This window comes from Eikenella longinqua, assembly GCF_001648355.1.
Taxonomy (GTDB): domain Bacteria; phylum Pseudomonadota; class Gammaproteobacteria; order Burkholderiales; family Neisseriaceae; genus Eikenella; species Eikenella longinqua.
Map to the genome: position 1 here is coordinate 1 of NZ_LXSL01000009.1, position 97,803 is coordinate 97,803.

Genomic DNA, 97,803 nt, shown 5'->3' on the forward strand with positions numbered 1-97,803 from the left:
CATTTTATTTGCTTTGGCCAAGGTATAGGGCCGACGACATTTCAAATATGGCGAATTCGCCATAATTAAAATTACACTGTCGCATGATGAAGTGAACTAGTTCCAAAATGGAACTAGTTCGAACCCAACCCCGTGAACGCATCACGGGGCTTGGGCTACCTGAAATCAAATATCAAAGCAGAGGCGGTGATACTGCTGTTTCTCCGCCGCATCCCCCGCCCACGGGAAGCTGTCAAAATATCGATGGTCGGGCAAGTTTACGCCCATATGGCGGGCGGTGGCGCGGATAAGCCGCATCGCATCTTTGGCATGGTCGCTGATACCTGCCGCCAGCGAACGATTGAATAACCTGAATGCCGCATCATGATAATAGATGAACTCCGCACAGAATAAAGTATGGAACAGCATTGGTTCGAGATTTGGCAGTGTGGGCGGTAGCCTGTCCAACACTTCGCCGCTGATGCCGTCATGCAGCATCAAACTGTGAACATAAGCCACCGCAGACGGCAACAGCGGCGCCGCAATCTGCTCGATTTTCTCCACACCGAAGCGCTGATGCACCATCTTAAACGCCGTGGAGAAATCCAGATTGCGGCGGATGGCGAAAGCCTTCACCGCATCCACCAAGCCGCGCCGCTCGTCTATCGTGGTTTGGGTTCCCAGTTTGGGGCTACCTGAAACATCTTCCTGCGTATCGAGAAACGCGCGGATAACCTTCAGCGAGAAGGCCGGGGAAATCCACATGCCGTAGTGAACCACAAGCTCTTTGCTTACGAATGTGCCAAGTTTTTGTTTTTTCTGAATAGCTCGAATTTGAGCTTTTTCCAATTCAGCAATTAAATCAGCAGTTTGCTGGTTACGCAGCCAGTTTGCTGGTTTATTTTTTTCTAAACCGCCTGCTGCTCGATGTAAGTCATTGAGAGAATAAAGGTTGTCGAATTGACGGATAGCCACATTGGCCACAGAGATTGCGTTCATGATGAACTCCTAGACAGATTAGTTAGTGATTGCCGCTGAATAGGGCGGCGGGCTTCAACTACCGTGTCTAGACGGCTCGCAGTATTCCCCGAAGGTGTTGTATTTCTGCGTATAGACCCGCCAGAGAAACTTGGCGTTTTGTGCCGCTAATCTCATGCAAGGAGAGAGCAACGAAACCGATAGGCACAAAAAATGCGCACTGACGGGGCGGATATCCGCTAGACAATTAGTAGTGCGCTCATCATAAACAAAACCCCCTGCAAATGCAAGGGGCTGGCGTTTACCTGTTTCTCAACTGCCGATAATCAATGGCTCTGCTATATGATGAATTATCTATCATCGGGTCTGACCGAACCATTTCGATACAGCGATTTTGTATGATAATTTGCTGGTCTCTCCATTTACTTGTAGGCAAGGTACCATCAAAAATTTGGGTTCGGATTTGGCGTGCCATCGCTATTAAATCCTGATACGAGGCCATAGATGACAAAGAGTAAGCGCCATCCCTAGCAATAGATTCCATAGCATAAGCACTGACTTTCTCATCCGCCGCTTGAAGAGAGTATTGTCCAGTATAGGCAAAGTTATAAGCGTTTTGAGTGAATGAAATAAATCCCCTTAATGTTTGGCATTGCTCCGGCCCATCATCCCCTGCTGGCAATATAGACTTCACTTCCGCTATAGATGGCAGGGAGATTGACAACAATATGATAAATAATATTTTTTTCATCATTACTCTCCTTGTCTCGGATATTTCCTATTTTGCTCAATCAAATAGCCGATTCTCTCGGCAGTCTTGTAGGTGTTCTGTTGGATTTTGAACATAACCACAGTAAATTCAGCCCACAAGCGAATAATCAGGTTGCCGAATATCAGCAAGCCCAAACCTGCGAATATCCCCATCACACCGCCGACCTGCTGCGCCTCAATCTGCGACTGCCCGCCGGCAAACCCGCCCATCATCAAGCCGATGGCGAACAGGTTATTGACCAATAGCAGCAGCCAGTAAATTAAAGTGATGATTTTAGTGGATAAAACAGAATCCAGGAAAAATATGCTACGCATTTTGCACCCCCTTAATCGCCTTCTTCAGTCGGGTATAGTTCAGACAGCTTGGCAAATTCAAGAGCCAGCTTTTGGTTTAAGTTTGCCAACTCCAAGAAATTTTGCGCAACTTGCTCATGATTGCCGTTATACAGAATCCGGGCATTCGTTTCATGCCAACCGGCAATATTTTGATTTATTTTTGAAATCTTCTCTAAAATCTTTTTCTTTGAATCACTCATCTTTCATCTCCTAAAAAAAATCCCGCTTGTGGTACAGTTGAAGCTCGACCAACAACTATCCCAAAGGGGATTTTATGCCAAAATTCAGCCTCGACCTAGCAACCAATACTTGGACGGCCAAGCAATATATCCGTGTAACAACCGACTATACCTGCGAATGCGGGAATAGGATGGAAATTCAGATTGATTGGCCGGAAAAGGTTTCAATGACCTCCCAAATAACCCTTAACAATCTGAATTGTCCTCAGTGTCATGCTCCCGTGGTGTTGCCAAGGGCACATTACTTTGTTGAGGGCTATCGCTTGTTATCAAAGCCGATTGAGGAGGAATGATACCCTTCGCCTCTACCCTATCGCAAGTAACGATAATTTTGTCATTACTTGCGGATATTGAACTCATGCCGATTATGTTCATAATCATTTCCTAATACAATTGTTTACCCAATAATCTTAGTTTGCCTAAACTCTGGCTCCAGTTTGCAAATGGCGCTATTGAGCAGCCCCGCCACAATTTCCCCAACCTGTTTCTTTTTCCGCCACAACGTTACGCGCCCAATATCAAATCTGTCTTGTATCTGCATCTGCTTGGGGCTACCTGAAAAAATATGCGACAGCAGGGCATCACAAAGCAACAAGGGAATGCCTTGCTGCTGATCCAGGATGTAGCTGCTCAAATCCACGATACGGCTCAAATTGCTGCCGTATTGGGCTTCTACGGCGCAAAGCTCCAAATGGTTTAGTAGCCGTTCCACCCGCGCCCGTATCATCGCACTGTTTGCGTGCCAGTCATGTTGTGTCATCCCTTGTCCGCCACCACGGCTTACGCCCTTATCCTCTACCCAGTGGCAAATTTGTGCGGTGTTGTTCAAGCCGCCCAGCTCAATAGCTACCTCGCCAGCCTAGACCGCGATAGTGATATTGAGAGTAAGGCAGACGAGATGATTGAGGAGAGCATCCTCAGCGACATCATGCCCCGCCTCAGCCCCGCCGCCCAAGACGAAGTAAGGCGAATCGTGCTGGAGATGGCCGAAGAAATCCTTGAGCGCGAAGCTGAAGCAGTACGGCGCGAGCGCGAAGACGAAGCCCGCTTCAAGCGCGATTACCAAGATTATTAGGAGAGCAGCATGAACATCAGCATAGACGGCGACCTCGAGCAGGCCGTTCCAATCGTACAACGCGCCGCCGACTTGTTGGAAGTAACGCGGCTTGACGAGATTATCAACGAGCTCAGCCGAGACAGCCAAAACGAGATACGCAGCATCCTGCTCAAACGAGCCGAAGCCATACTCGCGGATGAGGCCGAGGATGAGAGATGGGAGCGGCAACGCGCCGCCTGACACGATACGCCCGCCCAACGGCGGGCTACCTGAAAATAACTGGCAGCGAGAGAGCATCCCCCAGCCGGCGGTGGGGCAAAACACCGGCAGCAGGCGGCGGCTGAACTCCTTGTAAGGGTAATCCCCCTCTAACTACCGAGCGCCTGCACCTTTACATAGGCAATTCTTGAAAATAGTTTAGCGATGCCGTATATTATTAGCCAAAGCAGGAGTAGCAAAAATTACAAAACATCTCACGGGTATGTTGTTGGTGAAAGCAGCAACTTATATTTTTAACTTTAAAATAAGGAGTTTGCAATGAAACATATTTACTCAGAGGGCTGGGAAGTCTAAATGGGCTTTTTAAATTTAATAGCAGGGCTAGGTACATGTATCGCAACAATGTATCTAGCCATTTTTGCGTATGCACAAGTAACACTATCCAAACGGCAAAATCAGCAAAAATCCACGGTAGACCTCCTTATTTCCAATAATAGCAATCAGCATTACCGTGAACAGCGGCAAAAATATCTCAATATGCGCCGCAACGGAGAAAATTTTACTGCTTTAGCGTGCAAAATATCAGAGAAGGGGGAACACGAGAACAAGAATATTGTCGTTCTTGATGTTCTGAACTCGATAGAGTTTATTTGTGTTGGCATCAAAGAAAATATTTTTGATGAAGCTGTATATAAGCGCATGAGTCGAAGTAGTGTCATCAATGATTGGCATGCCCTCAAGCCATATATCATGGAATTGCGTAAGTTAAACAATAATAACGATAAGTTATTCTGCGAATTTGAATGGTTAGCTGAAAAATGGATTAGCGAAGAGAAGTAGTCCTTAACATCTAAGAAACAATAGCTTTGAGCCGTCTCACAAGAGGCGGCTTTTTTCATGGAGACCTAAAAATGAAAACCCATATCGCCGCTTGGATAGCGGCTATTTTTATGGGCGCGGCCTTTGTCGCCATGCCCACCCTAGACAGCCAAGACCAGTATTTACAAACAGTCCAAACAGAGACTGCCGCCGAACGGGTAGCCAAGCTAGACCGCCAAGCCTCACAAGAGGCCGCCGAACTGGAGCGGCAATATCAAGAGATGGACGACGTGCAGATTATGCGCGGCGTGGTGTATGAGCCGGAGGGGAAGTAATGCAAGTCATCACCCGCTACAACAAACCCCGCCCTGGGAAAGTAACTATCAGCCTAGAGCATCGCCGCATTCTCACCAGCCCCTCCACGAAAGAGGCGCACGAGTGGAAGGGATTAAAGACCAAGCGCGGCGTAGTTATATACGCTGAGTATATATTCCCCATCACCGAAACCGCCGCCATTACCGACTGCCAGAACAAATTTTACCAACAGATGAGCGAACGCATCGAAGCCGGCCGCCGCAATTTAAACCACCTCCCAGCCGCCATCAAACGGACAGGGAATAAACGGAAAGATTAGCAATGAGCAAAAGCCAAGAATTAATTGCAAAGCAACACCCCGTCAGCGCGGGCGATATTCTAGGTATGGTTGCCGGCCTTGCCGCTGCTGCCATACACATTTACGAAACCGAGCCAAGCGGGAAACTTAGCCAACTGTTTGCCCTCGAAGGCATCCCGCCCACCTATCAACTCATTAAGCCGATTGCAGAGGAAGCAAACCAACTGGCCGCGGCAAACGATACTGAAGCAGATGACTTTCTAAAATTCGTTACAGCAGTCATCTCGCTACTGGATAAGGCCAGCGAAAAAGCAAACGAGCTTGGCTTGTCCGAAGCGGCCCCACCGACCATCCAATAACCGGAGCTAAATTATGACCCAAAACACCCAACTGACAACCCTATCCAACAAACTTGCCGCCCAGTTCGATTTGGGCAGCGGCGAAGGCTTGCTCGACACGCTCAAGCGCACCGCCTTCAAAGGCAATGTATCAGACGACCAAATGGCCGCGCCGCTGATTGTGGCCAACCAATACCGCTTAAATCCATGGACGAGCAAAATCTACGCCTTCCCCAGTCAAGGCGGCATCGTTCCCGTAGTCGGCGTAGATGGATGGGCGCGCATCATCAACGGCAATGCCCAATTTGACGGCATGGACTTTGAGCAAGACGAAGATAGCTGCACCTGCCGCATCTACCGCAAAGACCGCGCCCATCCCGTAAGCGTTACCGAATACATGGACGAATGCAAACGCAACACCGCCCCGTGGAAATCCCACCCGCGCCGGATGCTTCGCCACAAAGCCATGATACAGGCCGCCCGCTTGGCATTTGGCTTCGCCGGTATTTATGACGAGGACGAAGCCGAACGCATCAAAGATGCCAAAGACCACGCCCCCACCAATGCCGCCAGCCGCAACACCATTTCCAGCGCCAACAACGCCGTGCGCAAGCTGTCTAAGTTTTTCGGCGGGGACAACCCGGCGCCGTTGGATGAAATCGAGCCGGCACACGTCCGCCGTTATCTCGACTGGCGCAAAGACACCCCCGGCGGCGCCAACAACGAAATCGGTTATCTCAGCGCCATCTTTAACTATGCCAGAGAGCAGGGTTGGACAAGCAAAGAAAACCCCTGCCGCAACGTCAAGAAGCACAGCAAGAAGCGCCGTGAGGTTTATATTGAGGATTACCTGTATCAGGCCGTCTATCAGGCTGCCAGCCAGCAGATGCGTGATTTAATGGACATTGCCTACATCACCGGCCAGCGCCCTGTTGATATAGTCGGCATTCACAGCAGCCACATCCACGAAGGCATCCTGCATATCAGCCAACAGAAAACAGGTGCCAAACTGCGCTTTGAAATCAGCGGCAAGCTCAAAGAAATCATCGACCGCATCCACCAAGATAACGGCTACCTGTTCCTCAACAGCCACGGGAAACCACTGACCCGCGACTCTTTAGGCAGGCAGTTTCTAGAGTTGCGCAAAACCGTCATGCAGCAACGACCGGAACTAGCGGAAGAGCTGTCCAATTTCCAGTTTCGAGATTTGCGCGCCAAAGCCGCCACGGACATTTACCTGGCTGCCGACACCCGCAGCGCTTCCGACCAACTTGGCCACGCCTCTGAGCAGATGACCAAAACCTACATCCGGCGCGGTAAAATACTCAAGCCGCTAAAATAGAGTTTGCGGAACACCTCTAGAAATTGCGGAAATATAACGGCTGCCAAAAGATGAATTATGCTTATGCAGTATATGCTTATCTATGGCAGCCGTCTTGATGCTTGATTATTCGGTAAACTGCGACTACTATCTCGCCGCCTACCTGCAATACCCGCTATTCCGCAACAAGCCCAAGAGCGATTTCCTGCGCCCCTATTTTGATTTGTGGCAGCAGGGCTACGGCTTTGCCTTAGACAAAGACTGCCTGTATCTCACCCGATAAACATCAGTAAAGGCTACCTGAAAACCCAACCAGCAATTTTTAGCTGCGCAGAAACTCGCGAAGCTCGTTTTCAGGTAGCCTCCAAGCCACCCCCAACCTAGGACAACACCATGAGCATCAAATCCGACCGCTGGATCCGCCGCATGGCCGAAGAGCACGGCATGATCGAGCCCTTCGAGCCCGGCCAAATCAAAGAGCAAGACGGCCGCCGCATCATCTCCTACGGCACATCGAGCTACGGCTACGACATCCGCTGCGCCAACGAATTCAAAATCTTCACCAACATCAACAGCACCATCGTCGACCCGAAAAACTTCGACCCGAAAAACTTCGTTACCGTGGAAGACGACTGCTGCATCATCCCGCCCAACTCCTTCGCCCTGGCGCGCACGGTGGAATACTTCCGCATCCCGCGCAACGTGCTCACCGTGTGCCTGGGCAAATCCACCTACGCCCGCTGCGGCATCATCGTAAACGTTACCCCCTTCGAGCCGGAGTGGGAAGGCTACGTTACGCTGGAATTTTCCAACACCACGCCGCTGCCCGCCAAAATCTACGCCGGCGAAGGTGTAGCGCAAGTCCTCTTCTTCGAGAGCGACGAAGTGTGCGAAACGTCCTACAAAGACCGCAAAGGCAAATACATGGGGCAAACTGGCGTTACCCTGCCCAAGGCATAAGCCGCCGCCACGATAAAGGCTACCTGAAAACCATTTTTCAGGTAGCCTTTTGCTTCGATACGGCTCAGTTTCTACTCTTCCCAATCCTCCAGCGCCAGCGGGCCGTTTTCCTTCACTTCCTCCATCACCACATAGCTGCGGCTTTCCACCGCCGAGGGCAGTTGCAGCAGGATTTTGCCGAGCATGTCGCGGTAGGCGGACATGTCTTGCAGGCGCACTTTGATCAGGTAGTCGTATTCGCCCGACACAAGGTGGCATTCGAGAATCTGTGGAATCTGCTGCACTTCGCGGCGGAATTCTTCAAAAATATCGCCGGATTTGGAATGCAGCTTGATTTCCACAAACACCAAAAGGCCGTAGCCGAGCCGGGCGGGATTGAGGCGGGCGTGGTAGCCGGTGATGTGGCCGTCGCGTTCCAGCCGGCGCACGCGTTCGGTAACGGGCGTGGCGGAGAGGCCGACGCGCTCGGCCAGCTCGGTCATGCTCAGGCGGGCGTTTTCCTGCAAAAGCTTGAGGATGCGGTAGTCGATGCTGTCGGCTTCTTTCAGTTGTCGGTTGGGCATGGACGTCTCCTATGATTGGAAAGACTATCTGAAAACGGTGCAGCGGTTTTCAGGTAGCCTTGATTGTTGCGCGCTTATTGCTCGCGGATTTGGTCGAGCAGGGCTTTCATGGAGAGGCGCACGCGGCCGCGGTCGTCTACTTCCAGCGCTTTCACGCGCACGTTTTGGCCGACTTTGAGGTAGTCGTGCACGTCTTTCACGCGCTCGTGGGCAATCTGGCTGATGTGCACCAGGCCGTCTTTGCCAGGCATCACGGATACGATGGCGCCCACGTTGTTGTCCAAAATCTTAATCACCACGCCGTTGTACACCTGGCCCACTTCCACTTCGGCGGTGATTTCTTCGATGCGCTTGCGGGCAGCTTCTACGGATTCCACATTCACGGCGGCGATGGTGATGGTGCCGTCGTCTTCGATGTTGATTTCGGTGCCGGTTTCGGCGGTGAGGGCGCGGATGGTTTCGCCGCCTTTGCCGATTACGTCGCGGATTTTGTCTTGGTTAATCTTCATGGTGAAGAGGCGCGGGGCGTGCTGCGAGAGCTCCTGCGGGCCGGCCACGGCGGTTTGCATCTGCTGGAGGATGTGCAGGCGGGCTTCTTTGGCCTGCGCCAGGGCAATCTGCATGATTTCTTTGGTGATGCCTTGGATTTTGATGTCCATTTGCAGGGCGGTAACGCCTTCGGTGGTGCCGGCCACTTTGAAATCCATGTCGCCGAGGTGGTCTTCGTCGCCCAGAATATCGGTAAGCACGGCGAATTTGTTGCCTTCCAAAATCAGGCCCATGGCGATGCCGGCCACGTGGGCTTTCAGCGGCACGCCGGCGGAGAGCAGGCTCAGGCAGCCGCCGCACACGGAGGCCATGGAGGAAGAGCCGTTGGACTCGGTGATTTCAGACACCACGCGCATGGTGTAGCTGAAATCTTCGGGCGCGGGCAGCACAGCCAGCAGGGCGCGTTTGGCCAGGCGGCCGTGGCCGATTTCGCGGCGTTTGGGCGCGCCCATGCGGCCGACTTCGCCGGTGGAATAGGGCGGGAAGTTGTAGTGCAGCATGAAGCGGTCGGTGTATTCGCCGCTCAGGGCGTCGATGATTTGCTCGTCGCGCTGGGTGCCGAGGGTGGCCACGGCCAGGGATTGGGTTTCGCCGCGGGTGAAGAGGGCGGAGCCGTGGGTGCGCGGCAGCACGCCGGTTTGGATGTTGATGGGGCGCACGGTGCGGGTGTCGCGGCCGTCGATGCGCGGCTGGCCGGCCAGAATCTGGCCGCGTACCACGTCGGCTTCCAAATGCTTGAAAATGCCTTTGATTTCGTTGGCGGCCAGGGTGTCGGTGTCTTCCGTGATCAGGGCTTCTTTCACGGCGGCCCAGGCTTCGTCCAGCTTGGCGCTGCGGGCTTGTTTCTGGCGGATTTTGAAGGCTTCCTGAATGGTGGCGCCGGCGATTTCGCGCACTTTGGCCACCAGTTCGGCGTTGGTTTCGGGCGCCTGCCAATCCCACACTTCGGGGTTCACTTCGTCGGCCAGTTCGTTGATGGCGCGGATCACGGCCTGCATTTCATCGTGGCCGTATACCACTGCGCCGAGCATCACGTCTTCGGGCAGAATCTGCGCTTCGGATTCCACCATCAGCACGGCCTGCGCGGTACCAGCCACCACCAAATCCAGCCGCGAACGGGAAAGCTGGGTTTTGGTGGGGTTCAGCACGTATTGGCCGTCCACATAGCCCACGCGCGCGGCGCCGATGGGGCCGGCAAAGGGCACGCCGCTCAACACCAGCGCGGCAGAAGCGCCGATCATGGCGGGGATGTCGCTGTCAATTTCAGAATCGCAAGACACAACCATGGCCACGATTTGGATGTCGTGGTAGAAGCCTTCGGGGAAGAGCGGGCGGATGGGGCGGTCGATCAGGCGGCTGGTGAGGATTTCTTTTTCGCTCTGTTTGCCTTCGCGCTTAAAGAAGCCGCCGGGGATTTTGCCTGCGGCGTAGGTGCGCTCCAGATAATCCACGGTGAGCGGGAAGAAATCCTGCCCGGCTTTCACTTCTTTATTGGCGGTAACGGCCACCAGCACCACGGTTTCGCCCATGGACACTTTCACTGCGGCGGCGGCCTGGCGGGCGATTTCGCCGGTTTCGATGGAAACGGTGTGCTGGCCGTATTGGAAGGTTTTCACGTGTTTGTTAAACATAAATATTCCTTTAAAACAGAAGCCGCTGCCGCTAAAACACTAAGCATGCACCCGCCGCGCAAGCGCATGGTTAGGGTTTCAGACAGGCAGGGCCGGATGGGAAAATAAACAATCGGCTCAGGCTACCTGAAAAAACCAAAGGCAGCCCGAAACCGGCGCGCATTCTAACACGCCGCCGGGCGGATTGCACCGTATAAACAAGATAATCCGTTTTTCAGGTAGCCTCTGCGCCTGCCTGAGGCTACCTGAAAATAGCTGCGGGCTAGGCGCCTTGCTGAAACGTGGTTTTCGGGCGGCTTATTTTTTCAGGTAGCCTGCAATGGTAGGGAGAAAAGCAGCCTCGGAGATACGGGGCGATTAGTTGGAAGTTGCCTGCGTTCCACACACCTAATCAAACAGGCTGCCCCTGCTGGAAATACAGTTGATACTTTTCAAAAGCATCCTGCCATATCAAATGTCGGTTGGCCGTGAGCGTGGCCAGGATAATCTGCACCAATTTGTTTTGATCTTGTTCGGCGATTTCGTTTGCGCCACAATAAGTTTTGTGCAGCTGCTTGAGCGTTTCGCTATCGGGCGGATTGAGCGGTATTGCTTGATTTTTGTCTATCGCGCAATAACCAAAGCCATCAAATGAAACAGCGTGCAAGCACAGGCATTGTTTGTTGGCGGCAACGAAATCAACACCGATGCTGCCGGAGAAAAAATGATAATCGCCGGAACGGAATTGGGGAACGGGGCAGAAATGGTGTTCATCAGATAACATGATTCTCTCTGTCTTATGCAGCTGTTTTAAAAACATTTTAGTATACCCAATCTTTGGACTGCCTGAAACCGCCCTCTCTTTCCCGAAGCCTTTCCAGTCCGGCAAAACACGAAGCCTAAGCACGATACAAAACAAATTTCAAATCGCCGACACATCATTTTTCAGGTAGCCTCTGCGTGGGCAAGGAGGCTACCTGAAAATCCCAGCAGCAGCAAAAGCCGCGCCCGTATCACGCCGCGCCCCGCCTGCGCTACAATACCGCCCTTTCCCCTTCCGCCCCCTTCCCCATGCTCCGCCCTTCCCGCCTCAAATGGTTTTCCGCCCGTATGCTGGCCGCGCTGCCGATGTTTGTGAGCGTGAGCACCGCCGTGCTGGCCGTGTGGTATTGGCAAAAGCCGCTGATGTGTATGCCGCTGGTGCTCGGCGTGATTGCCGGCGCGCTGGTGGATTTGGACAACCGCCTCACCGGCCGCATCAAAAACGTGCTGCTCACCATCGCCGCCTTCAGCGTGTCCTCGCTCGCCGTGCAACTCACCTTCGGCCGGCCGCTGCTCTTCCTCGCAGCCATGACCGCGCTCACCTTTATCTTCACCCTCTCCGGTGCCGTCAGCCTGCGCTACCGCACCATCTCCTTCGGCACGCTGGTGGTGGCGCTCTACACCATCCTCACGCTCAACCACAGCATGGCCTGGTATGCCAACACCCTGCTGATTTTGTGCGGCACCCTGCTCTACAGCGGCAACACCCTGCTGCTGCACCTCATCCTGCCCCACCGCCCCGTGCAAGACAGCATGGCCGCCGCCTATGGCGAGCTGGCCGCCTACCTCGACATCAAAGCCCAATTCTTCGACCCCGACGACACCGAGCAGCTCGAACAGCGCCAAATCGAGCTGGCCATGCAAAACGGCAAAGTCATCGCCACCTTCAACCAAGTGCGCAACGCCCTGTTTTACCGCATGCGCGGCCAACACCGCCACCCGCGCACCACCCGTATGCTGCACGACTACCTCGCCGCGCAAGACATCCACGAGCGCGCCGCCTCCAGCTACATCGGCGAATACCGCCGCTTCGTGGCCAATCTCAGCCACAGCGACCTCATCTTCCGCATCCAGCGCCTCATCGAATGGCAGGCGCAGGCCTGCCGCGACACCGCCCAAAGCCTGCGCCAAGGCCTCGAGCCGCCCGATAACGCCAAGCTCGGCAAACTGATGGACGGCATCCGCCGCTCCCTGCAACACCACCAAGCCGACCCCGCCGCCGCCAATCCCGATTTGCCCCGCCTGCTCGACAACCTCGGCGGCATAAACTACCAGCTCACCCACCTCGCCCGCATCCAAAGCCCCGCGCCCGACGGCGGCAACAGCGAGCAAACCCGCATCTTGCGCGAAGAGGCCGGCGGCTGGCGCCACATCGCCGGCATCCTGCGCAGCCATTGCCATTTCGATTCCGCCGTATTCCGCCACGCCGTGCGCCTGTCAATTGTCGTATCCGTGTGCATCGCCCTGGTGGAAAGCCTCAAGCTGCCCATGGGCTACTGGATACTGCTCACCGCCGTATTTGTGTGCCAGCCCAACTACTCCGCCACCAAAAGCCGCCTCGCCCAGCGCATGGCCGGCACCCTAGCCGGCGTGGCTGCCGGCTCCCTGCTGCCCTATTTCACCCCCTCACTGCCCACCCAGCTTGCCGTGGTCGCCCTTTCCAGCACCCTGTTTTTCTTCTTCCGCACCAACAAATACAGCTACTCCACCTTCTTCATCACCATCCAAGCCATCACCAACCTCTACATCGCCGGCCTGCACGGCGCCGACGCCCTGCCCTGGCGCCTGCTCGACACCCTCATCGGCTGCGGCATCGCCTGGTGGGCCGTTTCCATGCTCTGGCCCGACTGGCACTACCTCTCCCTGCCCCGCACCGCCGGCCAAGCCCTCGCCAGCCACGCAGGCTACCTGAAAACCATCGCCTGCCAGCTGCAAAAAGGCAGCCACAGCGACGATACTGCCTATCGCAGCGCACGCCGCCGCGCCCACGAAAGCGCCGCCCAACTCAGCAGCACCCTCTCCGACATGTCCGGTCAGCCGCAAAAATACGCCGCCCACCTGCCCGGCGGCTTCACCCTGCTCAAAACCGTATACGCCCTCAGCGCCTACATCTCCGCCCTCGGCGCCTACCGCCACCGCCTCAGCACCGAGCAAGCCGACCCCGCTTTCCTCCAAGCCTTCCGCACCGCCGCCGAGCACACCGCCGATTTGCTCACCCGCCTGCCGGAGCTGCCCAGCCAAGATTTTCAGGTAGCCTATGCCGCCCTGCAGCAGCAGCTCGAACGCCTCCGCCCCAACGAATGCAGCCCCCTGCCCCACCCACACACCCTGTGGCAACAACTCCGGCTCATCGCCAAACTCCTGCCCCCCGCCCACCAAGCCCTGCACGCCGAAACCGCCCCGCCGCTGCCGAACCAAGCAAACGACACCCCGCCGTCAGCGGCTAACCCGCCCGGGAAAAAGGCTACCTGAAAAATATTTTTCAGGTAGCCTTTTTCCCGGGCGGGCCAGCCGCTGCAAATCTGCCCAAACCTTATTTCTGGTTCGCCTCCAGCGCTTCCTGCAAGGCCTCTTTCGGCATATAGCCGGCCACGATTTTGCCGTTGGGGAACACGATGGTGGGCGTGCCGTTGAAGCCGAAGCGGTTGCCCAGCGCCATGGTGTCGCGCACGGGGTTGTCGCAGCCGGCGGATTCGGGCGGCACGGTGCCTTTGCGCATCCAGCCGGTCCAGGCGGCGGTGCGGTCGGGGCTGCACCAGATGCGGATGGCTTTGGCCTCGGCGGCGGGGTGCAGGTCGGGGATGGGCATGAGGAAGTTGTAGATGGTGATGTCGGTCATCTGCTCGAATTCTTTTTCCAGGCGGCGGCAGAAGGGGCAGTCGGGGTCGGAGAACACGGCCACTTGGAGCTTGCCGTTGCCGCGCACTTCTTTGATGGCGGAATCGAAAGGCAGGGCGACATAGTCGATGCGGTTGAGCTCGTCGCGGCGGGCTTCGGAGAGGTTGCTGCGTTTGTTTACGTCAATCAGGTCGCCGGTAAACATATAGCCGCCGTCGGCAGTCATATACACCAGCTGGTTGTCGTTGAGGAACACTTCATACAGGCCGCTCACGGGGGCGGGGGATACGCTCAACACTTCAATGCCTTGGTTGCCGTAGGTTTGGGTGAGCTTGCTGCGGATGGCGGCTTCGGGGCTGCCGGCGGGCGCGGATGCGGCGGCGGGCTGGGAGGCGCCTTGGGCGGCGGGCTGGGCGTTGCAGGCGGCCAGGGGCAGCAGCAGCGCCAGCATGATGGTGGAGAGGGTGTGTTTCATGGGTTTGTTCTCGTTGGAAGGGTTAAAACGCGGGCATTATACAGAAATCTGCACGGGATGGTTTTCAGGTAGCCTGTTTGCGGCTTGAGGCTACCTGAAAAATCTTCCGCGCATAAAAACTAGGCTTCGGGATGAGTTTGCTTTGTCTGTTTGTGGCGGCGATACCGAGAGATACCAAGGATAATGCCCCACAGAATTAATATGAACAGCCAAATCGGCCAAAGGAACATCGGCCATACCAGGTTGTAAATTGAACCGGGATAGTAACTTTCAAATTGTAAGGGAGGATTGCCGATTAGGGTAACACGCTCCCCTGCCAATACCGGGCTGACTTTTTCCACGGTAATGCTGCCTTTATTCCAGCCGGGGCGTTCGTGCAATTGGCATGTGGGGACAAAGTAGAATGCTTTACCGCTTCCATCGGCCGGGGTACTCAATTGTCGGCATTGCACGTGGTAGCCCATCGTGCTGGTTGGCAAAGCCTGATAGCGGCAGGTTTGGCCGTTTAAGCTGATGGCAACGTACACCGGCTCGCCGGGGTTGTTGAAACGCAAGATCCAGTGGGTTTTCCATTCCTCCGTATCATCGTTATTGGTGCTGTATTCCCCTAGCTCCGGCCGATTGGATTCAGCATAAAAACATTGCCGATACCAAACCTTTTCCGTGCTAAACGGTCGGAACACCCCAAATTCGGCCGTTTCTCCTTGGCGCAATACCATTTCGGTGCCGCTGGATGATGTGGACAACATAAACAAGCCCATCATCACGCCAAATACGGCCACTGCCGCCAGCCAAATCTTCACCGACAGCGACATCTTGTTCTTGCTGCCCATATCGTGTCTTTCTATGGTTTCCACGGATTTCCGTATCCTACACCCTCCCCGCTCAGCCCAACAGCCCCGGCCAGCGTGCCAGCACGCGTTCCACCGCGTCGCTTTGGCGCAGCAGTTCGCGCTGCCATTGCGCGGCGGCGTGCTGCCACTGCGGCAACTGTTGCAGCAGCGCCCGCCAGCATTCGGCGCGGGCGGCGGGAGCGAGCGCGGCGGCGCCGTTCAAATCGTCGGAAAGGGCCGGGTGGGCGGCAGGCAGCGGGGCATGCCCGGCAGCTTTGTGCCAGAAGGCGTGCAGCTTGGGCAGATGCGCCTGCTCGGCCTGCGGATAGATGTGCCACAACAAGGGCTTGCCGGTGAGCTGGGCGCGCACGAAGCTGTCTTCGCCGCGCACCAGCGCCACGTCGGCCAGCCACAGCACGGCGTCAAACTCGGCCTGCGGCACAAAGCCAATGCGGACAAGGCGCACCGCGCCGGCCTGCCACACGTCGCCGACCCGGCGAAGGGCGTGCGCGGGAATGGCGCCGGCTTGGCGCAGGCTGTCGATCACCTGATGATCGGCCAGCCACACTTCTAGCGGTTCGCCCGCCGCCTGCCAAGCGGCCAGCCAATCTGCCCACACGGCGCCGGCATAGCCGAAGCAGAAGCAGCGCACGGCGGAGCCCGAGTTTTCAGGTAGCCCCAAACGTTGGCGCAGGGCGGCTTGGGCGGCGGGGCTGGCAAGAAAGGCCTGCTGTTTTTTCAGGTAGCCTGCTTCGCGCAGCAGGCCGCCGCTGTGCTCGCTGAAGCCCATCAGCCAAAAGTATTTTTCGCTGCCGTCGGCTTGCAGCGAGGGCTTGCCGTGCATGGCTTCGGCCCAGGGCTCGGCGTTGAGGTATTCCCAGTTGAGCCACAGCGGGCGGTGGGCGCGGACGGCGGCGAGCGCGGCGGGTGGCAAATCGCAGCCGAAGGTTTCCACCACCAGCGCGGGCGCGGCGGCGGCCAGCTCGGCGGCAATGCTTTCGGCAGCATCATCCTGCCAATGGTGCAGGCGGATAGGCTCGGGTGGCGGGGCAGCACCGAGCAGCTTGGCCAGCGCGGCGGGGCTGTCGTGCCATAAGGCTATCTGAAAACCGGCTTCGTGCAGGCGGCAGGCCAAGCGCCACGACACGCCGATGTCGCCGTAGTTGTCGATTACGCGGCAAAACAGCCAGGCGGCGGGCTGGAAACGGGGGGATTGGGGCACGATGTTCCTTGCTTGGCAAAAATTCAGACGGGACGGGAATTTACGTTATCCGCGCCGCCTGTCAAGCTTTTTGGCGGAAATTTTTTCGGTTTTCCCACAACGGGCTAAGCAGCGCGCCGCCGGATTGGCGCAAAGGCTCAATTCTCGGGCTTGACAAGATTTATTTACACTTAACTCGTTGATATACATAAAACTCATAAAAATTGGCCATTTTTTATGCAAGCTAAGCGGAGGCCTGATTTATCAGGCAATCCGGCGCTTCCCACAGGGTTTTCCACAAAGTTTTCCACAGCTTTTGTGGGTAAGGTAGAAAGCTGCGGGCGGCGCGATTTTTTGGCAGATTATTGCCTTCCCCGCGCCGGCGGCGGGGTGGGGCATCGGCGGGGAGGATGGGGCGGAAAACCTCCCCTTTCAATCAAGCCGAAGCAGCTAAGCTTGGCGCTGGGATTGGCATTTTCAGGTAGCCTGTTGCCGCCCAAAAGGCTACCTGAAAAACATACTGCGCCGCCATCCGCCTTTTGCCGCGCCGCCGATTCGGCTACCATAAGCGCCGTTTGATCCGAAAGCCTCCTCCCATGACCTTCCAACAATGGCTGCAACAAAGCGGCCTGCCCCGCGCCGAAGCGCGCCTGCTGGTAGAAGCCGTGTGCCGCCTGCCCCATGCCCGCCTCATCAGCCGCGGCGGCGACCCCGTGCCGCAGCCGCAACTGGCCGTGCTCAACATCCTGGCCGCGCGCCGCCGCCGAGGCGAGCCGATGGCCTACCTGCTCGGCAGCCGCGAGTTTTACGGCCGCCCCTTCCGCGTCTCCCCCGCCGTGCTGATTCCGCGCCCCGAAACCGAGCTCTTGGTGGAAGCCGCGCTCGAGCGCCTGCCGCCCGGCGGCCGCCTGTGGGACTTGGGCACCGGCAGCGGCATCATCGCCCTCACCGTGGCGCTGGAGCGGCCCGACGCCGCCGTGCGCGCTTCCGACATCAGCCCCGCCGCGCTGGCCGTGGCGCAGGCCAACGCCGCCGCGCTCGGTGCCAATATCGAATGGGCGCAAGGCTCTTGGTTTGCCGCCCTGCCCGCCACAGAAGGCCAGTTTGACATCATCGCCAGCAACCCGCCCTACATCGAAGCTGCCGACCAGCATTTGCAGCAAGGCGACCTGCGCTTCGAGCCCGCCGCCGCCCTCACCGATTTCGCCGACGGCCTCAGCCACATCCGCACCCTCGCCGCCCAAGCTCGAGGCTACCTGAAACCCGGCGGCTGGCTGCTGCTCGAACACGGCTGGAACCAAGGCGCCGCTGTGCGCGCCATCCTCGCCGAACACGGCTGGCAGCAAGTGGAAACCCTGCCCGATTTGGCCGGGCTGGATCGGGTGAGCATCGGGCAGAAGGGGGCGGAGTAAGCCGTTTACGACAAAGGCATATCCTTGCCTGCGGCATTCGCCAGCCTGGCCGGATTCCCCATGCTGCCTGCCGCCCGCTATCTGGTAGGAAAAAGTGCTTTCGCCATATGATGCCCACACGCAAAAGGCTACCTGAAATGCCAATGCCGAGGTTCACCACGTCGCCCGCTTTGAAAAAGCTGGCCACTTTTTGTGCGATTTGCTCTTTTACGTTAGACATCGTTATGCCTCCTCGTTGCTCAAAATCATGTCCACATACACGCCGGGCGTGATGATAGCTTCAGGATCCAGCTCGCCCACTTCCACAATCTCGTCGGCCTGCACGATCACCAGATCGGCGGCAGTGGCCATGGCGGCGTTGAAGTTGCGCGCGGCGCCTTTGTAGACCAGGTTGCCCAGCTTGTCGGCCTTGTGGGCGCGGATGAGGGCGATTTCGGCGCGGAAGGGCGGCTCGAAAATGTATTTTTCGCCGTCCACTTCCATCACTTTGCGGCCTTCTTCGGCAATCGTGCCCAAGCCGGATTTGGTCAGCACGCCGCCCAAGCCGGCGCCGCCGGCGCGGATTTTTTCTGCCAGCGTGCCTTGCGGGTAGAGCGTGAGTTTTAATTTGCCGCTGTGCACCAGGTCGCTCACGGGCGGGTTCATGCCGATGTGGGAATGGTGGCTTATGGCAACCTGCTGGTTGTCGAAGATTTTGCCGATGGTGATGCCGGGGTCGCCGGCGTCGTTGGAGATGACTTCCAGGTTGTTGAAGCCGTGCTCCACGATGATGTCCACCAGGCGTTCGGGGCAGCCGGTGTTGGCAAAGCCGCCCACCATGATTTTCATGCCGTTGTGGAATTTTTTGGCAATTTCGCTTTTGGAAACAATTTTGCTCATGGGGATTCCTTGATAGCTGTAGTTTGCGGGGAGGGAGGCCTGCTTCCGATAAAGGGAAGAAGCCGCCCTTGGTCTTGAAATGCGGCCTTGGGGCTACCTGAAAGCGCTGGCTTCAACGAAGTTAAATGTGTTTTGCCGCAACCCTGCTGCGCGGCAGCTGGTGTTTTTCAGGTAGCCTTCCGGCTTATTGCAGCGGTACGGATACGCCGAAGTGCAGGAAGCTCATGCGCGGTTCGTTGCGGGAGCGCACCGAGGTGAGGAAGCGGCTGTTTACCGAGAATTTGCCGAAATCATAGGCCACCATCGGACCGAACATGATGTGTTCGGCGCGCTTGCCGGCGGCGGAAATCTGGCCGTTGGGGCCAACGGCTTCGGGCACGGTCACGCCGTTTACCTTGTCGTCGCGGAACTGCTTGGTCCAGTTGCCCAGCGCGCCCACTGTCCACCTGCCGATTTTGCGGGTGGCGGTTAAGTCTAGGTAATAGGTGTTGCCGGAGCGGTATTGGGTGCGCTTGTTGGACATGTTGAAGTCCACCGTGTTGTTCATGGTGAACGCCCAGTCGTCTTTGAAATAGGTGAGGGCAACATTGGGCTGGATGGTGTAAAAGCGGTTGGCGAGGTTGTCGGTGGTGGTGGTGTCGCGGCCTTCGGCAGCGTTGTAGGCGTAGCTGTGTTTGCCGTTGCGCAGCACCACGGCGGTGCCGGCGCCCAGGTGGAAGCCGTCGCCCAAATCCCACGACAGCATGGCGGGCATCAGCACGGTGCTCATGGCGCCGTTGCTGCGGTCGGTTTGGCCGTTGATGGTGACTTCAGCGATTTTGTAGGGCTGGGCGATGCCCATGGCGTAGCGTGCACCGAGCACTTTATACGGGGTGGACCACACCAGCGAGGCCACCATGCTGGTGTTGCCGGCTTCGAGGTCGATGCCGGCTTTGTCGCCGCTGCCGTTGCGCAGTTTGCCCCATTCGTAGTCTACGTCGTAGCCGAAATACAGGCCGGGCGGGGGCAGGGCACCGGTGTGCGAGCCGGTGGTGGCGCCGGGCTGCATGGGGCTCACGCCTTCTTGGGCGTGCGCAATGCCAAATGGCAGCAGCAGGGCGGCCAACAGGGAAAGTTTGAAACGGGTGTTCATGTGTTTTGCTCCTCTTTATTTTCAGGTAGCCTGCGGGGCTACCTGAAAATTCGTTATCCGCGTTTTTTCAAGCCCAAAATGGCGCGGGCTTCATCCGGCGTGGCCACGGCTTTGTCGGCTTCGTGGATGATGCGGATGGCGCGTTCGGTGAGGGAAAGGTTGGTGGCGAGCACGCCTTTGGAGTAGTAGACGTTGTCTTCCAGGCCCACGCGCACGTGGCCGCCCATGGCCAGGGTGGTCAGCATGATGGGCAGGTGGTCGCGGCCGATGCCGAAGGCGCCCCAGGTGGCGTCTTTGGGCAGCAGGTTGCGCAGGTACACCAGGTCTTCCACCCGCGCGGAAGCGGCGCCCAACACGCCCAGCACCAGCTGGAAGTGCATCGGGGAGGCGAGGAAGCCTTTGGCGTTAAAGTATTTCACGCAGGCGTGGATCATGCCGCTGTCGAAAATCTCGATTTCGGTTTTGATGCCCAGCTCCTGCATGGTTTGGCCGAGCTTGGAAAGGAATTCGGGGCTGTTTTCAAACACGCCGCCGGGCAGCCAGTTGAACGAGCCGGCGTCGAAGGAGGCGATTTCGGGCTGCACATAAGCCAGGTGTTCCATGCGCTGCTCGTAGCTGGCGCGGTGGTCGCCGGCGGTGGTCACGTTGATGACGATGTCGCAGGTGTCGCGGATGCGGTCGATGGTTTCTTTGAATTTGTGTTTGTCCATCGTGCCCAGGCCTTGGTCATCGCGCATGTGCAGGTGCACCACGGAAGCGCCGGCCTTCCAGCATTTGTAGGCGTCTTCGGCGATTTCTTTCGGCGTGATCGGCACGTGGGGATTCAGCTCTTTGGGGGTAACGGCGCCGGTGGTGGCTACGGTGAGAATAACTTTGTCGCTCATGGTCTGTACCTCTTCAACGGAATATTTAAGGGGAGATTGCAGATGGCTCCGCAACGATGCTGCGAAGCATTAGACACCAGCGGCCAAATAAACTGAAATGCTATTTATGCGCCTGCTTATGTATTTTTTAGATAAGTGCCAAACCATTGGCGGCATCAAGAAGAGCGGCGGGCAGGCTACCTGAAAAACCAAAACGCGCACCAAGCCAAAACCCAATCCGGCCGGCTTCCGCAGCATGGGCAAACCCTGCGCCCGAGCCAGCATAACGCGTTACCCAACGCAGCAAAAGGCTACCTGAAAACTGGTTTCAGGTAGCCTCTTATTTTGCCCGCATCGGCAGGCATTCACTTCCTAATTAAAGCTCAAATTATTGTTTAACAAAGACTATTCGAATACAGCATAACAAAAACCCGAAATAGAATTTCCCGCCGCAAACAGCGGGCGTTAATCTGCCGCCACTTTCAGCGCAACGCCGCCCCGGCACGTTGCCCAACTGAAACCCATTTCTTTCCCAACCCCCGTTTAGGAGCAACATCATGGCTATCAAAGGCAACTACGAAAACGATTCCGGCAAACGCAAAGAGCTGTCCCACAAAGAGATGAAAACCATCCCGCATATGCCGTTTGAGGAATACTCCGAAATCCTCAAAGGCTGCATCCAGATGAAACGCGAACGCGGCATTCTGGAAGCCCGCATGCACACCAACGGCGGCCCCGTGCAATGGAGCGCCGAGCTGCACCAAGGCCTGCATTACTTTTTCAACTGGGCCGGCCGCGACCCCGACAACGAAATCATCATCTTGGGCGGCATCGGCCCCGACACCTTCAAAGGCATCGGCCGCACCAACGAAAAAGGCGAATGGCAGCCCGCCATCGAATTCGCCTCCTCTCCCGACGTGGCCTGGCGCATGTATGAATACCAATACTACGACGGCACCAACGACATCGAAGGCCAGATTTTCGACGTAGAAGTGCCCACCATCGGTGTATGGACCGGCGCCACCTTCCACTCCGACCTGGTTCTCTTCAGCGACATCACCCTGGCCACCGAAGACGCCTGGACCACCGAAATGCACTTCCGCACCAACATGGTGCCCGGCGACGGCGTGCAAATCGCCTGGCGCGAGCTGATGGGCCGCAAACGCTTTGCCTACGCCGAGCTGACCGGTGAAATCATCACCGCCCGCAAAGCCCTGAAACTGGGCATGATCAACGAAATCTGCACCGACACCGAAGCTGCCTACAAACGCGCTTGGGAAATTGCCGACCTGATCATGCAAACCGGCACCCGCGTTAACCGACCTCACTCCGGTGAAAGAACAGTAGTTTTTGCCACAACCTGCTTACAGATAAAGGAAATATCATGAGATTAAAAGACAAAATCGCCATCGTTACCGGCTCAAGCTCAGGCATCGGCGCAGAAACCGCCAAGCTGTTCGCCCGTGAAGGCGCCACCGTTATCCTGACCGCCCGCAGCCAAGAAAGGCTGGCGCAGGTAGAAGCCGAAATCCGTGCCGCCGGCGGCCGCTGCGCCGTTATCCCGGCCGACCTCACCTTGGAAGCCGACTGCCGCCGCCTGGTGGAAGAAACCGTTAATGCCTTCGGCCGCATCGATATCCTGGTAAACAACGCCGGCATCGCTGACAAACACATGCCGATCACCAAATGCAGCACCGAATGGTGGGACGAAGTCATCCTCACCGACCAAACCTCCGTGTTCTACCTTACCAAAGCAGCGCTGGAGCACATGAAAAAAGGCTCGATTGTGAACGTATCTTCCATCGGCGGCGTGTTCGGCTCGGCCGGCATTTCCTATTCCGCCGCCAAAAGCGCGCTGCTGGGCATGACCAAAAACATCGCCATCCAGTTTGCCGGCCAAGGCATACGCTGCAACGCCGTCTGCCCCGGCCCCACCCCCACCCCGCTCAACACGCCGGAAAAACTCGCCACCTTCGACCCATTCGCCGAGCAATGCGCCAAACACATGAACATGGGCTTGCCGCACACCCCCGCCATCCAGCAGGCACAGGCGATTTTGTTCTTCGCTTCCGACGAATCCGACGGCACCACCGGGCAGGTGCTGGTGGTGGACAACGGCATCACCTTGTAAACCGCCTGCATAAAAGGCTACCTGAAAGCGTCAGCTTCAACGAAGTTAAAACGATGTTTTGCAAAGCAAGACTGGGTTTATGCGAAGCTAAATTTTCAGGTAGCCTTTAATCAGCTTGGGTGGAACTATTTAACCACGGCCATGGCGACTCAAAACATAGCGTGCCGATCAGAGTAAACGAAGGTCGGAGGCTTCCCTCCACTGCTCCGCGCCTGCCCTAGGCAAAAGAAAGGCTACCTGAAAACCTACAAACGGTTTTCAGGTAGCCTTTTGAGTTCAAGCGGCAAACAATCGGGCGATTATTTGTCGTTTTTCACTTCTTCAAACTCGGCATCCACTACGTCGTCGTTGCCTTTTTTGCCTTGGCCGGCGCTCTCGGCGGATTGGCCGGGCTGGTCGGCCTGGGCCTGTTTCTGGGCATCGGCATACAGCATTTCACCCAGTTTCTGGCTGGCTTTGCCCAGCTCTTCGGCTTTGGCGTCGATGGCGGCTTTGTCGTCGCCTTTCACGGCTTCTTCGGCTTCTTTGATGGCGGCTTCGATTTTTTCTTTCTCAGCTGCATCCAGTTTGTCGCCGTAGTCGGCCAGGGATTTCTTCACGGAGTGGATCAGGGCTTCGGCCTGGTTGCGGCTCTGCACCAGCTCGTGCAGTTTTTTGTCTTCTTCGGCATTGGCTTCGGCGTCTTTCACCATGCGTTCGATTTCTTCCTCGCTCAGGCCGGAAGAGCCTTGGATGGTGATGTTGGCGGCTTTGCCGGTGCCCTTATCTTTGGCGGACACGTGCAGGATGCCGTTGGCGTCGATGTCGAAGGCCACCTCAATTTGCGGCATGCCGCGCGGGGCGGGGGCGATGTCGGTGAGGTTGAATTGGCCGAGCGATTTGTTGGCGGAGGCGCGTTCGCGCTCGCCCTGCAACACGTGGATGGTTACGGCGCTCTGGTTGTCTTCGGCGGTGGAGAACACTTGCGAAGCCTTGGTGGGGATGGTGGTGTTTTTGTTGATGAGCTTGGTCATCACACCGCCCATGGTTTCGATGCCGAGGGAGAGCGGGGTAACGTCGAGCAGCAACACGTCGCTGCGGCCGCCGCCCAGGACTTCGCCCTGGATGGCTGCGCCCAAGGCCACGGCTTCGTCGGGGTTCACGTCTTTGCGCGGCTCTTTGCCGAAGAAGTCTTTCACGGTTTCCTGCACTTTGGGCATGCGGCTCTGGCCGCCCACCAAAATCACGTCGTCGATGTCATTCACGCTCAGGCTGGCATCTTTGATGGCGGTGCGGCAGGGAGCGATGGAGCGCTCGATCAGGTCTTCCACCAGGCTTTCGAATTTGGCGCGGGTAATCTTCATGGCCAAGTGTTTCGGGCCGGTGGCGTCCATGGTGATGTAGGGCAGGTTTACTTCGGTCTGCTGGCTGCTGGAAAGCTCGATTTTGGCTTTTTCGGCGGCTTCTTTCAGGCGTTGCAGCGCCATCACGTCGGTTTTCAGGTCAATGCCTTGGTCTTTTTTGAACTCGGAAATGATGTAGTCGATCAGGCGTTGGTCGAAGTCTTCGCCGCCGAGGAAGGTGTCGCCGTTGGTGGAAAGTACTTCAAACTGTTTTTCGCCGTCCAAATCGGCGATTTCGATGATGGAAATATCGAAAGTGCCGCCGCCGAGGTCATACACGGCGATTTTGCGGTCGCCTTTGGCGCCTTTGTCCATACCGAAGGCCAATGCGGCTGCGGTGGGCTCGTTGATGATGCGTTTCACGTCCAAGCCGGCGATGCGGCCGGCGTCTTTGGTGGCCTGGCGCTGGCTGTCGTTGAAATAGGCGGGCACGGTGATGACGGCTTCGGTCACGGTTTCACCCAAATAGGCTTCGGCGGCCTGTTTCATTTTGCGCAGCACTTCGGCGGAAATCTGCGGCGGAGACAATTCTTTGCCCTGTGCTTCCACCCAGGCGTCGCCGTTTTTGGCTTTGACGATTTGGAAGGGCATCAGGTCGATGTCTTTCTGCACTTCTTTGTCTTCAAACTTGTGGCCGATGAGGCGTTTCACGGCGTAGATGGTGTTTTTGGCGTTGGTCACCGCCTGGCGTTTGGCCGGGGCGCCCACGAGGATTTCGCCGCCGTCGAGATAGGCGATCACGGAAGGGGTGGTGCGCGCGCCTTCGGCGTTTTCGATTACTTTGGTCTGGCCGTTTTCGGAAATGGCCAGGCAGGAATTGGTGGTACCCAAGTCGATACCGATAACTTTTGCCATAATGGATAGCTCCTTAATTTAGTAGATTGGACCTTTGCGGAATCTGCGGATGGGCAAAGGCTTCTGATTTAGACGGCACCTTTGGGGGCGCTTTAACTTGCCCTGTAAATGGGATTGGCCGTTTTTTTTTCAAGAGAGCGGGTGATTTTGCTTGTAATGGTTTGATAATGTGTGATTAAAATTTTTCAGGTAGCCTTTTCCCGCCTTATGGCCGGCCGAAAAAGGCTACCTGAAAAATATCCAGCCCTGCCGCCGGAAAGCGCTCGGCGGCGAACCGCAGTATTTTTTACCGCCGCTATTGAAATCCGCACCGAGCGCCCTGATTAAAGATAGCGTTGTTTGCCCGCTGAAAGAAGCGCTGCTGCGGATTTATATTTGCCAAACAAATGTATAGCGCAAATCAATTCGCGCCATTTGAACTATAAATTATGCAAATCGCCGGCCGGCGGCTACAATGCCGGCTGCTGATATAGCTAGCATTCCAACGAGAAATATTTATTTCCCCATCACGCATTACCCACTTTTAAGGAGTCCGATATGTCTTCTATCAACATCAAAACCCGCGACCAACTGGTCGGCCAGCAAGTACCGAACGTAACCTTCCACACCCGTGTGGCCGATTCTTGGAAAGACGTAACCACCGACGAGCTGTTTAAAGGCAAAAAAGTAGTGGTGTTCGCCCTGCCCGGCGCCTTCACCCCCACCTGCTCTTCCAGCCACCTGCCGCGCTACAACGAGCTGGCCGACGCTTTCAAAGAAAACGGCATCGACGACATCCTGTGCGTATCCGTAAACGACACCTTCGTGATGAATGCCTGGGCTGCCGACGAAGAATCCCACAACATCACCATGATCCCCGACGGCAATGCCGAATTCACCCGCGGCATGGGCATGGTGGTAAACGAAGAAGCCATCGGCTTCGGCCCGCGCTCTTGGCGCTACTCCATGCTGGTGGACGACGGCAAAATCGTGGAAGCCTTCGTTGAGCCGATTAAAGAAGGCGACCCTTTTGAAGTGTCCGACGCCGACACCATGCTGAAATTCGTGGCTCCGAACTGGAAACCGCAAGAATCCATCGCCATCTTCACCAAGCCCGGCTGCCAATACTGCGCCAAAGCCAAAGCCGCATTGAAAGAAAAAGGCCTGGCCTTTGAAGAAATCGTGTTGGGCAAAGACGCCAGCATCGTATCCGTGCGCGCCATCACCGGCAAAGTAACCGCCCCGCAAGTGTTCATCGGCGGCAAATACATCGGCGGCAGCGAAGATCTCGACGCCTACTTGGCCAAACACGCCTAAGTTCCCGCTATCCAGTTGCCAAACTAAACCGATAGCACAGCGAGCCGCCCGAGGAGGGCGGCTCTTTTCCCAAAGGCCTTTCAGGTAGCCTGCATCCGGATTTTCAGGTAGCCTCTTTATCAGGATAGGTGTGCCGAATTAAGAACGAAACAAGGCAAACCAACGCCGTATCATCTTAATTTGGAGCAACCATACCCGCCATACAGGCTACCTGAAAGGTCTTCCGCCACTTACCCCACAAGGAAAGCAGACATGAAACACCTCACCGCAGACGTCGTCGTGATTGGCGGCGGCACCGCCGGCATGGGCGCCTTCCGCAACGCCAGCCTCTACACAGAAAATGTATACCTCATCGAAAGCCACGTTTTCGGCACCACCTGCGCCCGCGTCGGCTGCATGCCCTCCAAGCTCCTGATTGCCGCCGCCGAAGCCCGCCACCACGCCCTGCACACCGCCCCCTTCGGCGTGCATCTGGACCAATCCAGCATCACCGTAAATGGCGAAGAAGTGATGGCTCGCGTGAAATCCGAGCGAGACCGCTTCGTCGGCTTCGTGATGGAAGACGTGGAAGCCTGGCCCGCCGAGCGCCGTATCATGGGCGAAGCCAAATTCATCAACGAGCACACCGTGCAAATCGACGACCACACCCAAATCCGCGCCGGCCGCATCGTGATTGCCACCGGCTCGCGTCCCGTCGTGCTGCCGCAATGGCAGGCCTTGGGCGACAAGCTCATCATCAACGACGACGTGTTCGCTTGGGACACCCTGCCCGAAAGCGTGGCCGTGTTCGGCTCCGGCGTGATCGGTTTGGAGCTCGGCCAGGCGCTTGCCCGCCTCGGCGTACGCGTGGAAATGTTCGGCCTGGGCGGCCTCATCGGCGGCATTTCCGACCCCGTGGTGCTGGAAGACGCCCGGGAAATCTTCGGCCAGGAAATCCCGCTGCACCTCAACGCCCACACCGAAACCCGCCTGAATGATCAAGGCCAGGTGGAAGTGGCTTGGATGCAAGACGGCGAAAGCGGCGTATTCACCGCCGATTACCTGCTCGCCGCCATCGGCCGCCGCCCCAATGTGAACAACATCGGGCTGGAAAACCTCAATATCGAAAAAGACGCACGCGGCGTGCCCGTGGCCAACCCGCGCACCATGCAAACCAGCATCCCGCACATCTTCATCGCCGGCGACGCCTCCAACCAAATCCCCCTGCTGCACGAAGCCGCCGACCAGGGCAAAATCGCCGGCGAAAATGCCGGCCGCTATCCCGACGTTCGCCCCGGCCTGCGCCGCAGCCTGATCGGCGTGGTGTTTTCCAATCCGCAAATCATCAGCGTGGGCGCCCGCTTCAGCCAGCTGGAGAAAGAATACGGCGACAACCTGCTCACCGGCCAAGTATCCTTCCGCAATCAGGGCCGCAGCCGCGTGATGCTGGTGAACCAAGGCAGCCTGCGCGTGTATGCCGACCGCGCCACCGGCCGCTTCCTCGGCGCCGAAGGCGTGGGCCCCGCGCTGGAGCACATCGCCCACCTGCTCGCCTGGGCACACCAGCAGCAGATGACCATCCCTCAGATGCTGGATATGCCCTTCTACCACCCCGTGATCGAAGAAGGCCTGCGCACCGCCCTGCGCGACGTGGCTGCCAAGCTGGCCGCCTAAAGGCTACCTGAAAACGACGTTTTGCGAAGCAAAGTGGAGTTTCTGCGAAGCTAAAGCGATGTTTTGACACCGCCGGAGCTGAGCTTCAGCAAAGCGAAAACAAACGGCAAGCGGATTCAATCCGTTTGCCGTTTTTACGCGCCTTGGGTTTGCATGGGAGCAAGCGCGTTTTGCTTGGGGATATTTTTCAGGTAGCCTGCTTCGCTCTATGCAGGCTACCTGAAAATATCGGGATTTATTGTTTGATCAAACCCATAAAGGGAATCACCCACAGCATAGAGGCCAAAGCGATGCCTGTACATACTTTCACAACCTTATCCAAGCACCACACCGGTTTGCTGTCGAAAGTGTAGGCGTCTTGGATGTCGGGTCTTTTTTGGAAATAAAAACGCGCGAGGCATTTTGTGATCAGCAGGCCAATGCTCACCGCGACGATGCCGGCACGCGAATTAAACGCCATCAGGCCGTTGAGCGGCAGATGCAGCTTTTTCAGCTCGACTATCCAATAAATGAGAAAGCCCAAATAGCCGAAAAAGCCCAGAAACAGCAACAGCAGCGATATGCCGGTTTCCATATCCCTACTTATTTTCATGTTTCTCTCCTTTTACATTTTCAGGTAGCCCGAGCAGGGAGATAGAGGCTACCTGAAAATCCCTGCTGCTGCGGGGCGGGAATATTTTGCTTCGCAGAAACTCCGCTTTGCTTCGCAAAACATCGTTTTAACTGCGTTGAAGCTACGCTTTAGCTTCGCAGAAACTCCACTTTGCTTCGCAAAACGTCGTTTTCAGGTAGCCTTTGGCTGCTGCGCGGCGTTTATTCTTCGGCGGTTCCGCCTGCCGTTTCTTCCTGCGGCTCGGGCAGGGCTTCGGCGCCGGCTTGCTCCACCAATTTTTCGTCTAACCGTTTGCCGGCCTTCACGCCCATCTGGCGCAGTTTTTCCACGCGGCCGATCAGGTTGCCGCGCCCGCTGTAGAGCTGTTTGTAGGCAGTTTGGTAGCTGTCTTGCGCCTGCTGGAGGTTTTTGCCCACTTTTTCCAGGGTGTCCACGAAGCCGGTGAATTTGTCGTAGAGCTTGCCGCCTTCTTCGGCAATTTGCAGGGCGTTGCGGTTTTGGTTTTCATAACGCCAGATGTTGGCCACGGTGCGCAGGGTGGCCAGGAGCGTGCTGGGGCCGACGAGCACGATACGTTTCTCGAAGCTGGTTTGGAACAATTCGGGATCTTGCTGCAAGGCCAAGAGATAGGCGGGCTCCACGGGCACGAACATCAACACGAAATCGGGCGATTCGATGCCTTCTATCTCGCCGTAGGGCTTGGCAGCAAGCTCTTTGATGTGCTGGTGCACGGAGGCGAGGTGGGCGGCAAGCTCGGCTGCGGCCTGCTCGGGGCTGTCGGCCTGGGTGTAGCGCACGTAGGCGGTGAGGGAAACTTTGGAATCGATGATGATGTGTTTGCGGTCGGGCAGCTTCACGATCACGTCGGGCTGGAGGTAGCGGCTGCTGCCGTCTTCTTCGATGTGGCGACCGCCGCTCTGCACTTCGTATTCGCGGCCTTTGGTGAGGCCGGAGCTTTCGAGCACTTTTTCCAGAATCATTTCGCCCCAGTTGCCTTGGCTTTTGTTGCGGCTGCCGGTGAGGGCTTGGGTGAGTGCTTGGGCGTCGTCGTGCAGGCGGGCGTTGAGCTGCTGGAGGCGTTTGAGCTCGTTTTCGAGGGTGAGCCGCTCTTTGGCTTCTTTTTCGTAGGTGTTTTGCACGAGCTGGCTGAAGCCTTGCAGCTTTTCGTTGAGCGGGTGGAGCAGCTGGTCGAGCTCTTTGCGGTTTTGCTCGGAAAAGCGCTGACTTTTTTCTTCGAGGATGCGGTTGGCGAGGTTTTGGAATTGTTCGCTCAGGTTTTGGCGGGCATCGTTTAAAAGCGCGATCTGCTCGGCGTGGGCTTGCTGCTGCTGTTCGATTTGGGTTTGCACGCGCTGGTGTTGCAGGCGGCTGGCGGCGAGCTCTTGGCGGGCGCTGTCGAGCTGGCTTTGCAGCTGCTGCTGTTGCTCGGCAAGCTCGCCGCGTTCGCGCTGGAGGTGTTGCACGGATTGTTCGGCAGCCACGGCGCGGCTTTGCCGGCTTTCGCTTTCTTCCTGCTCGGCAGCGAGCCGGCTTTGCAGCTGCTGCTGCCGCTCGGCGAGCTCGTTGCGTTCGCGCTGGAGGTGTTGCACGGATTGCTCGGCGGCGGCGTGGCGGGCTTGGTAGCCCTGCGCGGCCTGTTGGGTGGCGGCAAGCTGGCTGCGGGCTTCGGCGAGGGCTTGGGCGGTTTGGCTGAGTTGCTGCGCGCCCTGCTGCTGCATTTGCTGCTGGAGGGCGAGGCTGTGTTGCAGCCGGTCGGTTTCTTGCTGCCAGCCGTGTTGCTCGGCCTGCCGGCGGGCGCGCAGCCACAGCCACATCAGCAGGATGCCGAAGAAGGCGGCGGCAAAGCAGGAGGCGAGCAGGATGGGAAGGGTGAAAGTCATAAAGGCTACCTGAAAACGGAGTTTCTGCAGAAAACGAAGTTTCTGCGAAGCAAAAAATGGGTGGGCTAGATGCTGCCGAAACTAATCCGCACGATTTTATCCGCCTGCGGCTTGCCCTGCCAGTAATCACGGCACAATTCCAGGCTTTCCATCAGGCTGGCAAACAGCCGGGCATCGCGCTGCCGAAGATCGGCAAGGCCGGTGAAGGCGATATGGATGCGGCGCTGCGGCAGCCAGCCCAAATCACGCAGGCAGTCGTTGAGCGAATCGCCGCCGCCGTTGAAATAGGCGGGCAGCTCGAAGGCTTCCTGCATGCACCGCATCAGGCTGTGGCGGTGTTTGAGGTTCGACACATCCACGCAGATGACGAGCGTATCGGCATCGGTAAGGATTTGGCGGGTAAAGCGGCTCATGGGCTGTCCTGTGTGGGGCTACCTGAAAACAGCAATGTATTTTTCAGGTAGCCTTTCCTCCGCATGAGCGGCTACCTGAAAATCAAAGATGCCATAAAAGCGCGCTCATTTTAGAACAAAGCCGCGCGTTTTCCCTAATGCCCGCCCCGCGCTTCCTTGCTATAATCCCGCCAATTTAATTTATATAAGCAACAGGCTACCTGAAACCGCATGAGCGCCGATTTCCATCTCCGCTTTTCCATCCAAGGCTGGCACGCCGCCTCCACCCGCCTGCACACCGGTGAAGAATGGTCGGCATGGGCTTCAGGCCGTCTGAACGCCGCCGAGCTGCCCGACACGCCGCCGAAGGTGGATTTCCTGCCCGCCATGCAGCGGCGCAGGCTCGGCCTCTCCGCGCGGCTGCTGTTTGCAGCGGCGCATCCCTTGCTGGCGGAAGGCGAAACCTGCCCGCTGGTGCTCGCCTCGCACGACGGCGAAATCAACCGCAGCTTCGGCTTGTGGACTACGCTGTTGCGCGACAACGAAGTTTCGCCCACCTCCTTCGGCCTTTCCGTGCACAACGCGCTGGCCGGGCAGTGGTCAATGCTGCGCGGCGACATGAGCGAAAACACCGCGCTTTCCGTGCGGCAAAGCGGCTTGGAAACCGCCGTGCTCGAAGCCGCAGGCCTGCTGGCCGACGGCGCGGAGCGCGTGCTGGCGGTGGTGGTGGACGAACCTTTGCAGGCGCAATATCCCGCCGCGCCCGCCGAACGCGCGCCCTTCGCCCACGCGCTCGCCCTGCTGCTCGCACCCGGCGGAGAGTGGGAACTTTCCCCCGCCGCGCACGATGGCGAAAACGCGGCAGACATCGGCTACTGGGGCGCGCTCGAATGGCTGCGGCAGCGGTTTTCAGGTAGCCGCGAGTGGGTAAACCAATATGCAGACGAGGCTTGGCAATGGCGGCAGCTTATCCCCTAAGCGCGCGGCTGAACCGCCTGTGGCGGCTGTTGGCCACCGGGCTGGGCTTCGTGTTTTTCGGCGTGTTCGGCGTGCTGCTGCAAATCGTTTTGCTGCCGTGGCTGCTGAATCCGTCGTCCGACTTGGCGCGGCAAAAGCAGGCGCGCCGCGTGGTTACGCGCACTTGGCTGTGGTTCAGCTATTATCTGATGCGTTCGGGCATTTTGAGCGCGGAATTTGAAGGCTTCGAGCGGCTCGGCCGCCCCGGCCAGCTGATTTTGGCCAACCATCCTTCGCTGCTTGATGTGGTGTTCCTGCTCGGCCGCGTGCCCGAAGCCAACTGCATCGTGAAGGCCGATTTGCAGCGCAATCCGGCCATGGCCGGGCAAATCCGCGCCTGCGGTTATCTGCCCAATCAGGAAGATTTGGATTTTGTCGAAGCCGTGCACGAAGTTTTGCAGCGGCAATGCCTGCTGGTGTTCCCAGAAGGCACGCGCACCGGCTGGGACGGCGTGGTGAAATTTCATCGCGGCGCGGTGTCGATCGGCTTGCGCAGCGCGCAGGTCATCACGCCCGTGGTGATTCAAATGCGCCCGCCGAACTTCAAAAAAGGCCAGCCGTGGTACATCATCCCGCTGCAAAAGCCGGCCTACCGCTTTATCGTGGGCGACGACATCAACCCGCAAGATTGGCTCAGCAAGCACCCCCTGCCCATCGCCGCCCGCCGCCTCAACGACCACCTGCAACACTATTTCAATGAAAGAAGCCAAGAAAATGAATGAACTGAAACAAGAAATCAAACAACTGATTATCGACAGCCTCGGCCTGGAAGACCTCACGCCCGTCGACATCGGCGACGAAGAAGCCCTGTTCGGCGACAGCGGCCTCGGACTTGATTCCGTGGACGCGCTGGAGCTCGGCCTGGCTGTGCAAAAACACTTCGGCTTCCAGCTCGACGGCGAAAGCCAAGAACTGCGCGACAGCTTCGCCAATGTGTCCACACTGGCCGCCTTCGTGCAAAAGCAACGCGGCTAGGCAAAGCACTTCCGGCTTCCTACCGCGTTGGCAATCCGTTAAAGGCTACCTGAAAATGATGTCTTGCGAAGCAAGGCTGAGTTTCTGCGAAGCTAAAACCGCAGCTCGGGCATTCATGCCCGACAAATCATCCCCTGTTAAGGAAACCCCATGACCGAAACCGAAATCCGCGCCTTCCTGTTCGATATTCTGGAAAACATGTTTGAAATCGACACCAGCAACGTAACCGGCAGCACCAACCTCTACGAAGACCTTGAAATCGACAGCATCGACGCCATCGACCTGCTCGACCAAATCAAACGCCAAACCGGCTACAAGCTCCAAGCCGACGATTTCCGCAACGTCCGCACCATCGACGACGTGGTGGCCGCCGTATCCAAGCTCTACCAAGACGCCAAACCCGAAGCGTGAAAACCGCTGCCAAAATCCTGCTCGGCCTCCTCAGCCTGCTCTACCCCCTGCTGTGGTACTACGGGCGCGGGCAGGGCTGGTTTTACCCTCTGGCCGGGCTGATGCTGCTGCTTTGGCTCGCCCGCGCCGCCATGCAGCGCGACCCCGCGCAAAAACGCCTCTCCCTGCTGATTGCCGCCTTCTTTGCCGCCACCCTGCTTTTCAGACGGTCTGACAGCATGTATTGGTATCCCGTGTGGGTAAACGGCCTGCTGCTCTTCCTCTTCGGCCTCAGCCTCACGCAAAAGCAAAGCGCCGTCGAACGCCTCGCCCGCCTGCAACACCCCGACCTGCCGCCCGAAGGCGTGGCCTACACCCGCCGCGTTACCCAAATCTGGTGCGCCTTCTTCGCCCTCAACGGCGGCACCGCCGCCCTCCTCGCCCTGCTCGGCCAACACCGCTGGTGGGCGCTCTACACCGGCATCATCGCCTACATCCTGATGGGCATCCTGATGGGCGGCGAATTCGCCTACCGCAAATGGGTGTTGAAGCTGTAGAGCGAATCAACTTAACTTTCGCTACCGCGTTAGCTCGCCTTGCCGTACTCCTGTACTGTCTGCGGCTCGCTGCCTCGTATCGAAAGCCAATTTGATTCGCTATCGCCGCCATCCGGCCAGCCTGTTAGGAAACATTCCGGCACGCAAAAGGCTACCTGAAAACCTCATATCGGTTTTCAGGTAGCCTTTTATTGCCCGCTATCCTTAAAATCCTTCAAATCAACGCAACGGCAAGCCTGCTTCGCCGCCACGCTGGTGCACCTGCCACACGCCGCGTTCGGCCTGCAAGGCCTGCTCCAGCGTGTTTTTGGCGGATTCCGGCATCAGGCTGCCGCAGAGGAAGATATCCAGCGCGGCAAAGCCGTGCTCCGGCCAGGTGTGAATGCTCATATGCGATTCGGCCAAGAGCAGCACGCCGGTCACGCCGCCTTCGCCGCCGAAGGTGTGGAAACGGCTGTCGAGCACGGTGGCGCCGATGCGTTCGGCGGCTTGGCGCAGGGCGTTTTTCAGGTAGCCTTCATCGCGCAACAGCGCGGACGGGCAGCCGTATAAATCCAGCAGGCCGTGGCAGCCGGGGCTGTGGCTCATTTGTGCCATCCCGAAGACGAGCTGCCGCCGCCCACGCGCGAGCCGTGGTAGGAACGGCTGCCGCTGTTGCTGCTGCCCACAGAGCCGTAGTTGACAGAAGTGCTAACCAGAATGGCTAGGATGCTGCAAATCAGATAAGTATTTCTCGACATTTTGTTTCACTCGTCATCGTCATCGTCATCATCGCCGCCGCCGCTGAACACGTCGCCGCGTTTCGCTAAGAAATACAACACCATAACCGACACCGTGCCGGCCAAGGAGATGTCTTCATCGGAAGACAGCATGCTGAACCAGGCCGGCAGGTTGATGATGACAAACACCGCAACCAACAGCAGCATCAGCCCTTTCGACGGGCCGTCGGCGCGCATATCGGCGCTGTATTGCGGCACATCGCTGCCGCTGAGACCAAACCATTCGCGCACCTGCCGGTAGCTCACCGGCGTGCTCTGGCTCCAAGCGGCCTCGTGGCGGTTGCGCTCGGCGCAGAGCTTGCCGTTGCCGTTTTGGCGGTAGTCGGAATAAAAATCCACGTCGCCTTGGCGGATGTGCCAGTAAAACGCGCCGGCGGCAAGCACCACGCGCCCGCCGTAGTCGTAGAGCTTGGGCAGGCCCTGCGGCTGGAAAAGCTCTCCCTGCAAGCGCGGCCACACATTGAGCGTTTCCGACACGCTCCATTCGCCATCGCTTTCCACCAGCCACATAAACCCGGCCTGCGGCTCGAAGAGCAGGTATTCCGTCCAGCTGCCCTCGGGTGTGATGCCGGAAGGATTTTTGCCAAACAGCAGGTTAAACGCGTCGCCGGGCTCCAATTCGTCTTTGCGCACCGCGCCGATGAGGGTGTAGGTGCGGTTGTTGATGGTGGCTTCCGCGCCCAGCTTCAGCGTGAAGGCATCGGCCTGCGCGGCACGACGGTTGTTGGCTTCCAGCAGCTCCAGCTTGCCTTCTGCAGCATCCAGGCTGCTGCCGCAGCTGGGGCAGAGGATGGAGGGGGTGAGCCCGGTAATCCATTGCACGGGCGAGCCGCAGTTGGGGCAGCTTTCGGCTTGGCGCGTGCCTTTGAGTTTGCCCGCGCTGCCGGCCACCTCGGCGCTGCTGCGCGTGTTGGAGAGCTGCAAGTCGGCCAGGTTTACGCCCCGCCCGATAAAGGCTTCGGGCGGCGACTCGGCGTAATCTAGCGTGAGGAAGGCTTGCTCGCAGCGCCAGTCGGCCACCCGGTTTTTCATCTGCGGCGGCAGCTCAAAGGGCAGTTCGCCCTCGGCGGCGGCCTGCTCCAGCACGATGTCGCGCACGTCGGCGGCCCAGAAGCGTTTGCCTTGGTACACAAAGTTGCTGTGGCCGGGCACTAAGTTGTCGAATTCGGGCGTGTCCGGCAGCGGCTCGGCGGCGGGTAGGGTGAACACGTATTGGTCGCCGGCTTCGGAGAGCCAGCCGTTGCTGCCGTCGGCAAACTGCACATACCATTCGTTCCACAAGCCGGCTTCGTATTTGGCCTGCAGGCGGCCGATGATGGAAAACGGCTGCGCGGCAAAGGTGCCGGCGGTGCCGATTTGCAGCGGGCTGAAGTCTTCCAGCAGGGCGGAATCGCGGCCGCTGTCGATAATGCCCGCGCCTTGCCGCACCAGAAGGCTGTGGCAGAAGCCGCATACCAGCGTGACCGCTGTGGCCGAATGCGCGTGTACGGGCGCGCCGCAGCTGGGGCAGTCGGTTTGGAAGAAGGGTTCGCTCATGGTTGGTTTCCTATGGGGCGGGCGGGTTGGGTGTTCTTTTTTCAGGTAGCCTTTAAAGCTGCTGTTCCAACAGGGTTTTCAGCGGGGTCATGCCCAGGCGGCGATAGAAGCGTTCGGCGCCGTCGTTGCCGTGCATCACGTTTAATGTGAGGCTGTGGCAGCCTTGGGCGCGGGCGAATTCGAGCAGATAGTGATACAGCTGCTCGCCGATTTTTTTGCCGCGCTGCGAAGCGTCTACGCACAAATCGTCTAAGTACAACACTTTGCGGTCTACCAGCGAAACATCGCCGCAGGCTACCTGAAATTGGCACACGGCATAACCCTGCACTTTGCCGCTTTCATCCTGATACACGAACACGGGCTGGTTTTCATCGGCAATCAGGGCGCGCACTTCTTCATCGGAATATTTGCGTGCGCCGGCACGGTAGAGGTCGGGGCGGGCTTGGGCGTGCACGGCGTGCACTTGGTAGAGCAGTTCGCCAATGCGCTCGGCGTCGGCGGTTTGGGCGGGGCGGATGGGCATGGGCTATCTTTCGGTTGTTGGTTGGTTAATCGGTTTTGGCTTTGCAGAAACTCAGCCTGAGAAGTTTTCAGGTAGCCTCTATTTGCCGCGTTTGAGGCTACCTGAAAACTGCGCAACATCGTTTTAACTTCGGTGAAGCTTACGCTTTCAGGTAGCCCCGCGCTTTAGCCGATTAGCTGCTTCAACACTTCGGCTTTGGCTTTTTCGTAGTCTTCGGCGGAAATCAGGCCGCCGTCGAGCAAGGTTTTGAGTTTGGCGAGCTTGGCCTGCGGGTCTTCGGCGGCGGGCGCGGCCGGGGCGGCGGCGGGCTGTGCCGGCTGGGCGGGCGCGGTTTGCACGGGCTGCGGCTGCTGCATCATGCCGCTCATGGCGCCGGCCATGGCCTGCCCGATGCCGGCGCCCACGCCGAGGCCTGCGCCGATGCCGGCGATGCCGCCTTCGTTTTGCGCGGCCAGCGGGATGGCGGTGGCGGTTTGGTATTGGGTGAATTTGCCCATGTCGCCGATGATGCCCATCGACATTTTGCTGTCGAGCGCTTTTTGCACGTTTTCGGGCAGGCTCACGCTTTCCACAGTGAAGTTCTCCAGCGCGAGGCCGAGCTTGGCAAATTCGGGCAGCAGCAGCTCGTTCATTTTCTGCGACAGCAGCACTTGGTTGGCGGCCATATCGAGGAAGGGGATGCCGGATGTGCCGAAGGCGGCGGCCAGCTGGGTCATGGCCAGGTTGCGCAGCTGCTGTTCGAGCTGCTCGCCGCTATAAGAGGCGCCCACGCCGCTCACTTCGCGGAAGAAGGCGGCGGGGTCGCTGATGCGGTAGGCATACATGCCAAAGGAGCGCAGCTGGATCACGCCGAAATCGGCATCGCGCACGGTAACGGGCTGGGAAGTGCCCCAGCGGCGGGCGAGCTGCTGGCGGGTGTTGAAGAAATAAACGTCGGATTTGAATGGGGATTGGAAGAGTTTATCCCAGTTTTTCAGGTTGGTGAGGATGGGCAGGGTTTGCGTGGTGAGCGTGTAGCGGCCGGGCTGGAACACGTCGGCGGCTTTGCCTTCGTCCACAAACAGGGCAGCCTGCGCCTCGCGCACGGTGAGGCTGGCGCCGTTTTGGATTTCCTGATCGGCCACGGGGAAGCGCCACATCAGCAGCCCTTCTGCGGGATTCGGCCATTCGATAACGTCGATAAACTGCTTCTTGATGAAATTGCCCAGCATGGGGATTCCTTTCGTTTGTTTGAATACTTGGAATGGAAAGGGCTACCTGAAAACGATCTAACAACTTTTTCAGGTAGCCTGTATGCGTTAAGACAGGCAGGCCGCGTTCAGCAGGCCCACGGCAATGGAAATCACGGCGCAGAGCGTGCCCACGGCCACATTATTGCCTGCCAGCTCGGCGGCGGAATCGGGCACGAGGCGGGTGGCGGCGAAATACACGGCAATCTGAATCACCGCCGCGGCCAAGCCCCACAACACGAAATCCATCATGCTCACGCTGTGCGCGATGCTGGAAGCCAGCGGCAGGCAGAAGCCGATGAGCGCGCCGCCGAAAGAGAGGGCGCAGGCTAGGTTGCCGCGCTTGATCAGCTTGAGTTCGTCGGCCGGGGTGATGCGCAGATACACGGCGGCAAACAGCGCCGTCATCACCAGCCCGATCAGCAGGTATTGCAGATACAGCAGATATTGTCCTATGGAAATGCTCATGGCTTGCCTTTGCGGTGTGGATGGAGGGGAAAATGCTTGCCGCGCCAAGGGATTTGCCCCGGGGCAGGGCGGCACGCTATATGAGGCTGATTATGCCACACAACATACGCCATTCCTACTCAACTTCCTGCCCAATCCAGCACAAAACCCACACCATCCGTGCCGCACACACCAAAACTTGATGTATGCCAAGTTTTGTAAGAAATCCACTGCATCGGCCGGCTGCTATAATCCGCAGGCTACCTGAAAAGGCTACCTGAAAAATGAAACCCGACCGTATTCTTATTATCTCCGTATTCATCGTGGCCAGCTGCGGCTTGGCCTACGAGCTCATCATCGCCGCGCTGGCCAGCTACCTCTTGGGCGACAGTATTTTGCAGTTCTCCTCCATCATCGGCCTCTACCTCTTCGCCATGGGCATCGGCGCGCACCTCACCAAATACATCCGCGACGAAGACGCGCTTTCGCGCTTTATCGAAATCGAATTGCTGGTGGGCATCATTGGCGGCGTGTCGGCCCTGGTGCTGTTTGTGGTGTTCGGCTTTTCCGCCGCGCCCTTCCGCACGCTCTTGTATGCGCTGGTGCTGACGGTGGGGATTGTGGTGGGCATGGAGATTCCGCTGGTGATGCGCGTGCTCAACCAGCGGCAGGCGGAGTTTAAAGACTTGGTGGCCAAGGTGCTCACCTTCGATTACTTGGGCGCGCTGGCCGTGTCGCTGCTGTTTCCGCTGGTGCTGGCGCCACGGCTGGGCATGGCGCGCTCGGCTCTGCTTTTCGGCCTGCTCAACGCCGCCGTGGCCGTGCTCACCGCCCGCGCCTTCAAAAGCCAACTGCCGCGCTACCGCGCCATCCAAACGCGCGGCGCCATCGTTTTATTCGGCCTGCTGACCGCCTTTGCCGCCGCCAACCGCATCACCTTCCTGGCCGAGCAAAGCTACTTCGGCGACCCGGTGGTGTTTGAAAGCCATTCGCCCTACCAGCGCCTGGTGGTGACCAAATGGCACGACGACATCCGCCTCTATATCAACGGCAACCTGCAATTCTCCTCGCGCGACGAAGCCCGCTACCACGAAGCCCTGGTGCTGCCCGCCATGCAGATGGCCGGCGAAGAGGCCAAAAACGTGCTGATTCTGGGCGGCGGCGACGGGCTGGCGGCGCGCGAAGTGCTGAAATACCCGCAGGTGCAAGGCATCACGCTGGTGGACCTCGACCCGCAGATGACCGGCACCTTCCAATCTTCCACCGAGCTGAGCCGCCTGAATGCCGGCTCTCTCACCAACCCCAAAGTGCGCGTGGTGAACGACGACGCGGCCAAATGGCTGGAGCAGGCGCAGGAAAAGTTTAACATAATCATCATCGACCTGCCCGACCCTTCCAATTTCTCGCTGGGCAAGCTTTATTCCGTGCCGATGTATCGGCTGGTGGCGCGGCATTTGGCGCCGGGCGGCAAAATCGTGGTGCAATCCACCTCGCCTTATTTTGCGCCGCATGCTTATTGGTCGGTGGTAGCCACGCTGGAGGCCGCCGGGCTCGCCACTGCGCCGTATCATGTGTATGTGCCGTCTTTCGGCGAATGGGGCTTCGTGCTGGCCGCTGCCGAGCCGGATTTCCCCGTGCCCGCGCAATTTAGTGTGCCCACCCGTTTCCTCAATGCCGACACCGCCGCCGAAATGTTCCGCTTCCCGCCCGACATGGCGCGCCGCGATGTGCAGCCGAACTATTTGAACACGCAGATTTTGGTGCACTATTTCGAGCAGGATTGGCGCAATGTGATCCGGTAAACAGAAAGGCTACCTGAAAACGTGCGCTTCAACGCAGTTGAAACATTGCGTGCTGCGTTTTGGCGAAACTCACTTCGCTCGTTTTCAGGTAGCCTCTTTAAGTTGGCTGCTGATTAAACCAAGGTATTACCCAATCCCGGCCAGATGCGCGGTGTCTTGCGCGATCATCAGCTCTTCGTTGGTGGGGATCACCATGGCCAGCGGGGTGCTGCCCTGCTTGCTGATGATGCCGCTTTCGCCGAAGCGGGCGGCGAGGTTGGCTTCTTCATCCACAGTGAGGCCGAGGAAGCCGAGGTAGCCGATGGTTTTACTGCGGACAGTGGCGGAGTTTTCACCGATGCCGCCGGTGAACACCAGCGCGTCCAGGCCGCCGGCGGCCACGCTCATGGAGGCAACGTATTTGGCCAGGCGGTAGGCAAACACTTCCAGCGCGAGCTTGGCGCCTTCGTGGCCTTTACCGGCGGCTTCTTCGATTTCGCGGCAGTCGTTGGAAAGCTCGGAAATGCCGAGCAGGCCGCTCTGCTTGTGCAGCAGGTCGGTGATTTGCTCGATGTTGAGGCCGGCGTTGTTGTGCAGGAAGGGGAACACGTTGGCGTCGATGTCGCCGCTGCGGGTGCCCATCACCAGGCCTTCGAGCGGAGTGAGGCCCATGCTGGTGTCGCAGCATTTGCCGCTGTTGGAGGCGGCGATGGAGGCGCCGTTGCCCAAGTGGGCGATCACGAGGCGCAGGCCTTCTTCGCTGCGGCCGAGCAGGCGGGCGGCTTCGGCGGCCACGAAGCGGTAGCTGGTGCCGTGGGCGCCGTAGCGGCGCAGGCCGTATTTGCGGTAGAGCTCGCGCGGCACGGCGTAGGTGTAGGCGTGCTCGGGCATGGATTGGTGGAAGGCGGTGTCGAACACCACGGCGTGCGGCACGTGGTTGAAGATGCTGCGGGCGGCGCGGATGCCGAGCAGGTGGGCGGGGTTGTGCAGCGGGGCGAGCATGATGCAGTCTTCGATGCCTTGGATCACTTCGTCGTCCACCAGGCAGGATTCCTTGAAGCGTTCGCCGCCGTGCACCACGCGGTGGCCGACTGCACCGATGCGTTTGTCGAGCTTGCGCGCTTCCAGCTCGGCCATCAGGGCTTCCACGGCGCCAGTGTGGTTGGGCTTGTCGGCCAGGTTCACGGTGTGTTTGTCGCCGTTTGCTTTAAAGATGATGCGCGCGTCGGCCAGGTTGAGCTTTTCGGCCAGGCAGCTGAGCAATACTTCGCCGTTGGTGCTGTCCAATACGGCGCCCTTCACTGAAGAGCTGCCGCAGTTTAATACCAGAATCAATTTATCAGACATGATGTCCCTTTATGTTTAAAGTGCACGAAAACGGCGGCTGCCCGCCGGATGATTGTTTGCTGGATGCCGCAAGAACGGCTGAAAAATCCGCCGGCTATTGTAACAAAACCGCCCCGCCTTCTCTATAGACTTGGCGCAAACAAACGGGCAGAAAGGCTACCTGAAAACGGCTTGGCCCAAACAAGCGCCATCCGCACGGCCTGCCGTTTGCCTTTTCAGGTAGCCTTCCGTCTGCGGATGTGGTGTTTGCAACACGCGGCGGCGGCCGGGTTTGCGGCGGGGCGGCTGGTGCGCAAAGCCTGTGTGCAAGCTGCTTTCGGGAAAATCGGAAGCCATTGTTCCGAGTAATGTTTCTATTAAAAAAGCGGTATCTTTTGCTTATTTGATTTAACTGCGGGTTTGGGCGGTTTTGCTGCCCGGCAACTGCGCTTATAATGCGTTGAAAATCATGTTTCGGTTCCGCTGCCCCGGGCAGCCTCTTTAGGAGAGATAGAGTATGAGCACACCGAACCCCACCCCCTCCAACGCGGCCAACCCTGCCACGCAGGCCAACAAAAACAAAATCCGCCGCAATCTGAAAACCCGCCATCTCTCGATGATTGCCATCGGCGGCAGCATCGGCACCGGGCTCTTCATGGCCAGCGGCAGCGCCATCCACATGGCCGGCCCCGGCGGAGCGCTCACGGCCTATGCGGCCATCGGGCTGATGGTGTATTTCCTGATGACTTCGCTGGGCGAAATGGCCACCCACCTGCCGGTGTCCGGCTCGTTTTCCACTTATGCCGCTCGCTTTGTCGATCCTTCGCTGGGCTTTGCCTTGGGCTGGAATTATTGGTTTAGCTGGGTGATTACGGTGGCGGTGGATATTTCCATTGCCGCGCTGGTAATCACCTATTGGGAGCCGATGCGCTTTATGCCGCCTTGGGGCTGGAGCCTGCTGTTTTTCGGGCTGATTGTGCTGCTGAACCTGCTTTCGGTGGAGGCGTTTGGCGAGTCGGAATACTGGTTTTCGCTGATTAAGGTGATTACGGTGGTTGTGTTCCTCGGCGTGGGCGTGCTGACGATTTTCGGGATTTTGGGCGGCAGCTATGTGGGCCTGGCCAACTTCACCGTGGGCGAGGCGCCGTTTTTGGGCGGCAGTTTTTCAGGTAGCCTGCTCACCATGCTGGGCGTGTTTCTGATTGCGGGCTTTTCGTTTCAGGGCACGGAGCTGATCGGCATCACCGCCGGCGAATCGGAAAACCCGAAAGAGAGCATTCCGAAGGCGATTAAGCAGGTGTTTTGGCGGATTCTGATTTTCTATATTTTGTCGATTTTCGTGATCGGCCTGCTCATCCCCTACACCAACCCGGAATTGCTGGGCGCGGAGAATGTGTCGGAAATTGCCAAATCGCCGTTTACGCTGGTGTTTGAGCGGGCGGGCTTGGCGATGGCGGCAGCGGTGATGAACGCGGTCATCCTCACGTCTATCCTATCGGCGGGCAATTCGGGGATGTATGCCTCGGTGCGCATGCTGTATGCCATGGGCAAAAGCGGCATGGCGTATAAGAGCTTCCGCAAGGTAAACCGCTTCGGCGTTCCGGTGCGCTCGGTGCTGGCCACGGCGGCAGTGGTGCTGCTGCTGTTTCTCATCGAGATTTTCAACGACAACGCCTACCAATACATCCTGGCCGCTTCCGGCCTCACCGGCTTCATCGCCTGGCTGGGCATCGCCATCAGCCACTACCGCTTCCGCCGCGCCTACATCGCGCAGGGTCTGGATTTGAAAGATTTGGATTACCGCGCCAAATGGTTTCCCTTCGGGCCGCTGATTGCGCTGGTGATGTGCATGCTGGTGATTTTGGGGCAGGATACGCAGCTGGTGATGAAGGGCGACGTGGACTGGGAGCGGATTGTGGTTACCTACATGGGCCTGCCCATCTTCTTCGGCTTCTACCTCTACCACAAGCTGCGCTACCGCACCCACCTGATTCCGCTGGAAGAAGTGGATTTGGGCGACGAAGAAGACGAGGATGAGGAAGACGAATAAACCGCCCGTTTGCCCCGTTTGAGCAGATAAAGGCTACCTGAAAAACGTATTGAGGTTTTAGCTTCGCAGAAACTCAGCCTTGCTTCGCAAGACATCGTTTTCAGGTAGCCTTTTCCGCTTTTCCGTGCTGCCTTGTATAATCCCGCGTCCACACATTTTTCAGGTAGCCCCATGCCGCAGCCCTCCCCCACCATCGCCGCCATCGCCACCGCCACCGGACAAGGCGGCGTGGGCGTGATCCGCCTTTCCGGCAAGCAACTGCTGCCCCTGGCGCAGCAAATCAGCGGCGGCCGCACCCCGCAGCCGCGCCGCGCCCTGCTCACCGATTTTGTGGGCGCCGAAGGCGAGCCGATCGACAACGGCCTCCTGCTCTATTTTCCTGCCCCCGCCAGCTTCACCGGCGAAGACGTGATCGAGCTGCACGGCCACGGCGGGCGCGTGGTGCTGCAAATGCTGCTCCAGCGCTGCTTCGAGCTGGGCGCGCAGCCCGCCGAGCCGGGCGAATTCACCAAACGCGCCTTCCTCAACGGCAAGCTCGATTTGGCGCAGGCCGAAAGCGTGGCCGACCTCATCGACGCCGCCAGCCAATCCGCCGCCCGCCTGGCCGTGCGCTCGCTCAAAGGCGCATTTTCCCAGCAGATTCACGCGCTGGTGGACGAACTCATCACCCTGCGCATGCTGGTGGAAGCCACGCTCGATTTTCCCGAAGAAGACATCGACTTCCTCGCCGAAGCCAAGGCCGACGAACGCCTTGTCGCACTGCAATCCCGCCTCGCCCAAGTGCTCGCCCAAGCCGAACAGGGCGCCATTTTGCGCGAAGGCATGAACGTGGTGCTGGTGGGCGCGCCCAACGTGGGCAAATCCAGCCTGCTCAACGCCCTGGCCGGCGACGACATCGCCATCGTAACCGACATCGCCGGCACCACCCGCGACACCGTGCGCGAACAAATCACGCTCGAAGGCGTGCCCGTGCACATCATCGACACCGCCGGCCTGCGCGACACCACCGACCCGGTGGAGCAAATCGGCATCGAACGCAGCCGCCAAGCCGTGCAGCAGGCCGACGTGGCGCTAATCCTCATCGACCCCGCCGAAGGCCTGAACGAGGCTACCTGCAACATCCTCGCCCAACTACCCCCTGCGCTCAAACGCATCGAAATCCGCAACAAAATCGACCTCAGCGGCGAAGCGGCGGAAAGCTGCGAACAAAGCGGCCAACCCAGCGGCGCCGACACCCTGATCAAACTCTCCGCCAAAAGCGGCGCCGGCCTCGACCTGCTCAAACAAGCCCTGCTGCGGCAAATCGGCTGGCAGGGCGAAAGCGAAAGCCTGTTTCTCGCCCGCAGCCGCCACCTGCAAGCCCTGGAAGCCGCCCAAGCCGAGCTCGGGCTCGCCGCCCTGTGCGGCCGCCATCAGCTCGAGCTCTTCGCCGAACACCTGCGCCTCGCGCAAAACGCCTGCAACACCATCACCGGCGAATTCAACGCCGACGACCTCTTAGGCGTGATCTTCAGCCGCTTCTGCATCGGCAAGTAGTTGGAAGAAATAGATTTTCCTATTTTCAGGTAGCCTTTCCACATTTCACGAGGAGATTTCAATGGATATTCTGTCACGCCTGCAGGCGCTGCCTTTGAGCCGCTTCCACTATCGCCTGCTGGCCCTAATCGGGCTGGGCTGGCTGTTTGATGCGATGGACACGGGCATGGTGTCATTTGTGTTGGTTACTTTAGCCAAGGAGTGGGGCTTGAGCGCGCAGCAGTCGGGTTGGGTAGTGAGCATCGGCTTTGTGGGCATGGCGCTGGGTGCGGTATTGAGCGGCTGGGCGGCCGACCGCTTCGGACGGCGCAACGTGTTTGCTGGCACGATGGTGCTCTACGGCGCGACCACGGGCTTGTGCGCACTCTCGCCGAACCTGGACGCGCTGCTGTTTTTCCGCTTCTGGGTGGGTTTCGGCCTAGGTGGGCAGCTTCCGGTGGCGGTGTCGTTGGTGAGCGAGTATGCACCGCCGAATGTGCGCGGGCGGTTTATTGTTTTGCTGGAGAGTTTTTGGGGCTTGGGCTGGCTGGCGGCGGCGCTGGCTTCGTATTTCCTGATTCCGAAATTCGGCTGGCATAGCGCGTTTACGGCGGGTTCGGTGCCGCTCTTGTATGCGTTTTTGGTGTGGAAGCAGCTACCGGAATCGGTACCTTATCTGATTGCGGCGGGCAGATCGGAGGAGGCGCACGCACTGGTGTGCCGTTTGGAGGCGGAAGCGCGCATAGCACAGGTAGCGGAAATGGTGGTGCCGCTAGCGCAAAAGAAGGAGAAAATCCTCCTCGCACAGCTGTGGCGGCCACCGTTTGCCCGCCGCACGCTGATGTTGTGGCTGATTTGGTTCGGTATCGTGTTTTCTTATTACGGGATTTTCACTTGGCTACCCAAACTGCTGGCGGGGCAGGGCTATTCGGTAGTGAAAACGTTTGAATATGTGCTGGTAATGATTTTGGCGCAGCTGCCAGGCTATTTTGCGGCGGCGGTGCTGGTGGAAAAAATCGGGCGCAAGGCCACGCTGGCAGGCTTTCTGGGCGCGTGTGCGGTGTGTGCCTATTGCTTCGGCCAAAGCGGCTCTACGCTGGAAATTATGCTGTGGGGCAGTCTGATGTCGTTTTTCAACCTGGGCGCGTGGGGCGTGCTCTACACTTACACGCCGGAGCTGTATCCGGTGCGTTTCCGCGCATTCGGCTCGGGCTGGGCGGGCGCGGTGGGCCGCATTGGAGGGATTGTGGCGCCGATGGTGGTGGCCAGCATGAGCGGCAGTGGCGATTTCGCGCGGATTTTCGTGATGTTTGCGGCGGTGCTGGCGGCGGTGGTGCTGGTGATCGTGCTGCTGGGTGAGGAAACGAAAGGACGCACGTTGGAGGAAATCAGCGCGGATTAACGGCGTGAAGCCCTGCAAAGGCTACCTGAAAATCTCGGAAGGCTTTTCAGGTAGCTTGCTGTTTGCTTTTTAGCTACACTTATTACCTTCGGAACAAAGTTTCCGTTCCCCCCCCAGGGCAGCCCGCGGACATTGCGACCCGGCCTTGCCCGTCGGCGACATTGCGCCGCCGCAAATTTTTAAGGACATACAAAATGACTATCTCCCCCGTTGCCTTGCGCCGGCAAACCGAACGCAAGCCGCATCCCACTGCGTGCTATTGGAAAAAATGCGACGTCGAAGCCCTGTTTGGGCTCCCCTTCCTCGACCTCGTTTACCAGGCCGCCGAAATCCACCGCCAACATTTCAACCCGCGCGAAATCCAGCTTTCCACCCTGCTCTCCATCAAAACCGGCGGCTGCCCCGAAGACTGCGCCTACTGCCCGCAATCCGCGCACCACAACACCAATCTGGGCAAAGCGCAGATGATGGACGTGGCCGAAATTGTGGCCAAAGCCAAAATCGCCAAATCGCGCGGTGCCAGCCGTTTCTGCATGGGCGCGGCATGGCGCGGCCCCAAGCCCAAAGACGTGGAAACCGTTTCCGCCATCATCAAAGCCGTGAAAAACTTAGGCATGGAAACCTGCGGCACCTTCGGCATGCTCGAAGACGGCATGGCGGAAGACTTCAAAAAAGCCGGTTTGGACTACTACAACCACAACCTCGACACCGACCCCGAGCGCTACAACGACATCATCCACACCCGCCGCCACGAAGACCGCATGGACACCTTGGGCAAAGTGCGCAACGCCGGCCTCAAGGTATGCTGCGGCGGCATCGTCGGCATGAACGAAACCCGCGCCGAACGCGCCGGGCTGATAGCTAGCCTTGCCAACCTCGACCCGCAGCCCGAAAGCGTGCCCATCAACCAATTGGTGAAAGTGGAAGGCACGCCGCTGGCCGACGCCGAAGATTTGGATTGGACCGAATTCGTGCGCACCATCGCCGTGGCGCGCATCACCATGCCCGAAAGCTTCGTGCGCCTTTCCGCCGGCCGCAGCAATATGCCCGAAGCCATGCAGGCCATGTGCTTCATGGCGGGCGCGAACTCCATCTTCTACGGCGACAAACTGCTCACCACCGAAAACCCCGGCAAAGACGGCGACCGCGCCCTGATGGCCAAGCTCGACCTGGTGCCGCTGGCCTATCATTCCGATGCCACCGCCGAAGGCAAAAGGCTACCTGAAAACGATGTTTTGCGAAGCAAAGCTGAGTTTCTGCGAAGCTAAAGCGCTGCTTCAACGTAAGCCAAAATAAGCCGCACGGGTTTCTGCGAAGCTCAAGCCATCCGTGGAATAAAACAGGCTACCTGAAAAACCGCCGCCTGGTTTTCAGGTAGCCTTTCTCTTGCCGCTATATTTGCCGTTGCCGATGCCGCCGGCGCAGGCTACCTGAAAACCAATCTGCCCATCCGCGTTATAGCCCGCCGTTATATCGGTATGGCCGCAAAGCAGTTTTCAGGTAGCCTCAAGGCCGTTAAAATAAGCATAAAGTATCCACACCGCGAGGAAACCGCCATGTGCCAGCTTTTGGGCATGAACTGCAACACCCCCACCGACATCGTCTTCTCCTTCGAAGGCTTCCGCCTGCGCGGCGGCCTCACCGACCGCCATGCCGACGGCTTCGGCATCGGCTTCTTCGAGCAAAAAGGCGTGCGCATGTTTCACGACGACAAGCCCAGCGCCCATTCCCCCGTGGCCGATTTGGTGAAAACCTACCAAATCAAATCCACCAACGTGATCGCCCACATCCGCAAAGCCACCCAAGGCAGCGTAGGGCTGGCCAACACCCACCCCTTCATCCGCGAAATGTGGGGCGAATACTGGCTCTTCGCCCACAACGGCCACCTCGCCGACTTCCAGCCCGCCGAAGGCCAATACTACCGCGCCGTGGGCACCACCGATTCCGAGCGCGCCTTCTGCTTCATCCTCGAGCAGCTGCGCCAACGCTTCGAGCACAAGCCGCCCGTGGGCAAACTGTTTGCCGAAGTCGCCGCCCTCACCGCGCAGGTGCGCTGCCACGGATTATTCAACTTCATGCTCTCCAACGGCGACATCCTGTTTGCCCACGCCAGCACCCTCCTGCACTACATCATCCGCCAAGCCCCCTTCGGCGAAGCGCACCTGATCGACAACGACGTGGCCGTGGATTTCGCCGCCGTTACCACGCCCGACGACCGCGTGGCCGTGATCGCCACCCAGCCCCTCACCAACAACGAAAGCTGGACGCAGCTCGCGGTAAACGAGCTGGTGGCCTTCCGCGACGGCGACATCATCTTGCGCGACTGCCCCGACAACCTGCGCTACCTCAGCCAGCAGGAAGGTCTGGCCATCGCCCGCGCCGCCGGCGTGGCCGCCTAAGCGCCGCCCTACTGCCGTTTTGCCGCACACGGGCCGCCGATTGTTTCCATCGGCGGCCCGTGTGCCATAGAACGCAACAGACTGTGGCTTTTGAAAAATATTTGAAAATATTTAATCCGCCCCCTTGACATACGCCGCAATCTTCCATTAATTTACAACCCTGCTTGTGGCAAGCGCCCCAAAATCGCAGGCTTGCAAACGCGTTAGGCGTGGGCAGGCGCACGGGGCGGCAGGCGCAGGCAGTTTAACTGAAGTTTTTCAACCCCTGAGGCAGTCTGCTTGAAGAGGCAGCTGTCTTTAATTTACTAATGGATGGATACCATGAATGAATCTCAACACCACGATACCCCGCAGTTAGACGAAAGCCAAGTAATGGCAGTTCGTCGCGAAAAATTGGCCGAGATCCGCAAGCACGGTGTGGCTTTCCCGAACGATTTCCGTCGCGATGCCTTTGCCGGCGACCTGCACAGCAAGTACGGCGAACTGTCTAAAGAAGAGTTGGACGAAAAGAACATCACCGTTAAGGTAGCCGGTCGCATGATGCTTCAGCGCGACATGGGTAAGGCAAGCTTCGCCACCCTGCAGGATGTTTCCGGCCAGATCCAGCTCTACGTCAACGATCAGGGCGTAGGTGAGAAGGTTCATGAAGAATTCAAGCGTTGGGACTTGGGCGACATTCTCGGCGCGGAAGGCGTATTGTTCAAAACCAACCACGGCGAGCTGACCGTACGCGTGAGCCAAATCCGCCTGTTGGCCAAAGCCCTGCGCCCGCTGCCTGATAAAGTACACGGCCTGAAAGACCAGGAAACCCGCTACCGCCAGCGTTATGCCGATTTGATCGTGAACGAAGAATCACGCGAAATCTTCAAAAAACGCGGCCGCATCATCCAAACCATCCGCAACTTCATGACTGGCGAACAGTATCTGGAAGTGGAAACCCCGATGATGCACCCGATTGCCGGCGGCGCCGCAGCCCGTCCGTTCGTTACCCACCACAACGCGCTGGACATCCCGCTGTTTATGCGAATCGCCCCCGAGCTTTATCTGAAACGCCTGGTGGTTGGCGGCTTCGAGCGCGTGTTTGAAATCAACCGCAACTTCCGCAACGAAGGCGTGTCTGCCCGCCACAACCCCGAGTTCACCATGATGGAGTTCTACGAGGCATTCTCCGACTACCACCGCATGATGGACATGACCGAAGGCGTGATTCGCGCCTGCGCCAACGCCGTTTGCGGCAGCCTGCACGTGCCCTACAACGGCAAAGAAGTGGATTTGGAAAAACGCTTCGACCGCCTCACCATCGTGGATGCGATTAAGAAATACAATCCGCAATACACCGATGAGCAGCTGAACGACGAAGAATGGCTGAAAAAAGAAGTGGTGAAACACGGTGAAGACCTGCCCGCCGCTCCTGGCGTGGGCAGCCTGCAGCTGGCTCTGTTTGAAGGCTGTGCCGAAGGCAAGCTGTGGAACCCCACCTTCATCATCGACTACCCGGTTGAAGTGTCTCCCCTGGCTCGCGCTTCCGACACCAATCCGAAGCTCACCGAGCGTTTCGAACTGTTTGCAGTAGGCCGCGAACTGGCCAACGGCTACTCAGAGTTGAACGACCCGGAAGACCAGGCCGATCGCTTCAGATCACAAGTGGCTCAGAAAGAAGCCGGCGACGACGAAGCCATGAACTACGACGCCGACTACATCCGCGCCATGGAATACGGCCTGCCGCCCACCGGCGGTTGCGGTATCGGCATCGACCGCTTGGTGATGTTGCTCACCAACGCCCCGAGCATCCGCGACGTGATCCTGTTCCCGCACATGCGTCCGGAAGAAGGCCAGCACTAATCCTTCTGGCTTAATCAAAGGCTACCTGAAAATTTCAGGTAGCCTTTTTGTTGCTTAGCGTTCCCGTAGCGGCTTTTGAAACGGAAGAAGGCTACCTGAAAAACCGTTTGCCATTTTTCAGGTAGCCTCTTGCCAACCGCCCTGCCGCCATTCCAACAAAACAGCCGGCTCAATGGCCGGCTGTTTGGCAGAACGGAAGTTTAGTCGATCAAATCGCGCAGTTTGTCCATAAACGATTTGCGGCGCGGGGTTTGGGCGCGGTCGAGGCCGGTGGAGATTTTTTCAAACTCTTCCAGCAGCTCGCGCTGGCGTTCGGTGAGGTTTACCGGGGTTTCCACCACGATGTGGCAATAGAGGTCGCCCATGGCAGAGGAACGCAGCGATTTCATGCCTTTGCCGCGCACGCGCATGCGGCGGCCGGTTTGGGTTTCTTTGGGGATATTCAGCTTCACTTTGCCGCTTAAGGTGGGCACTTCCACTTCGCCGCCCAGCGCGGCGGTGGTGAAGCTGATGGGCAGTTCGCAATGCAAATCGAGGCCGTTGCGCTCGAAGATTTCGTGGCGGCGGATGTGCACCACCACATACAAATCGCCGGCGGGTGCGCCGTGGGAGCCGGGCTCGCCTTCGCCGGAAAGGCGGATGGGCTGCTCGTTTTCGATGCCGGCGGGGATGTTCACTTCCAGCGTTTTGCGGCTCTTCACGTGGCCGGCGCCGTGGCATTTGATGCAGGGCTCTTTGATTTCGCGGCCGGAGCCGCCGCAGGTGGGGCAGGTTTGCTGGAGCTGGAAAATGGCTTGGCGCACATGCACCACGCCGGAGCCGTGGCAGGTGGAGCAGGTGGTGGCGGAGGTGCCGGGTTTGGCGCCGGAGCCGTGGCAGAGGTCGCATTCTTCGTGCGAGGGGACGGTGATGCGTTTTTTGCTGCCTGATGCGGCTTCTTCCAGCGAAATTTCAATATCGTAGCGCAGGTCTTTGCCTTGGAAGCTCTGCTGCCGGGCACCGCCGGCACCGCCAAACATCTGGCTGAAGATGTCACCGAAATCGAAGCCGCCCGCGCCGCCAAACCCGCCGAAGCCGCCGGCGTTGCCGTCCACGCCAGCCTGGCCGAATTGGTCGTAGCGGCTGCGTTTTTCTCGGTCGGAAAGGATTTCGTAGGCTTTTTGGATGGTTTTGAATTTCTCTTCCGCTTCTTTGTTGTCGGGGTTGCGGTCGGGATGGTATTTCATCGCCAGCTTGCGGTAGGCCTTTTTGATTTCGTCGTCGGAGGCGTCGCGGGATACGCCTAGGGTTTGGTAGTAATCTTGGTCGCTCATGGTGGTATTCGGGTGAAAACAAACAATTTGCCACGCAAAATAAGGGCGCTTGCGGGAAAAACAAGCGGCGCCTTAGCGGATTGAATAAATTTCCGCTGCCGGGCAGCCAAGCGCAGGCAGCATAAGGGGCAAGGCGAGCCAACGCCGTGGCGGAAATTTGGCGAATCCGCTATATTGATTTCGGCGGCGGAAAGCGGAAAATTCGCCCGTTCGGGCTATCGCGCAGAATGCGGTTTTCAGGTAGCCTGTTGTCCGTTTTCTTAGCCGCCGCCCAGTAAATTCACTATTTGAAGAAAGACCATATTGATGCCGCAAACCCTGTATTTGGCTTCGGCCAGCCCGCGCCGGCGCGAGATTTTGCACGCGCTGGGCTTCCGCACCCTGCCGCTGCCCGCTGAAATCGACGAAACCGCCCTGCCCGGCGAGGCAGTGGCAGATTATGTGGCGCGGATGGCGCGGCAGAAAAACGCAGCGGCGCGGCAGATTTTACGCCAACGCGGCGAAGAGCCCATCTGGCCGGTGCTCAGCGCCGACACGGTGGTGGCGCTGGAAGGGCAGATTCTGGGCAAACCACGCGATGCGGCGCACGCCCGCGCGATGCTGGAAAGCCTCTCGGGGCGCGAACATCAGGTGTGGACGGCGGTATGCGTGTCGCACGGCGAGCAAACGCTGGTGGCGGCGCAGCGCAGCGATGTGCGTTTCAAAAGCTTGAGTGCACAGGAAATCCAGGCCTATATCGACAGCGGCGAGCCGCTGGACAAGGCGGGCGCATACGGCATTCAGGGCGTGGGCGGCATATTTGTGGCGCACTTGGCGGGCAGCTTCAGCGGCGTGATGGGGCTGCCGGTGTTTGAAACGGTGCAGCTGCTGCGGCAGTTGGGCGCGGAAGTGCCGCCGTTTGGGCAGGCTACCTGAAAACCGGGCTACCTGAAAAAGGAAACGGCTCGGGCGCAGCAAGTATCGTTTGCCGGCATGCCAAAACTGCCCCCGCTTTGCTTTTTCAGGTAGCCTTGTATCCAACTTAACTCATTTATTTTTAACTATATTTCAACCAACACATCATGAACCTGCTCTCCCGAAACCATCCCATTTGGGGCATGGCCTTCCGCCCCCTCTATCCGCTAGCCGCCGTGTATGGCGCCGTATCCGTGCTGCTGTGGAGCTTCGGCTATCAGGGCACGGCCGCGCTACCCGGCTATTTTTGGCACGCGCACGAAATGATTTGGGGCTACACCGGCGCCATCGTGGTGGCCTTCCTGCTCACCGCCGTAGCCACCTGGACCGGCCAGCCGCGCACCTGGGGCACGCCGCTGATGCTGCTCGCCCTGCTGTGGCTGGTGTCGCGGCTGTGCATGTTTGCCGCGCCGCTCACGCTCGCGGGCGGCATTGCGGGCGTGGCGTTTTACTGGCTCGCGGCGTGGCATATGGGCGCGGCCGTGGTGCGCAGCCGCAACCGGCGCAACTATCCGGCGGTGGCGGCGCTGTTTGTGTTCGGCCTGTTGCAGGCGCTGTTTCACTGGCAGCTGGCGCGGCACAATTTTGCTGCGCTCAACCACGGCCTGCTGGCCGGGCTTGCGGTGGTGGCGGGCTTTATCGGGCTGGTGGGCATGCGCGTGATTCCGTTCTTTACCGCGCGTCGGCTGGGCTGCGAGCAAGTGAGCAGCCACCCTTATGTGATGTCGGCTTCGCTGCTGGCGCCGCTGGCGATGGCGCTGCTCTACGGTTTTCAGGTAGCCCTGCCGCTGGCGGCGCTGATTGCGCTCGCTTCGGGCGGGCTTTATATGGCGCAAACCGTGCGCTGGTGGCGGCCGGAAGTGGCGAAAGAGCCGATGCTGTGGATTCTGTTTGCCGGCTTCCTGCTCACCGGCGCAGGCTTGGCGGTGCTGGGCGCGGGCTACTGGCTGCCGCGTTGGCAAAGCCTGGGCGTGCACTTGGTGGCGGTAGGCGGCATCGGGCTGATGACGGTGGGCATGATGGTGCGCACCGCGCTGGGCCACACCGGCCGCCCGCTCTACCCCGCGCCGGCCGCCATGCCGCTGGCGTTTTGGCTGATGGCGGGCGCGGCGCTGGCTCGGGCTGCGGCGGCGGTGCTGATGTATCTGCATCCGGCGGCCTACCGCCCGGGGCTGTGGCTTTCCGGCCTGCTGTTTGCCACCTCGCTGCTGCTCTACGCCTGGCGTTATCTGCCGTGGCTCGCCGCACCCAGGGTGGACGGCAAGGCGGGCTAGCGGCGGGCTGGGTTTCATTCGCCCGAAAGGCCGGCTGAAACTCAATGATGGCTGCTGCCGATTTCAAAAGTCAGCGTGGCATAGGCCGCCAGCTTCTGGCACACGGCCTGATCCGGGAAATCGGTTTTGTGCACCACGCGCACCTTCCAGCTGCCCTGCCGCAGCGGGATGATGCCCACCGTGCCGTCGGCGCGGGTGGTGTCGAAGAAGGCCTGCGGCTCGAGGCGATGCGATTTATCGGCCGGGTTGCGGTGGCTGAAGCCGTCGAAGGTCGCCACCACCGTGGCATCCGGCAGCGGCTCGCCGCGGAACAACACCCGCACCGGCAGCACCTCGCCCACGCGCACGTTGGCCGGATTCTCCAGCGGCACAATCTCCAGCAAATCGCCCACCGGCCGGCTGATCAGCCCCTTGCCCGCGCTCTCGTGCCCCACGTTCACCACCGCCTTGCCAAACATGCTGGTTTGCTCGCAATAGGCCGCATCCTTCATCTGCGCGAGATTCTGCCGCTGCCAGCCCTCGGCGTTGCGCGACCAAAAGGTCGGGCGGTATTGCGCCAAGAGCAGGTAGCTGCCGTCGGCCACCGCGCGCGGCGTTTCAAACTGGTAATTGTGCTGCCCGCGCTGTATCAAATTGATTTTGCCCTGCGGCGTAAGCAATTGCAGCGGCGAAGGAAACAGCGACAAGCGGTCGGCGGCAATCGGCTCCACTTCCGGATAGTGCCCGTAGCCCAGCTCGGCCTTCAGCACCTCGCCGCCGTGCGTGTGCGCCGCATTCACCCACACCTCGTGGCCGTGCGCGGCAAACGGCAGGCCCGCCAGCAGCAGGGCGGGCAATAATCGGCGAAACATAGCAACCTCCTTTGATAGATTGTGAACAAGACGGCGTGTTATACCATAACTCTGCTATTTGGCAAACAGTCGCGCCGTTTCAGGCTACCTGAAACCCCGCCCAAGCTTTCAGCCAACCCCGCTTGCGTGTAAGATGTGTGCCGGTTTCACACAACGGCAGAAAACGGACACCCACCCCATGCAAGGCAAACCCGACTGGAAAAAATACCGCCAACAGGCCGCAGAAAAGCTGCGCCGGCTCAAGCAGAAACCGCAGCTGCTGGCCGCCGCCGCCATTTTTTCAGGTAGCCTTCTGCTCGCCATCGGCCTTTTGGCCGGCAACGGCGGCAAACAGCAGGCCCCCGCGCCCCGACCCGCCCCGCAGGCCTCCGCACCCGCCGAAACGACGGCAGAGGGCGGCATCGCCACCGTATCCGCCCCCATTGATTTGGTTACCCCCGAAGTGGCCGACGACCACGCCATCGACGACCCGCTCACCGCCGCCGAAGCCAACCCCGAGCCCGAACACGCCCTGCCCCCCGCCACCGCGCAAAGCATGAACCCCGCCTGCGAAAGCTATTTCCAACGCGCCCGCGCCTGCTTCCGCCGCGCCCCCGAAGACCAGGCCGAAGCCCTGCTGCAATCGCTCGAAGCCACCCGCGGCGACCTCGCCCAGCTCGACGCCGAAGGCTGCGAAGTGGTAAACCGCCAGTTTGGCGAGATGGTGCAACAAATGGGCTGCGAGAAAACCCAAGCCGAAGCCAAACCCGACGAACACAAATCCCCCGGCGCCTCAGCCCCGCGCGCCCGATAAATCAAGGCTACCTGAAAATTTTAGCTTCGCAGAAACTTCGCTGTGCTCGTTTTGGCGAAACTCGCTGTGCTTGTTTTTGCTGCGCAGAAACTCACTGCGTTCGTTTTCAGGTAGCCTTTTCTCATGCCGTTCACCGTTCAACCGGCCTTCCCCAACGCCAACCGCAGCACACACCACGCCGTAAACCCCAGCACCGCGCAATCAATCAGGCGGATCACCTGCGTGGCCGCATGCGCCAGCGGCACCGGCGCAGCAACCTGCCACGCCGCAAAACCGAGCAGCGACAGCCCCGCGCAAGCCGCCCAAAAACCGCACTTCTGCGCTGCATTGCGGGGCGAACGGTATGGCCGGCGCCGCGCGGCACACAACACAAACAGCAGGCAGGCCGCCACACCGAGCAGGCCGCCGCCGTATTGCAGCCATTTAAACAGCGGCAGGGCCAGCACCGGCTGGCGCAGCAGCGTGAAGTGCTGCACAAACCAACCGGTCGGGTGCGTGAACGCATCGAGCAGCAGATGGGTGGCCATGCCGAACAGCGCGCTGAGCACAAACGCCACGGGGCGCGCGCCTTCGGGCTGGAAACTGAAACGCCAGCCGCCCTGCCCGTTTGGGCGAAACTCGCTACGCTCATTTTTGCTGCGCAGAAACTCACTGCGTTCGTTTTCAGGTAGCCTCATTTCGGCATTCAGGCAGTTTGGCAGAAAATCGCGCAGGGCATCGCGCCACAGAGCGAGATACAGCCAATACACGGCAAGGCGCACAGCGCCAGGTTTGGCCACAGCATATCGGCCAAACCGTGCCCGCCCGCCACCGCCCGCCCGTGCAGGAAATACACGAAATCCGGCGACAGGCTGCCGATCACCAGCGCGGGAAAATGGCAGCGGCGGCAGCGAGCAAGGGGCAGCACGGCAACAGGATGGGCAAGGGTGAAAGGCATGGCGTGGGCAAATCCGGATGGGGGGAGCGGCATTGTAACGCAGCTTGAAGCGGCAGACTTGAGCATGCCTGCCCATTTTGCCGAATACCAAAAGGCTACCTGAAAAATGGTTCGACCCTTTTTCAGGTAGCCTATTTTCTTGCCGCGCTATCGGCCGGCCGTTAAATCCGTTTGGCCAGCTCTTCTGCTTTGCCGGTGTAGCGCGCGGGGGTGAGGGCGAGCAGTTGGGCTTTGGCTTCTGCGGGGATGGCGAGGCCTTGGATGAAGCTTTGCAGGGATTCGGGGGTGATGCCGTGTTTGCCGCGGGTGAGATCTTTGAGCTGCTCGTAGGCATGGGGCACGGCGTAGCGGCGCATCACGGTTTGGATGGGCTCGGCCAAAAGCTCCCAGGTGGCGTTGAGATCGGCCTGCATGGCTTCGGGGTTGGCTTCGAGCTTGTTCAGGCCGCGCAGGTGGGCGGCCCAGCCGAGCAGGGTGTAGCCGGCACCCACGCCCATATTGCGCAATACGGTGCTGTCGGTGAGGTCGCGCTGCCAGCGGGACACGGGCAGTTTTTCGGCCATGAAGCCGAGCAGGGCGTTGGCGGTGCCGAGGTTGCCTTCGGAGTTTTCAAAGTCGATGGGGTTTACTTTGTGCGGCATGGTGGAGGAGCCCACTTCGCCGGCTTTCACTTTTTGTTTGAAGTAGCCTAGGGAGATGTAGCCCCACACGTCGCGGTTGAAGTCGATGAGGATGGTGTTGATGCGGCCGAGGGTTTGGAAGAATTCGGCCATGTAGTCGTGCGGCTCGATTTGAATGGTGTAGGGGTTGAAGCTGAGGCCGAGGGATTGCTCCACAAAGCGGCGGCAGTGGGCTTCCCAATCCATATCGGGATAGGCGGCGAGGTGGGCGTTGTAGTTGCCCACGGCGCCGTTGATTTTGCCCAAGAATTCTTGTTTTTCCAGCTGGGTGGTTTGGCGTTGCAGGCGGGCGAGCACGTTGGCGATTTCTTTGCCCAGGGTGCTGGGGGTGGCGGGCTGGCCGTGGGTGCGGCTCATCATGGGCACGGCGGCCAGGCTGTGCGCCATCTGGCGCAGTTTGGCGGCGATTTCGGCCAGCTTGGGCAGCAGCACGGCATCGCGGGCTTCGCGCAGCATCAGGGCGTGGGAGAGGTTGTTGATGTCTTCGCTGGTGCAGGCGAAATGGATGAATTCGTTTGCTTTTTGAATTTCAGGTAGCCCTTCGAAGCGCTGTTTGAGCCAGTATTCCACGGCTTTTACGTCGTGGTTGGTGGTGGCTTCGATGGCTTTCACTTCGGCAGCGTGCTCGGGCGAGAAGCCGGCGATCACGGCATCGATTTCGGCCAGCGTGGCGGCGGAAAAGGGCGGCACTTCGCCAATCTCGGGCGCGGCGGCTAGGGCTTTGAGCCATTCGAGCTCCACGCGCACGCGAGCGCGGATGAGGCCGTATTCGGAAAAAATCGGGCGCAGGGCTTCAACGGCAGCGGCATAGCGGCCGTCGAGCGGGGAGAGGGCGAGCAGGGCAGACATGGCGGATTCCTATAATGGGCAATAAAAACGGCGGTATTCTACCCGAAAAGCGCGGCCTCATGCTTGGCCTGATTCTGCCGCCCAAGCGCCCAGATGCACAGCAGCATGGTCTGCATTGCGGTAGAGGATACTCTGCTAGGCAGCGCCCTGACCCCGTGCGCAGTGTGTACCAGCAGCTGCGGCACGCCTTGCAGGCCGTATTGCTGCATCAGTTTTTGCGCAGCAGCGCAGCGTTCGGCGGTGAGCGCGGCGGTGTCTGACTCATCCAAAAGCCGGGCAGCGGCGGACAGCCCCAGCGCATTCAATACGGTGCGGACCACGGCCGGGTCGGCAGTGTTTTGGCCGTTTTGATAACGCACCTGCTGCAACGCGGAGAGCGCGGCCAATTCTTGATCCGGCGCAGTTTGCCCTACGGCGGTTAATGCCAGCAGCATGGGCTGGGAATCGAAGGGCAGGTTGGAATACAGCAGGTTTTGCTGGTAAGCAGGGCTGAATATCGCGCCAGTCAGCTTGGCGATGCGTTGGTCATTTTCCCAGGCATAGGTGGAAAATTCGGTATCCATGTGCCGATTGCCGTGTGCAAACAGGCCGGTGGGGCAGAGGCGCACTTCGTGCTTGGCGGCAATTTGCCTGATGGCGGGCGCAGCGCCGTAGCACCAGCCGCAGAGCGGGTCAAAGAGATAATCAATCTGCATGGTTTCTCCATTGATGGGAATAGGAAGGCCGCAGATTATAGGCGGGTCGGTCGGGCGCAAACAGCATACAGGGGTTAAGCTTGTTTTTCTTGTGGGGAAAACACGGTTTACAGTTTTAACTTCGCCGAAACTAGCGCCTTCAGGCAGCCTGTTGCCGCTCAGGCAAATGCATACAGCAAACGCCGCTCCGCCGCCCGAACCGCGCCGAAGCCCCACCATTCCAGCTCCGCCTCCACCTCCCACGGCCACACCGCCGCGCACGCCCATTCCCCGCCCAGCAGAAACGCCGCGCCGCGCCAGCGCCGCCCGATGGCGCAGAGCCGCCAGTTTCCCTCCCCGCCTTGCCGCCGCAGCCCCACCTGCGGCAAATCCGCCAGCGCCTGCCCCGTGGCTTTGAGCAGCGCCTCTTTCAGCGCCCACAGCGCATAACGGCTCGCCAAACCGGCATGCCCTTGCAGCCACGCCGCCTCATCCGCATGCAGCACCCAATCCGGCCAGCCGCCGAAATCGCGCGCCCGCAGCCGCTCCAAATCCGCGCCCACGGCAAAATCGGCAGAAGGCACCGCCAGCAGCGCATGGCCGCCGCTGTGGCTGAGGCTACCTGAAAAATTCAAGCTGCCCAAACACCCCGCTGCCGCCGCCTGCTGCTTGAGGAAACGGCTGGTTTGCCAGCCCTTTTGCGCCGCACGCGCGGGGTGGCGCAGTAAATGCACGCGGTCGGCCTCATCCAGCAATGCGGCGCGATAATGTTCGGCACAATCGGGCGCGGCCAGATAAAGGCAGATGCGCCGGGCGGCGCTCGGGCGGGTAGGCATTTTTGCGGTTTTCCAATATACTGTTAAATCAAGTGAACCTGCTGAATTATAGCGGATTCGGTTTGCACCTTTCTCCACCATGCAAAAGGAAGCCAATATGAAACACCGCCACATCCTGCTCGCGGCCGCCATGGCCGCCGTTTTCGGCCTGGCCGGCTGCACCAACAACCGCGCGCCCGACGACGGCAGAAGCCAAAGCCCGCGCCAGAGCGACAGCCGCGCCGCCGCCCACGGCAACGCGCAAACCACCGGCCGCGTGTGCCGCCTCTTGCGCGACGACGACCCCAACCGCGGCGGCCGCAAAGTGGTGTACCGCTGCAACGGCCGCGCCGTGCTCGCCTCCAGCGAAGCCAAAAGCCTGCTCAACCCGAGCGTGCCCGTGAGCTTCGGCGCCGGCGGCCGCACCGTGCGGGCCAACCTCACCACCCGCCAGGCCGCCAATGCCTCCAACAAATCCGACGAAGCCGCCTGCGAACGCGCCTTCATCAACGCCGCCCACAAATTCCAAGAAACCGCCCAAGGCCGCGGCGCCAATCGCGTGAGCAACTTCCATAGCTACTACAACCGCCAAATCCTGCGCGGCGGGCAGTATGACTGCGAAGTGGGCACCTTCCACGCCCGCGTGGTGATGCGCGGCGATATTGCCCGCTGATTGGCGCGAGGCAAGTAAAAGGCTACCTGAAAAAGTTTTCAGGTAGCCTTTTGAACGGTTGCCGCGTTATTGCCGAGCTTCCGGTTTGAATGCTGGTGAGATCAAAACTTTTTTAACAAATGTACTGGCTCGTAGTTCATATGAATTTTCCTCCGGGCATCTATCTCCCCTGCCCCAAGGGTTCGGATTTTGCTCAAGTTTAGAATACCCTAGTGCCGGCACAAATACATACATCGTTTTCTCAGCCATTAACTCATCAGTTTTAGTGTCAATTACCTTGATGGTTGTTCCGGCTATCCAATGTTTGCGGTTTTCCCAGGAAACATCGTTCTCATAGGTAACGGCATAGCGGGCTGGATGTCGCGGATTAGTTTCTTGATCAAACGGTTTAGCATATCTAGACCAGTTACCGCTGTAACGAATAATCGAGCCGTCTTTTTGTAAAACATCAACATTGTCATAGTGGACAGAAGAATAATATGGCAAAAAACTGGCAACATATTCTTCCCGCTTTGATTCGCTTTCTATCGCCGCATCCTCCCACATCTGGTCTTTCCGCGGGTTGTAGAAGCTGTCTTGATATTTCTCGTCATCCCCGCGCACTTTCAGCAGCAGGATGCCGTCCACATCCTCGGCGGTGCGGTAGATCTTCTCGCCGGCGTTTCGGCAGAGTTGGTCGAAGCGGGCTTTGGCGGGCTCGTAGCGTTGGCGCCATTCGGCTTCTTCCGCTGCGGCTTCCTGCCTCTCCTGCATTTTTTCTACCTGCCCTACCGCATAAAGCAGCCCGGCCACAACTAGCCCAGGCAGAAATATTAACTGCGGATTTTTATTAAATAATTTGGGGTTTATCTGATAACAGGCAAAACTCACGGCCACGATCAGCAATATTATCCCGCCCCAATGAAGCAGGTTATAAACAAAGAGGAAATCCTGTTCAGTAAACATGAATATTTGATTTACCTAAAATTAATGATAAATCCTACCTGAAAACGGCGTGCAGGCATAGCCCGGGCGGGATTGTTGTGCCGCCAAACCGCCCAGCGCCAATCCAATCACGCTGCCATTGGCAGAAGGGGAAAAGGCTACCTGAAAATCCGCCCACGCATTTGGATGGCGCATCCGCTTCATTCCGCCGTGCGGATTTTCAGGTAGCCCTTCCCCCTTTTTGCTAAAATCCCGCTTTTCCCCCGCCCCGCCTTTTCCATGAAACTCCTCGCCGTTATCCCGCACTACCGCCACCTCGGCACGCTGCCGCAGGTGGTGGCTGCGCTGCGCGGTTGCGGCCTGCCCGTGCTGGTGGTGGACGACGGCTCGGGCGAAGACTGCCGCGCGGGCTTGGAAGCCTTGCAGGGCGAAGGCGTGCAGGTGGCGTTCCGGCCGGCAAACGGCGGCAAGGGCAGCGCGATGAAGTGGGGCTTCAAGCTGGCGGCGCAGCAGGGTTTCAGCCATGTGTTGCAGATGGATGCCGACGCGCAGCACAGTTTTGCCGACATCCCGCGTTTTGTCGAAGCCGCGCAGGCGCAGCCGCAGGCGGTGGTGTGCGGGCGGCCGGTGTACGGCGGCGACGTGCCCAAATCGCGCCTCTACGGCCGCAAAATCACCGATTTTTGGAACGTGCTGCACACTTGGTCGCGCGACATCCAAGACGGCATGTGCGGCTTCCGCGTGTATCCGCTGGCCGCCGTGCTGCCCCTCCAATACGGCGGCGGCGGCATCGGCGAACGCATGGATTTCGACAACGAAATCCTGGTGCGCCTGCATTGGGCGGGCACGCCCTTCGTGTGGCTCGACACGCCGATACGCTATGCGGCAGACGGCATCTCGCACTTCAATCTGCGCCGCGATAACCTGCTCATCAGCAAAATGCACGCCCGCCTGTTTTGCGGCATGCTCGCCCGCCGTTTCGGCAAGCTTTTCAGACGGCCTCAAGCGGCGCAATCCGCCCACTGGTCGGCACAGCGCGAACGCGGCAGCCGCCCCTTCCTCCAGCTCACCGCATGGCTGGTGCGCTACCTGCCGCTGCCGCTGGTGCACATCATCGCCGCCATCGTGCCCGCCTATTTCTACCTCACCTCCGCCGCCCAACGCCGCAGCGTGCGCCAATATCAGGGCTACCTGAAAACCAGTTTCCCCGCCGCGCCGCTGCCCGCGCGTTTTGCCGAATACCGCCAGTTTGCCGCCTTCGGCCAGGCCGTGGCCGACCGCTTCGCCGTGTGGCGGCACAAAATCACCGTGCCGGATTTGGTGGTGGAAGACCCCGACAACCTCTACGCCGACGTGGACAACCACAGCGCGCGCGGCCAAATCCTCATCTGCTCGCACTTGGGCAACATCGAAGTGTGCCGCGCCCTCGTGTCGCACCACCAAGGCTTCAAGCTCAACGTGCTGGTGCACAACGCCCACGCCGAAGATTTCAACCGCGCCCTCAAAGCCGCCGGCGCCAGCGATTTGCAGCTCATCCAAGTGGCCGAACTCGACGCCGCCAAAATGCTGCAACTCTCGCACAAGCTCGACGCGGGCGAATGGCTGGCCATCGCCGCCGACCGCACCCCCGTGCGCGGCAACAAAACCGTGCCCGTGCAATTCCTCGGCCACACCGCCCATCTGCCGCAAGGCCCCTGGCTCCTGGCCGGCCTCTTGCGCGCGCCCACCAACACCGTATTCGTATTGAAAGAACGCGGCCGCTATCATCTATGCCTCAAGCGTTTCCAGGTAGCCCCAAGCTGGACGGCCGCCACACGCAAACAAGTGATTGCCGATATGGCGCAACAATACGCAAACACCCTCGCCGCCCACGCCGCCCGCGCCCCGCTGCAATGGTTCAACTTCTACGATTTTTGGAACAACCCCGAACATGGCTAAACACATCTACTGCCGCCACAGCACCGAGCTGGAAGTGCCCTTTTTCGACGTGGACGTGATGCAGATCGTCTGGCACGGCCACTACGTGAAATACCTCGAAATCGCCCGCTGCGCCTTCCTCGACGCACTGGGCTACAACTACACCGTGATGCTGGCGCACGGCTGCGCCTGGCCCGTGGTCAAGCTCGACCTCAAATACATCCGCCCCGCCCGCTTCGGCCAGAAAATCCGCGTGAACATGGCCATGACCGAATACGAAAGCTGCCTGCGCCTCAGCTACACCCTGCGCGACGCCGAAAGCGGCGACAAGCTCACCCAAGCGGGCACCACGCAAGTCGCCCAACGCCTCGACAACGGCGAAATGCTGTTCCAAACCCCGGAAAGCTGGCAGGAAGCCGTGCGGCGGTTTGAAGGGTTTGCGCCGTTGGCGAAGGATTGAGGCTACCTGAAAAACAGGCCGTCTGAATTGGTTTTCAGGCGGCTTTTGCCTTTTCAGGTAGCCCTTCCACGCCCGCCACATTATTCACGCCTGCTTAATAACTGCTTAAGCCCGCAGCGGATTATCCGCCGCCTGCCCGCCGTGTATAATGGCCGCTCTCTCCCACTTGCCAACCAAGGAAACCGTCATGGCCAAAATCCTCGTTATCTCCGCCCACCAAAATGTGGGGAGGTGGTTATTTTTGCACTGGGATGACCGGAGGCAAAAAACGGCGGAAAACTTTACTGGGTGCGGATTTGAGCGAAGCTGGTGCAAGAAAAAACTTGCACCAGCTTTTGCTTTGGATTGATAAAAAATGCGTTATCTTTTGCACCGGAATGAGCAGGGATTAAACGCTTTTAAAACGGAATTTAAGCAGCTATGGTTTATCGTGAGGCGGAGCATTAAAGAGCACGGCCAAGCCAAACCACTTTGCCGATAATAGACACACTACTGCTGGTGGCATCTCCGTTTTCCAGCGGCACCGTGAACGGCTGATACTCCTGATTGGCACTGGTGATCAATAAAGAATCAGGCAGGCGTTGAACGCGTTTGACAAAAGTCTCGTTGCCGATGCGCAAGGCATACAGACCATCAGAGGCTTCGGTTTGACTATGATCCACCAAGATGGCGTCTTTATCATTTAGCACGCCAACCATACTATCCCCTTTAACCATAACCACCGTCAGTGTGGAAAAATCAGATGTAATGTAACTTTCCAGCCAATCACGACGGAAGGTGAGGCATGATTTTGGGCGGTCATTGTCCACCCAGGCCCCCTGCCCGGCAGACACAGATACATCATAAAAGGGGATAAAGACAAACTCATCAATATCTACAACGTCCCCATTCACATTAAGCGGATGCGTGCCGCCCATCCGGCTAATACGCCGAGCTTCTTTCAAGCCTTTTACTATTTGATTGGTTTTATCCAACTGTTCTTGCAATATCCGTTGGCCTTCTTCCTGTTCCAGCCCACCGGAAATTTTCTGCTCACCTTCTAAACTGGGAGAACCTTGCCCCGTAGCCAGCCATAGCAGATTCACTTGGGCAGCATCGGCAATCTTAATTAAGTTGGTGGTGCTGGGCTCCGCTCCCTCTTTTACCCATTTAGTGGCCGTAGGGTATGCCACATCCACTCTTCTAGCTAGCTCCGAGATGCTACCGAGCCTCTTGGCGACTATCTCCATTCTCTTCGCAAACTCAACGTTAAAGTTTTCCATACGAAGACTAACCTCAACCTATAAATAACTATAACGTTAATCTTAAAATATTATATCCTTGAAATCATATATTTATAACCAAAACTAAAGAATTTTCTAAAATTTTAAGTTTAACGCTATAAATTCTACTTGCTAATTTTAAGTTTAACGCTATAATACCTACATCTAGTCAATTCCCCAACTGACAAAAAATAGGTATCTCAAAATGAAAAAAAATACAGCTCAAAAAGCAACACCGGAGCTTTTGGATTGGCACCGTGCAGACATCATCGCTGCCTTGAAAAAACAGGGTTGGTCTATCCGCGCACTGGCGGCACAAGCCAACGTGCATCCGACAACTCTTTACAGCGCACTAGTCAAACCTTATCCGAAAAGTGAACGGGTTATTGCTGATGCGTTGGGCATGAAGCCCGAGCAAATCTGGCCGCAACGCTATGCGGCACGCAATTTCCAACCGGTACTACGTCGTGCAGTGAATGCATAAATGTATTGTACGGATAAAAGGCTAAAAAATCACTAATTTAAATTCTCGATTGATGAATTTTTACTATGAGAACCCTCAAGAGACAGGCGAAAGCCACCTCACTAGACCACGCGATTGAGCTGGCCAAGCGCCATGCCAAAGAGCATGGCCGACCTTCCAAGGTGATGGCCGACCTGATGGGTGCAGAGCTGAAAACCTATTACCGCTGACTACCTCCCCAACCAATCCGCACAAGGGATTGAAAACGAAGTCTATGTGCGGCTGGTCACGCCTTTGGGCAGCTACTGGGCCGAGCCTGCGCTGGGCAGCCGCTTGCACGAATTGCGCCGCATGAAAGACCTGCCGCGCATCGCCGTGCTGGCCAAACAGTATGCCGAGCAGGCCTTGCAGCCGGTATTGGATGCGGGGCGCGCCCGCCGCATCGGCGTGGCCGCTTCCTTTGTGCGGCGCGGCTGGCTGCGGCTGGATATTGAGGCGGAGGACATGAGCGGGCGTAATTTAAGTTTAATCCACGAGGTGCGGCTGGCATGAAAACCAAAAACTTTGAGCAACTGCGCGATGACTACCTGCGCGATTTGAGCAACCAGCAGCCCGCCGCCCACACCCACCCCGGCAGCGACAACCACGCCCGTGCCACCGCCTTGGCCGCGCTGGCCGAGGGGCAATACCAGCATCAGGAGTGGATTTTGCGGCAGGTGTTTGCCGATACGGCGGATGCCGCCTATTTGGAGCGGCATTGCGCCATGTACCGCATTTGGCGCAAACCCGCCGCCGCGGCCGCGGGCAGCATCCGTATCAGCGGCGCGCCCAATACCGTGCTGCCTGCCGGGCTGGTGGCGCAAGTGGGCGACACCGCCTACCAGACTTCCGCCGCCGGCCAAACCGACGGCCGCGGGCAGGCGCAGCTTGCCTGCCACTGTTTGAGCACCGGCGCCGCCGGCAACCAGCCGGATAACACCCCGGCCCAGCTGCAAAGCCCGCCTGCCGGCATCGAGGCCGATGCCGTGCTCACCAGTATGGTGGGTGGCACCGATATTGAGAGCGATGCCGCGCTGTTAGATAGGCTGCTCGCCCGCTTGCGCCAGCCGCCCGCCGGCGGCAACGCCTACGACTATTACCGCTGGGCGATGGCTGTGCCGGGGGTGGAGGCCGCCTTTGTGTATCCGCTGCGCCGCGGCCTAGGCACGGTGGACGTGGCCATCCTCACCGCTTCTGGCCTGCCTTCGCCCGAGGTGGTGCGCGCCGTGCAGCAGTATATCGACGCGCGCCGCCCGGTCACCGCCAAAAACGTGCAGGTGATGGTGCCGCAGCGCGTGGCGCTTAATGTGTCGGTGCGCGTATCGCTGGCCGAGGGCTACACCTTGGCCGCGGTCAAAGAGGCCGCCGCGCGCGCCCTGTCGGCCTATTTCGCCGGCATTAAGCCGGGCGACACCGTGTACAAAAGCCAGCTTGAGGCGCTCATCAGCGACACCGCCGGCATCCGCGACCGCGTGCTTGACAGCCCGGCCGCCAACCAAAGCGCCGCCATCACACCGCATATCCAATGGCTGGCGCTGGGCAGCTTTGAGATGAGCACGCTATGACCTACACCGACCTGCTCCCCCTCTACTACCCGCCCGTGAGTTACGACGTGCGCGCCACCTGTCAGGCCGCCGAACGGCAGGCGGAAGCCGCCATGCTCGACGGCGTGCAGGCGCAGTCGGCGCAGGTATTGGCCGCCGCTTATGCCCCCACCGCCGGCGGCGACATCACGCGCTGGGAGCGCCTGCTCGGCCTCAACCCGCCGCAGCCCGACAACTACGCCCGCCGCGTGGCCGACGTGCTGGCCAAACTCAACGAGACCGGCGGCTTAAGCATCCCGTATTTCGTCGGCTTGGCTGCCGCCGCTGGCTACACCATCACTATCAGCGAGCCGCAGCCCTTCCGCGCGGGCATCAACCGCGCCGGCGACCGCCTCGCCCGCGAAGACATCATGTGGGTGTGTGGGTGGACGTGGCGCCGCTTCTAAAAGCATAAGATAATCCCCGTTTAACAGACCATTAAACGGGGATAAATCAGTGCAAAAGCTGCTACAATTTCCTACGCGGCGGCGGTGCAAAAGCTACTGCCAATTCGGGCAAAAGCTGCCGCCGCCTTACAAAAACCTCGAACATTCCGTCAGCAACCGCCTGATTCTGGAAGAACTGGACAAACACTTCGGCGGCCAAGCCAGCGTGCGCCGCCTCTCCGAGCTCTACCCCGATTTCAACATCGACGTGGCCGCGGAGCAGGCCGCGCTGGTGGATGCCGACATCGTGCTGCTGCAATACCCCACCTACTGGTTCAACACCCCCGCCATCCTGAAAAAATGGCTGGATGACGTGTGGACCTACGGCTTCGCCTACGGCACCGGCGGCGACAAACTGCACGGCAAAAAGCTGTTCGTTTCCACCACCATCGGCTCAGGCAAGGAAAATTATGACGGCAATATCGCGCCGCTGGTTGCCGATTTGGTGAAACCCGTGGAAGCCTCGGCCCTGTATTCCGGCTTCGACTGGCAGGGCGTGGAGCCGCTCTACGGCCAGCTCTACATCCCCGGCGTGAACAGCGAAGAAGATTTGGCGCGCGTGCAGCAGAAAGCCCGTGACCACGCCGCCAAGCTCATCGCCAAAATCGAAAAACTGGCTTAAAGGCTATAGCGAATCAAATTGGCTTTCGATACGAGGCAGCGAGCCGCAGACAGTACAGGAGTACGGCAAGGCGAGCTAACGCTGTAGCGAAAGTTTAGTTGATTCGCGATACCTGAAAAAAGGCCGTCTGAATTGAATTTCAGACGGCTTTGGTATTTTTAGGTAGCCTTTCGGCCGATAAGCCGCCGCGCAAGATTTTGGGTGTAGAATACCGCCAAGCCCTGCCACAAACCCGCTATACTGCACGCCGCCCATCCTGAAACAGGCTGCCTACAAGGCCATCTGAAACACCGAAAAACTGCTATGCAAACCATCAAACAATACACCGTAGATGCCTTTACCGACCGCGTGTTCGGCGGCAATCCCGCCGCCGTCTGCGTGGCGGACGCATTCCCTTCCGAAGATTTGATGCGCAATATCGCCAAGGAAAACAACCTTTCCGAAACCGCCTTCGTCGTACCGCAAGGCGACGCCTTCGCCCTGCGCTGGTTCACGCCCGAATGTGAAATCGACCTGTGCGGACACGCCACGCTCGCCACCGCCTTCGTGATCGACCGTTTCGTCGCCCCGAGCCGTGCCACGCTCGATTTTCACACCCGCAGCGGCATCCTGCGCGTGCGCAAACAGGGCGGCCGCTTCGCCATGGATTTCCCCGCCTTCGCACTGGAAAAAATCGACATTCCCGCCCATATCGGCAACGTTTTGGGCATCGTTCCCCAAGAGGCATATTTGGGGCGGGACTTGCTGTGCGTGTTTGAAGACGAAGCGCAAATCCGCGCCGCTCAGCCCGACTTTGCCGCCATGCTCGGCTTAGACGGCGTGCTGCTGCACATCACCGCACCGGGCAAAGACTACGACTGCGTTTCCCGCTCCTTCGCCCCGAAGCACGGCGTAAACGAAGACCCCGTCTGCGGCTCGGGGCACTGCCATATCTTCCCCTACTGGGCAGAAAGGCTGGGTAAATCCGAACTTGTCGGCCATCAGGCATCCAAACGCGGCGGCGTGCTGCACGGCCAGGTGGGCGGCGGGCGCGTCGTCCTCAGCGGCTCGGCAGTTTTGTTCGCACAATCAGAAATCTTCGTCTGAACTGCTTCGCCCGTAGGCCGGGCATTTATGCCCGACAATCCGTCTGAAAACGTAAATTGCCACACAATCAAAACCCACCCCAAGCAAACCGATGAAAAAATTCCTCCTCCTCCTCTTCTCCCTCGCCGCCCTGCCCGCGCTCGCCTTCAACACCGCCGAGCTCACCGCCCAACTGCAAGCCCCGCAAAGCGTGCAGGGCAGCTTCACCCAGCAGCGTTTCCTGCGCTCGCTCGACAAACCCGTGCAAACCGGCGGCCGCTTCGCCCTGCGCCCCGGGCGCGGCCTGTTTTGGCACCTGCAAAAGCCGTTTGACATGAAACTGCGCGTGCGCCGCGACGGCATCACCCGCCAAGACGCGCAAGGGCAGTGGCGCAGCAACGGCAGCCAAACCGCGCAGGCCGCGCAAGTGAAACTCTTCATGGCCGTGCTCGGCGGCGACACCGCCGAACTGCAACGCCACTTCAACCTCACCCTCTCCGGCACCCCGCAGCAATGGCGGCTCACCCTCACGCCAAAAACCGCCGTGATGCGGCAAGTGTTCAACCAAATCGTCATCAGCGGCGGCCAGCTCGTGCACAAAGTGGAGCTCGACGAAAAACAGGGCGACCGCACTGTGATGCAATTCAGCCAACTGCAAACCAACCAGCCGCTCAGCCCCGCCGCCCGACAGGCCTTGGGGGAATAAGCGCGGCCGCCCTGTTTTTTCTGCCGCGCGCATAGCCGCTTTGTGGAAGCTGCGTTTTCGCTTCGCGGAAACTTGTTTTTCAGGTAGCCTTCATCCGCAAAAGGCTACCTGAAAAACAGAGCGCATCGCCGGAAATGCCGGATACCCATCCCCATTTTTCAGGTAGCCCCCCGCCCAGCGCCGAGGCTACCTGAAAAGTATCGTGGATAAAATTTCAACCGAAGCAAGGCAGCAAGGCGTGCCAACGCCGCAGCAGTTTCAATTTAACTCGCCCTATCCGCCCCAGCCCCGCCGCCAAACGCTATATAATCCCACCATCATGACCAAACCCGCCCGCCCCCGCAAAAATTCCAGCCCCAAGCCCGACCCGCGCCGCCAGCAGGCGCTCGCCGCCCTCCAGCAGCAGCTCGGCCACCTCTTCGGCAACCCCCGCCTGCTCGAGCAGGCCCTCACCCACCGCAGCCACAGCGCCCGCAACAACGAACGCTTCGAATTCGTTGGCGACGCCATCCTCGATTACAGCGTGGCCAAAATGCTGTTCGATGCCTTCCCCGACTACAGCGAAGGTGAGCTCTCCCGCCTGCGCGCCAACCTGGTGAACCAAGACGTGCTCGCCGAAATCGCCCGCGGCATGGGCGTGGGCGACGCCCTCTATCTGGGCATAGGCGAACTCAAAAGCGGCGGCTTCGACCGCCCCTCCATCCTCGCCGACGCCGTGGAAGCCCTGCTCGCCGCCATCAGCTTCGATGCCGACTTCGCCGCCGCCGAAGCCGCCGTGCGCCGCCTGTTTGCCCGCCGCATCGCCACCATCGACTTAAGCAACCAAGGCAAAGATCCGAAAACCCTGCTGCAAGAAGCCCTGCAAGCCCGCCACCTGCCCCTGCCCAAATACCGCATCGAGCACCAAGAAGGCGAAGGCAGCGACGCCCGCTTCTACATCGCCTGCGACCTAGGCGAGCTAGCGCACATCACCTACGCCCGCGCCCCCAGCCGCCGCGCCGCCGAACAGGCCGCCGCCAAAGAAGCCTTGAATTGGCTGCAACAGCAGCACCCGCTGCCCGCCAAGCCGAAAAAACCGCGCAAACCGCAGGCCTGATCCCGCGCCGTTTGCGCCCATGCAAATAAACCTCATCGGCGGGATTTACCGATACAAAACGGCATGTTATATATAGCGCCCGTTTCAACCAAATCAATAAAGCCTCGCCGCTGGCATGAAATTTTGGCTTCGCAGAAACTTCGCTGCGCTGCGTTTTCAGGTAGCCCCTTGTTGCGAGTAAAGGCTACCTGAAAATCTATCCAACTGAAAGAACACATGAATTTAGAAAACTTCCCTTCCAGCCCCCGCCCCGATTTCCGCTGCGGCTTCGTGGCCATCGTGGGGCGGCCGAACGTGGGCAAATCCACGCTGATGAACCACCTCATCGGCCAAAAAATCAGCATCACCAGCAAAAAAGCCCAAACCACGCGCCACAAAATCACCGGCGTTTACACCGACGACGGCGCCCAATTCATCTTTGTGGATACCCCCGGCTTCCAAACCAGCCACCGTAACGCGCTCAATGACCGCCTCAACCAAAACGTAACCGAAGCCATCGGCGGCGTGGATGCCGTGGCCTTCGTGGTGGAAGCCATGCGCTTTGGCGAGGCCGACCGCCAGGTGCTGCGCCTACTGCCGAAAAGCCGGCCCGTGGTGTTGGTGGTGAACAAAATCGACCGTGCCAAAAGCAAGGCCGAACTGGACGGATTTATCGAAACCGTGCGCCAAGAATTTGATTTTGCCGGCGTGGAAGCCGTGAGCGCCAAACACGGCCTGCGCATCGGCGAACTGCTTGCCCAGCTGCGCCCCTTCCTGCCGCCCGGCCCGCCGCTCTACCCCGAAGACGCGGTAACCGACCGCTCCGGTCGCTTCCTGGCCGCCGAAATCGTGCGCGAAAAGCTGTTCCGCCACCTCGGCGAAGAGCTGCCCTACGCCGTAAACGTGGCCGTGGAGCAGTTTGAAGAGGAAGACGGGCTCTACCGCATCTATATCGCCGTGCTGGTGGACAAAGACGGCCAGAAAGCCATCATCATCGGCAAAGGCGGCGAAAAGCTGAAAAAAATCTCCACCGAAGCACGGCTGGATATGGAAAAATTGTTCGGCACCAAAGTGTTTCTCAAAGTGTGGGTGAAAGTGAAATCCGGCTGGGCAGACGACGTGCGCTTTTTGCGCGAATTCGGTATGTAGCCCGGCCTTGGCCGCAATATTTTTGCTTAGCATAACCCCAGCCTGGCTATGCCGAGCATCGTTTTAACTTCATTGAGGCTACGCTTTCAGGTAGCCTCTTCCCCCTCCGGAGAACACCATGCCCCAAACCGCCCAACAACGCATCAACCACATCCAAGCCCGCTACCGCGAATGGCAGCGCCTCCTGCCCGAGCTGGAAGCCGCCCAGGCGCAATGGCGACAGGCCATGCAGATTCTGCACGAGCTGGCCGATTTCTACGAAAACGAATACGGCGAAATCCATCAGGCCATCGAAGAAGGCTTGGAAGTGTCGCTGCACACCGAAGGCGAATACAGCATCATGAGCGAAGACGCCCTGTGGAACGCCTTGCAGGAACATTATGATTTATCGTGGTTTTGGCTGCGCGCCGCCACTCGCGAGCTCGACCCGCAGCATGGGGAAACGGGCGAGGCTGAAACCGAATAAAGGCTACAACGCCGATGCCCGATGCATGAAAATGATAAAGGCTACCTGAAAATTTCAGGTAGCCTTTTTATTGCGCAAACAGCCGCCGCTCAACCCCGCCGTTTCGCCCACAGCTTCATCAGCGGCAGCACCACCGCGCAGGCAACGGCGCCCACGGCCAGGCCGATGAGCAGCGAGGCGAGCGTGCCGGGGAGGCCGCCGTCCCAGTGGCGTGCGTGCAGCCAGTGGTGCAGCGCGCCCCAGTTGTGGGCGAAAATGCCGCCGCCCACGAGGAACATGGCCAGCGTGCCCACGATGCTGATGCCGCGCATAAACCACGGCATAAACAGGATGATGGCCTTGCCCGCCGCCGCGGTGGCCGGGCGGCGCATCAGCGCCAGACCGAAATCGTCGGCCTTCACAATCAGCGCCACGATGCCGTACACCAGCACGGTGAGCCCGATGCCGATTAAGAGCAGGGTAACAATCTGCGTGGTGAGCGAAGACTCGGCCACCACGCCCAGCGCGATGATGACGATTTCGGCGGAGAGGATGAAATCGGTGCGGATGGCGCCTTTGATTTTGGCGTTTTCGTCCACGATTTCGTCGGGCACGGTGTGCCCGGTGCCTTCGTGGCGGTGCAAGAATTTGTGCAGCAGTTTTTCCACGCCTTCGAAACACAGGTAGCCGCCGCCGAACATCAAGAGCGGGGTTATCAGCGCAGGGGCAAACACGGAGAGCAGCAGCGCGGCGGGAATCAGGATCAGCTTGTTCACCAGCGAGCCCTTAGCCACCGCCCACACGATGGGCAGTTCGCGGTCGGCGCGCACGCCGGTAACCTGGTTGGCATTGAGCGCCAAATCGTCGCCCACCACGCCGGCGGTTTTTTTGGCGGCCACTTTAGACATCAGCGCCACGTCGTCGAGCACGGACACGATGTCGTCGAGCAGGGTGAGGAGGGAGGAAAAAGCCATGTGGAATCCTTGAGATAAGTTTTTCAGGTAGCCTTTGCGGCGTATAGCGGAAGGCTACCTGAAAATTATTGTCTTGTTTTTAGGTGTGTGGAAACTGGAATACGGCGGCATTATACGGGCGCGGGCAAGGCAAAGGCTACCTGAAAAATAAAGCCAAAATCAGAGGCTACCTGAAAACTCTGCGGCGGAATTGCGCTTTGCGTTTTCAGGTAGCCTTTTATAGTGGATGAACAAAAACCAGTACGGCGCTGCCTCGCCTTGCCCTGATTTTTGTTCATCCACTATATCACCCAAGCGGCAGCACTAAGTTTTCGCCTTCACCGCCATCAGCGTGTGCAGCCGGCGGCTGTCGGCGCGCGCCACGGTGAATTGCAAGGGGCCGATAACGGCCTTTTCGCCGCGCACGGGCAGGTGGCCGAGCTCTTTGATCACCAGCCCGCCGATGGTGTTCACTTCTTCGTCGCTGTAATCGGTGCCGAAAAATTCGTTTACGTCTTCGATTTCGGTAACGGCGTTGATGCGCCAGCGGTCGGGGGAAACGGCGAAGATGTTGTCGGCGCTGTCGTCTTCGTCGAATTCGTCTTCGATGTCGCCCAGAATCTGCTCGATTACGTCTTCCAGCGTTACCAGGCCGCTGATGCTGCCGTATTCGTCCACCACCACGGCGAGGTGATTGTGCATATCGCGGAATTCTTTGAGCAATATGTTCAAAGGCTTGCCTTCGGGCACGAACACGGCGGGGCGCAATACGTTTTCGAGCTTGAACTGTTCGGGATTGAGGGTGTATTTGAGCAGGTCTTTGGCGTGGAGGATGCCGAGCACGTTGTCTTTGTCGTCGGCAATCACGGGGAAGCGGGAATGGGTGGTGCCCACCACATAGGCGATGATGCGGCTCACGCTGTCGCCGGCCTTCACCACATCCATTTGGGCGCGGCTGATCATGGCGTCGCGCACTTCCAGGCCGCGGAAATCGATGATTTTTTCCAGCCACTGCTGGGTGTCTTCATCGAAAATTTTCTGTTCGCGCGCTTGGCGCAGCAGCGCCAATACGTCTTCGGGGGAATCTGGGCTGTCGCCGGCGAGGCGGCCGAATAACCGCTCGAAAAATCCGGGCTTGGCCGGGCTCTCTTCCATTTCAGTCTGCATCCTGTGCGTAGGGGTTGGGGTATCCTAACTGATTCATCAGGCGGATTTCAAGGCTTTCCATCTCTTCGGCTTCGGCGGGGCTGATGTGGTCGTAGCCCATCAGGTGCAGCACGCCGTGCAGGGTGAGGTGGGCGAAATGGGCTTCCAGGGTTTTGCCTTGCTCGGCGGCTTCGCGCGCCACCACTTGCGGGCAGATGATGAGGTCGCCGTGCAGGGCGGGAGGCAGGCTACCTGAAAACCCGGCCAAGGCTGCCTGTTCACCTTCGTCGAGCGCGAAACTGAGCACGTTGGTGGCGTAGTCTTTTTGGCGGTAGTCGCGGTTGTAGGCGCGGGCGGCGACTTCGTCTAAGAGCAAGAGGCTGATTTCGGCGCGGCGGTAGTGCGATTTCACGGCCTGCCATGCCCAGCGGCGGAATTGGGCTTCGCCCGGGCTGCCCGTCAGGCGGGCTTGGTCTTCAAAATGCAATTGGAGGCGCTGGCGCAGCAGGGCGGGAAAGGGGTAGCGTTTGGCGGTTTTCATGGTTTGCAAAATGGGAAATAAGCGGGCGGTATTATAGCGGGAAAGGCTACCTGAAAAATCTGTTTCTGGTTTTCAGGTAGCCTCTGCGGCAGTGGGCTTGCTTGCCCTGCCGCTAAATATAGCACGCTAGCATTCCGCCGCTTCCTCCGCCTGCTGCAAGGCGGCAGCCAGTTGGGCTTTTTCCGATTTATCCAAGCCTGTCACCGACACCAGCTTCCTATCCAGCGCCACCGGCACGCCGCCGCCATGGGGCAGGAAGGCTAGCAGGTACACCTGCCCGCTGCGGCCTTCAAATGTCCAGGCGCCGTTGTCTTTTTTGCCGAAGCCGAGGCCGATTTTGCGGGTTTGCCCTTCGATTTCGGCTTGATATACCGCGTCTTTGCCCGCATTGCCAATGTGTAGGCAGGGCACGGCGGCCAGCTGCCAGGGCTGTGCTTCGGGGCAGTTGATGGCGTCCAAAATCCGGCGGTAACGCGGCACGCGCACCAACACAACATAAAATGCGGCGCCAATCATAAACAGCCCCAGCCCGCCAAACAGCAGCACGCCCACGCTGCGGTTGCCCACCTTTTCCACCGCCACATCCAGCGTGAGGCGCGAAGGATCATTGGCATCGGCCAGCGCGCGGGCGTAAATATCGCCGCCGGTGCCGAAAAAGCTAAAGGATTTTTCCACCGTGCGGCCGCGGTGCGTGATGGTGGTGTTGCAGCTGGTGAAGATGGCTTTGCGGATGGTGCATTCGCCGTCGATCCGCGCGTTTACCGGCACGGCGTGTTGGCCGATTTGGTAGTCTTGATAGATTTCGGCGGCGGTATAGCCCTGCCACACGGCAAACACCACGCCCACCGGCAGCATCAGCAGCAGCGCCACCAAAGCCATCGTCATCGGCCGGTTCGGCCCGATCGCATTTTGAAGGGCTTAACTGGCATGGGAAAAGGCAGGATGTGCATGATGGGTCTCCTCGGGCAAATAAGCGGTACTATAAAAGAAGCCGCTGAAATTTGCCAACTCAGCGCAAAAGCCAGCCGAAAAACGAGCTCCAACACCGCTAAAGATGCCTGCCAAGATTTTCAGGTAGCCTTCCCTGCCCGCCCCGGGCTACCTGAAAACTGCCCGCTTCCACTATAATTCGCCCTTTCCGCTAATATTTTTCAGGTAGCCCCAGAATGCTCGACAAATACAATCCCGCCGAACTCGAATCCAAACACTATCAAAACTGGGAAGCGAAAGGCTATTTCCAGCCCGATATGGATTTGACCAAACCGTCTTTCTCCATCCAACTGCCGCCGCCCAACGTAACCGGCACGCTGCACATGGGCCATGCCTTCAACCAAACCATCATGGACGGTCTGACCCGCTACTACCGCATGAAAGGCTGCAATACCGCCTGGATTCCCGGTACCGACCACGCGGGCATCGCCACGCAAATCGTAGTCGAGCGTCAGCTTGCCGCGCAAAACGTGTCCCGTCATGATTTGGGGCGCGAAAAATTCTTGGAAAAAGTGTGGGAATGGAAAGAAGTGTCCGGCGGCACGATTACGCAGCAGATGCGCCGTGTGGGCTGCTCCGCCGACTGGACGCGCGAGTATTTCACGATGGACGACGTGCGCGCCGAAACCGTTACCGAAGTGTTTGTGAAACTGTTTGAGCAGGGCTTGATTTATCGCGGCAAACGCCTGGTGAACTGGGACCCGGTATTGGGTACGGCAGTGTCTGATTTGGAAGTGGAAAGCGTGGAAGAACAAGGCTCTATGTGGCACATCCGCTATCCGCTGGCGGACAATCCCGCCGAAGCCGTCATCGTTGCCACCACCCGCCCCGAAACGCTGCTGGGCGACGTTGCCGTTGCCGTCAATCCCGAAGACGAACGTTATACTCACTTAATCGGCAAAGAACTAATCCTGCCGCTGACCGGCCGCACCATCCCCGTTATCGCCGACGAATACGTCGAAAAAGACTTCGGCACAGGCTGCGTAAAAATCACGCCCGCGCACGACTTCAACGACTACGAAGTCGGCAAACGCCACGACACGCACCTAATTAACGTGTTCGATTTGGAAGCCAAAGTGCTGGCAAACGCCGAAGTGTTCAATTTCAAAGGCGAAGCGCAACAAGGCTTTGCCCTGCCTGAACAATACGCAGGCTTGGACCGTTTTGCTGCGCGCAAACAAATGGTTGCCGATTTGCAGGAACAAGGCTACCTGAAAGAAATCAAACCGCACACGCTGATGACGCCGAAAGGCGACCGCACAGGTTCGGTAATTGAGCCGATGCTGACCAGTCAATGGTTTGTCGCCATGTCCGCCACGCCCAACGGCGGCGAACCCGACAGCGTATTCAAAGGATTGAGCCTTGCCAACAAAGCCAAAAAAGCCGTCGATAGCGGCGCGGTGCGCTTTATCCCCGAAAACTGGGTCAATACCTACAACCAATGGATGAACAACATCCAAGACTGGTGTATCTCGCGCCAACTGTGGTGGGGGCATCAAATCCCCGCATGGTACGACGAAGAGGGCAACTGCTACGTCGCCCGCAATCAGGCGGAAGCCGAAAAACAGGCAGGCAAAACCGGTTTGACCCGCGAAGAAGACGTATTGGACACATGGTTCTCCTCCGCGCTCGTGCCGTTCTCCACGCTCGGCTGGAAAGACGGCGAACCCGAAACCGACGAACTCAAAGCCTTCCTGCCGTCCAACGTCTTGGTAACCGGCTACGAAATCATCTTCTTCTGGGTGGCGCGCATGATTATGATGACCACCCACTTCACCGGCAAAGTGCCGTTTAAAGACGTCTATATCCACGGCATCGTGCGCGACCACGAAGGCAAAAAAATGTCCAAATCCGAAGGCAACGTCATCGACCCCGTGGATTTGATTGACGGCATCGATTTGGATAACTTGTTGATTAAACGGACAACCGGATTACGCAAACCCGAAACCGCGCCGAAAGTGGAAGAAGCCACCAAAAAACTCTTCCCCGAAGGCATCCCCGGCATGGGTGCGGATGCCTTGCGCTTCACCATGGCGAGCTATGCCAGCTTGGGCCGCAGCGTAAACTTCGACTTCAAACGCGCCGAAGGCTACCGCAACTTCTGCAACAAAATCTGGAACGCCACCAACTTCGTCTTGATGAACACCGAAAACCAAGACTGCGGCTACGGCGCAACCGCCACCGAGCCGCGCGGCTATTCCTTCCCCGATATGTGGATAATAGGTCGTCTGAATCAGACCATCGAGCAAGTAACGCAAGCATACGAAACCTACCGCTTTGATTTAGCAGCGGAAACCATGTACAGCTTCGTGTGGAACGACTATTGCGACTGGTATTTGGAACTTGCCAAAGTGCAGCTCCAAACCGGCTGTGCCAGCCGCCAGCGCGCCACGCGCCATACCTTATTGCGCGTACTCGAAGCCGCCCTGCGCCTGCTGCATCCGATTATCCCGTTCATCACCGAAGAATTGTGGCAAACCGTCGCCCCCATGTGCGACGCCAAAACCGCCGACAGCATCATGCTCGCCCGCTTCCCCGAAGCCGACAGTGAAGCCGTCGTTCAGACGACCTTCGAGCAGATGAACGTGTTGCAGGAATTGATTGGCGCAGTCCGCAACCTGCGCGGCGAAATGGGTATCCAGCCCAACGTCAAAGCCCCGCTGTTTGTCGAAAGCGCGGACGATTTGGCGGACTACCTCAAATACCTGCCGATGATGACCCGACTGACCAAAGCCAACCAAGTGGACAGGCTGCCTGAAAACGAAGACGCACCCGTCGCCGTCGTAAACGGCGCACGCCTGATGCTGAAAGTCGAAATCGACAAAGCCGCCGAAACCGCCCGCTTGGGCAAAGAAGCCGAGAAGCTGCAAAAAGCCCTCGACAAACTCAACGCCAAACTCTCCAAACCCGGCTACACCGAAAAAGCCCCCGCGCACTTGGTGGAAAAAGACAAAACCGATTTGGCGGAGTTGGAAGGGAAGATGGCCAAGCTGCAATCCCAATTGGAAAAGCTGAAAGAATAGGCTCCCGCGCTTGAATGAGGCTACCTGAAAAACAGTTTTCAGGTAACCTCTCTGTCTGCAAACAAAATCATGTCCGACTTTATTGATTTACTTTTAATACTGTTAATGGCAGCCGTGCCCCTGCTGCACCTCTACACCTTCTTCACCGAAGCCCGCCACCTCAACAAATGGCAACCCTGGCAGATTATCGTTATGTTTGCCCTCACCGGCACTTGGTTTATCTACTTCGTCAGCCGCACCGCGCGGATCAAGCTCGGCATCCAGCTGCTGCTGATTGCCGGCATCATCGCCCTCATTTTCCTTTCCCAATAACCCCTGCTTGGAAAAGGCTACCTGAAGCATGAACTTCAACGCAGCCTCAACAAAGCCAAATCCCAACTGGAGAACCCGTGAAAACCATCAGACTACTCTACCCCGACCACCGTGCCGGCGGCTTGGACACCTATTATTTCGGCGCGAATTTGATGACCCACATCCTGCCCGACAACCCCAAGCAGCCCCTGTTCAAAGTGGACATCCCCGCGCCCGACGGCCAACCCCGCCCGCTTGCCGACGGCATTGCCGCCAAAGACGACGTGTTCGCAGGCGTGCGCGCGGCGGCGGACATTCTCGACGCGCAACGTCCCGACAAAATCATCACCATCGGCGGCAACTGCATCGTTTCGCTCGCCCCGTTCGATTACCTGCACGGCGTGTATGCCGCGCGCGGCGAAAGCCTCGGCATCCTGTGGATAGACACCCACCCCGACGTTTCCATTCCCAAAGACGGCTATCCCAACGCCCACGCCATGATTTTGGGCGCACTGCTGGGGCAGCCTGAAAACCCGCTCGCCGACCTGCGCCGCAACCCGCCGTTTGCCGCCAATCAGGTGCTCTATATCGGCTTGCAGGCACTGCACGACTACCAAGCCCGCTATCTCGACAGCATCGGTGTGGACTACAAAATCCAAACCGAAACATTCGTGGACAACGCCGAAATCCAAGCCTTTATGGCGCGGTTCGACCACGTTTTGGTGCATTTGGACATCGACGTGCTGGATGCGAAACGCTTCCATTCCACCTATTTCGCCAATCCCGAACTGGTCGGCGACGGCAGCGGCTCGGGCAGGATGACGCTGGCGGAATTGTCCGACATCCTGCAATTGATTTCGGAATACGGCGACAGCGTCGGCTTTACCGTCGCCGAATACCTGCCGTTCGACGAACACAGGCTGCACGAAATGTTTCAAAAAGTGCGGATTCTGACCGAATAGGCCCCCGCTTAGCAAAGGCTACCTGAAAAATGGTTTTCAGGTAGCCTTTTGCCGTCAGCCCAAGCAACAAACCACACAAACCATGCTGATAGGTTTAGAATACCCGCAAGCCGGCTCCAAACCGGGCAGCGGCTAGGACTCCGCAGGCGGCAGATTGCGCCGCCCGCCGGAATCAAATAGAATGCTTGGTCTAGAGCTAAAGCCTCAATCCGGATTTCCAAAATAAACTTTTGCCAACAAGGCATTGGAAATTCCACCGCTGTGCAAGCACGGCACATTGCCCGGCTTTTCTCCCATTATTTCAAGCTGCCCCGCGCAGCATTAAGGATCACCATGAGCACTTTCGTTCCACAAAACAGCTACACCAAAGAAGAACTCTTAGCCTGCGGGCGCGGCGAATTATTCGGCGAAGGCAACGCCCAGCTGCCGCTGCCCAATATGCTGATGATCGACCGCATTGTGAACATCAACAGCACCGGCGGCAAATACGGCAAAGGCGAAATCATCGCCGAATTGGATATCCACCCCGATTTGTGGTTTTTCGGCTGCCACTTCATCGGCGATCCGGTGATGCCCGGCTGCTTGGGCCTAGACGCCATGTGGCAGCTGGTGGGCTTCTTCCTGGGCTGGACCGGCGCCCCCGGCCGCGGCCGCGCCTTGGGCTGCGCCGAAGTGAAGTTCACCGGCCAAGTGCTGCCCAAACACAAAAAAATCACCTACCACATCCACATGAAGCGCGTGATGAACAGCAAACTGGTGCTGGGCATCGCCGATGCGGAAATGAGTGTGGACGGCCACAAGATTTACGAAGGAAACGGCCTGCGCGTGGGTTTGTTTACCAGCACAGACGATTTCTAGCCCCAATAGGCTACCTGAAAAGTTCAAGCAATATTTTTCAGGTAGCCTGATTTCCCCCAACGGAGTTCATCATTATGAAACGAGTAGTCGTAACCGGTATCGGCATCGTGTCCAGCCTGGGCAACAACTGCCGCGAAGTGCTCGAATCGCTGCGCCAGCTCAAGTCGGGCATCGCATTCGACGAAAGCTACCGCGAAATGGGCCTGCGCTCGCACGTGGCCGGCAACATCAATATCGACACCAAAGAGCACATCGACCGCAAAATCCTGCGCTTTATGGGCAACGCCGCGGCCTATGCCTATATCGCCATGAAAGAAGCGATTGCCCACGCCGGCCTTTCCGAAGAGCAGGTGTCGAACATCCGCACCGGCATCGTAACCGGCAGCGGCGGCGCCTCCCCTTCTTCGCAAGTGGAAGCCGCCGACACCCTGCGCGCCAGCGGCGTGAAACGCATCGGCCCCTACGGCGTAACCAAAACCATGGCCTCCACCGTGGCCGCCTGCCTGGCTACCCCGTTTAAAATCAAAGGCGTGAACTATTCCATCAGCTCCGCCTGCTCCACTTCCGCCCACTGCATCGGCCACGCCGCCGAGCTCATCCAGCTCGGTAAACAAGACATCGTGTTTGCCGGCGGCGGCGAAGAAGTATCTTGGCACATGAGCTCCCTGTTCGACGCCATGGGCGCGCTCTCCAGCAAATACAACGACACCCCGCAGCAGGCGAGCCGCGCCTACGATGCCGACCGCGACGGCTTCGTGATTTCCGGCGGCGGCAGCATCCTGGTGATGGAAGAATACGAGCACGCCAAAGCCCGCGGCGCCAACATCCTGTGCGAGCTCACCGGCTACGGCGCCACCTCCGACGGCTACGACATGGTGCAGCCCTCCGGCGAAGGCGCCGTGCGCTGCATGCAGATGGCGCTTGCCCAACACGGCGGCAGCGTGGACTACATCAACGCCCACGGCACCTCCACCCCGGTGGGCGACACCAAAGAGCTCGGCGCCATCCGTGAAACCTTTGCCGGCAAAGAAGTGCCGCTCATCAGCTCCACCAAATCGCTTTCCGGCCACGCCTTAGGCGCAGCTGGCTCCAATGAAGCGATTTATTCCATCCTGATGCTGCTCAACGATTTCGTGTGCGCCAGCGCCAATATCTTCCATTTGGACGAACAAGCCGCCGGCCTGCCGATTGTGCGCAAAAACATCAGCAAAAAGCTTAATGCCGTGATGTCGAACAGCTTCGGCTTCGGCGGCACCAACGCCACGCTGATTTTCAGCCGCGTTTAAAGGCTACCTGAAATGTGAGCGTCAACGAAGTTCAAACAAACGGCTGAATCCTGCTGGATTTAGCCGTTTGTTTGCATAAATGGCAAAAGCCAGCGGCTGCCGGCAAACCGACTTGACGCTGCCCATGTCAAACATTATCTTAATAACGATAGCCCGTTAAAAACAGACCGCTGCCGGGTATCGTCTGTTTCCATTCCGCCAAACCGTTGCGCCTTATCCAACAGCAGATTTGCCTAAGCGTATCAAAAAATTGATTTTCATCAAAACACACCATCGCCCGTATATTATGGATTTACAATATATAATAAACTGAAACAATATCCTGTTGTTAATAAGGGATTGACCCAAACCACAATAACAATTGTTGCAGTCATTTTAATCAGTATGAGGGAGGAGCCCGCTATGATCCACCATTCCAAACACTCATCTTTAAACATCGCGCTCATTCAGGCGCGCGAAGCCCTGATGACGCATTTTCGGCCGCTGCTCAACGAAATCGGCCTCACCGACCAGCAATGGCGCATCCTGCGCCTTTTGGCCGAAAACGGCACCATGGATTTCCAAGACCTCGCCCGCAGCGCCTGCATCCTGCGCCCCAGCCTCACCGGCATCCTCACCCGGCTGGAAAAAATGAAACTCGTAGTACGCCTGCGCCCGGCCAACGACCACCGCCGTGTGTTCCTTAAACTCACCGAGCAGGGCGAAAACACCTACAACGATTTTGTCAGCCAAATCGATTCCTGCTACGACAATATCGAAAAACAGCTCTCCAAAGAAAAACTCGCCCAGCTGCACGAGCTCTTGCACGAGCTGGCCAAAACCCATGTCGCCACCATGGCGCGCATGTAGGCCTACAGCCAACGCCCAAAGGCTACCTGAAAACCCAATTCCGGTTTTCAGGTAGCCTCTGTCTTTATCCGCAACGTATTTGGCCAATTGCCTATATAATGCCGCCGATTGCCCGCCTCACACAAAAGGCTACCTGAAAAAGGAACACCATGCTCAAACAACGAATCCTCACCGCCCTGGTTTTGCTGCCGCTGATGCTCGGCATGCTGTTTGCCGCCGGCCCCGGCCTGTGGGCATTGTTCACCGGCCTGATGGCGCTGCTGGCGCTGTGGGAATACAGCCGCTTGTGCGCCATGCCGGAAAGCATGCAGCGCCCTTATCTAGCCGGCACCGCGCTGTTTATGCTGATTGCCTGGAGCGGCGGCTGGCAGCTGCCGCCCGCGGCCTGGGCGGCCGTGCTCGTGTTCTGGCTGGCCGGCATGCCCGTCTGGCTGCATTTCAAATGGCGTTTGCAGGCCGATTGGAAAGGCATGGCCACCGGCTGGCTGCTGATGCTGCCCTTCTGGTTTGCCCTGCTCGAGCTGCGGCCAAACAGCCAATCCGCGCTGCACCTGTTGGCCGTGATGATGCTGGTGTGGCTCGCCGACGTGTTTGCCTATGTGTTCGGCCGGCTGTGGGGAAAACACAAGCTCGCCCCCGCCATCAGCCCCGGCAAAAGCTGGGAAGGCGTGGCCGGCGGGCTGCTAAGTGTGCTGCTGTATGCCAGCATCGCCCGCGCCGCCGGCTGGTTCGGCTTCCATCTTTCCTGGCCAAGCATGATGCTCACCGCCACCGTGCTCACCTTCGTGGGCATTGGCGGCGACCTCTTGGAGAGCTGGTTTAAACGCGCCGCCGGCGTGAAAGACAGCAGCAATCTCCTGCCCGGCCACGGCGGCGTATTCGACCGCGTAGATTCGCTGCTGGCCGTGCTCAGCGTGTATGCCGCCATCAGCGCATTGTTCGGCTGAAGCTGTTCGACAAGATTGGAGGCTACCTGAAAAATTTTTTCGCTAAGTTTTCAGGTAGCCCTTTCTTTCCTTATGCTAAAATCCGCCCTCTTTCCCAATCCACGCCTCCGGCCGCGCGCCGGAAAAATTTCCCCCGTTAAATGAACATATTCTACGAAGAAAGCGGCCAATTTAAAGTAGCCGCCGTCGTGCAGAAAAACGACAGCACCTACCAAGCCACCACCCAGCACGGCAAACGCGCCAAAATCAAAGCCAACAACGTCTTCGTCGAATTCACCGAGCCGCTGGAGAGCTTCCTCGAGCGCGCACAAAACGAAGCCGCGCAAATCGACACCGATTTGCTGTGGGAATTCTGCGGCGAAGAAGAATTCACCGCCCAAAGCATCGCCGCTGACTACTTCGGCCACGCCCCCGGCCAACACGAGCTCGCCGCCACCCTGATTGCGCTCTACGCCGCACCGATGTATTTCTACAAAAAAGGCAAAGGCGTGTTCAAAGCCGCGCCGGAAGACACCCTCAAGCAGGCGCTGGCCGCCATCGAGCGCAAAAAACAGCAAGAAGCGCAGATTGAAGCCTGGGTGGCCGAGCTGCGGCAACAGCGCCTGCCTGCCGAAATCGCCGCCGATTTGACCACCATCCTGCACAACCCCGACAAACAGTCGCTCACCTACAAAGCTTTCAATAAAGCCGCCGCCGAGCTGAAAATTTCCGCTTATCAATTAGCCAAACAAACCGGCGGCGTCGCCTCCCTGCCGCAATACCTGCTCGACGGCTTCTGCTGCAAACATTTCCCAAACGGCACCGCCGCGCCCAGCACCGCCGTACCCGCCGTGGGCGAGCTGCCCGCCGCCGCTGCCGATATTGTCGCCTTCTCCATCGACGACGAAGACACCAGCGAAATCGACGACGCGCTTTCCGTGCAAGACCTGCCGAACGGCAATAAACGGGTCGGCATCCATATCGCCGTGCCCACCCTGGCCATCGCCGAAAACAGCCCGGTGGAAAACCTGATCAAACAACGGCAAAGCACCGCCTACTACCCCGGCGGCAAAATCACCATGCTGCCGGAAAACTGGATTCAGGCCTTCAGCCTTGATGAAGGCAGGCGGCCGGTGTTGAGCCTGTATGTGGAAGTGGGCGCAGATTTTCAGGTAGCCTCCACGCCGCACACCTGCCTCGAACACCTCAACATTAGCCACAACCTGCGCATCCAACACATCGAACCACATTTCAACGCCGATACCGGCCTTTCCGACAGCGATCCGGTGCAGTTCCCCTGCCAGCCGCAGTTGCGCTGGCTCTACCGCTTCGCCATCGAACGGCAAAAACAGCGCGACCGCTACGAAGCAGACCGCGCCCCGCAATACGACTACGGCATTGAATTTGAAGCCGATGGCAAAGTGCACATCAGCCGGCGCGAACGCGGCTCGCCCATCGATACCCTGGTATCGGAAATGATGATTCTGGCCAACAGCACCTGGGCCGCACAGCTCGATCAAAACGGCCTGCCCGGCCTGTTCCGCGTGCAAACCAGCGGCAAAGTGCGCATGAGCACCCAATCCGAGCCGCACATCGGCATGAACGTGGCGCACTACGGCTGGTTCACCTCGCCGCTGCGCCGCGCCGCCGACTGCATCAACCAGCGCCAGCTGCTCAGCCTGATCGAACCCGAACTGCCGCCGCGTTTCCAAAAAAACGACAGCGAGCTGTTTGCCGCCCTGCGCGATTTCGATGCCGCCTACACCGCCTACGCCGATTTCCAGCGCCAAATGGAAGCCTATTGGAGCCTGGTGTATATGCAGCAGGAAAACCTGCGCGAGCTGAACGCGATGCTGCTGAAGGAAGATTTGGTGCGCATCGAAGGGCTGCCGCTGGTTGCTCGGGTGCACGGCGTGCCGATCGATATTCCGCCGAAAATCCGCGTCAAACTGGCCGTGAGCCAGCTCGATTCCGAGCAGCAGCTGGTGGAACTGAAATACTTAAACGTGTTGCCGCCGGAGGCTACCTGAAAAATAAAACCAGCCAACCAGCAGCCATTGCCCACATCGCAGAGTAGAAAACCCGGGCAATCTGCAAACTTACCCACAAAGTAGCGGCAGGCTGCAAAAGTTTTCCACACCTCCCCACAAGCAAAGCGCCTACCGGCCAACACCTTGGATTGGATCTAATTAATTGTTTAATTGATATTTCATCCCTTATCCACGGCAAAACAGGTACTACATCTTCATAACCAAATAAAAATATTCATTCAATTAACAGTAAAAGCGAAACCATCATGCAAAATCCTGCAAACCTACCCCGAAGCGACATCGCGGTTATCGGATTGGCCGTTATGGGTCAAAACCTGATTCTCAATATGAACGCTCACGGTTTTACCGTGAGCGCCTACAACCGCACGGCAGCCAAAACCGAGCAGTTCCTCAACAGCGTAGCCAAGGGCACCAATATTATCGGTGCTTATAGCCTGCCGGAATTACTTGCCCAGCTGAAACGGCCGCGCAAAATCATGCTGATGGTGCAGGCTGGGCGGGCGGTGGACGAGCTGATCGGCCAACTGCTGCCGCTGTTGGAGCCGGGCGACATCATTATCGACGGCGGTAATGCCAACTATCCCGACAGCGAACGGCGCACGGCCGAATTGGCGGCACAAGGCATTTTGTTTGTGGGCACCGGCATTTCCGGCGGCGAGGAAGGCGCGCGCCACGGCCCTTCAGTGATGCCTGGCGGCAATCCCGAAGCCTGGCCAGCGGTGAAACCGATTTTGCAGGCAGTGGCCGCCAAAACGGCAGAGGGCGAAGTGTGTTGCGACTGGGTGGGCAAAAACGGCGCTGGCCATTTTGTGAAAATGGTGCACAACGGCATCGAATACGGCGATATGCAGCTGATTTGTGAGGCTTATCAGTTTATGAAAGACGGCCTCGGCATGAGCCACGCCGAAATGCAGGCCGCGTTTGCCGCTTGGAACCAAACCGAGCTCGACAGCTATCTGATTCAAATCACCGCCGACATCTTGGGCGTGAACGATGCCGACGGAACGCCCTTGGTGGAAAAAATCCTCGACCGTGCCGGCCAAAAAGGCACCGGCAAGTGGACCGGCATCAACGCGCTGGATTTGGGCACGCCGCTCACGCTGATTACCGAAGCCGTGTTTGCCCGTTGCATTTCCGCCCTGAAAGAACAGCGCGTGCAGGCCGAAGCCGCGTTTGGGCATAAGATCGAGCCCATCGCGGGCGAACGCGCAGAATGGCTCGAAGCCTTGCGCCAGGCGCTGCTGGCTTCCAAAATTATTTCCTATGCCCAAGGCTTTATGCTGATGCGCCAGGCCAGCGAGCATTTCGGCTGGGATTTGAACTATGGCAAAACCGCCCTGCTGTGGCGCGAAGGCTGCATCATCCGCAGCGCGTTTTTGGGCAACATCCGCGATGCCTATGCCGCCAATCCCGATTTGGTATTCTTGGGCAGCGATAGCTATTTCAAACAATTGCTGCAACAAGCCTTGCCCGGTTGGCGCAAAGTGGCCGCCGCCGCCATGCAGCACGGCCTGCCCATGCCCTGCACCGTATCCGCATTGTCATTCCTCGACAGCTACACCTGTGGCCGCCTGCCCGCCAACCTGCTTCAGGCGCAGCGCGACTACTTCGGCGCCCACACCTACGAGCGCACCGACCGCTCGGTCGGCGAATTTTTCCACACCGATTGGACCGGGCGCGGCGGCGACGTATCCGCCGGGCGTTATGAGGTATAACGAATCGGCATGAAAGAGGCTACCTGAAAAGTTGCAATCGGTTTCAGGTAGCCTCTTTCTATTTCAATTCAATCTGCTGTCAGCCTGCCGCCCGTTTTCCCAACACAGCCACACCGGGCAGCTGTTTGCCTTCCAGAAATTCCAGGAAAGCGCCGCCGCCGGTGGAGATGTAGCTGATTTTATCGGCGATGCCGAATTGGGCAATGGCCGCCAGTGTGTCGCCGCCGCCGGCAATGGAGAAGGCGCGGCTCTCGGCAATGGCTTCGGCCATCACGCGCGTGCCCTCAGCGAAACGTTCAAATTCAAACACGCCCACCGGGCCGTTCCACACAATCGTGCCGGCTTCGCGCAGCAGCGCGGCCAGCTTGGCGGCCGATTTGGGGCCGATGTCGAGGATCATGTCGTCTGCGGCCACATCGGCCACGGCCTTGGTTTCGGCTGCGGCATCGGCAGCAAAGGCTTTGGCGCACACCACATCTTCCGGCATCGGCACGGCGCCGCCTTTGGCCGCCATTTTTTCGGCCACGGCACGCGCTTCGGCGGTCAAGTCGGCTTCGGCCAGTGAGTTGCCGATGGGCTCTCCGGCGGCAAGCAGGAAGGTGTTAGCGATGCCGCCGCCCACGATGAGCTGGTCTACCTTATCGGCCAGGCTGTTGAGGATGGTGAGCTTGGTGGAAACTTTGCTGCCGGCCACAATCGCCACCAGCGGGCGGGCGGGCTCTTTCAACGCCTTGCCCAGCGCGTCGAGCTCGGCGGAGAGCAGGATGCCGGCACAGGCCAGCGGCGCGGCTTCGGCCACGGCCACCAGCGAGGCTTCGGCGCGGTGAGCGGTGCCGAAGGCGTCGTTCACATAAATGTCGCACAGCGCGGCATAGGCTTGGCCGAGCTCGGCGTTGTTTTTCTTCTCGCCTTTGTTCACGCGCACGTTTTGCAGCATCACCAATTCGCCGGGCTGCGGGCGCGGGGGGTGTTCCCGCCAGTCGCTGCTCACGGGCACGGAGAGGCCGAGCAGGCTGCCCAGGTGCGCGGCCACGGGAGCCAGGTCGTCTTCGGGCTTGAATTCGCCTTCGGTGGGGCGGCCGAGGTGGCTCATCAGGATGACGGCGGCACCGTTTTCCAGGCAGTAGCGCACGGAGGCGAGCGAGGCGCGGATGCGGGTGTCGTCGCCGATTTTGCCGTCTTTAATCGGCACGTTGAGGTCGGCGCGGATGAGCACGGTTTTGCCGCGCACGTTTTGTTCGGTGAGCTTGAGGAAGCGCATGGTTTCTTTCTTTTCTTTCAGTTGTTTGGTGGGAAAAATCCGGCGGCTTGGGCGGCCGCGGGAAGCGTGGGCATTATCTTATAAACGCTTAGGAGGCGCAAACAGGCGGTGGGGTTTTAACTGCGTTGAAAGCGAAGCTAAAAATATCCACCGCATTTTCAGGTAGCCTCTTCGCATGCCGCCTGATGGGGTTTGGCAAATTGAAATCCGCGCCGCCGCCCTAATCTGCCGGCTCATGTTCACCGTTTCATAAAGGAAGCACCATGCAGCAATTCGACGGCACCACTATCGTTTCCGTGCGGCGCGGCCGCGAAATCGCCATCGGCGGCGACGGCCAGGTTAGCCTAGGCAACACCATCATCAAAGCCACTGCGCGAAAAGTGCGCAAACTGTATAACAACACTGTGCTGGCCGGGTTTGCCGGCGGCACGGCCGATGCCTTCACCTTAATCGAGCTTTTCGAAGCCAAATTGCAGAAACACCAGGGGCGGCTCACCGTGTCGGCCATCGAGCTGGCCAAAGAATGGCGCACCGACCGCGCCTTGCGCCGCCTGGAAGCCATGCTGATTGTGGCCGACAAAGACAACACCCTCATCATCACCGGCAACGGCGACGTGCTCGAGCCGGAAGGCGGCATCGCGGCCATCGGCAGCGGCGGCGCCTTCGCCCAGGCCGCGGCCAAAGCGCTGGTGGAAAACACCGAGCTGCCGCCCGCCACCGTGGTGAAGAAGGCGCTGGAAATCGCCGGTGGCATCTGCATCTACACCAACGACCAGCATACGGTGGAAACGCTGTAAACAGCATGGCGGCAAAATAAAGGCTACTTGAAAACGGACAACTGTTTTTCAGGTAGCCTTTTGCCGTGCGGGCGATGGGCGGGATTATTTGGCGTAATGGCGCAACATCAGCTCAATCCCTTCCGCACCAAACTCTTCGTACAAAAAAGAATCTTCGTTTTTCAGCGCCTGCTGCAACTGCTCGATGCTGGCAAACCAGCCTTTATCAATCAAATTAAACAAAGACAAAGCCTGCTCGTTTCCGCTGTTGAACGCAAACACCCCCCAATCCACCGGAAAATACTGCGCCGCGCACCAGCTCAAATCGGACGGGGCAAAGACTATGCCCGTAAAGTCGTATTCCTGCTGATGGATGATGTCCGCAACATCTTCTGCCTGCCTGTTTGCAATATCCACATGAATCACCGGGCTTTCGGATGTGGTGGTGAAAACATCGAATTCCCGACAGCCGCTTGCAGCCAGCACATCGTAAAAGCCATCCACAAAATCACGGTCTCCCAGTAACGATAATGAATCAAAAAACAAAAATTTATCGTAATTCAATTTCTCGTTAAAGAAATAGAAATCGGGAAATCTAAATTCTTTGGCTACATAATATCGCTGAATTGATTCATGATTTGCTCACTGGTTTGGTTGATTTTCGGCACGAATGCTGCACATTTTGTTTTAACTTCGTTGAAGCTCACGCTTTCAGGTAGCCCCATCGTACCAATAAAGGCTACCTGAAAGTGAGTTTCTGCGAAGCTAAAGCATGAGCTTCAACGAAGTTAAATTAGATAATGCCCGTTTTTAGCTTTGCAGAAACTCAGCTTTGCTTCGCAAAACATCGTCTTAGCTTCGCAGAAACTCTGCTTCCTTCGGAAACATCGTTTTCAGGTAGCCTCATCCCGCCCGCCGCTGCATTCTTCGGTACAATACCGTATCTTTGTTTTCCGCCCGCTTCCCATCATGACCACCCCGTCCCCCCTCATCGCCCTCTGCGCCGGCGAAGCTTCCGGCGACCTGCTCGGCGCGCACCTCATCGACGCCCTGCGAGCGCGCTGCCCGCAGGCGCGGTTTATTGGCATCGGCGGCCCGCGCATGCAGGCGGCCGGGCTGGAAAGCCTGTTTGACCAGGAAACGCTGGCGGTGCGTGGCTATGCCGAAGTGTTGAAAAACCTGCCGGCGATTTGGCGCATCCGCAAAGGCCTGATTGCCGAAATGAAACGGCGGCGGCCGGCGGTGTTTGTGGGCATCGACGCGCCGGATTTCAACCTGGGCGTGGCCGCCGCGCTCAAGGCTGCGGGCATTCCCACGCTGCATTATGTGAGCCCGTCGGTGTGGGCGTGGCGGCGCGAACGGGTGCACACAATCGTGCGGCAGGCGGATGAAGTGCTGTGCCTGTTTCCGATGGAGCCGGAGCTATATCGGCAGGCCGGCGGGCGGGCGCGCTTCGTGGGGCACCCTTTGGCGCAAACCCTGCCGCTGGAATCCGACCGTGCCGCCGCCCGCCGCGGGCTGGGGCTACCTGAAAACCAGCCCGTGTTCGCCCTGCTGCCCGGCAGCCGCGTGAGCGAAATCGACTATATGGCGCCGCTGTTTCTGCAAACCGCGCAGCTGGTGTTGCGGCAGCTGCCCGATGCGCAGTTTCTGCTGCCCTACGCCACCGAAGCCACCCAAGCCCGCCTGCAAGCCCTGCTCGCCGCCGAGCCCTACCGCGCATTGCCGCTGCGCCTGCTGGCGGGCGGCACGGCGCAGGCCTGCACCGCGGCGGATGCGGTGTTGGTAACCAGCGGCACGGCCACGCTGGAAGTGGCGCTGTGCAAGCGGCCGATGGTGATCAGCTACAAAATTTCGCCGCTCACCTATGCGCTGGTGAAACGCAAAATCAAAGTGCCCTATGTGGGGCTACCCAATGTGCTGCTCGGCCGCGCCGCCGTGCCCGAGCTGCTGCAACACGACGCCGATCCCGTCAAGCTGGCCGCCGCGCTGCTGGATTGGTATCGCTCGCCGGAAAAAGTGGCCGCGCTGCAACGCGATTTCACCGAGCTGCACCACCTGTTGCGCAAAGACACCGCCGCCGAAGCCGCCGCCGCAGTATTGGCCGCTGCGGGGGTAAACCCATGATTTGGCAGGCCGGCGTGGACGAAGCCGGGCGCGGGCCGCTGGCCGGCAGCGTGTTTGCCGCCGCCGTGGTGCTGCCGCCGCAATACGATTTGCCCGGCCTCACCGATTCGAAAAAGCTCAGCGAACGCCGTCGCGACGAGCTGGCCGTGCTCATCAAGCAGCAGGCGCTGGCCTGGTGCGTGGCTTCCGCCTCGGTGGCCGAAATTGCCGATCTCAACATCCTGCATGCCACCATGCTGGCCATGTGCCGTGCCGTGCACGGGCTGGGTCGGCTACCTGAAAAAGCGTGGATAGATGGCAACCGCGTGCCGCCCGATTTGGGCTGCGAGGCCGAAGCCGTGGTGAAGGGCGACAGCAAAATCATCCAGATCTCAGCCGCCTCCGTGCTGGCCAAAACCGCGCGCGACGCGGAAATGTATGCCCTGGCCGAGCGATATCCGCAATACGGCTTCGAGCGCCACAAAGGCTACGGCACCGCCGAGCACCTTGCTGCCCTGCAACGCTATGGTGCCCTGCCGGAACACCGCAAAGATTTTGCGCCCGTACGGGAAATTTTGGCGCAGGGGCGGCTGTTTGAGTGAGCGGGCGCAGGAATTGAGGTGCACAATCAGCATGAGGTGCTGCTCATCATATTGATTCAAAATGGCAATATTTTTCAGGTAGCCCCTAAGGCAGATAGGCTACCTGAAAACCGTTTGCCTGCTATAGCGAATCAGCTTAACTTTTGCTACGGCGTGAACCCGCCTTGCCGTATCCTGTACTGTCTGTGGTTCGCTGCCTGGTATCGAAAGCCAATTTGATCCGCGATAAACGGCAAGCACGGCTTTTCGGCCTGCTTGCCGAAATTTTTCCCCCGAGCGTTGCCAAATCAGCGGATTACAGTATAATGCCGCCTTTCCCGCGGACGTGGCGAAATTGGTAGACGCACCAGATTTAGGTTCTGGCGCCGAGAGGTGTGAGAGTTCGAGTCTCTCCGTCCGCACCACATTTATGAAACAGCTCAATTTTTCGGGCTGTTTTTTTACGTCTAACGCTATCCAATGCAACCAGCTAAATCTAAGCCAGTAAAGGATTTCAGGCTGATTCAATCTATCCTTTTCCCTTCCCTATTCAGCTAATCCCGTCTAATGCCGTCTAATTGAATTGCCCCTTTTGCGGGGGTATGATTGGGGGTACCGTAAAAATACCCTCAAAAATATACCCCCAGAATGCCCCTAAACGACCGCCAAATCAAGAACGCAAAACCTACCAGCACAGGAAAGAAAGCCAAGCTGTTTGACGGCGGCGGCCTGTATCTGGAAATTACCCCGGCAGGCGGCAAAATCTTCCGCTTGAAATACCGTATCGACGGCAAGGAAAAAACGCTGACTATCGGCAAGTATCCCGCTGTCTCCCTCTCCGAAGCGCGGCAGGCTGCCGAGAATGCCCGCTCTCTGTTGGCACAGGGGCAAGACCCCGCCGCCGCCAAGCAACAGGCCAAACAGGAAAGGCGGGCGGCCTTACTGAATACCTTTGCCGCTCTTACCCGCCGCTGGCACGCCGACAACCTGCACCGCTGGAAGCCGAACCATGCGGGGCGCATCATGCGCTATTTTGAAACCGACGTTTTCCCGCTGATTGGGGAAATGCCGATTGACAGCATCACGGTAGGGCAAATCAAACAGGTTTTAGACCGCATTACAGCGCGGGGCGTGAGCAATACCGCCGAAAAAGTGAGGGAATGGACAGGCGCGGTTTTCGATTATGCGGCCATGCTGGAGATAACCGACCACAACCCCGCCCGCGCATTGCGCAAATACATTGCCAAGCAACCGGCCAAAAACCGGGCAGCCCTGCCGCGCGAAGAGCTGACGGAGTTTTACCGCCGCCTGATACTGGCCGACATCGAACCGGCGAACAAAACCGCCCTGCTGCTGATAATGCTGGTGTTTGTGCGCAATACCGAACTGCGCGGCGGGCAATGGGCGGAAGTGGATTTTTCAGCGGCGCAATGGGTAATCCCTGCCGAACGAATGAAGCACGAGAAGACCGCCCCCAAGCCGCCACACACCGTGCCGCTTTCCGATTGGGCGCTGGAGCTGTTGCGCGAGCTGCACGGCCTGACCGGCAATACTCCCTATCTGTTCCCCAGCCGCACCAAACAAGACGGACATATCAGCGAAAACACGCTAGGCAAAATCATCAACGGCATGGGCTACAAAGGCATAGCCACCCCGCACGGTTTCCGTGCCTTAGCAAGCAGCATCCTGAACGAGCAGGGCTTTAACCCAGACGCCATCGAGCGCCAGCTTGCCCACGTTGAAGAAAACAAAATCAAAGCCGCCTACAACCGGGCGGAGTATCTGGCCGAGCGGCGGGAGATGATGCAATGGTATTCGGACTATCTGCGGGGGCGATACTGCCAAGCCCAAGCCATGATTGCAACAGATGAGGCTACCTGAAAAACAAAACACCAGCGGGCGGGCTGGTGTTTTATTTTGCTTCGCATTATCCTTAATCCTGCCTAATGCCGTATAACGCCGTATCACGAAAACCCGCCTGCCTTTCTGCATCCACCGCAAACAGCAGCGCATAACCGTCATGATGGCGCTATTCCGGCACGAGCGGGATTTAATCGAACATCTGGCCGAAGCAGACCACTACCTAGGCAAACTTGGCAGGCTGCTGAACAAGGCTGCCTGAAACCGGAGAAGCACCATGCACCACAACCGCGAAATCATCGAAGAGCGCATTTGCAACCTGCTGGCACAAGGCCACAGCTTGGCCGCCATCTGCCGCCGGAAGGGTATGCCCGCCCCCAGTACCGTCTACAAATGGCTGGCGGAGAAGCCCGAATTTTCGGAGCAATACGCGCACGCGCGCGGACAACAGGCAGACTTCTACGCCGACGAAATCATCGAGATTGCCGACAACTGCCCGCCTATTCATGAAGAAATTGCCAAAGCCAAAATCAAGATAGACACCCGCAAATGGAAGGCCGCCCGCCTTGCACCCAAGAAATACAGCGAAAGAGCCGAGCTGGATTTGAAATCAACCGATGGCAGCATGACCCCGATAAAGATAACGCGGGTAATTATCGACCCTAAGGAAGTCCCGCAAGAGGCTACCTGAAATCACGAAGCTGAAAAAATAGTTAGCAATCCTAAAACTTAATAACTTTTAGAAAATAAAAGATTAAGAAGGAGCAGAGAAATGGGCAACCGAAAGAGGAAGGCAGAGAAATGGCAGCACAACTACGCCGCCATCAACAACCAGCCTTACATCATGATGCGGTAAGACTTGTTAGCCAGCCCGCACTTCTACAGCTTGTCCGGCAACGCGCAAAAAGTATTCAACTATTTGGCCGGGCAATACCGTGGCGGCAACAACGGTAATTTATCCTGCCCCAAGGGGCCATAGCCAACCACCGGCTCGTTAATCGGCACGCCGGAGAGCAGCAGGATTTTGGCTTCTTCGCTGCCCGCGTTCACGGTGAATTGCCCGCCGCCCTGCTCAAAGCCCACCAGTTCGCCCGGCTCGGCCGCGTCTTGGCCGTTGATGAGCACGTTGCCGCGCAAAATCACCAGCGACAAGTTGTGGCTCTCGGGCACTTCCAGCACGGCTGCTTTGCCCGCATTAAGCACGATGTCCCACACGTTCATTTCGGTGAAGGTGTCGGCCGAGCCTCGGGTGCCGTCGCGTTCGCCGGCAATCAGGCGCAGGTGGCCGGCCTCGTCGGGCAGCGGCAGCACGGGGATATCGGCCTTGGCCAGGTGTTGGTAGCGCGGCGGGGCGTTTTTGTGGACGGCAGGTAGGTTCACCCAAAGCTGCACCATTTCAAACAAGCCGCCTTGTTTGCTGAAGGCTTCGGAGTGGAATTCTTCGTGGATGATGCCGGAGCCGGCGGTCATCCATTGCACGTCGCCTTCGTAAATAATGCCGCCTCCGCCGCTGGAATCGTGGTGCGCCACTTCGCCGTGGTAGGCAAGGGTAACGGTTTCAAAGCCTTTGTGCGGATGCTGCCCCACGCCGCGCGGGCTGCGGGCTTCGTTGGGGGCAAATTCGTAGGGCGCGGCGTAATCCAGCATCAGGAAGGGGTTGGTGCCGCGGTCGTCGGCCATGTGGGAAAACAAGGGCCGCACCAGGAAGCCGTCGCCCACCCAGTGTTGGCTGTTGGCACGGTAGATTTGTTTCACTTTTCGCATGATGGTTTCCTCTTGATGGGGCTACCTGAAAATTTTAGCTGTGCTTTAGCTTCGCAGAAACTCAGCCTTGCTTCGCAAGACATCGTTTTAACTTCGTTGAAGCTCACGCTTTCAGGTAGCCTTTATGTGTTTGTTTTATCTATACCTGCATACCGGCAGCTTGGGCGGCGCGCAGCTTGGCGGGGGTCACGTCGTTGCCTTCGCTGTCCACCACGCTCACCGTGGAAAGGATGTTGGTCATCTGCCCCAACACCTGTTTCACATAAGCCTGCCGCAGCTCATCGCGTTCGGCCAGCTCGGCTTCGGTGAGGCCCGCGGTTTTGGCTTTGCGGGCCAGCTCGTTGATGCGGTCTAATTCAGCAATTCGCATGATTTCCTCCTTAAGTTTTTAGTGTCATTTTGATGCGTTGGGTGTATTATATCCAGTATGTATTTTTATACAAGTACACACATTTTTTATACTGTAAATCCCGCCGCCGCCAAAGGAAACATCATGCCCGCCAACACCCCCGCCTACACCGACTGCTGCCCCGTTACCGCCACGCTCGACATCATCGGCGGCAAATGGAAGGTATTGATTCTCTATCATTTAAACAGCCAAACCCTCCGCTTCAACGAGCTCGCCCGCCACCTGCCCGCCATTACCCAGCGCATGCTCACCCTGCAACTGCGCGAGCTGGAAACCGACGGCATCGTACACCGCGAAGTGTATCCGCAAGTGCCGCCCAAAGTGGAATACTCCCTCACCGAGTTTGGTCAAACCCTGATGCCCGTAATCCAAGCCATGCACCGCTGGGGCGAGCAATACGCCGCCGAATGCAAAAAACACCGCAAACCGGCCGGGCAGGAAAAAAACTGAACGCAGCCCGCGCCATATACGGCAAAACGAAAACATCGAGCGCAAAAAAGCAGCCTTTTCAGGGCGCGGAGAAGACAAGAACTAGGTATTTAATATATTGTTTATCAACATACTTATTTTCTATCTGTGTGAATATACCCCCAAATATACCCCCATTTTGCACAAGTCAAAACTTTTCCCCTGCCTCGCGCGCGCGATGCCCGCATTCCGAAGGTGCAAATTCTGCAGGTTGGGGCATTGCATGGGATTGATGTTTCAA

General features: G+C 58.5%; 107 protein-coding genes, 1 tRNA gene and 1 pseudogene. 64 read left to right on the forward strand and 45 right to left on the reverse strand.

What is annotated here, in order from left to right; all coding sequences use genetic code 11:
- Positions 1 to 165 precede the first annotated feature (165 nt).
- The 5 genes from A7P95_RS00105 to A7P95_RS00125 all read right to left on the reverse strand — a co-directional run bounded on the left by A7P95_RS00105 (position 166) and on the right by A7P95_RS00125 (position 3,063).
- Positions 166 to 978 carry a KilA-N domain-containing protein gene (locus tag A7P95_RS00105; RefSeq protein ID WP_067589355.1) on the reverse strand — a complete coding sequence of 271 codons (813 nt, stop codon included), beginning with the start codon at positions 976 to 978 and terminating at the stop codon, positions 166 to 168.
- 280 nt (positions 979 to 1,258) lie between these two features.
- Positions 1,259 to 1,711 carry a hypothetical protein gene (locus A7P95_RS00110; protein ID WP_067589357.1) on the reverse strand — a complete coding sequence of 151 codons (453 nt, stop codon included), beginning with the start codon at positions 1,709 to 1,711 and terminating at the stop codon, positions 1,259 to 1,261.
- Complete coding sequence (locus tag A7P95_RS00115) at positions 1,711 to 2,043, reverse strand: DUF4282 domain-containing protein (protein WP_067589360.1); 333 nt, start codon at positions 2,041 to 2,043, stop codon at positions 1,711 to 1,713. The genes A7P95_RS00110 and A7P95_RS00115 overlap by 1 nt, the downstream gene beginning before the upstream one ends.
- A gap of 11 nt (positions 2,044 to 2,054) precedes the next feature.
- Positions 2,055 to 2,264, reverse strand: coding sequence for a hypothetical protein (locus tag A7P95_RS00120; protein ID WP_067589363.1), 210 nt, complete (start codon positions 2,262 to 2,264; stop codon positions 2,055 to 2,057).
- Positions 2,265 to 2,700: 436 nt separating this feature from the next.
- Entirely contained in the window at positions 2,701 to 3,063 is a 363-nt protein-coding gene (locus tag A7P95_RS00125) for a hypothetical protein (protein ID WP_082890650.1), read from the reverse strand.
- Here A7P95_RS00125 and A7P95_RS11365 point away from each other — a divergent pair.
- From A7P95_RS11365 to dcd, 10 genes are all read left to right on the forward strand, one after another.
- Positions 3,052 to 3,378 carry a hypothetical protein gene (locus A7P95_RS11365; RefSeq protein ID WP_156503430.1) on the forward strand — a complete coding sequence of 109 codons (327 nt, stop codon included), beginning with the start codon at positions 3,052 to 3,054 and terminating at the stop codon, positions 3,376 to 3,378. The genes A7P95_RS00125 and A7P95_RS11365 overlap by 12 nt on opposite strands.
- 9 nt (positions 3,379 to 3,387) lie before the next feature.
- Complete coding sequence (locus A7P95_RS00130; protein ID WP_067589371.1) at positions 3,388 to 3,600, forward strand: hypothetical protein; 213 nt, start codon at positions 3,388 to 3,390, stop codon at positions 3,598 to 3,600.
- Complete coding sequence (locus tag A7P95_RS11370; protein ID WP_156503431.1) at positions 3,569 to 3,715, forward strand: hypothetical protein; 147 nt, start codon at positions 3,569 to 3,571, stop codon at positions 3,713 to 3,715. Before A7P95_RS00130 ends, A7P95_RS11370 begins: the two co-directional genes overlap by 32 nt.
- A gap of 218 nt (positions 3,716 to 3,933) precedes the next feature.
- The gene (locus tag A7P95_RS10950) at positions 3,934 to 4,419 is read left to right on the forward strand and encodes a DUF4760 domain-containing protein (protein ID WP_082890651.1); all 486 of its coding nucleotides are present in this window, start codon (positions 3,934 to 3,936) and stop codon (positions 4,417 to 4,419) included.
- A 71-nt stretch (positions 4,420 to 4,490) separates the two neighbouring features.
- Complete coding sequence (locus A7P95_RS00140) at positions 4,491 to 4,733, forward strand: hypothetical protein (RefSeq protein ID WP_067589374.1); 243 nt, start codon at positions 4,491 to 4,493, stop codon at positions 4,731 to 4,733.
- Entirely contained in the window at positions 4,733 to 5,032 is a 300-nt protein-coding gene (locus A7P95_RS00145; protein WP_067589377.1) for a hypothetical protein, read from the forward strand. The genes A7P95_RS00140 and A7P95_RS00145 overlap by 1 nt, the downstream gene beginning before the upstream one ends.
- A gap of 2 nt (positions 5,033 to 5,034) precedes the next feature.
- Positions 5,035 to 5,370: a hypothetical protein gene (locus tag A7P95_RS00150; RefSeq protein WP_067589380.1), complete on the forward strand. Its 336-nt coding sequence runs from the start codon at positions 5,035 to 5,037 to the stop codon at positions 5,368 to 5,370.
- Positions 5,371 to 5,383: 13 nt separating this feature from the next.
- A complete protein-coding gene (gene bet, locus A7P95_RS12420; protein WP_082890652.1) occupies positions 5,384 to 6,691 on the forward strand; it encodes a phage recombination protein Bet in 1,308 nt (435 codons plus the stop codon).
- A gap of 82 nt (positions 6,692 to 6,773) precedes the next feature.
- Entirely contained in the window at positions 6,774 to 6,953 is a 180-nt protein-coding gene (locus A7P95_RS00165; protein ID WP_067589382.1) for a hypothetical protein, read from the forward strand.
- 110 nt (positions 6,954 to 7,063) lie between these two features.
- Positions 7,064 to 7,630: a dCTP deaminase gene (gene dcd, locus A7P95_RS00170; protein ID WP_067589384.1), complete on the forward strand. Its 567-nt coding sequence runs from the start codon at positions 7,064 to 7,066 to the stop codon at positions 7,628 to 7,630.
- 71 nt (positions 7,631 to 7,701) lie between these two features.
- On the opposite strand, the gene A7P95_RS00175 is transcribed toward dcd, so the two are convergent.
- The 3 genes from A7P95_RS00175 to A7P95_RS00185 all read right to left on the reverse strand — a co-directional run bounded on the left by A7P95_RS00175 (position 7,702) and on the right by A7P95_RS00185 (position 11,241).
- Positions 7,702 to 8,178 carry an Lrp/AsnC ligand binding domain-containing protein gene (locus A7P95_RS00175; protein WP_156503443.1) on the reverse strand — a complete coding sequence of 159 codons (477 nt, stop codon included), beginning with the start codon at positions 8,176 to 8,178 and terminating at the stop codon, positions 7,702 to 7,704.
- An 89-nt stretch (positions 8,179 to 8,267) separates the two neighbouring features.
- Positions 8,268 to 10,373 carry a polyribonucleotide nucleotidyltransferase gene (gene pnp, locus A7P95_RS00180; protein WP_067589391.1) on the reverse strand — a complete coding sequence of 702 codons (2,106 nt, stop codon included), beginning with the start codon at positions 10,371 to 10,373 and terminating at the stop codon, positions 8,268 to 8,270.
- Between the two features lie 391 nt (positions 10,374 to 10,764).
- On the reverse strand, positions 10,765 to 11,241 hold the full coding sequence (locus A7P95_RS00185; RefSeq protein WP_156503432.1) for a hypothetical protein: 477 nt from the start codon (positions 11,239 to 11,241) through the stop codon (positions 10,765 to 10,767).
- Between the two features lie 182 nt (positions 11,242 to 11,423).
- Here A7P95_RS00185 and yccS point away from each other — a divergent pair, with 182 nt between their 5' ends.
- Positions 11,424 to 13,646 carry a YccS family putative transporter gene (gene yccS / locus A7P95_RS00190; protein WP_082890653.1) on the forward strand — a complete coding sequence of 741 codons (2,223 nt, stop codon included), beginning with the start codon at positions 11,424 to 11,426 and terminating at the stop codon, positions 13,644 to 13,646.
- A gap of 61 nt (positions 13,647 to 13,707) precedes the next feature.
- Here the strand turns inward: yccS and A7P95_RS00195 are convergent, their stop codons facing one another.
- The 3 genes from A7P95_RS00195 to earP all read right to left on the reverse strand — a co-directional run bounded on the left by A7P95_RS00195 (position 13,708) and on the right by earP (position 16,542).
- Complete coding sequence (locus A7P95_RS00195; RefSeq protein WP_067589398.1) at positions 13,708 to 14,487, reverse strand: DsbC family protein; 780 nt, start codon at positions 14,485 to 14,487, stop codon at positions 13,708 to 13,710.
- 119 nt (positions 14,488 to 14,606) lie between these two features.
- On the reverse strand, positions 14,607 to 15,344 hold the full coding sequence (locus A7P95_RS00200) for a hypothetical protein (RefSeq protein ID WP_156503433.1): 738 nt from the start codon (positions 15,342 to 15,344) through the stop codon (positions 14,607 to 14,609).
- A 28-nt stretch (positions 15,345 to 15,372) separates the two neighbouring features.
- Positions 15,373 to 16,542: an elongation factor P maturation arginine rhamnosyltransferase EarP gene (gene earP / locus A7P95_RS00205; protein WP_156503434.1), complete on the reverse strand. Its 1,170-nt coding sequence runs from the start codon at positions 16,540 to 16,542 to the stop codon at positions 15,373 to 15,375.
- 435 nt (positions 16,543 to 16,977) lie between these two features.
- Here earP and A7P95_RS12280 point away from each other — a divergent pair, with 435 nt between their 5' ends.
- Entirely contained in the window at positions 16,978 to 17,100 is a 123-nt protein-coding gene (locus tag A7P95_RS12280) for a hypothetical protein (protein ID WP_281179393.1), read from the forward strand.
- Positions 17,101 to 17,117: 17 nt separating this feature from the next.
- Positions 17,118 to 17,933 (forward strand): peptide chain release factor N(5)-glutamine methyltransferase, encoded by an 816-nt coding sequence (gene prmC, locus A7P95_RS00210; protein ID WP_067589404.1) that lies wholly within the window; start codon positions 17,118 to 17,120, stop codon positions 17,931 to 17,933.
- Between the two features lie 222 nt (positions 17,934 to 18,155).
- On the opposite strand, the gene A7P95_RS00215 is transcribed toward prmC, so the two are convergent.
- The 3 genes from A7P95_RS00215 to A7P95_RS00225 form a co-directional block, all read right to left on the reverse strand.
- A complete protein-coding gene (locus A7P95_RS00215; RefSeq protein WP_067589406.1) occupies positions 18,156 to 18,812 on the reverse strand; it encodes a CoA transferase subunit A in 657 nt (218 codons plus the stop codon).
- A 184-nt stretch (positions 18,813 to 18,996) separates the two neighbouring features.
- Entirely contained in the window at positions 18,997 to 19,944 is a 948-nt protein-coding gene (locus tag A7P95_RS00220) for a SphA family protein (RefSeq protein WP_067589409.1), read from the reverse strand.
- 53 nt (positions 19,945 to 19,997) lie between these two features.
- Positions 19,998 to 20,828 (reverse strand): beta-keto acid cleavage family enzyme, encoded by an 831-nt coding sequence (locus A7P95_RS00225; RefSeq protein ID WP_067589412.1) that lies wholly within the window; start codon positions 20,826 to 20,828, stop codon positions 19,998 to 20,000.
- A 536-nt stretch (positions 20,829 to 21,364) separates the two neighbouring features.
- On the opposite strand from A7P95_RS00225, the gene A7P95_RS00230 reads away from it, so the two are divergent.
- The gene (locus A7P95_RS00230) at positions 21,365 to 22,195 is read left to right on the forward strand and encodes an enoyl-CoA hydratase/isomerase family protein (RefSeq protein ID WP_156503435.1); all 831 of its coding nucleotides are present in this window, start codon (positions 21,365 to 21,367) and stop codon (positions 22,193 to 22,195) included.
- Entirely contained in the window at positions 22,192 to 22,938 is a 747-nt protein-coding gene (locus A7P95_RS00235; RefSeq protein ID WP_067589416.1) for an SDR family NAD(P)-dependent oxidoreductase, read from the forward strand. Before A7P95_RS00230 ends, A7P95_RS00235 begins: the two co-directional genes overlap by 4 nt.
- A 299-nt stretch (positions 22,939 to 23,237) precedes the next feature.
- On the opposite strand, the gene dnaK is transcribed toward A7P95_RS00235, so the two are convergent.
- Positions 23,238 to 25,175: a molecular chaperone DnaK gene (gene dnaK, locus A7P95_RS00240; protein WP_067589419.1), complete on the reverse strand. Its 1,938-nt coding sequence runs from the start codon at positions 25,173 to 25,175 to the stop codon at positions 23,238 to 23,240.
- A 537-nt stretch (positions 25,176 to 25,712) separates the two neighbouring features.
- On the opposite strand from dnaK, the gene A7P95_RS00245 reads away from it, so the two are divergent.
- Together A7P95_RS00245 and A7P95_RS00250 are read left to right on the forward strand one after the other, a co-directional pair.
- Positions 25,713 to 26,471, forward strand: a complete 759-nt coding sequence (locus tag A7P95_RS00245) for a glutathione peroxidase (protein ID WP_067589422.1) — start codon at positions 25,713 to 25,715, stop codon at positions 26,469 to 26,471.
- A 252-nt stretch (positions 26,472 to 26,723) separates the two neighbouring features.
- A complete protein-coding gene (locus tag A7P95_RS00250; protein ID WP_067589429.1) occupies positions 26,724 to 28,124 on the forward strand; it encodes a dihydrolipoyl dehydrogenase in 1,401 nt (466 codons plus the stop codon).
- Positions 28,125 to 28,359: 235 nt separating this feature from the next.
- On the opposite strand, the gene A7P95_RS00255 is transcribed toward A7P95_RS00250, so the two are convergent.
- From A7P95_RS00255 to A7P95_RS00265, 3 genes are all read right to left on the reverse strand, one after another.
- A complete protein-coding gene (locus A7P95_RS00255; RefSeq protein WP_156503436.1) occupies positions 28,360 to 28,716 on the reverse strand; it encodes a hypothetical protein in 357 nt (118 codons plus the stop codon).
- A 221-nt stretch (positions 28,717 to 28,937) separates the two neighbouring features.
- Positions 28,938 to 30,617: a DNA recombination protein RmuC gene (locus A7P95_RS00260; protein ID WP_067589436.1), complete on the reverse strand. Its 1,680-nt coding sequence runs from the start codon at positions 30,615 to 30,617 to the stop codon at positions 28,938 to 28,940.
- Between the two features lie 65 nt (positions 30,618 to 30,682).
- Positions 30,683 to 31,030, reverse strand: a complete 348-nt coding sequence (locus A7P95_RS00265; protein ID WP_067589438.1) for a barstar family protein — start codon at positions 31,028 to 31,030, stop codon at positions 30,683 to 30,685.
- Positions 31,031 to 31,240: 210 nt separating this feature from the next.
- On the opposite strand from A7P95_RS00265, the gene A7P95_RS00270 reads away from it, so the two are divergent.
- The 5 genes from A7P95_RS00270 to A7P95_RS00290 all read left to right on the forward strand — a co-directional run bounded on the left by A7P95_RS00270 (position 31,241) and on the right by A7P95_RS00290 (position 33,948).
- Positions 31,241 to 31,987, forward strand: a complete 747-nt coding sequence (locus A7P95_RS00270) for a beta-ketoacyl synthase chain length factor (RefSeq protein WP_067589440.1) — start codon at positions 31,241 to 31,243, stop codon at positions 31,985 to 31,987.
- Entirely contained in the window at positions 31,966 to 32,748 is a 783-nt protein-coding gene (locus tag A7P95_RS00275) for a lysophospholipid acyltransferase family protein (RefSeq protein WP_067589443.1), read from the forward strand. The genes A7P95_RS00270 and A7P95_RS00275 overlap by 22 nt, the downstream gene beginning before the upstream one ends.
- A complete protein-coding gene (locus A7P95_RS00280) occupies positions 32,741 to 33,001 on the forward strand; it encodes a phosphopantetheine-binding protein (RefSeq protein ID WP_067589444.1) in 261 nt (86 codons plus the stop codon). Before A7P95_RS00275 ends, A7P95_RS00280 begins: the two co-directional genes overlap by 8 nt.
- Before the next feature lie 150 nt (positions 33,002 to 33,151).
- On the forward strand, positions 33,152 to 33,412 hold the full coding sequence (locus tag A7P95_RS00285) for an acyl carrier protein (RefSeq protein ID WP_003824582.1): 261 nt from the start codon (positions 33,152 to 33,154) through the stop codon (positions 33,410 to 33,412).
- Positions 33,409 to 33,948: a COG4648 family protein gene (locus tag A7P95_RS00290; protein ID WP_067589446.1), complete on the forward strand. Its 540-nt coding sequence runs from the start codon at positions 33,409 to 33,411 to the stop codon at positions 33,946 to 33,948. Before A7P95_RS00285 ends, A7P95_RS00290 begins: the two co-directional genes overlap by 4 nt.
- A gap of 219 nt (positions 33,949 to 34,167) precedes the next feature.
- Here the strand turns inward: A7P95_RS00290 and speD are convergent, their stop codons facing one another.
- The 6 genes from speD to A7P95_RS00315 form a co-directional block, all read right to left on the reverse strand.
- Positions 34,168 to 34,536, reverse strand: coding sequence for an adenosylmethionine decarboxylase (gene speD, locus A7P95_RS00295; RefSeq protein ID WP_067589588.1), 369 nt, complete (start codon positions 34,534 to 34,536; stop codon positions 34,168 to 34,170).
- On the reverse strand, positions 34,533 to 34,688 hold the full coding sequence (locus tag A7P95_RS11380) for a hypothetical protein (protein ID WP_156503437.1): 156 nt from the start codon (positions 34,686 to 34,688) through the stop codon (positions 34,533 to 34,535). The genes speD and A7P95_RS11380 overlap by 4 nt, the downstream gene beginning before the upstream one ends.
- 6 nt (positions 34,689 to 34,694) lie before the next feature.
- Positions 34,695 to 36,263 carry a DUF4178 domain-containing protein gene (locus A7P95_RS00300; RefSeq protein ID WP_067589449.1) on the reverse strand — a complete coding sequence of 523 codons (1,569 nt, stop codon included), beginning with the start codon at positions 36,261 to 36,263 and terminating at the stop codon, positions 34,695 to 34,697.
- Between the two features lie 52 nt (positions 36,264 to 36,315).
- Positions 36,316 to 36,786 (reverse strand): GNAT family N-acetyltransferase, encoded by a 471-nt coding sequence (locus tag A7P95_RS00305; protein WP_067589451.1) that lies wholly within the window; start codon positions 36,784 to 36,786, stop codon positions 36,316 to 36,318.
- 164 nt (positions 36,787 to 36,950) lie between these two features.
- Positions 36,951 to 37,994 carry an SPFH domain-containing protein gene (locus A7P95_RS00310; RefSeq protein WP_067589591.1) on the reverse strand — a complete coding sequence of 348 codons (1,044 nt, stop codon included), beginning with the start codon at positions 37,992 to 37,994 and terminating at the stop codon, positions 36,951 to 36,953.
- 90 nt (positions 37,995 to 38,084) lie between these two features.
- A complete protein-coding gene (locus A7P95_RS00315) occupies positions 38,085 to 38,483 on the reverse strand; it encodes a DUF350 domain-containing protein (protein WP_067589453.1) in 399 nt (132 codons plus the stop codon).
- Between the two features lie 263 nt (positions 38,484 to 38,746).
- Between A7P95_RS00315 and A7P95_RS00320 the strand changes: the two genes are divergently transcribed.
- Positions 38,747 to 40,264 (forward strand): polyamine aminopropyltransferase, encoded by a 1,518-nt coding sequence (locus tag A7P95_RS00320; RefSeq protein ID WP_067589455.1) that lies wholly within the window; start codon positions 38,747 to 38,749, stop codon positions 40,262 to 40,264.
- Positions 40,265 to 40,390: 126 nt separating this feature from the next.
- Here the strand turns inward: A7P95_RS00320 and A7P95_RS00325 are convergent, their stop codons facing one another.
- Positions 40,391 to 41,590, reverse strand: coding sequence for an acetate kinase (locus tag A7P95_RS00325; protein ID WP_067589457.1), 1,200 nt, complete (start codon positions 41,588 to 41,590; stop codon positions 40,391 to 40,393).
- Between the two features lie 496 nt (positions 41,591 to 42,086).
- On the opposite strand from A7P95_RS00325, the gene A7P95_RS00335 reads away from it, so the two are divergent.
- The 6 genes from A7P95_RS00335 to lysS all read left to right on the forward strand — a co-directional run bounded on the left by A7P95_RS00335 (position 42,087) and on the right by lysS (position 50,777).
- On the forward strand, positions 42,087 to 43,619 hold the full coding sequence (locus A7P95_RS00335; RefSeq protein ID WP_082890656.1) for an amino acid permease: 1,533 nt from the start codon (positions 42,087 to 42,089) through the stop codon (positions 43,617 to 43,619).
- Between the two features lie 171 nt (positions 43,620 to 43,790).
- Entirely contained in the window at positions 43,791 to 45,155 is a 1,365-nt protein-coding gene (gene mnmE / locus A7P95_RS00340) for a tRNA uridine-5-carboxymethylaminomethyl(34) synthesis GTPase MnmE (RefSeq protein ID WP_067589460.1), read from the forward strand.
- A 61-nt stretch (positions 45,156 to 45,216) separates the two neighbouring features.
- The gene (locus A7P95_RS00345) at positions 45,217 to 46,536 is read left to right on the forward strand and encodes an MFS transporter (RefSeq protein WP_067589463.1); all 1,320 of its coding nucleotides are present in this window, start codon (positions 45,217 to 45,219) and stop codon (positions 46,534 to 46,536) included.
- A 194-nt stretch (positions 46,537 to 46,730) separates the two neighbouring features.
- The gene (bioB, locus tag A7P95_RS00350) at positions 46,731 to 47,804 is read left to right on the forward strand and encodes a biotin synthase BioB (RefSeq protein ID WP_067589466.1); all 1,074 of its coding nucleotides are present in this window, start codon (positions 46,731 to 46,733) and stop codon (positions 47,802 to 47,804) included.
- A 288-nt stretch (positions 47,805 to 48,092) separates the two neighbouring features.
- Entirely contained in the window at positions 48,093 to 48,935 is an 843-nt protein-coding gene (locus A7P95_RS00355) for a class II glutamine amidotransferase (protein ID WP_067589469.1), read from the forward strand.
- Between the two features lie 321 nt (positions 48,936 to 49,256).
- On the forward strand, positions 49,257 to 50,777 hold the full coding sequence (gene lysS, locus A7P95_RS00360) for a lysine--tRNA ligase (RefSeq protein WP_067589597.1): 1,521 nt from the start codon (positions 49,257 to 49,259) through the stop codon (positions 50,775 to 50,777).
- A gap of 200 nt (positions 50,778 to 50,977) precedes the next feature.
- On the opposite strand, the gene dnaJ is transcribed toward lysS, so the two are convergent.
- Positions 50,978 to 52,090: a molecular chaperone DnaJ gene (dnaJ, locus tag A7P95_RS00365; protein ID WP_067589472.1), complete on the reverse strand. Its 1,113-nt coding sequence runs from the start codon at positions 52,088 to 52,090 to the stop codon at positions 50,978 to 50,980.
- Positions 52,091 to 52,396: 306 nt separating this feature from the next.
- Here dnaJ and A7P95_RS00370 point away from each other — a divergent pair, with 306 nt between their 5' ends.
- Positions 52,397 to 53,005, forward strand: coding sequence for a Maf family protein (locus A7P95_RS00370; protein WP_067589475.1), 609 nt, complete (start codon positions 52,397 to 52,399; stop codon positions 53,003 to 53,005).
- Positions 53,006 to 53,151: 146 nt separating this feature from the next.
- Complete coding sequence (locus tag A7P95_RS00375; protein WP_067589478.1) at positions 53,152 to 54,318, forward strand: NnrS family protein; 1,167 nt, start codon at positions 53,152 to 53,154, stop codon at positions 54,316 to 54,318.
- A 41-nt stretch (positions 54,319 to 54,359) separates the two neighbouring features.
- Here the strand turns inward: A7P95_RS00375 and A7P95_RS00380 are convergent, their stop codons facing one another.
- On the reverse strand, positions 54,360 to 55,169 hold the full coding sequence (locus A7P95_RS00380; protein WP_067589481.1) for a DUF4198 domain-containing protein: 810 nt from the start codon (positions 55,167 to 55,169) through the stop codon (positions 54,360 to 54,362).
- 178 nt (positions 55,170 to 55,347) lie between these two features.
- Between A7P95_RS00380 and A7P95_RS12285 the strand changes: the two genes are divergently transcribed.
- Positions 55,348 to 55,962, forward strand: a complete 615-nt coding sequence (locus A7P95_RS12285; protein ID WP_067589484.1) for a hypothetical protein — start codon at positions 55,348 to 55,350, stop codon at positions 55,960 to 55,962.
- Here A7P95_RS12285 and A7P95_RS11390 read toward each other — a convergent pair.
- The 6 genes from A7P95_RS11390 to A7P95_RS00405 all read right to left on the reverse strand — a co-directional run bounded on the left by A7P95_RS11390 (position 55,942) and on the right by A7P95_RS00405 (position 59,938).
- Complete coding sequence (locus A7P95_RS11390; RefSeq protein WP_156503438.1) at positions 55,942 to 56,103, reverse strand: hypothetical protein; 162 nt, start codon at positions 56,101 to 56,103, stop codon at positions 55,942 to 55,944. The two genes, A7P95_RS12285 and A7P95_RS11390, sit on opposite strands and share 21 nt — an antisense overlap.
- Positions 56,100 to 56,723 (reverse strand): DUF4184 family protein, encoded by a 624-nt coding sequence (locus A7P95_RS00390; RefSeq protein WP_245636532.1) that lies wholly within the window; start codon positions 56,721 to 56,723, stop codon positions 56,100 to 56,102. Before A7P95_RS00390 ends, A7P95_RS11390 begins: the two co-directional genes overlap by 4 nt.
- A complete protein-coding gene (locus A7P95_RS12070; RefSeq protein ID WP_245636533.1) occupies positions 56,648 to 56,932 on the reverse strand; it encodes a DUF4184 family protein in 285 nt (94 codons plus the stop codon). Before A7P95_RS12070 ends, A7P95_RS00390 begins: the two co-directional genes overlap by 76 nt.
- Positions 56,933 to 57,060: 128 nt before the next feature.
- Positions 57,061 to 58,428, reverse strand: a complete 1,368-nt coding sequence (purB, locus tag A7P95_RS00395; protein WP_067589487.1) for an adenylosuccinate lyase — start codon at positions 58,426 to 58,428, stop codon at positions 57,061 to 57,063.
- 38 nt (positions 58,429 to 58,466) lie between these two features.
- Positions 58,467 to 59,123 (reverse strand): DsbA family protein, encoded by a 657-nt coding sequence (locus A7P95_RS00400; protein ID WP_067589490.1) that lies wholly within the window; start codon positions 59,121 to 59,123, stop codon positions 58,467 to 58,469.
- A gap of 158 nt (positions 59,124 to 59,281) precedes the next feature.
- Positions 59,282 to 59,938: a 4'-phosphopantetheinyl transferase family protein gene (locus A7P95_RS00405; RefSeq protein ID WP_067589493.1), complete on the reverse strand. Its 657-nt coding sequence runs from the start codon at positions 59,936 to 59,938 to the stop codon at positions 59,282 to 59,284.
- Between the two features lie 97 nt (positions 59,939 to 60,035).
- Between A7P95_RS00405 and A7P95_RS00410 the strand changes: the two genes are divergently transcribed.
- On the forward strand, positions 60,036 to 60,590 hold the full coding sequence (locus A7P95_RS00410; RefSeq protein ID WP_067589496.1) for a hypothetical protein: 555 nt from the start codon (positions 60,036 to 60,038) through the stop codon (positions 60,588 to 60,590).
- Between the two features lie 66 nt (positions 60,591 to 60,656).
- Here the strand turns inward: A7P95_RS00410 and A7P95_RS00415 are convergent, their stop codons facing one another.
- The gene (locus tag A7P95_RS00415; protein WP_067589500.1) at positions 60,657 to 61,535 is read right to left on the reverse strand and encodes a hypothetical protein; all 879 of its coding nucleotides are present in this window, start codon (positions 61,533 to 61,535) and stop codon (positions 60,657 to 60,659) included.
- A 21-nt stretch (positions 61,536 to 61,556) separates the two neighbouring features.
- Positions 61,557 to 61,709 carry a hypothetical protein gene (locus A7P95_RS11395; protein ID WP_156503440.1) on the reverse strand — a complete coding sequence of 51 codons (153 nt, stop codon included), beginning with the start codon at positions 61,707 to 61,709 and terminating at the stop codon, positions 61,557 to 61,559.
- An 84-nt stretch (positions 61,710 to 61,793) separates the two neighbouring features.
- On the opposite strand from A7P95_RS11395, the pseudogene A7P95_RS12530 reads away from it, so the two are divergent.
- The 4 genes and pseudogenes from A7P95_RS12530 to A7P95_RS11400 all read left to right on the forward strand — a co-directional run.
- Positions 61,794 to 62,495, forward strand: a pseudogene (locus A7P95_RS12530) (glycosyltransferase family 2 protein); the annotation flags it as partial.
- Positions 62,478 to 63,452, forward strand: coding sequence for a lysophospholipid acyltransferase family protein (locus tag A7P95_RS12535; RefSeq protein WP_067589600.1), 975 nt, complete (start codon positions 62,478 to 62,480; stop codon positions 63,450 to 63,452). The pseudogene A7P95_RS12530 and the gene A7P95_RS12535, both read left to right, overlap by 18 nt.
- Entirely contained in the window at positions 63,445 to 63,891 is a 447-nt protein-coding gene (locus A7P95_RS00425) for an acyl-CoA thioesterase (protein ID WP_067589503.1), read from the forward strand. The genes A7P95_RS12535 and A7P95_RS00425 overlap by 8 nt, the downstream gene beginning before the upstream one ends.
- A 187-nt stretch (positions 63,892 to 64,078) precedes the next feature.
- Positions 64,079 to 64,240, forward strand: a complete 162-nt coding sequence (locus tag A7P95_RS11400) for a hypothetical protein (RefSeq protein WP_156503441.1) — start codon at positions 64,079 to 64,081, stop codon at positions 64,238 to 64,240.
- 94 nt (positions 64,241 to 64,334) lie between these two features.
- On the opposite strand, the gene A7P95_RS00430 is transcribed toward A7P95_RS11400, so the two are convergent.
- Positions 64,335 to 65,153 carry an XRE family transcriptional regulator gene (locus A7P95_RS00430; protein WP_067589506.1) on the reverse strand — a complete coding sequence of 273 codons (819 nt, stop codon included), beginning with the start codon at positions 65,151 to 65,153 and terminating at the stop codon, positions 64,335 to 64,337.
- A gap of 205 nt (positions 65,154 to 65,358) precedes the next feature.
- On the opposite strand from A7P95_RS00430, the gene A7P95_RS00435 reads away from it, so the two are divergent.
- From A7P95_RS00435 to A7P95_RS00480, 11 genes are all read left to right on the forward strand, one after another.
- Positions 65,359 to 65,637: a helix-turn-helix domain-containing protein gene (locus A7P95_RS00435; protein WP_067589509.1), complete on the forward strand. Its 279-nt coding sequence runs from the start codon at positions 65,359 to 65,361 to the stop codon at positions 65,635 to 65,637.
- A gap of 65 nt (positions 65,638 to 65,702) precedes the next feature.
- A complete protein-coding gene (locus A7P95_RS11885) occupies positions 65,703 to 65,846 on the forward strand; it encodes a hypothetical protein (RefSeq protein WP_179945883.1) in 144 nt (47 codons plus the stop codon).
- The gene (locus A7P95_RS00440; protein ID WP_067589512.1) at positions 65,836 to 66,168 is read left to right on the forward strand and encodes a phage GP46 family protein; all 333 of its coding nucleotides are present in this window, start codon (positions 65,836 to 65,838) and stop codon (positions 66,166 to 66,168) included. Before A7P95_RS11885 ends, A7P95_RS00440 begins: the two co-directional genes overlap by 11 nt.
- Positions 66,165 to 67,220, forward strand: coding sequence for a baseplate J/gp47 family protein (locus tag A7P95_RS00445; protein WP_067589514.1), 1,056 nt, complete (start codon positions 66,165 to 66,167; stop codon positions 67,218 to 67,220). The genes A7P95_RS00440 and A7P95_RS00445 overlap by 4 nt, the downstream gene beginning before the upstream one ends.
- The gene (locus A7P95_RS00450) at positions 67,217 to 67,645 is read left to right on the forward strand and encodes a putative phage tail protein (RefSeq protein ID WP_245636534.1); all 429 of its coding nucleotides are present in this window, start codon (positions 67,217 to 67,219) and stop codon (positions 67,643 to 67,645) included. The genes A7P95_RS00445 and A7P95_RS00450 overlap by 4 nt, the downstream gene beginning before the upstream one ends.
- A 49-nt stretch (positions 67,646 to 67,694) precedes the next feature.
- Complete coding sequence (locus A7P95_RS00455; RefSeq protein ID WP_218916344.1) at positions 67,695 to 68,306, forward strand: NAD(P)H-dependent oxidoreductase; 612 nt, start codon at positions 67,695 to 67,697, stop codon at positions 68,304 to 68,306.
- A gap of 303 nt (positions 68,307 to 68,609) precedes the next feature.
- The gene (locus A7P95_RS00460; RefSeq protein ID WP_179945884.1) at positions 68,610 to 69,392 is read left to right on the forward strand and encodes a PhzF family phenazine biosynthesis protein; all 783 of its coding nucleotides are present in this window, start codon (positions 68,610 to 68,612) and stop codon (positions 69,390 to 69,392) included.
- A 91-nt stretch (positions 69,393 to 69,483) separates the two neighbouring features.
- Entirely contained in the window at positions 69,484 to 70,077 is a 594-nt protein-coding gene (locus tag A7P95_RS00465) for a LolA family protein (protein ID WP_067589517.1), read from the forward strand.
- 319 nt (positions 70,078 to 70,396) lie between these two features.
- Positions 70,397 to 71,173, forward strand: coding sequence for a ribonuclease III (rnc, locus tag A7P95_RS00470; RefSeq protein WP_067589609.1), 777 nt, complete (start codon positions 70,397 to 70,399; stop codon positions 71,171 to 71,173).
- Positions 71,174 to 71,389: 216 nt separating this feature from the next.
- Positions 71,390 to 72,301 carry a GTPase Era gene (era, locus tag A7P95_RS00475; RefSeq protein WP_067589520.1) on the forward strand — a complete coding sequence of 304 codons (912 nt, stop codon included), beginning with the start codon at positions 71,390 to 71,392 and terminating at the stop codon, positions 72,299 to 72,301.
- Positions 72,302 to 72,419: 118 nt separating this feature from the next.
- Complete coding sequence (locus A7P95_RS00480) at positions 72,420 to 72,767, forward strand: DUF4298 domain-containing protein (protein ID WP_067589523.1); 348 nt, start codon at positions 72,420 to 72,422, stop codon at positions 72,765 to 72,767.
- A gap of 89 nt (positions 72,768 to 72,856) precedes the next feature.
- Here the strand turns inward: A7P95_RS00480 and A7P95_RS00485 are convergent, their stop codons facing one another.
- From A7P95_RS00485 to A7P95_RS00500, 5 genes are all read right to left on the reverse strand, one after another.
- Positions 72,857 to 73,720 carry a DUF808 domain-containing protein gene (locus A7P95_RS00485; RefSeq protein WP_067589526.1) on the reverse strand — a complete coding sequence of 288 codons (864 nt, stop codon included), beginning with the start codon at positions 73,718 to 73,720 and terminating at the stop codon, positions 72,857 to 72,859.
- Positions 73,721 to 73,879: 159 nt separating this feature from the next.
- The gene (locus tag A7P95_RS12290; protein ID WP_255593053.1) at positions 73,880 to 74,002 is read right to left on the reverse strand and encodes a hypothetical protein; all 123 of its coding nucleotides are present in this window, start codon (positions 74,000 to 74,002) and stop codon (positions 73,880 to 73,882) included.
- Positions 74,003 to 74,023: 21 nt separating this feature from the next.
- Positions 74,024 to 74,854, reverse strand: coding sequence for a CorC family transporter (locus A7P95_RS00490; RefSeq protein ID WP_067589527.1), 831 nt, complete (start codon positions 74,852 to 74,854; stop codon positions 74,024 to 74,026).
- Between the two features lies 1 nt (position 74,855).
- A complete protein-coding gene (ybeY, locus tag A7P95_RS00495; RefSeq protein WP_067589528.1) occupies positions 74,856 to 75,386 on the reverse strand; it encodes an rRNA maturation RNase YbeY in 531 nt (176 codons plus the stop codon).
- A gap of 126 nt (positions 75,387 to 75,512) precedes the next feature.
- A complete protein-coding gene (locus tag A7P95_RS00500) occupies positions 75,513 to 76,271 on the reverse strand; it encodes a hypothetical protein (protein ID WP_156503442.1) in 759 nt (252 codons plus the stop codon).
- A 281-nt stretch (positions 76,272 to 76,552) separates the two neighbouring features.
- On the opposite strand from A7P95_RS00500, the gene A7P95_RS00505 reads away from it, so the two are divergent.
- The 9 genes from A7P95_RS00505 (at position 76,553) to gnd (ending at position 88,337) form a co-directional block, all read left to right on the forward strand.
- Positions 76,553 to 79,399, forward strand: coding sequence for a valine--tRNA ligase (locus tag A7P95_RS00505; protein WP_067589533.1), 2,847 nt, complete (start codon positions 76,553 to 76,555; stop codon positions 79,397 to 79,399).
- Between the two features lie 69 nt (positions 79,400 to 79,468).
- On the forward strand, positions 79,469 to 79,711 hold the full coding sequence (locus A7P95_RS00510; RefSeq protein WP_067589536.1) for an enterochelin ABC transporter: 243 nt from the start codon (positions 79,469 to 79,471) through the stop codon (positions 79,709 to 79,711).
- Positions 79,712 to 79,788: 77 nt separating this feature from the next.
- Positions 79,789 to 80,652: an arginase family protein gene (locus A7P95_RS00515; RefSeq protein WP_082890659.1), complete on the forward strand. Its 864-nt coding sequence runs from the start codon at positions 79,789 to 79,791 to the stop codon at positions 80,650 to 80,652.
- 333 nt (positions 80,653 to 80,985) lie between these two features.
- Entirely contained in the window at positions 80,986 to 81,510 is a 525-nt protein-coding gene (gene fabA / locus A7P95_RS00520) for a 3-hydroxyacyl-[acyl-carrier-protein] dehydratase FabA (protein WP_067589539.1), read from the forward strand.
- 74 nt (positions 81,511 to 81,584) lie between these two features.
- Positions 81,585 to 82,796, forward strand: coding sequence for a beta-ketoacyl-ACP synthase I (fabB, locus tag A7P95_RS00525; protein ID WP_067589541.1), 1,212 nt, complete (start codon positions 81,585 to 81,587; stop codon positions 82,794 to 82,796).
- A 402-nt stretch (positions 82,797 to 83,198) separates the two neighbouring features.
- Complete coding sequence (gene hpaR, locus A7P95_RS00530; RefSeq protein ID WP_067589544.1) at positions 83,199 to 83,645, forward strand: homoprotocatechuate degradation operon regulator HpaR; 447 nt, start codon at positions 83,199 to 83,201, stop codon at positions 83,643 to 83,645.
- A 149-nt stretch (positions 83,646 to 83,794) separates the two neighbouring features.
- On the forward strand, positions 83,795 to 84,592 hold the full coding sequence (locus A7P95_RS00535) for a phosphatidate cytidylyltransferase (RefSeq protein ID WP_067589547.1): 798 nt from the start codon (positions 83,795 to 83,797) through the stop codon (positions 84,590 to 84,592).
- Positions 84,593 to 84,732: 140 nt separating this feature from the next.
- Entirely contained in the window at positions 84,733 to 86,601 is a 1,869-nt protein-coding gene (locus A7P95_RS00540) for a ribonuclease catalytic domain-containing protein (RefSeq protein WP_067589550.1), read from the forward strand.
- 266 nt (positions 86,602 to 86,867) lie between these two features.
- On the forward strand, positions 86,868 to 88,337 hold the full coding sequence (gene gnd / locus A7P95_RS00545) for a decarboxylating NADP(+)-dependent phosphogluconate dehydrogenase (RefSeq protein ID WP_067589553.1): 1,470 nt from the start codon (positions 86,868 to 86,870) through the stop codon (positions 88,335 to 88,337).
- Positions 88,338 to 88,416: 79 nt separating this feature from the next.
- Here the strand turns inward: gnd and A7P95_RS00550 are convergent, their stop codons facing one another.
- Positions 88,417 to 89,598, reverse strand: coding sequence for a phosphoglycerate kinase (locus A7P95_RS00550; RefSeq protein WP_067589556.1), 1,182 nt, complete (start codon positions 89,596 to 89,598; stop codon positions 88,417 to 88,419).
- 263 nt (positions 89,599 to 89,861) lie between these two features.
- Between A7P95_RS00550 and hslV the strand changes: the two genes are divergently transcribed.
- The gene (gene hslV, locus A7P95_RS00555; protein WP_067589559.1) at positions 89,862 to 90,395 is read left to right on the forward strand and encodes an ATP-dependent protease subunit HslV; all 534 of its coding nucleotides are present in this window, start codon (positions 89,862 to 89,864) and stop codon (positions 90,393 to 90,395) included.
- Between the two features lie 84 nt (positions 90,396 to 90,479).
- Here the strand turns inward: hslV and A7P95_RS00560 are convergent, their stop codons facing one another.
- Positions 90,480 to 90,938: a hypothetical protein gene (locus A7P95_RS00560; protein WP_067589562.1), complete on the reverse strand. Its 459-nt coding sequence runs from the start codon at positions 90,936 to 90,938 to the stop codon at positions 90,480 to 90,482.
- A gap of 405 nt (positions 90,939 to 91,343) precedes the next feature.
- Here A7P95_RS00560 and lpxB point away from each other — a divergent pair, with 405 nt between their 5' ends.
- The 5 genes from lpxB to A7P95_RS00585 all read left to right on the forward strand — a co-directional run bounded on the left by lpxB (position 91,344) and on the right by A7P95_RS00585 (position 95,612).
- The gene (gene lpxB, locus A7P95_RS00565; protein WP_067589565.1) at positions 91,344 to 92,501 is read left to right on the forward strand and encodes a lipid-A-disaccharide synthase; all 1,158 of its coding nucleotides are present in this window, start codon (positions 91,344 to 91,346) and stop codon (positions 92,499 to 92,501) included.
- A complete protein-coding gene (gene rnhB / locus A7P95_RS00570) occupies positions 92,498 to 93,082 on the forward strand; it encodes a ribonuclease HII (RefSeq protein ID WP_067589568.1) in 585 nt (194 codons plus the stop codon). The genes lpxB and rnhB overlap by 4 nt, the downstream gene beginning before the upstream one ends.
- A gap of 319 nt (positions 93,083 to 93,401) precedes the next feature.
- A tRNA-Leu gene (locus A7P95_RS00575) sits at positions 93,402 to 93,486 on the forward strand.
- Between the two features lie 223 nt (positions 93,487 to 93,709).
- The gene (locus A7P95_RS00580) at positions 93,710 to 94,942 is read left to right on the forward strand and encodes a tyrosine-type recombinase/integrase (protein ID WP_067589571.1); all 1,233 of its coding nucleotides are present in this window, start codon (positions 93,710 to 93,712) and stop codon (positions 94,940 to 94,942) included.
- Between the two features lie 256 nt (positions 94,943 to 95,198).
- Positions 95,199 to 95,612 carry a terminase small subunit-like protein gene (locus tag A7P95_RS00585; RefSeq protein ID WP_067589574.1) on the forward strand — a complete coding sequence of 138 codons (414 nt, stop codon included), beginning with the start codon at positions 95,199 to 95,201 and terminating at the stop codon, positions 95,610 to 95,612.
- A 224-nt stretch (positions 95,613 to 95,836) separates the two neighbouring features.
- On the opposite strand, the gene A7P95_RS00590 is transcribed toward A7P95_RS00585, so the two are convergent.
- Together A7P95_RS00590 and A7P95_RS00595 are read right to left on the reverse strand one after the other, a co-directional pair.
- Positions 95,837 to 96,685: a pirin family protein gene (locus tag A7P95_RS00590; RefSeq protein WP_082890660.1), complete on the reverse strand. Its 849-nt coding sequence runs from the start codon at positions 96,683 to 96,685 to the stop codon at positions 95,837 to 95,839.
- Between the two features lie 139 nt (positions 96,686 to 96,824).
- Complete coding sequence (locus A7P95_RS00595) at positions 96,825 to 97,055, reverse strand: DUF896 domain-containing protein (RefSeq protein WP_067589576.1); 231 nt, start codon at positions 97,053 to 97,055, stop codon at positions 96,825 to 96,827.
- Positions 97,056 to 97,178: 123 nt separating this feature from the next.
- On the opposite strand from A7P95_RS00595, the gene A7P95_RS00600 reads away from it, so the two are divergent.
- Positions 97,179 to 97,544 carry a winged helix-turn-helix transcriptional regulator gene (locus A7P95_RS00600; RefSeq protein WP_067589579.1) on the forward strand — a complete coding sequence of 122 codons (366 nt, stop codon included), beginning with the start codon at positions 97,179 to 97,181 and terminating at the stop codon, positions 97,542 to 97,544.
- Positions 97,545 to 97,803: the final 259 nt, after the last annotated feature.

Bases quoted from the DNA above. Each gene is read 5' to 3' on its own strand.
- A7P95_RS12070 (WP_245636533.1), bottom strand. From the start codon at position 56,932: ATGCCGCTCCCCCCATCCGGATTTGCCCACGCCATGCCTTTCACCCTT.
- A7P95_RS00315 (WP_067589453.1), bottom strand. From the start codon at position 38,483: ATGAGCATTTCCATAGGACAATATCTGCTGTATCTGCAATACCTGCTG.
- A7P95_RS00480 (WP_067589523.1), top strand. From the start codon at position 72,420: ATGCCCCAAACCGCCCAACAACGCATCAACCACATCCAAGCCCGCTAC.
- A7P95_RS00450 (WP_245636534.1), top strand. From the start codon at position 67,217: ATGACCTACACCGACCTGCTCCCCCTCTACTACCCGCCCGTGAGTTAC.
- A7P95_RS00105 (WP_067589355.1), bottom strand. From the start codon at position 978: ATGAACGCAATCTCTGTGGCCAATGTGGCTATCCGTCAATTCGACAAC.
- A7P95_RS11365 (WP_156503430.1), top strand. From the start codon at position 3,052: ATGTTGTGTCATCCCTTGTCCGCCACCACGGCTTACGCCCTTATCCTC.
- A7P95_RS00165 (WP_067589382.1), top strand. From the start codon at position 6,774: ATGGCAGCCGTCTTGATGCTTGATTATTCGGTAAACTGCGACTACTAT.
- ybeY (WP_067589528.1), bottom strand. From the start codon at position 75,386: ATGAAAACCGCCAAACGCTACCCCTTTCCCGCCCTGCTGCGCCAGCGC.
- A7P95_RS00535 (WP_067589547.1), top strand. From the start codon at position 83,795: ATGCTCAAACAACGAATCCTCACCGCCCTGGTTTTGCTGCCGCTGATG.
- A7P95_RS00405 (WP_067589493.1), bottom strand. From the start codon at position 59,938: ATGCCTACCCGCCCGAGCGCCGCCCGGCGCATCTGCCTTTATCTGGCC.
- dnaK (WP_067589419.1), bottom strand. From the start codon at position 25,175: ATGGCAAAAGTTATCGGTATCGACTTGGGTACCACCAATTCCTGCCTG.
- A7P95_RS11380 (WP_156503437.1), bottom strand. From the start codon at position 34,688: ATGTCGAGAAATACTTATCTGATTTGCAGCATCCTAGCCATTCTGGTT.
- A7P95_RS00235 (WP_067589416.1), top strand. From the start codon at position 22,192: ATGAGATTAAAAGACAAAATCGCCATCGTTACCGGCTCAAGCTCAGGC.
- A7P95_RS00275 (WP_067589443.1), top strand. From the start codon at position 31,966: ATGGCGGCAGCTTATCCCCTAAGCGCGCGGCTGAACCGCCTGTGGCGG.
- A7P95_RS00110 (WP_067589357.1), bottom strand. From the start codon at position 1,711: ATGATGAAAAAAATATTATTTATCATATTGTTGTCAATCTCCCTGCCA.
- A7P95_RS00445 (WP_067589514.1), top strand. From the start codon at position 66,165: ATGAAAACCAAAAACTTTGAGCAACTGCGCGATGACTACCTGCGCGAT.
- lysS (WP_067589597.1), top strand. From the start codon at position 49,257: ATGAATGAATCTCAACACCACGATACCCCGCAGTTAGACGAAAGCCAA.
- A7P95_RS00265 (WP_067589438.1), bottom strand. From the start codon at position 31,030: ATGAGCCGCTTTACCCGCCAAATCCTTACCGATGCCGATACGCTCGTC.
- A7P95_RS00225 (WP_067589412.1), bottom strand. From the start codon at position 20,828: ATGAGCGACAAAGTTATTCTCACCGTAGCCACCACCGGCGCCGTTACC.
- A7P95_RS00425 (WP_067589503.1), top strand. From the start codon at position 63,445: ATGGCTAAACACATCTACTGCCGCCACAGCACCGAGCTGGAAGTGCCC.
- A7P95_RS00150 (WP_067589380.1), top strand. From the start codon at position 5,035: ATGAGCAAAAGCCAAGAATTAATTGCAAAGCAACACCCCGTCAGCGCG.
- A7P95_RS00430 (WP_067589506.1), bottom strand. From the start codon at position 65,153: ATGGAAAACTTTAACGTTGAGTTTGCGAAGAGAATGGAGATAGTCGCC.
- A7P95_RS00250 (WP_067589429.1), top strand. From the start codon at position 26,724: ATGAAACACCTCACCGCAGACGTCGTCGTGATTGGCGGCGGCACCGCC.
- A7P95_RS00510 (WP_067589536.1), top strand. From the start codon at position 79,469: ATGTCCGACTTTATTGATTTACTTTTAATACTGTTAATGGCAGCCGTG.
- A7P95_RS00590 (WP_082890660.1), bottom strand. From the start codon at position 96,685: ATGCGAAAAGTGAAACAAATCTACCGTGCCAACAGCCAACACTGGGTG.
- A7P95_RS00485 (WP_067589526.1), bottom strand. From the start codon at position 73,720: ATGGCTTTTTCCTCCCTCCTCACCCTGCTCGACGACATCGTGTCCGTG.
- A7P95_RS00335 (WP_082890656.1), top strand. From the start codon at position 42,087: ATGAGCACACCGAACCCCACCCCCTCCAACGCGGCCAACCCTGCCACG.
- A7P95_RS11885 (WP_179945883.1), top strand. From the start codon at position 65,703: ATGAGAACCCTCAAGAGACAGGCGAAAGCCACCTCACTAGACCACGCG.
- rnc (WP_067589609.1), top strand. From the start codon at position 70,397: ATGACCAAACCCGCCCGCCCCCGCAAAAATTCCAGCCCCAAGCCCGAC.
- A7P95_RS00585 (WP_067589574.1), top strand. From the start codon at position 95,199: ATGCACCACAACCGCGAAATCATCGAAGAGCGCATTTGCAACCTGCTG.
- bet (WP_082890652.1), top strand. From the start codon at position 5,384: ATGACCCAAAACACCCAACTGACAACCCTATCCAACAAACTTGCCGCC.
- hslV (WP_067589559.1), top strand. From the start codon at position 89,862: ATGCAGCAATTCGACGGCACCACTATCGTTTCCGTGCGGCGCGGCCGC.
- A7P95_RS00145 (WP_067589377.1), top strand. From the start codon at position 4,733: ATGCAAGTCATCACCCGCTACAACAAACCCCGCCCTGGGAAAGTAACT.
- A7P95_RS00380 (WP_067589481.1), bottom strand. From the start codon at position 55,169: ATGTTTCGCCGATTATTGCCCGCCCTGCTGCTGGCGGGCCTGCCGTTT.
- A7P95_RS00230 (WP_156503435.1), top strand. From the start codon at position 21,365: ATGGCTATCAAAGGCAACTACGAAAACGATTCCGGCAAACGCAAAGAG.
- A7P95_RS00355 (WP_067589469.1), top strand. From the start codon at position 48,093: ATGTGCCAGCTTTTGGGCATGAACTGCAACACCCCCACCGACATCGTC.
- A7P95_RS00220 (WP_067589409.1), bottom strand. From the start codon at position 19,944: ATGAACACCCGTTTCAAACTTTCCCTGTTGGCCGCCCTGCTGCTGCCA.
- lpxB (WP_067589565.1), top strand. From the start codon at position 91,344: ATGACCACCCCGTCCCCCCTCATCGCCCTCTGCGCCGGCGAAGCTTCC.
- A7P95_RS11400 (WP_156503441.1), top strand. From the start codon at position 64,079: ATGGCCAAAATCCTCGTTATCTCCGCCCACCAAAATGTGGGGAGGTGG.
- A7P95_RS00300 (WP_067589449.1), bottom strand. From the start codon at position 36,263: ATGAGCGAACCCTTCTTCCAAACCGACTGCCCCAGCTGCGGCGCGCCC.
- dcd (WP_067589384.1), top strand. From the start codon at position 7,064: ATGAGCATCAAATCCGACCGCTGGATCCGCCGCATGGCCGAAGAGCAC.
- A7P95_RS00415 (WP_067589500.1), bottom strand. From the start codon at position 61,535: ATGTTTACTGAACAGGATTTCCTCTTTGTTTATAACCTGCTTCATTGG.
- A7P95_RS12535 (WP_067589600.1), top strand. From the start codon at position 62,478: ATGCTCGCCCGCCGTTTCGGCAAGCTTTTCAGACGGCCTCAAGCGGCG.
- A7P95_RS00140 (WP_067589374.1), top strand. From the start codon at position 4,491: ATGAAAACCCATATCGCCGCTTGGATAGCGGCTATTTTTATGGGCGCG.
- A7P95_RS00460 (WP_179945884.1), top strand. From the start codon at position 68,610: ATGCAAACCATCAAACAATACACCGTAGATGCCTTTACCGACCGCGTG.
- A7P95_RS00120 (WP_067589363.1), bottom strand. From the start codon at position 2,264: ATGAGTGATTCAAAGAAAAAGATTTTAGAGAAGATTTCAAAAATAAAT.
- A7P95_RS00125 (WP_082890650.1), bottom strand. From the start codon at position 3,063: ATGACACAACATGACTGGCACGCAAACAGTGCGATGATACGGGCGCGG.
- A7P95_RS00270 (WP_067589440.1), top strand. From the start codon at position 31,241: ATGAGCGCCGATTTCCATCTCCGCTTTTCCATCCAAGGCTGGCACGCC.
- A7P95_RS00400 (WP_067589490.1), bottom strand. From the start codon at position 59,123: ATGCAGATTGATTATCTCTTTGACCCGCTCTGCGGCTGGTGCTACGGC.
- yccS (WP_082890653.1), top strand. From the start codon at position 11,424: ATGCTCCGCCCTTCCCGCCTCAAATGGTTTTCCGCCCGTATGCTGGCC.
- A7P95_RS00195 (WP_067589398.1), bottom strand. From the start codon at position 14,487: ATGAAACACACCCTCTCCACCATCATGCTGGCGCTGCTGCTGCCCCTG.
- A7P95_RS00540 (WP_067589550.1), top strand. From the start codon at position 84,733: ATGAACATATTCTACGAAGAAAGCGGCCAATTTAAAGTAGCCGCCGTC.
- A7P95_RS00285 (WP_003824582.1), top strand. From the start codon at position 33,152: ATGACCGAAACCGAAATCCGCGCCTTCCTGTTCGATATTCTGGAAAAC.
- A7P95_RS00375 (WP_067589478.1), top strand. From the start codon at position 53,152: ATGAACCTGCTCTCCCGAAACCATCCCATTTGGGGCATGGCCTTCCGC.
- A7P95_RS00410 (WP_067589496.1), top strand. From the start codon at position 60,036: ATGAAACACCGCCACATCCTGCTCGCGGCCGCCATGGCCGCCGTTTTC.
- fabA (WP_067589539.1), top strand. From the start codon at position 80,986: ATGAGCACTTTCGTTCCACAAAACAGCTACACCAAAGAAGAACTCTTA.
- pnp (WP_067589391.1), bottom strand. From the start codon at position 10,373: ATGTTTAACAAACACGTGAAAACCTTCCAATACGGCCAGCACACCGTT.
- A7P95_RS00325 (WP_067589457.1), bottom strand. From the start codon at position 41,590: ATGTCTGATAAATTGATTCTGGTATTAAACTGCGGCAGCTCTTCAGTG.
- gnd (WP_067589553.1), top strand. From the start codon at position 86,868: ATGCAAAATCCTGCAAACCTACCCCGAAGCGACATCGCGGTTATCGGA.
- A7P95_RS10950 (WP_082890651.1), top strand. From the start codon at position 3,934: ATGGGCTTTTTAAATTTAATAGCAGGGCTAGGTACATGTATCGCAACA.
- hpaR (WP_067589544.1), top strand. From the start codon at position 83,199: ATGATCCACCATTCCAAACACTCATCTTTAAACATCGCGCTCATTCAG.
- rnhB (WP_067589568.1), top strand. From the start codon at position 92,498: ATGATTTGGCAGGCCGGCGTGGACGAAGCCGGGCGCGGGCCGCTGGCC.
- era (WP_067589520.1), top strand. From the start codon at position 71,390: ATGAATTTAGAAAACTTCCCTTCCAGCCCCCGCCCCGATTTCCGCTGC.
- A7P95_RS00305 (WP_067589451.1), bottom strand. From the start codon at position 36,786: ATGCCCATCCGCCCCGCCCAAACCGCCGACGCCGAGCGCATTGGCGAA.
- A7P95_RS00320 (WP_067589455.1), top strand. From the start codon at position 38,747: ATGAAACCCGACCGTATTCTTATTATCTCCGTATTCATCGTGGCCAGC.
- dnaJ (WP_067589472.1), bottom strand. From the start codon at position 52,090: ATGAGCGACCAAGATTACTACCAAACCCTAGGCGTATCCCGCGACGCC.
- A7P95_RS00130 (WP_067589371.1), top strand. From the start codon at position 3,388: ATGAACATCAGCATAGACGGCGACCTCGAGCAGGCCGTTCCAATCGTA.
- speD (WP_067589588.1), bottom strand. From the start codon at position 34,536: ATGAGCCACAGCCCCGGCTGCCACGGCCTGCTGGATTTATACGGCTGC.
- A7P95_RS00550 (WP_067589556.1), bottom strand. From the start codon at position 89,598: ATGCGCTTCCTCAAGCTCACCGAACAAAACGTGCGCGGCAAAACCGTG.
- fabB (WP_067589541.1), top strand. From the start codon at position 81,585: ATGAAACGAGTAGTCGTAACCGGTATCGGCATCGTGTCCAGCCTGGGC.
- mnmE (WP_067589460.1), top strand. From the start codon at position 43,791: ATGCCGCAGCCCTCCCCCACCATCGCCGCCATCGCCACCGCCACCGGA.
- A7P95_RS00465 (WP_067589517.1), top strand. From the start codon at position 69,484: ATGAAAAAATTCCTCCTCCTCCTCTTCTCCCTCGCCGCCCTGCCCGCG.
- A7P95_RS00595 (WP_067589576.1), bottom strand. From the start codon at position 97,055: ATGCGAATTGCTGAATTAGACCGCATCAACGAGCTGGCCCGCAAAGCC.
- A7P95_RS11395 (WP_156503440.1), bottom strand. From the start codon at position 61,709: ATGCGCCATCCAAATGCGTGGGCGGATTTTCAGGTAGCCTTTTCCCCT.
- A7P95_RS12285 (WP_067589484.1), top strand. From the start codon at position 55,348: ATGCAAGGCAAACCCGACTGGAAAAAATACCGCCAACAGGCCGCAGAA.
- A7P95_RS00435 (WP_067589509.1), top strand. From the start codon at position 65,359: ATGAAAAAAAATACAGCTCAAAAAGCAACACCGGAGCTTTTGGATTGG.
- purB (WP_067589487.1), bottom strand. From the start codon at position 58,428: ATGTCTGCCCTGCTCGCCCTCTCCCCGCTCGACGGCCGCTATGCCGCT.
- A7P95_RS00280 (WP_067589444.1), top strand. From the start codon at position 32,741: ATGAATGAACTGAAACAAGAAATCAAACAACTGATTATCGACAGCCTC.
- A7P95_RS00345 (WP_067589463.1), top strand. From the start codon at position 45,217: ATGGATATTCTGTCACGCCTGCAGGCGCTGCCTTTGAGCCGCTTCCAC.
- A7P95_RS00600 (WP_067589579.1), top strand. From the start codon at position 97,179: ATGCCCGCCAACACCCCCGCCTACACCGACTGCTGCCCCGTTACCGCC.
- A7P95_RS00500 (WP_156503442.1), bottom strand. From the start codon at position 76,271: ATGACGATGGCTTTGGTGGCGCTGCTGCTGATGCTGCCGGTGGGCGTG.
- prmC (WP_067589404.1), top strand. From the start codon at position 17,118: ATGACCTTCCAACAATGGCTGCAACAAAGCGGCCTGCCCCGCGCCGAA.
- A7P95_RS11370 (WP_156503431.1), top strand. From the start codon at position 3,569: ATGAGAGATGGGAGCGGCAACGCGCCGCCTGACACGATACGCCCGCCC.
- A7P95_RS00370 (WP_067589475.1), top strand. From the start codon at position 52,397: ATGCCGCAAACCCTGTATTTGGCTTCGGCCAGCCCGCGCCGGCGCGAG.
- A7P95_RS00505 (WP_067589533.1), top strand. From the start codon at position 76,553: ATGCTCGACAAATACAATCCCGCCGAACTCGAATCCAAACACTATCAA.
- bioB (WP_067589466.1), top strand. From the start codon at position 46,731: ATGACTATCTCCCCCGTTGCCTTGCGCCGGCAAACCGAACGCAAGCCG.
- A7P95_RS00245 (WP_067589422.1), top strand. From the start codon at position 25,713: ATGTCTTCTATCAACATCAAAACCCGCGACCAACTGGTCGGCCAGCAA.
- A7P95_RS00260 (WP_067589436.1), bottom strand. From the start codon at position 30,617: ATGACTTTCACCCTTCCCATCCTGCTCGCCTCCTGCTTTGCCGCCGCC.
- A7P95_RS00115 (WP_067589360.1), bottom strand. From the start codon at position 2,043: ATGCGTAGCATATTTTTCCTGGATTCTGTTTTATCCACTAAAATCATC.
- A7P95_RS00255 (WP_156503436.1), bottom strand. From the start codon at position 28,716: ATGAAAATAAGTAGGGATATGGAAACCGGCATATCGCTGCTGTTGCTG.
- A7P95_RS00580 (WP_067589571.1), top strand. From the start codon at position 93,710: ATGCCCCTAAACGACCGCCAAATCAAGAACGCAAAACCTACCAGCACA.
- A7P95_RS00215 (WP_067589406.1), bottom strand. From the start codon at position 18,812: ATGAGCAAAATTGTTTCCAAAAGCGAAATTGCCAAAAAATTCCACAAC.
- A7P95_RS00490 (WP_067589527.1), bottom strand. From the start codon at position 74,854: ATGGAAGAGAGCCCGGCCAAGCCCGGATTTTTCGAGCGGTTATTCGGC.